Genomic DNA, 111,930 nt, shown 5'->3' on the forward strand with positions numbered 1-111,930 from the left:
CTGCCGATCGCCGGCACCGACATGAAGACGGCCGCGCCCGTGTCACCCTGCGACACGGTGCTCGAATCGGCGATCTGCACCTGCCGCGTGCCGGTGTCGCCGACATAGGCGACGCTGCCGCTCGCCGTCGTCGAAAACGGCGCCGCCGAATTCTTCGTGCCGGCGAACAGGTAGTTGCCCGCGCCGTCGTTGGTGTTCGCGAGCGTCATCAACTGGTCGCGGTAACCCTGCAGCTGCGTGGCGAGCGCCGAGCGGTCGCTGTCGGACATCGAACCGTCGCCGGCGCGCACGAGCAGCGACTGCGTGTTCGTCAGCACGGTGCTCACGTTCTGCAGCGTCTGGTCCTCGGCCTGCAGTGACGCGAGCGCCGCGTTCTGGTTGGTCGCGTACTGCGACAGCGTCGCCGACGTCATCGACAGCTGCACGGCCTGCGCCGCGCCGGCCGGATTGTCCGCCGCCGTCTGCAGGCTCACACCGCTCGAGATCTGCTGATACAGCTGCGCAAGCTGGGTCTGCTGATCGTTCATTTGTGAAACGTTCAGCTGGAAGAACTGGGCGCTGGAAATCCGCATCGCTTCTATCCTTCGAATCCGGTCAATTGAACAGGCCGAGCACGGTCTGGAACAGCGTCGCCGCCGTCTGGATCACCTTCGCGTTCGCCTGGTAGAACTGCTGGTACTGCATCAGGTTGGCCGCTTCCTCGTTCGTGTTCACGCCCGACACCGACTGCTGCGCCTGGGTGATCTGGCCGACCAGCCCTGTCTGCGCGGCGCTCGACGATTTCAGCTGGGTCGTCGTGTTGCCGATGCCGTTCACGTAGCTCGCATACGCGCCCGTGAGCGTCATCGTGCCGTTGCCGAACGCCTTCGCGTTGACCAGCTTCGACAGCGCGAGCGCGTTGGAGCCATCGCTGGTGCCGCCCGCATACGGCCCGATCGTGAACGAGTCGCCGGTCGCCGGTGCGCCGGACAGCGTGACGCTCACGCCGTTGAGCGCGCCCGCGGCCGTTCCCGACATCGTCATCGTCGCACCGGCCGCCGGATCGTACGGGACAGTGTCCGTCGGGGTTTTGATCGTGACCGACGTCGGCGGCGTGGTGCCGATCGTCACCGTGGTGCCGACCGGGAAACCCGTCAGCGTCTTCGCCGTCGCGTCGTAGGTCAGCTTGGTCGTCGGCACTTGGTAGCCCGCGGTGACGCCGCCCAGCGTGATCTTGCCCGTGCCGGTGTTGGTGCTCGCCGCCGACGTGACGGCCGGCGATGCTGCCGCGATCGCCAACGCGCTCGACGTGGCGAGCCCGAAGCCGTTCAGCGCGCCGCGCGTCGGCAGCACGGTGAACTTGTCACCCGGCTGCATCTGCGTGCTGGTCGCGGTCGAGAAATTCAGCCCGCCGAGCGAAACCGGCATCGGCCCCGCCTTCTGGTCGACCACCGCGCCGCTCGCGCGGTCGGTCAGCGTGTAGTTCGCGCCGTCGAACGACAGCGTGTAGTCGCTCGTCGTCGGCTGCGACGCGTTCGCGAACGACACGGACAGCGACGCGTTGCCGGTATTGCCCTGGTTCGCGTACACGGTCGGCGACGGCGTCGAGAACAGGTTGCCGCCCTTGTTGCCCGACAGGTCGATGCCAAGCGCGTTCTGCGCGTTGACCTGCGCGGCGAAGCTGGTCGCGATCGCGCCGAGCTGGGCCTGTGCGGGGTCGAGCGTCTGGCTGCGGAACGCGAGCAGGCCGCCGAGCGTGCCGCCCGACAGCGACGAATCGGGCAACGCCTGGTTCGGCCCCTGCGGCTTCGCGCCGGCGATCCCCTGCGACACGACGGTCAGTTCGCTCGGATCCGACGGCGACGTGACGGCCGCAAGCTGGTAGCTCTTGTCGGCGACGACGAGCGGTTGGCCACCCGACATGAACACGCTGTAACCGCTGTCGTTGCGCACGACCTGGATACCGGCCAGGCCCGACAGGTTCGACACCGCGAGGTCGCGCTGGTCCAGCAGCTGGTTCGGCGGCTGCCCCTGGCTGCTCGCCGCCGCGATCTGCTGGTTCAGCTGCGCGATCTGCGTGGTGTACGTGTTGATCTGCGACACGGTGCTGGTGAGCTGCGTGTTCACGCTCTGGCGCAGCGCGTCGTACTGCTGGCCGGCCGCGTTGAGCTGGTTGGCCAGCGTCTGCGCGTTGCTGATCGCGGTCTGCCGCACCGACGGGTCGGACGCGTTGTTCGCGACGTTCTGCAGCCCGGTGAAGTAGCTCGTGATCCCGGTCGAGATCCCCGCCGTCGGGCTGCCGATGTAGTTGTTCAGCTGCGCGACGAGCGTGTACCACGTCGACAGCGCGCCGCCCTGCGTCTGCGCGGTGTTCAGCTGGTCGCTCAGGTACTGGCTGTACTGCCGCTGCACGGTGACGGTGTTCACGCCTTGCGGCATGTAACCGCTGCCCGAGTATTGGCTGCTCGCTTCCGCATACACGGGCCGCTGGACCGAATAGCCGGGCGTCGCCGCGTTGCTGATGTTGTTGCTGGTCGTCGTGAGGCCCCAGAGCGCGGCATTCAGGCCGCTGACGCCGAGGTTCATGAGTGTGTTGGACATGCGCGATCCTGATGAGCCGGCCGCGCGTCGCGGCCGCCGGGTTGCGTGACTCCCGGTATAACGGCCGCCGATCGAAAAAATTGAGGGAAAAAATGCACGCGCGACGCGCACGTGCGCGTCGCCGGTTCAGGCGTGCGGCCGAGGGTGCCGCAAACGTCGTGCGGGCCGCCCCGGGCGGGCCGGCCGCCGCTTGCGCGTCAGGCCCGCGCGAGCGAGCGGCGCTTCATCTCGAGCTGCGTGATCAGCCGCTGCAGCGTGTTCTCGGCGCTGCCCGGCAGCGACATGTAGCGGAAGCCGAGCTGGTAGCGCCGCGACCCGTTCGGCATCTGCGTCGAACGCTGCGACACGAGCTGCAGGTCGAGCGACAGCTTGCCGTGGCCGGTCAGCGTGAGCTCGACGTCGGGCAGCAGCGTGCCGACCTCGAGCGCCTCGACGCGTTCGTCGGCCGTGCGCAGCCCCACGCCGCCGAGCGACAGGTTATGCACCTCGAACACGAAGCTTTCGCCGTCCGGCAGCTTGCCGCGGCACAGGAACGGATCGACGATCGGCGCATCGACGCGGAAATATTCGCGGCGCTGGATGCACATCAGCACGTCGGGGAAATCGGCGACGAACGCGGGCAGCCCCTCGTAGCGCGTCTCGCGCGGCGTGCCCGTGGAGAATTCGACGCGCACGCCCTCCGGCGCGGCCGCGAACGTGCAGTGCGACGCGCCGAGGATGCCGGCGTTCTGCTCCGACAGCGCACCCCAGTCGAACGTAAACGTCCGCGCGCCGACATCCACCTCGAGCAGGCGCGTGACGAGCTGGCCGCCCGGGTACTGGACGGTCAGGAAATCGCCGCGATTGACGAGGTTGCGCAGCTGCACGCCGATTTCCAGTGGATTGCGGCGGGCATAGTCGGGCCCGGAGTGGCCTGCATCCAGGCTGGGGTCCGTCGACGTTTCGATATTCATGGCTAGCCGGTCATTCTTGTCATGGGCGCCCGGGCAACCGGTGCGCAATAAAACCGGGCCAGAACGGGGCCCGGTCGCAGGTCTCTCACACTTAGCGGCAGTGCTGACCGAAAGTTTAGATCGAATTGGGGATTTTTTTCGCGCAAACGTTGAAACCGCGCGCGGCGGGCGGCCGGGCGCGGTCCAGAGGGGTGCAACAGGCAGTCGCCGACGGGGCCGTCAGCCGATCTGCTGCATGATCGAGATCAGCTTTTTCGCGTAATTCGGGTCGGTCGCGTAGCCGGCCTTCTGCATCCCGTGCGCGAAGCCTTCGACGCTGCGGCTCGCGCTCAGCACGCCCGAGTAGCGCGGATTGTTCTTCAGCAGGTTCGCGTAATCGGTCATCGCGTGCTCGTACGAATCGTACGCGCGGAATTTCGCGACCACGCGGCGCGGCGTGCCGTTCACGTATTCCGTGGTCAGCGCCGACACCGTGCGGCCGGTCCAGCCCTTGGTCGCCTTGATGCCGAACACGTTGTAGCTCGTCGAGCCGTCGGTCGCGCGGATCTCGCGCTTGCCCCAGCCCGATTCGAGCGCGGCCTGGCCGACGATGAAGCGCGCCGGGATGCCGGTCGACGCGCTGGCCGCCTGCGCGGGGCCCGCGAGCCGGTCGACGAACGCGTCGGCGTCCTGCACGCCGCTCGCGCCCTTCAGCGGCGGCGTCAGCGCGCTGCCGGCCGAATAGCCGCGCGTGCCGGCGAGCCCGCCGTTGTTGGCCGCGTTCGCGTAGGCCTTCGCCATCGCGTTCATCGCGGCGAGACCGCCTTCGTTGCCGGACGCGCCGAAGCCGTCCGCGCCCAGCCCGGCCGCGCCGACGTCGGCCGCCGTTTCGCTGCCCGCGCCCTGCCCCGCATTGCGCAACAGCTGCTTCATCAGCGCGTCGGCCACGCCGATCCCGCGCGTCGACATCTGCTGCGCGAGCTGCTGGTCGAGCATCGACGTGTACATCTTCGACGTATGCGAATCGAACAGCCCGCCGTCGGGCGACGCGTCGCGCATGCTCTTGAGCATCATCTGCGTGAACATCGCGTCGAACTGGCCGGCGACCGCCTTCGCGCCGGCCCGCGGCGATTGCTTCGCCTGCTCGCGCAGGGCGTCGAAACCCTGCACGTCGAGCGCAAAGCGCTGCGTGAGGTCGTTCGCGTTCGGGAGACTGGCTGCCATTTAGATGATCTCCAGGTCGGCGCGCAGCGCGCCGGCCGCCTTCATCGCCTGCAGGATCGACATCAGGTCCGCGGGCGTCGCGCCGAGCGTGTTCAGCGCCTTCACGACGTCGGCGAGATTCGCGCCGGCCGTCACCATTTTCAGCGCGCCGTTGTCCTGCTTCAGCTGGATCTGCGACTGCTGCGCGACCACCGTCTGCCCGTTCGAGAACGGCCCCGGCTGCGACACCACCGGCTGCGTGTTGACGACGACCGACAGGTTGCCGTGCGCGACCGCGCAGCTCTGCAGCGTGACCATCTGGTTCATCACGATCGAGCCGGTACGCGCGTTCAGGATCACCTTCGCCGCCGCCTTGTCCGGGCTGACGTCGAGGTTCTGCAGCCGCGCCATGAACGCGACCTGCTGCGCCGAATCGGCCGGCGCGGCGAGCTGGATCGTGCGCCCGTCGAGCGCCGTCGCGGTGCCCGGGCCGAAGCTCGAGTTGACCGCGGACACGATCCGCTGCGCGGTGCCGTAGTCCATGTCGTTCAGTTGCAGCTGCAGCACGCCGTTCATCTGCGCGATCGCGTTCGGCACCGAACGCTCGACGATCGCGCCGCCGACGATCCGGCCGGCCGCGAGCTGGTTCACCTGCACGCGGCTGCCGTTCGCGCTGGCGCCGGCACCGCCGACCGCCATGTTGCCCTGCGCGAGCGCATAGACCTGGCCGTCCGCGCCTTTCAGCGGCGTCAGCAGCAGCGTGCCGCCGCGCAGGCTCTTCGCGTTGCCGAGCGACGACACGGTGACGTCGAGCGCCTCGCCCGGCCGCGCGAACGGCGGCAGCGTGGCGGTCACCATCACGGCCGCGACGTTCTTCAGCTGCATGTTGCTCAGCTGCGACGCGCCGCCGTTGGCCGACCCGTTGTTGATCGAGATGCCGAGGTTCGCGAGCATGTTCGCGAGCGTCTGCGTCGTGAACGGCGTCTGCATCGTCTGGTCGCCCGTGCCGTCGAGGCCGACGACGAGGCCATAGCCGATCAGCGGGTTGTCGCGCACGCCCTGGATCTGCGCGAGATCCTTCAGGCGTTCCGCGTGCGCGGGCGCCGCGCCGAATACGCACGCCACGGCCACGGCCGCGAACGCGACGGCGAGCCGCGCGGCGGCATGCGCGCGGGCCGGGAAGCGGGCGAGAAGCGTCTTCTGCATCGTCATCACCACGGCGCGATGTTGAGGAAGAAGCGCTGCAGCCAGCCCATCGTCTCGGCTTCGTTGATGTAGCCCTTCGACGAGTATTCGATCTTCGCGTCGGCGACCTGCGTCGAGTAGACGGAGTTCGCGCCCGAGATCGTGTTCGGGTTCACGACCCCCGAGAAGCGCACGAATTCGTTGCCCTGGTTGATCAGCATCTGCTTCTCGCCGCTGACCACGAGGTTGCCGTTCGGCAGCACGTTGGTGACGGTCACCGTGATCGTGCCGTTGAACGTGTTCGCCGCGCTGGCGCCGCCGGTCGCCGCGAACTTGTTGTTGCCGGCGGCCGACAGGTTCGCCTTCGCGAACAGCCCGCCGAGGAAGCCGGCCGTCGGCACGTTGAAGTCGGTGGTGCCCTGCCGGTTCGTGTTCGCACCCGACGACTTGGTCGCGTTGATATTCTCCGCGATCATGATCGTCAGGATGTCGCCGACGTTGCGCGGACGCTGATCCTCGAAGAGCGGCCGCCCCGCGTAGCCGGGATTGTAGATCGAGCCGGGCGCCTGCATCGACATCGGCGTCGGCGGCTGCGCCGTCATCGGCTGCTGGATGATCGGATCGCGTGGAATCTGCGCGCAACCGGCGGCGAACGCCGCCACCGCGACCGCGCATGCGGCGCGGACGGTGGCTGACGGGAGGAGGCGAACCTGCTTCATGGCGACGACGGGTGTTCCGGTTAGCTCTTCATCTGCGTGACGGTCTGCAGCATCTGGTCGGACGTCGTCACGGCCTTGCTGTTGATCTCGTAGGCACGCTGCGTCTGGATCATGTTGACGAGCTCCTGCACGACGTTCACGTTCGACGCTTCGACGTAGTTCTGGTTGAGCGTGCCCGCGCCGTTCAGGCCCGGCTGCGACACGTTCGGCGCGCCCGACGACGTCGTCTCGGAGAACAGGTTCTCGCCGCGCGCTTCGAGGCCGGCCGGGTTGATGAAGGTCGCGACCTGCAGCGAGCCGATCTGCACCGAATTGGTCGAGCCCGCCTGCGTGACCGTCACGACACCGTCCTTGCCGATGGTCAGCGACGTCGCGTTCTGCGGGATCGTGATCGCCGGCAGGACCTGGTAGCCGCTCGACGTGACGAGCTGGCCCTGCGCGTTGGTCTGGAACGCGCCGTCGCGCGTGTAGGCGTTCGTGCCGTCCGGCATCACCACCTGGAAGAAGCCGGCGCCGTTGATCGCGACGTCCTTCGCGTTGCCGGTCTGCGTGAGGCCGCCCTGCGTATACCGGCGCTCGGTCGCGACCTGCTGCACGCCGGTGCCGAGCTGCAGGCCCGACGGCAGTTCCGTCTGCTGCGTCGAGTTCGCGCCCGGCTGGCGGATGGTCTGGTACAGCAGATCCTCGAACACCGCGCGCGACGCCTTGAAGCCGTTCGTGCTGGTGTTCGCGAGGTTGTTCGAAATCACGTCCATCTGCGCTTGCTGCGCATTCATGCCGGTCGCGGCGATGTAGAGCGAACGATTCATTTATCAGGTCTCCTGCGTAGGGTGGCGCGGGCGCTCAGCTGAAATTGAGCAGCTGGTTCGCCGTCTGCTCGTTCTGGTCGGCCGTCTGGATCAGCTTCGACTGCAGCTGGAACGCGCGCGCGTTGTCGATCATCGCGACCATCGCGGTCACCGGGTTGACGTTGCTGCCTTCGAGCGAATTCGGCGTGACGACCACGTTCGGGTCGGCGTCGGCCGGATTGCCGTCGGCGGTACGGAACAGCCCGTCGTTGCCGCGCGTGAGCGTGGCCGGATCGGGGTTCACGAGCTTCATCTGGTCGACGATCGCGACCGCCGTCGGCGGGTCGCCCGGCATCAGCGCGGAAATCGTGCCGTCCTTGCCGATCGTCACTTCCGCGTTCGGCGGCACCGAGATCGGGCCGCCGTTGCCGACCACCGGCAGGTTGCTCGCGTTGACGAGCTGGCCGTTCTCGTCGACGTGCAGGTTGCCGGCGCGCGTGTACGCCTCGCTGCCGTCGGCCGCCTGCACCGCCAGCCAGCCCGCGCCTTGCACGGCGACGTCGAGCGGGTTGCCGGTGCGCGTGATCGGACCCGGCGCGTAGTCGGCGCCGGGCGTCGACGCGAGCACGTAGGTGCGCGTCGTCGTCGGGTCGATGTTGCTGCCGTCGCCGAAATTCATCGGCACCGCGCGATACGTCGCGAGCTGCGCGCGAAAGCCCGTCGTCGACGCGTTCGCGAGGTTGTTCGCGACGATCGCCTGCTGGTCGAGCGACTGCGACGCACCCGTCATCGCCGTGTAGATCAGTCGGTCCATGGCTGCCCGTTATCCGCGCTTACAGGTTGATGAGCGTCTGGTCGACGGTCTGCTGCGTCTTGATCGTCTGCGCGTTCGCCTGGTAGTTGCGCTGCGCGGTGATCAGGTTGACGAGCTGCGACGTGAGGTCGACGTTCGAGTTTTCCAGCGCGCTGCCCTGCAGCTTGCCGTGGTTCGTGCTGCCCGGCGCCGAGATCTGCGGCACGCCCGACGCGGAGCTTTCCGCGTACTGGTTGCCGCCGAGGTTCACCAGCCCGTTCGGGTTGTTGAAGTTCGCGAGCGCGATCTGGCCGAGCACGGCGGTCTGGCCGTTCGAGTAGTTGCCGGTCAGCTTGCCGTCGGCGCCGATCGTGTAGGTCGTCAGCGTGCCGCTCGCGTAGCCGTCCTGCGCGAGGTTGTTCACGCCGTCCTTGCCGCCGTACTGCGTCGTGCCGGTCAGGTCGAGCGTGAGGCTCTGCGGCGTCGCCGAGCCGTCGGTGTTCGGCACCGTGAACTGGAACTGGCCGACCGACGTGGTCGGCGCGGGCGGCGTGCCCGTGGTCGTGCTCTTGATCGCACCCGACGAGTCGAACGTGACCGTGCCGAGATCCGTCGTGGCGCCGCCCTGCACGCCCGCGTATGCTTCCCACGTGCCGGCCGCCGACTTCACGAAGTACATGTTGACCGCCTGCGAACCGCCAAGCGAGTCGTACACCTGGATCGACGTCGAGTAGTTGTAGGTCGTGTTGTCGGACGCGCTGAACGGCGTCTTGGTCGGCACCGTGTCCTGCGAGTTCAGGTTGAACTGCGCGGAGATCTTGGTCGTCGCGGTCGGCGCGATGTTGCTCGTCGGCGCCTGCAGCGGCACGGTCTGCGCGGTGTTGATCACGCCGCCGCCGTTGGCTGCGTAGCCCATCAGGTTGCGGCCCTGCGAGTCGACGATGAAGCCGTTCTTGTCGCGCTGGAACGTGCCGTCGCGCGAGTACGTCGTCACGCCGTTGTTCGACATCTGGAAGAAGCCGTTGCCGTTGATCGCGACGTCGAGCGACGAGCTCGTCGTGTTGATCGTGCCCTGGCCGAAGTTCTGCTGCACCGCGTTCAGCGACGTGCCGATACCGATCTGCGTGTTGGTCGACGTCGCGACCGAGTTCGCGTACATGTCGGCGAACTGCGCGGTGCTCGACTTGAAGCCGACCGTGTTCGCGTTCGCGATGTTGTTGCCGATCACGTCGAGCGCGTTCGATGCACCCGCGAGGCCGCTCAGACCCTGTTGATAACCCATTTCGGTCTCCGTTTCGAGATTGCTCGATCAGTATCAGTTGGAGGTGGTGCCGCTGCCGGACGACGACGCGGTGTTCGGGAAAATCGAGGCGACCTGGGTCAGCCCCACGGTCGTGCCGTTCGACAGCACGAGCCCCGCCGTGCCGTCCGCCTGCTTGATCACGCTCTGCACGGTCGACGCCGCGAGCGTCGTGGCCGGCTGCGGCGTGCCGTTGCTGTCGGTGTACGACGCGCTGACGGTGTACTTGCCGTCCGGCAGTGCGTTGCCCGCCGCGTCGGTCGGCGTCCAGTTGAACGGCACGGTGCCGGCCGACTGCGCGCCCGCGTTGATCGTGTTCACCACGGTGCCCGCCGCGTTCTTCACGGTGATCGTCAGGTTCGACACCGAACTCGCGAGCGACACGCCGAACGGCGACGCCGCGCCGCTCTTCACCGCGACCGCATTGCCCGGCGCGAGCACGTTCGTGCCGATCAGCAGCGCGGCCTGCGTCTGCTGGCCGGCCGTGAGCTGCGAAGACAGCGACGTGAGCGACGTGTTCAGCTGCGCGATGCCGCTCACCGTGTTGATCTGCGCGAGCTGCGACGTCATCTGCGAGCTGTCGACCGGGCTGGTCGGATCCTGGTTCTGCAACTGCGTGACGAGCAGCTTCAGGAACGTCGCCTGCAGGTCGCTCGCCGACGTGCCGTTGGTCGACGACACTTTGTTGGTGTTCATCGTGTCGGTCGGCAGGTTCGACACGTTGGTGCCGTTGCTGCCGATCGTCGTGCTGGAGGAAGTCATCCTGGGTGGCCTTCTGTCGGAACTGTCGGGTCTGTAAGGTCGGTCGGCGCGGCTTACGAGCCGATCGTCAGCGTCTTGAGCATCAGCGTCTTCGCGGTGTTCAGCGTCTCGACGTTGGCCTGGTACGAGCGCGATGCCGAGATCATGTTCACCATCTCCTGCACCGGATCGACGTTCGGCATCTGCACGTAGCCGTTCGAATCGGCGGCCGGGTTCGACGGGTCGTAGGTCGACTTCATCGGCGACGGGTCGTCCATCACCTTCGTCACGCGCACGCCGCCCACGCCCTGGCCGGACGCGGTGCGCGCGCCGCCGATCGGGTCGGTCGCGAACACGACCTGCTTGGCCTTGTACGGCTTGCCGTCGGGGCCGGTCGCGCTGTCGGCGTTCGCAAGGTTCGACGCGGTGACGTTCAGGCGCTGCGACTGCGCGGACAGCGCCGAGCCGGCGACGCCGAAGATGTTCATCAACGAGGGCATGGAAGCTCCTTTTGCTCGGATTCGGAGGCGGTACGCGCCGTTACTGGTTCGACGTGATCGCGGCGATCATCGCCTTGATCTGCTGGGTCATCACGGTCATCCCGGTCTGGTAGTGCAGCGCGTTGTTCGCGAACTGCACGCGCTCGACGTCGAGATCGACCGTGTTGCCGTCGAGCGACGGCTGCAGCGGCATCCGGTATTGCGCACGGCCGTAGTCGTCCGACGGGCCGCCCGTCGGGATCAGCTTCGCGGTGCCGGCCATGTGGCCCGCCGCCGTCGACACCATCGACATCCCGTTCGTCACGCCGGCCGGCTGTGCCATCGGCAGTTGCGCCGCGTTGCTCGGCGCGAGGCCGCCGCCTGCCTGCTTCAGCGAGCGCGCGAGCGTCGACGCGAAATCGACGTCGCGGGCCTGGTAGCCGGGCGTGTCGGAGTTCGCGATGTTCGACGACAGCAGTTCCTGCCGGTAGGCGCGCACGTCCAGCGCCTGTCGGCCGAACGCGAATTCCGCATCGAGTTTGTCCAGCATGTGTGCGTCTCTCCGTATGAAGCGCTGCACGCCCCTCACGCCGGATGGCGACGCGAGAGGCTTTTTTCCATGACAGCGATGGTAGGCGTCGGACGCAACCGGCAATCGGGCGAATAACGCGGCAAAGGCCCCCTCTATTCATCGTTTGCGCGACCGCCCCGCTCCCTAGAATGCGAAGCGGAGCAACGGATCGGGGATACGGCGATGACTGGCAGCGCACTTCGCGGAAGGAACGGGCGGCTCACGCACGTCCGGCGTGCGTTTGCGCTCGCCGCGGCGCTGTCGGCGCTGTGGATCGCCGCCCCGGCCGCGCACGCGGACGACGCGATGATCGTGATTCCGGGGCGCGGCGAGACGGCCGAAACCGCGCTCGCGCACGCCAATGCGGCGAGCGGCGGGCAGTTCGGCGGGAATGCGGCGATGGCGCCGGCTTCGGGCCTGGCGCCGGACACGGGTCGTGCCGCGAGCGGCGCGGGTGCGGGTGCGGCTGCCGCCGCCGGCGCGTCCGGCACCGGCTACGCGGCGCAACCGGCTGGCACGATGGTCGTGACGACCGTCCCGGCGCCTGCGCCTGCGCCAGCCCCGGCGCCGCGCGCTGTTTATGCAGCCGCCCGCATGAACGCCGAAACCGGATATGGCGCGCCACGCGCCGCCGATCCGAACGCGATCGCGACGGTCGTCGCCGGCACGGCCGAACCCGCATCGAATCCCGTACGGCCGGCCCCGCAGCCGGCCATGGCCGCACGCCTGGCGGCGGCCCGCGCCGCACCCGCGCCGCGCGCCGTCCCGGTTTCCGCGAACCCGGCCCCGGCGGCCAATGCCGCCAACGCGACCCAGCCCGCGACGCCGCCCGGCCAGCAGGATCCCGAGTCGATCCGCCGCACGGCCCTCGCGTTCCTGCAGCAGCAGGTCGCGGGCCTGCCCGGCAAGACCACCACGACGGTCACGACCGCGTTTCCGCGCGGGCTCGCCGCGTGCACGACGCTCGAACCGTTCATGCCGACCGGCGCGCGCCTGTGGGGCCGCACGACGGTCGGCGTGCGCTGCGCGGGCGAGCGGCCGTGGACCGTCTACCTGCAGGCGAAAGTCACCGTGCAGGCCACCTACTACGTCGCCGCGCGCCAGATCGCGCCCGGCGAGCCGCTTTCCGCGGCCGACCTGGTCGCCCGCGACGGCGACCTGACGGTGCTGCCGCTCGCGGTGATCACCGATCCGGCGCAGGCGATCGGCGCGACCGCGCTCGCGCGCATCTCGGCCGGGCTGCCGCTGCGGCAGGACCTGCTGAAGAGCGCGGCGTCGGTGTCGGCCGGCCAGACAGTGCGGGTCGTCGCGGCCGGGCCCGGATTCACGATTTCGGCCGAGGGCAGCGCGCTGGCGAACGCGGCGCCCGGCCAGTCGGTACGGGTGCGGATGGCGGCGGGCCAGATCGTCACGGCGATCGTCAAGGACGCCGGCACCGTGGAAATTCCGCTATAGGGACGGATCTCGCGGCAAGAATGTAAAGAATTGTTTATTCGGGCCATTTCGGGCTCGCGATGCTAAAGTTCGGGCCGACCCGGCCGTTATCTGGGTCAAACCGAACAGGAAACCCATCGTGAAGATCGATTCCACTCCGAACCCGAGCCCCCTGGCGCCGACCGGCAACGGCGCGACCCGTGCGCAATCCGGCACGGCCTCGTCTTCGTCCGCGCAGGCGGCCGATGCGGGGTCGACCGGCGGTGACATGAGCGTGAACCTGTCGGGTCTGTCCGGCCGGTTGCGCTCGGTATCCGCGTCCGGCAACGGCGATATCGACACGGGCCTGGTCCAGTCGATCAAGGACGCGCTGAACAACGGCACGCTGACGATCGACGCGAACAAGATCGCCGACGGCGTATTGAATACCGCCCGAGAGCTGCTGCAGCAGCAGCGCCCGGGCAACTGAAGCCGGCCTCGCGAGGCCGGCCCCCCGGGTTTGCCGGCGCTACCCGCGCCGGCGCGACGAGCATGACGCGATGAGAGAAGAGCTGCTGGCCACGGTCAACGACGAACACGCGACGGTCGAGGCGTTCGCGTCCCTGCTCGCGTACGAGGAAAAGGCGCTGACGACGGCGCAGCCGCTCGAGATGCTGCCCGGGATCGTCGAGAAGAAAAGCGAGCTGATCGACCGGCTCGCGCAGCTCGAACGCACGCGCGATACGCAGCTTTCCGCACTCGGCTTTCCGGCCGGCAAGAAGGGGATGGACCAGGCCGCCGAGCGCGATGCCCGCCTCGCCGGCCGCTGGCAGTTGCTGCAACAGGCCGCCGAACGCGCGCGCCAGGCCAATGCGAACAACGGGATGCTGATCCGGATCCGGATGGACTACAACGAGCGCGCGCTCGCGGTACTGCGCTCGGCGCCCGCGCCGGCCGGCGTCTACGGCCCCGACGGGCGCGTGTCGGCCCTCACGCGCTGAAGCACTGACTGACCGACCGGCGGCAGCGCCGCCACCGTACTCCCCCCCGCCGTTCGCGGCACGTCACGTTTCGACAGACCGGGCCCGAGCCCGGCACCCACGGTCCCTTCCGATACACGGTCGCGCAGCCGCGCGCCGTCCCGTCACAACAATCAGAAGAGGGCCGCATGCCATATTTCCGCATTCCGTTTTCATCCCGCGTCGCTGCCGTGTCCGCTGTCGCCACGCTGGGCGCCGCCCTGACGCTCCCCGCCGCGCAGGCCGCCGGCCCCGCGCCGCTGCCCACGCCGACGGGCGACATGGCGCTGTCTCCAGCCGGCCCCGACATCGCGCCGCCGGCCGCATCGAGCCCGCCGGGCGCCACGCCGCGCGCGTCCCGCCGCGGGTCCGACACCTACACGTACCTGCGCTGCTGGTACCGGATCGACGCGGACCCGCTGAAGCCGGCCGCGACGTACGAATGGGCACTCAACCCCGCCGGCGGCGACTGGTATCGCGTGTCCGGCTACTGGTGGGCGGACGGCATCACGCAGTGGAAGAACATGTTCTACAGCACGACGACGCAGGACACGCTCGCCGACGTATGCCGCAAGACGCTGGCCGCGAAAGGCATCAGGACCGACCTCGTGCAGGCGGTCGCGGCGAACAACGCGCTGTCGTTCAACTACACGGTGTGGACCATCGACGCCGCGCAGCAGGACGCGCGCGTCAACAAGCTGATCGTGTTCGGCGACAGCCTGTCCGACACGCAGAACATGTTCAATGCAAGCCAGTGGAAGCTGCCGAACGGCACGAGCTGGCAGGCGGGCCGCTTCAGCAACGGCCCGGTGTGGGCCGAATATCTCGCGCACGCGCTGCGGCTGCCGTTCTACAACTGGGCGATCGGCGGCGCGGCGACCGACCAGTACCTCGTCGTGCCGGGCCTCGTGCAGCAGATCGACTCGTGGCGCGAATACATGGATCGCGCGCCGGACTACCGGCCCGCCAACACGCTGTTCGCGGTGTTCGCGAGCGGCAACGATCTGGTGAACTACGGGCGCTCGCCCGAGCAGGCGGCGAATGCGGTGCGCGACAGCCTCGAGCGGCTCGCCGCGGCCGGCGCGACGCGGATCATGCTCGTCACGCTGCCGGACGTGTCGCGCGCGCCGGTGTTCGCGACCCGCACCGACACCGCGAGCGTCGCCGCGCAGGTGAAGGACTACAACCAGCGCCTCGCGGACGCGGCCGCCGCGCTGCGCGCCCGCTACGGCGCGACGCTGCGGCTCGAGGTATTCGATGCGTACGCGCTGTTCGACGACCTGCTGAGCCACCCGGCCCAGTACGGCTTCGACGACGCGAAGCGTTCCTGTCTCGACATCCCGAAACCGTCGTCGCTCACCTACATGGCCGCGCAGACGCCGCGTACGGACTGCCGCGATCCGGCGCGCTTCGTGTTCTGGGACACGCTGCACCCGACCACGCGCACGCACGCATGGCTCGCCGAGCGGATCGCGCCGTTCGTGCGCGCACGCCTGCTGAACTGAGCGGCACGGGCGGCGGTGCCTACAGCAGCGGACACGCGGTGACCTGCGTGCCGCGCTCCACGCACAGCCGCTCGTAGTCGCGCAGGTACGCGCGCTCGCCGTCGTCCAGCAGGTCGAGATCGATCAGGTCCCAGTCGTAGCCGACCGTCACGATGTTCTCGAACGTGACGGTGTCCGGCTGCGCGTCGTCCCGGTGGATGATCACGATGTTCTCGATCCGCACGCCGCCCTTGCCCGGCACGTAGATGCCCGGCTCGACCGAAATCACCGCATTCGGCACGAGCCCGTACTGCGCGCCCGGCGCGAACCGCACGCCGCCCTCGTGCACGTGAATCCCGACGCCGTGCCCGGTGCCGTGACCGAAATCGTAGCCGTGGTCGCGGCACACCTGCCGCACGAGCGCATCGACGTCGCCGCCCTTTGCGTCGCTCGGGAAGCGCGTGACGAGCCCCTTGATGCAGGCCTTCAGCGCGACCGTGTAGATCTCGCGCTGCCACGGCTGCGCGACCGTTTCCGGCCGGGTCCGGCGCAGCACCACGCGGGTGCAGTCCGTCGCGAAGCCGGCTTCGTAGTACGCGCCGCTGTCGAGCAGCACGAGTTCGCCTTCCGTCAGCTCGACGTCGGCGCTCGCCGCCGTGTAATGCGCGAACGCGCTGTTCGCGCCGTTCGCCGCGATCGACGGAAACGTCAGCGCCACCGCCGAGCGTGCGCCGTACGCGTCGTTGATCGTGCGCGCCAGGTCGTATTCGGTGTGGCGCGTGCCCGGCTCGCCGGCCTTCGCCCAGCGCATCGTCTCGGCGATCGCCGCGGAGCTGCGCGCGAACGCGTCGCGGAACCGGTCGAGCACCGCCGGCGTCTTGCCGGCCCGCATCGCCTCGACCGGGTTGAAGTCGGCCTGCCGCGCGTGCGGCCACACCCGCTTCACCGCGTCGACGAGCGCGCAGTTCACCGATTCGAAGCCGTAGCACACGTGCTCGACGTCGAACTGCGCGAGAAAGCGCTCGAGCGCCGCGACATCGCGCCGGATCACGTGCAGCGCCGGATACGACGCGAGCGTGACCTCGCAGCGGTCGCAGCCTTCCGGCAGGAACAACGCCACCTGGCCGCCGACCGCGAACAGGAAGCCGAGGTGCGACGACGCATTCGGGATGTGATAGCCGCGGCTGTTCAGCAGGTACGCGAGGTCATCCGACGCGCAGGTGAAGAACGCGGTCTTGCCGTCCGGCGCGCCGGTATGCGCGGCGAGCTGACGGTTCAGCGTGTCGAGGTTCTGCGCGACGCTCAAGCCGGTCGCCGATTCCGGCACTTCGAAGATCGGCCGCTCGACGACCCAGCCCGGCAGCGCGATCGCGCGATCGATCTCCCGGTCGACGAGGCTCGTCCAGTCGAGCGACGCGGCCTGCGTCCGTTCGAACAGACGATCGCGCTGCGCGACGCTGATCCGCCGCGCGTCGTAGCCGACCCGTGCGAGCCGGCTGCCGTGCGCGACCAGCCAGTCGGCCATCGCCTGCCAGATCGTCACGTCCATCCCGAGCTTCTCGATGCGCACGCGCGCCGGATCGCACTGCTGCTCGGCCTGCAGGTGATAGCGGCCGTCGACGAACAGCACGAACGGGGGCAGATCGAGCGCCTGCGCGGTCGCCGTGCTCAGGAAGATCCCGCAGCCGGCCGAGCCGTCGAAACCCGACACCGCATAGCGCGGATTGTTGGCGAGCGGCAGGTACTCGGTCACGTATTCGTCCTGCGACGTGACCAGCACCGCGTCGAGCCGCGCGGCATCGAGCAGGCGCGACAGGCCCGCCTGCGTGTCGACGACGGATGCGTCGTACGGGGGAAGGCCGGAGAAGCTGTATTTCAGTCGATCGATCATCGGAAGCCCGTTATGCATTGTTGTCGGCGGCCGGCGGTGACGCGGCGGGGTGCAGGCCCGAGGCAGGCCTGATGCGGCACGGCGCCGCTGCAGGTGGACGTTCGGCCCGGTCCGGCGCGGCACGGCGCCGGACCGCCGTGCCGTTCCGGCAGCAGTCCTTGAAAAAATTTTCGTCCCACTTAACTTTTTTTGATACGCGCGACAGAATCTAGAGCACACCGAAATTGAGGTCAAGCTAAAATTTTCGTAGGGCTAAAATCGGCACGGCGCCTGCGCAGCCCGGCACAACGAGCATTCGTCCGGCAACGCTGCGCGGTACAATTCGCCGGCATCGCCGTCCCGACGGCCGTGCTTCGTGCGGTGCGCGGAAATCACCGTCCGGCGACTGCACCGCCCGTCCGCTCGCCTCCCGACTCGTTGTCACGAAAGAGATTCATGGATTCAGACATCATGCGTATCGGCCAGCGCATTCGCCGCCTGCGCCGGGACGCGAAGAAGACGCTGCTGGAAGTCGCGACCGAAGCGAAACTGTCGGTCGGGTTCCTGTCCCAGGTCGAGCGCCACCTCACGGGCATCTCGCTGTCGTCGCTCGTCAACGTCGCGAAGGCACTCGGCGTGCCGCTCGGCGCGCTGATCGACCAGCCGCGCCAGACCCAGCCCGATTCGTACGAGGGCCGCCGCAAGCCGTACGCGCTCGACGCCAGGTCGCAGTGGTACGAACGCCTCTCCACCACGTTCGACGGCAGCCAGATCAACGCGCTCAAGGTGCAGATGATGGAAGGCTACCGCTCGGAATGGGTCGCGCACGGCGGCGACGAATTCGTATACGTGCTGGCCGGCCGGATCTGCTACACGGTCGGCAAGAAGGATTACCCGCTGTCGCCCGGCGACTCGCTGCACTTCGACGCGCGCAAGCGGCATCGGGTCGCCAACGTGGGCGACGGGCCGGCCGAGGTGATCACGGTCGGCACGCTGCCGCTGTTCGACGACCGTGGCGCCTTCGTGTCGGCGACGATGGACGTCGGGAAACCGGGCCCCGCCGCGCGTGCGACGCCGGGCGAGCCGCGCGTGAGCCGCCGCGGGCCGTCGCCCAAGCGGGCGGAGCGCGATCGCGACGCCGGCGCGGCAGGAAAGGAAAAGAAAGCCGCGGCCAAGTCGCGCACATCTGCCGCCAAACGCCCGGCGGCCGCGAAGCCGGCGCGCAAGAAGAAGTCGTAACGATTGCCGGGAGGGCGACGCACGCCCTTCCCGTCGGCCCTATTCGCCGATCTCGAGCGCCTGCGCGACGGCCTCGATCCGTGCGCGATGCACGGCGTCCTTGATCTTCTCCGTGTCGTTGCCGATGCCGCGCGCGATTGCGCCGGCATCGACGCTGCGCGCGGCCGCGAGCGCGACGCGCAGCCGCTCGGCCTGCGGATACGGCTGCGCGTCGAGCCCGAGCCGCCCGCGCGCATCCGATTCGCACGCCTGCAGCATCTCGGCGAAACGCGCCGGCTTGCGCAGCGCGTCGCTGCGCTCGAACAGCCGTACCAGCGCGGCAGCGCCCATCTCCATCACGCGATGCAGGTTGCCGTGCTCGCGCGCGACGACCAGCGCGAGATCGCGGCATTCGTTCGGCACGCGCAGCCGCTCGCACAACGGCTTGAGCAGGTCGACGCTGCGCCCCTCGTGGCCGACGTGACGCGGCAGCACGTCGGCCGGTGTCGTCGCCTTGCCAAGATCGTGCGTGAGCGCCGCGAAGCGCACCGGCAGCGAATACCCCTGCTTCGCCGCATAGTCGACCACCATCATCACGTGCACGCCCGTGTCGACTTCCGGGTGGTAGTCGGCACGCTGCGGCACGCCCCACAACGCATCGACTTCCGGCAGGATGCGCGCGAGCGCGCCGCACTCGCGCAACACCGCGAACATCCGCGACGGCTTCGCTTCCATCAGCCCGCGCGCGATTTCCTGCCACACGCGTTCGGGCACGAGCGCGTCGACCTCGCCCGCATCGACCATCCGCCGCATCAGCGCGAGCGTTTCGTCCGCGACCGTGAAATCCGCGAACCGCGCGGCGAAGCGCGCGATGCGCAGGATCCGCACCGGATCCTCGACGAACGCGTCGCTCACGTGCCGGAACACGCGCGCGCGCAGGTCGGCCTGCCCGTCGAACGGATCGATCACCGGCCCGACCAGGTCGCCCTCCGGGCTCACCTCGCGCGCCATCGCGTTGATCGTCAGGTCACGCCGCGCGAGATCCTCGTCGAGCGTCACGTCCGGCGCATAATGGAACTGGAAGCCGTGATAGCCGGCCGCCGTCTTGCGCTCGGTGCGCGCGAGCGCGTACTCCTCTTGCGTGCTCGGATGCAGGAATACCGGGAAATCCTTGCCGACCGGCCGGAAACCCTGCGCGGCCATCTGCTCGGGGGTCGCGCCCACCACCACGTAGTCACGGTCCTGCACGGGCACGCCGAGCAGTTCGTCGCGGATGGCGCCGCCTACTGCGTAGATGTTCATGGCTGAGGCTCGTATTCGGCGATCACGTTCGTTTCGCGGCGCGCGGCGTCGATCCAGCGCTGGACGGCCGGCAGCGCCGTCACGCGGGCCGCATAGCCGGCCGCTTCCGGCGACAGGCCCGGCGCATACGTGTTGAAGCGCATCACGACGGGTGCGTACATCGCATCGGCGATGCCGAATTCGCCGAACAGGAACGGCCCGCCCGACGCCTCGAGACACTCATTCCACAGCGCATCGATGCGCGCGACATCGGCGAGCGCGTCCGGCGTCGCACCGCGCCCCGGCATCGACGCGCGCACGTTCATGCCCATCTGCGTGCGCAGCGCCGCGAAGCCCGAATGCATCTCAGCCGCGACGCAGCGCGCATGCGCGCGCTCGAGCGGATCGGCCGGCCACATCGGAAACTGCGGATAGCGCTCGGCGAGCGTCTCGGCGATCGCGAGCGAATCCCAGATCGCGACGCCGTGGTCGTCGATCAGGCACGGCACCTTGCCGGACGGCGAATACTCGCGGATGCGCGCGGCCGTGTCATCGTGGCGCAGCTCGATTGCGATCTCGTCGAACGGGATGCCGAAATGCGCGAGCAGCAGCCACGGGCGCATCGACCACGACGAGTAGTTCTTGTCTCCAATGACGAGTTTCATGACGGTGTTCCGGAAAACGCGAAGGTGGAAAGGATGACGCTGCCGGCCTAGCGGCGCGAGCGGAACCAGTCGAACCGGGAGCGCTGCGCGGCATGGCCGAGATACGCGGGCGCGATGCTTTCGAGACTCGCGGGCGAGATCCCGAGCTCCGGCGCGAGCGGCCCCGACAGCACGTTTGGCACCGACATCGTCGCGAGATTGTCGCGCGTCAGCACGGGCTCGCCGGGCAGGCATTCGAACACGCTCGCCTGCAGCCGCGCGAGCGCGTCGGGCAGCCGCACGATGCGGGCCTGCCGGCCGACCAGCGTGCCGCAATAGCGCACCAGCTGCTCGAGCGTATAGACGGTCGGGCCGCCGAGTTCGTAGGTCTTGCCGTATGCACCCGCGAGATCGAGCGTGTTGACGAACGCGCGCACGACATCGCCGACGAACACCGGCTGGAAGCGTGCGTCGGGCATCGCGAGCGGCAGCACGGGCACCGAGCGCTGCAGGTTCGCGAACGTGTTGAGGAACGCATCGCCGGGGCCGAATACGACCGACGGGCGGAAGATCGTCAGCGCGAGCGAATCGGTCGCCGCGATCGCATGCAGCGCGGCCTCGCCGTCGCCCTTCGAGCGCTGGTACATGCTCGCGCCGTGCGAATCGGCGCCGAGCGCGCTCATGTGCAGCACGCGCTGCACGCCCACTTCGGTGCACGCGGTCGCGAGCGCGGCCGGCAGCGTGACGTGCGCGCGCTCGAAACCGGGCCCGTACGGCGTGCCGCGGCCGCCGTGCAGCACGCCGACGAGGTTGATCGCCGCGTGCGCACCGGCGACGAAGCGCGCGAGCGTGCGCGTGTCGAGCGCTTCGAGCTCGACGATTTCGACCGGCAGCATCTGCAGGTGGCGCGCGTGGTCGCGCCGGCGTGTGCCGATCCGTACCTGCTTGCCGGATTCGATCAGCGCATTGACGAGCCGGCTGCCGATGAAGCCGGTGCCGCCCAGCAGCGCAACGGTCTGGCTATCCATGTCGTGAGCCTCAAAAGAACACTGCCGCGTCTCGCGCGGCAGTATGAAGATTGCGTATCAGGGCGAGATCATGCCTAGACGTTTCTTCAACGACTGCGGTTTGCCCTCGAAGAGCGCCGCGTAGTAGACGGTGTTCGACAGCACGTTCTTCACGTAGTCGCGCGTCTCGTTGAACGGAATCGTTTCTGCGAAGATCGCGCCTTCGACCGGCTGCGTCAACACCTGGCGCCACTGGCGCGGCCGGCCCGGGCCCGCGTTGTAGCCGGCCGTGGCGAGCACCGGCGAGCTGTCGAAGTTGTTGTAGATGTCCGCCAGATACCAGGTGCCGAGCTGGATGTTGGTATCGATGTCGTGCATCTGCGCGCGCGAGATCGTGCCCATGCCGAGCTTCTTCGCGACCATCTGCGCGGTGGCCGGCATCAGCTGCATCAGGCCGCCCGCACCCACCGACGAACGCGCGCTGATGATGAAGCGCGATTCCTGGCGGATCAGCCCGTACGCCCATTCGGTGTCGAGGCCCGTCGATTGCGCGTAGCGCTCGACGATGTTGCGGTACGGCGACGGGTAACGCAGCGTGAAGTCGTGCTCGGCCTTCGTGCGGTCGGCCGTGTTGACCGTGCGGTCGAGCAGCTCGACGCGCTTGCCGTATTCGGCCGCGGCCAGCAGCTGGCGATCGGTCATCCCGCGCAGCGGCCAGTTCCATTCGCGGTTGCCTTCGAGGCGCAGGTTCAGCGCGTAGAAACGCTGCGCGAGCGCGAAGCCCGGAATCTTGCTCATCGCGTCGATCTCGGCGTCGCTCACCTTCGTGCGCGGCGGGATCGACGTGCGCTGGCCGAGCTCTTCGCCGGCGAGCTGCCCGTAGAAGTTGAACTGGCCCGCGACCTGCTCGAATTCCTGGTTCGCCTGCAGCGTGTCGCCGCTTTGCTTGAGCGCACGCGCATGCCAGTAGATCCAGGCCGGATCGTCGCGCAGCGACGGCGGCATCTGCTCGATCGACCAGCGCACCATCGGCCAGTTGCCGGCGAGCAGCGCGGCGCGCGTGCGCCATTCGTAGCCCGGGTTCGACAGCGGCGCATTCGTGGATTTCGCGTACCAGACCGACGCGAGCGGCGAGCGCTTGATCGCGCCCTGGTAGCCGATCGCACCCCACGCGATCGCCTGCTCCTGCTTGGTCAGCGACGGCGCGACCGTGGTCAGCATCGCGGCTGCCGCGTCCGGATCGTTGCGCGCCATGCGGCCGAGCGCGATCAGCGCGAGCTGGTGCGAGGTTGCGTCGGGGCCGACGCCGCGTGCGAGGTACAGCGGCGGCGCGCTCGTCGCCTGGTCGAAGCCGACCGGGCGCGCGCCGAGCGCGTCGACGATCTTGCCGCCGAGCGTCGTGTAGTTCTGCTCGTACGCGAGGCGCGCCTGCTGCCACACGTCGTCGCTCGTGAACTGCTGGTTGACCGTGAGCGCGGTGATCAGGTCGACGCACGCGTCGCCGTAGTTCTTCGGCTCGACGAGCAGCGCACGTGCCGCTTCGGCGACGTTCTCGCCGCGCGCCGCGCGCGATTCGAGCGCATAGCACTTGACCTGCGTGTCGTCGTCGAGCACGAAGCGTTTGTATTGCTCGTCGAAGTTGCGCCAGTCGTGGCGCGCGCCGAGCACGAGCAGGTAGTCGTTGCGCAGGCGGTCGGCAATCGCCTGGCCGTCGTAGCGCTGCAGGAACGACTGCACGGGCGCGTCCGGCGCATCCACGCGCGCGCGGCCCGTCGAATCGAACAACTGCGGCTTGATCTGGAAATACTCGACGTAGGACGGGACCGGATAGTTCGGGATCATCGACGCGAGCTGCGCGGCTTTCGCGGCGTCGTTGCGACGCGCGGCTTCACGAAGCTGCACGAAGGTCTGGTCGTCCCCGGAGACCGTATCGTCGTTCGGTGCGGCGCACGCAGCCGTACCCGCGACGAGCGCGGCGGCCGAAAGTGTGAGCGCGACCGCGCGATATACTCGGAAAAGGCTGTTCGACATCGTTTTGAATGGAGCACGAAGTGAGCGAAAGCATAGCACGCAACCCTGTGCCGAACCCGAAGGTTGCGCTACGCAAAACGCTGTCCGGCGCGCGTCGCGACGCCGCGTCGCAACCCGCCGCGAACGCCGCGCTCGACGCGCGGCTGCGCACGCTGCTCGAACGGCTCGCGCCGCGCACGGTCGGGTTCTACTGGCCGCTGCCGGGCGAATTCGATGCGCGCGACGCGGTGCTCGCGTGGTGCGCGGCCGGTGCCGGCAGGCAGGCTGCGCTACCCGTGATCGACGAGCGGCACACGCCGCTCGAGTTCCATGCATGGGACACGCACACGCCGATGCGCGAAGGTCATCACCGGATTCCGGAACCGGCGTCGGGAATCGTCGTCGTGCCCGACCTGTTGCTGATTCCCTGTGTGGGATTCGATCTGCAGCGCTACCGGCTCGGCTACGGCGGCGGCTACTACGACCGCACGCTCGCCGCATGGCCGGGCAGCGAACTGCCCGTGACGGTCGGCATCGCGTATGAAGCGTGCCGCGTCGATGCGCTGCCGGCCGAAGCGCACGATCTCGCGCTGCACTGGATCGTGACCGACGGCGCGCTGTACCCGGCCGCCGGATGAGGCGGCGGGCGGCGCCGCATCCGTCGTCGCACGCCCGTCAGCGCACCGCCGCGCACCACCCGCGGCGCAATCGTTTACAGCGACGCCGCCGCGCGCGCGGCCGTGTCGTACAGGCCCGATGCGTTGCGCAGCAACTGCGCCGCGTCGCCGATCTGCTCGTTGGTGAGCCCGCTGTCCTTCAGCGTCTCGATCAGGCAGTGCTCGCGCACCTCGCGGTACTTCAGGCACAGGTCGCGGCCCGCGTCGGTCGCGAAGAAGAACACTTCCTTGCCGTTCTTCTCGCTCTTCACATAGCCGCGGGCGATCAGTTTTTTCAGCGCATAGGTCGCGACGTGCGTATCCTCGATATTGAGCACGAAGCAGATGTCGGCGAGCTTCTTCTTGCGTTCGCGATGGCTGACGTGATGCAGCAGCGACACCTCGACCGCCGTCATGTCTTTCGCGCCGGCCGCCGACATGCAGCGCACCATCCACCGGTTGAAAGCATTGCCTGCCATGATGAGGCCGTATTCGAGTTCCGATAGCTCCGCGCTCGAATCGGAAACGAGGTGTTCGGATGACACGATCTTGGTCGCAGGACGCTTCATGGAAAGGCGGAGCAAGCCGGATGACAGGGTGTGCCGAGTGTACGCCAGAAGCCCCGACATACGGGCTAGGCGAAAACGCTTATTGGGAAGTTGTCGATATTTTATTGACAATGTGCGCTAACATTGCCGTCCGAACCGTGCCAGTCCGATGACGCAACCCCGCATTTATCCGCTCGGCGATGCCGCCCTCGTCTGCGAGGTGCCGCCGCCCGCCACGCTCGATTGCCAGCGCCGCGTCTGGGCCGTGGCCGAGGCCGCGCGCGCGTGGCCCGACGTGATCGACGTCGTGCCCGGCATGAACAATCTGACGATCGTATTCGACGCGCTCGCCACGACGGCCGATTCGCTCACGCCCGCACTGCGCGACGCGTGGGAGACGGCCGACGTCGAGCACGCGGACGGCCGCGAGGTCGAGATCCCGGTCGAATACGGTGGCGCCGCCGGCCCCGATCTGCCGGCCGTCGCCGCGCATACCGGCCTGTCGGCCGACGAGGTCGTCGCGCGCCACGCGGCCGGCGCCTACGTCGTGTTCTTCGTCGGCTTCCAGCCGGGCTTCGCGTATCTCGGCGGGCTCGACGCCGCGCTGCACATGCCGCGCCGCGCGGCGCCGCGCCTGGAGGTGCCGGCCGGCTCGGTCGGCATCGGCGGCGCGCAGACGGGCATCTACCCGGCCACGTCGCCCGGCGGCTGGCAACTGATCGGCCGCACGTCGCTCGTGCTGTTCGATCCGGCGCGGCCGCAGCCGACGCTGCTGCTGCCCGGCGACCGCGTGCGCTTCACCATTGCCGGAGTCGACGCACGATGACCCAGAGCAACGTACCGGGCACCATCGAGGTGGTGCGGGCCGGCCCGCTGACCACCGTGCAGGATCTCGGGCGCCGCGGTGCACGCCATCTCGGCGTCGCGCAGGGCGGCGCGCTCGACGGCCTCGCGCTCGAAGTCGGCAACCGGCTGGTTGGCAACCGTCCCGATGCGGCGGGCGTCGAGATCACGATCGGCCCGGCCGCCTTCCGCTTCACGCGCGCGACCCGCATCGCGATCACCGGCACCGAGTTCGGTGCGACGCTCGACGGCCAGCGCGTATATTCATGGTGGAGCCTGCCGGTCGAGGCCGGGCAGACGCTCGTGCTGCCCGCCGCGAAACGCGGGATGCGCGGCTACCTGTGCATCGCCGGCGGCATCGACGTGCTGCCGATGCTCGGCTCGCGCAGCACCGATCTTGCATCGCGCTTCGGCGGCCTCGGCGGCCGCGCGCTGCGCGACGGCGATCGCCTCCCGGTCGGCGTGCTTCCGGCCGGGATGGGTTGCCTCGCGGCCGACGCCCCCGAATTCGGCGTCAAGGCGCCGGCGTGGTGCGCGTTCGTGCGCGTCGACGAGCCGCCGCGCCGTCACCGCCCCGTGCATGCGCCGTGGGCGATGCCCGTGCGCGTGCTGCCGGGCCCCGACTACGCGTCGTTCGCCGCCGATTCGCAGCAGGCGTTCTGGGATGAAGAATGGCTGGTCACGGCGAACAGCAACCGCATGGGCTACCGGCTCGCCGGTGTCGAACTCGTGCGCGAGCGGCCGGCCGAGCTGCTGTCGCACGCGGTGCTGCCCGGCACGATCCAGGTGCCGCCGAACGGCCAGCCGATCGTGCTGATGCACGACGCGCAGACCACCGGCGGCTACCCGAAGATCGGCACGGTGATCCGTGCGGACCTGTGGAAACTCGCGCAGGCGCGGCTCAACCTGCCGATCCGCTTCGTGCGCACGACACCCGACGCCGCGCGCGCCGCGCTGGCCGCGGAACGTGCCTATCTGCGGCAGATCGACGTGGCGATCGACCTGCGCGAGGAAACCCGCCGCCGCGCCGAGTCGCGTGCGGCGTGACAATGGCGGTAGCAGTACCGAAGGCAGTCGCAGTAGAGAGGACGGGCCACGCAATCAGTGGACGAGGAACACCATGGAAATCGATCTGAATGCCGATCTCGGCGAAGGATGCGGTTCGGACGAGGCGCTGCTCGACCTCGTGACGTCCGCGAACATCGCATGCGGGTGGCATGCGGGCGGGGCGAACGCGATGCGCGATTGCGTACGCTGGGCCGTGCAGAAAGGCGTGGCGATCGGCGCGCACCCGAGCTTTCACGATCCGGAGAATTTCGGCCGCAAGGAAATGCAGCTGCCGGCCAGCGACATCTACGCGGGCGTGCTGTACCAGCTCGGCGCGCTGTCGGCGATCGCGCAGGCCGAGGGCGGGCGCATCGCGCACGTGAAGCCGCACGGCGCGCTGTACAACCAGGCCGCGCGCGACCCGATGATCGCCGAGGCGGTGGTGTCCGCGATCCGCGATTTCGACCCGTCGCTCGCGGTGTTCGGGCTGGCGAACAGCGTGTTCGTCGCGGCCGCGCGGCACGCGGGGCTCGCCGCGGTGGAGGAAGTGTTCGCCGATCGCGGCTACCTCGCCGATGGCTCGCTCGTGCCGCGCAACCAGCCCGGCGCGCTGATCGACGACGAAGACACGATGATCGCGCGCACGCTGGACATGGTGCGCAGCCGGCAGGTGCGTGCGATCGGCGGCGAATGGGTGATGCTCAATGCGCAGACCGTCTGCCTGCACGGTGACGGGCCGCACGCGCTCGTATTCGCGAAACGGATTCGCGCCGCGCTCGAAGCGGTGGGCGTCGACGTCGTCGCACCCGGCATGCTGCACGCCGACGAACGCGCCTGATCGGGCCGATCGCGCAGCAGACGCACGATCCGTCGCACAAAAGAAAAAAGCGCCCTCGTGGCGCTTTTCCGTTGGCGCAATCGCTGCGGCTTTGCCGTCTGTCGATTCGCCCCCCGAAACCGTCTTGCGACGGTGACCGGAAAAATATTCCGGATTAAAAAACGTCCGCCACCGCCCGATCACTGCCTTTCCCCGGTGGGACGACGGAACGTCGCTTATCCCGCAAGTCGGCCTGCATGGGTTGTTGTTGTCCGACGATGATTGGCCCCGCCGTACATGCAGACACTGCCGCGGCCGGCACGTGCACCACGTGCCGGCAACGCGCTAACCCCGCGCTTTATTTTCTGCTACCCCGTAGAACTTTTTCTATTCTTTTCATTTTTTCAACTTGTGGATCGAAGAATAGATATTGGCAGATCCGGATGTCAATCGTTTGAAACGCTATTTTCTGATGAATCGAGGGTTTTCCTTATCGAATCGCGTGCCCAACCAGGCGTTTGAGCCGCTCGCACAGCGTCGATCAAACAGGGGAGGATCGGTTCGGGTGCGGTGACGGCGATCAGTTCGCGTCGACGCTGTAACCTTGTTGACGCAACAATTCGAGCACGCCGCGCGGGCCACCCAGATGCAGCGCGCCGATCGCGACGAACAGCGGCCGGTTCGGTGCGGCGATTGCCGTCATCCGTGCAACGAAGCGCCGGTTGCGCTCGTACACGATCTTGTTGTCGATCGCGTCCGACAACGCCTTCGACCGCGCGAGCCGTTCGCTCTTCGCGACCGCCCATGCCGAGATCGCATCGGCGTCGCCAATTCGCCACAGTCGGTGCAGCGCCTTGATGTCGTCGGCGTTCTGCGCGGGTGTCTGCACCATGTCCTGCGCGAGCATCTCGCGCTGCTCGGCAAGCGTCAGCCCGGTGAACGCCCGCATCTGTTCGGCGAGCGTCTCGAGCCCGATCACGCGGCCGCCCTTTTTCTTCAGGAACACGTTCTGCAGCTGCGCCTCGGTGCCGTACTCGGTCTGCAAACCGGCCGACAGCGAATCGTAGGTCTCGACGACGAGCGCCGCGAGCCACGGCCGCATCTTGCGGATCTCGACGAGCGCGGCCGGGTTGCCGCGCAGGCGCGCCGCGAGCCGCTGCCACAGCGGCTCGGGCAGCAGGCGCTGCAGGCACGGGTAGCGGCAGACGCCGTACTTCGACACGTCGTCCTGCGATTCGAGCAGATCGTCGGGCGACAGCTCGAGCGCCAGTGTGGGCGACGCGGCGAGCGCCGCGAGGATGCGCGGCCGGAACGGCTGCGCGCCCGGGTAGTCGGACGGGTCGCCGGTGTGCAGCGTGCCGAGCACGTAGAGCGTCACCTTGCCCTTGGTCGCGACGTAGAACGGCATGCGCGCGGGCTGCACGCGCACGGTGCCGCGCGACACCGTGCCATTCGACACGGCGGGCGCGTGGAAGCCCGGCAGGCTCAAGCCGGGCGGCGGGACTTGCGATGGATGGATCGGTGAAGTGGCCGGTGCGCGCCCTTCGGCGCGCGCGGATTCGACGGGAACCACGAGGCTGGCCGCCACGCACGCGCCGGCCAGCGCCGCGCCCGTGACGGTACGCACGCTCCAGCGCCGCGCGTAGCGGTACGCGCGCACCACGCGCGCGCTGCTTGCCCCCGCACGGCGCACGCCGGACGCGCGCGCCGCCAATGCTTCAGGCATTCTCCTCCCCGACCTCCTCGGCGCGATGGCAGGCCACGCGCCGGCCGTCGACTTCGCGCAATTGCGGCTCCTCGACGCGGCACCGCTCGACCGCGTATGGGCAGCGCTGGTGGAACGCGCAGCCCGACGGCGGATTGAGCGGCGACGGCAGTTCGCCCTGCAGCTTGATCTGCACGCGGCGGTCTTCCTCGAAGATCGCCGGCGTCGCCGACATCAGCGCGCGCGTGTACGGATGACGCGGCCGTGCGTAGATCGTCGCCTTGTCGCCCAGCTCCGCGACGCTGCCGAAGTACATCACCATCACGTCGTCCGCGACGTGCTCGACCACCGACAGGTTGTGCGAGATGAACACGTAGCTCGTCTTGAACTGCTCCTGCAGATCCATGAACAGGTTCAGGATCTGCGCCTGGATCGACACGTCGAGCGCGGACACCGGCTCGTCGGCCACGACGATGCGCGGATCGAGGATCATCGCGCGCGCGATCGCGACCCGCTGGCGCTGGCCGCCCGAGAACATGTGCGGATAACGCTTCGCGTGCTCGGGCCGCAGGCCGACCGTGCGCATGATCTGCGCGATGCGGGCGGCGCGCTCGGCGGCCGTCAGGTTCGTGTTGATCTCGAGCGGCTCGGAAAGCGTCTGCTCGACGGTCTTGCGCGGGTTGAGCGACGCGAACGGGTTCTGGAACACCATCTGCACGCGGCGGCGCAGGTCGGCAACCGTCTCGCGGCTCGCGCCGGCCACGTTCTTGCCGTCGATCGTCAGGCTGCCCGAGGTGGGCGTCTCGATCATCGTGAGCTGGCGGGCGAGCGTCGACTTCCCGCAGCCCGATTCGCCGACGACGGCGAGCGTCTTGCCGCGCTTCAGCGAGAACGACACGCCGTTCAGCGCCTTCACCGTGCCCTGCCCGAACATCCCGCGCTTCACCGAATAGTGTTTCGCGAGGCCGTCGGCCACCAGCACGGCTTCCTCGTCGTGCGACACGCGAGGCGTTTGATTGACTGCATTCATCGTGCACCTCCCGTCAGGTCGAGGTTGGAAACGTTGAGCGGCTTGATGCAGCGCGCGCGCATCGCATCGTTGGCCGGCACCAGCGTGTCGAGCGCCGGCCGCGCCTTGCGGCAGTCGTCGACGACGTACTTGCAGCGCGGCGCGAACAGGCACCCGGACGGGCGATCATCGCGGCCCGGCACCATGCCCGGCAATGCGGCAAGGCGACGCGCCCCCTGATTGTGCTCGGGAATCGCCGCGAGCAGCGCTTCGGTGTACGGATGATGCGGCGCGCGGAAGATGTCGGGCACGCGGTTGGTCTCGATCACCTCGCCCGCGTACATCACCGCCACGCGCTGCGCGACCTCCGATACCACGGCCAGGTCGTGCGAGATCAGCACGAGCGCCATGCCGCGCTCCTTCTGCAGCTTCACGAGCAGGTCCATGATCTGCGCCTGGATCGTCACGTCGAGCGCGGTGGTCGGCTCGTCGGCGATCAGCAGCTTCGGGTTGCACGCCACCGCCATCGCGATCATCACGCGCTGGTTCATCCCGCCCGACATCTGGTGCGGGAACGACGCGATGCGGTTCTTTGCATCGGGAATGCCGACCTGGTCGAGCAGCTCGAGCGCGCGCCGGTGCAGCGCGTCGCCGCGCAGCCCTTCGTGCAGCTTCAGCACTTCCTTGATCTGGTAGCCGACCGTATAGCTCGGGTTCAGGCTCGTCAGCGCATCCTGGAACACCATCGCGATGTCCTTGCCGACGATCTTGCGGCGCGCCTTCGGCGACGCCTTCAGCAGGTCGACGCCATTGAACGTGACTTCGTCCGCCGTCACCTTGCCCGGCGCGTCGATCAGGCCCATCAGCGCCATCATCGTCACGCTCTTGCCCGAGCCCGATTCGCCGACGACGCCCACCACCTCGCCCGGTGCGATCGACAGGTTGATCCGGTCGACCGCGGGCAGGCCGTTGAAGTTCACCGCGAGATTGCGGATGGTCAGAAGATCTTGGCTCATGTTCACGCCATCCGTTTCAGTTTGGGATCGAGCGCGTCGCGCAGCCCGTCGCCGAGCAGGTTGATCGCGAGCACCGAAATCAGGATCGACAGGCCCGGCATCGTCACGATCCACCACGCGTTGTCGATGTAGTCGCGCGCGGAGGCGAGCATCGCGCCCCATTCGGCGGTCGGCGGTTGCACGCCGAGGCCGAGGAAGCCGAGCGCGGCCGCGTCGAGGATCGCCGACGAGAAGCCGAGCGTCGCCTGCACGATCAGCGGCGCCGTGCAGTTCGGCAGCACCTGCGAGAACATCAGGCGCAGCGTGCCGGCACCGGCCACGCGCGACGCCGTCACGTACTCCTTCTGCAGTTCGCCGAGCGCCGATGCGCGCGTGAGACGCACGTAGGCCGGCAGCGCGACGATCGCGATCGCGAACATCGTGTTGGTGAGGCCCGGGCCGATGATCGCGACGACCGCGACCGCGAGCAGCAGCGACGGCAGCGCGAGCAGCACGTCCATGATGCGCATCACGGGCGTGTCGGCCCACTTCTGGAAGAACGCGGCGACGAGCCCGAGCACGATGCCGGGGATCAGCGCGAGCACGACCGACACGAAGCCGATCCAGAACGACATCCGCGCGCCGAACATCAGCCGCGAAAGAATGTCGCGGCCCGCTTCGTCGGTGCCGAGGATGAATTTCCAGTTGCCGCCTTCGAGCCACGCGGGCGGGATCTTCACGAAGTCGCGGTACTGCTCGACCGGGCTGTGCGGCGCGAGCAGCGGCGCGAGCAGCGCGACCAGGATCAGCATGATCACGACGATGCCGGCGCCGACGGCGCCGCGGTTGCGCGAGAAGTTGGCCCAGAACTCGCGCAGCGCGAGCGCACGGCCGCCGGCCGGCACGGATTCGGTCGGCAGGGTATTTTGCAGATTGCTCATGGGATTACCTCGTGTGGCGGATGCGCGGATTCAGCACGCCGTACAGCAGGTCGACGACCAGGTTCACGACGATCACGAGCGTCGCGATCAGCAGGATGCCGCCCTGGACGACCGGATAGTCGCGGCGGCCGATCGCATCGATCAGCCACTTGCCGACACCGGGCCACGAAAAGAGCGTCTCGGTCAGCACGGCGCCAGCAAGCAGCGTGCCGATCTGCAGGCCGATCACGGTGACGACCGGGATCAGCGCATTGCGCAGCGCATGCACGACGACCACGCGCGCGGGCGACAGCCCCTTCGCGCGTGCGGTGCGGATGTAGTCCTCGCGCAGCACTTCGAGCATCGACGAGCGCGTCATCCGCGCGATCACCGCGAGCGGGATCGTGCCGAGCACGATCGCGGGCAGGATCAGGTGGCTGACCGCCGACTTGAACGCGCCTTCATCCGGCGCGAGCAGCGCGTCGATCAGCATGAAGCCCGTCGGGTGCGGGAAGTCGTATTCGACCGCGATGCGCCCCGACACGGGCGTCCAGCCGAGGGTCGACGAAAACACCATGATGAGGATCAGCCCCCACCAGAAAATCGGCATCGAGTAGCCGGTGAGCGCGGTGCCCATCACGCCATGGTCGATGACCGAGCCGCGCCGCAATGCGGCGATCACGCCGGCCGGCAGCCCGACCGCGAGCGCGAACACGAGCGCGCACAGCGACAGCTCGACGGTCGCCGGGAAGCGCGCGAAGAACTCGCCCGCGACGCTCGTGTTGGTGATGATCGACGTGCCGAGGTCGCCATGCAGCGCCCGGCCGATGTAGTGGACGTACTGCATGGGCAGCGGCTGGTCGAGCCCGAGGCGTTTCATCGCCTCCGCATGCATCGCGGGATCGACGCCGCGCTCGCCCATCATCACTTCGATGGGGTCGCCCGGTATCAGGTGAATCAGCGCAAACGCCAGGATGGTGATACCGATGAAAGTCGGGATCACCATGCCCACGCGGCGCAACACGAATGTGAACATGATGCGTCTCGTATTTTCTTGTGGGAAATGTGCGACCGGCGACGGGAAGCTTTTGGCCTCCCGCCGCCGGATGAATTAGCCGGTCTCGGTCTTCGTATACAGCTTACGCCGGGCGCGTTACTTCACGCTCACACCGTCGAAGCGGGCATAGCCGAGCGGCTCGATACGCATGTCGACCACGGTCTTGCGCACCGGCTGGTAGACCGTCGAGTTCGCGATCGGCGAGAACGGCAGCTGTTGCGCGAAGATCTGCTGAGCCTGCATGTAGAGCTTCGTCCGCGCGTCCTGGCCCGTCGTCGTGCGGCCCTTCTGGACCAGCTCGTCGAACGGCTTGTAGCACCAGTGCGAGAAGTTGTTGCCCTTGATCGCTTCGCAGCCGAGCAGCGTGCCGAGCCAGTTGTCCGGATCGCCGTTGTCGCCCGTCCAGCCGATCAGCATCGTGTCCTGCTCGCCCGAGTGCGCGCGCTTGATGTACTCGCCCCACTCGTACGTGACGATCTTCGCCTTCACGCCGATCTTCGCCCAGTCGGCCTGGATCATCTCGGCCATCAGGCGGGCGTTCGGGTTGTACGCGCGCTGCACCGGCATCGCCCACAGCGTGATCTCGAAACCGTTCGGGAAGCCGGCCTTCGCGAGCAGCGCCTTCGCCTTCGCGGTGTCGTTCGGCGCCATCTTCAGGTTCTTGTCGTACGACCATTGGGTCGGCGGCATCGGCGCGTTAGCTGCCTGGCCTGCGCCCTGGTAGACCGACTCGAGGATCGCCTTCTTGTTGATCGCCATGTCGAGTGCCTGACGCACCTCGAGCTTGTCGACCGGCTTGTGCTCGACGTTGTACGCGAGATAGCCGAGGTTGAAGCCTGCCTGCGACGGCATGTCGACGCCCGAATCGGCCTTCAGCGTCGCGATGTCGGCCGGACGCGGATAGCTCATCACCTGGCATTCGTTGCGCTTGATCTTCTGCACGCGCACGCCCGGATCCGGCGTGATCGAGAAGATCAGCTTCGAGATCTTCACTTCGCCCTTCTTCCAGTAATCAGGATTGCCGTCGAATCGGATCGTCGCGTCCTTCGTGTAGCTGCGGAAGATGAACGGGCCCGTGCCGACCGGCTTCTGGTTGATGTCGGCGGCCTTGCCTGCCTTCATCAGCTGGTCGCCGTATTCGGCCGACAGGATCGACGCGAATTCCATCGCCATGTTCTGGATGAACGGCGCGTTCGGCTCGGCCAGCGTGAACTTCACGGTGTACGGATCGACCTTCTCGATCTTCGTGATCAGCTTGTCGAGGCCCATGTCGGTGAAGTACGGGAACGACACCGGGTAAGCCTTGCGGAACGCATTGTTCGGGTCGAGCATGCGCTCGAACGAGAACAGCACGTCGTCCGCATTGAATTCACGCGTCGGCTTGAAGAAGTCGGTCGTGTGGAACTTCACACCGTGGCGCAGATGGAACGTGTACACCTTGCCGTCCGGCGACACATCCCACTTCTCGGCGAGGCCCGGCTCGACCTTCGTGCCGCCGCGCTCGAATTCGACGAGGCGGTTGTAGACGGTGAACGTGGCTGCGGTGAAATCGACGCCGGTCGTAAATTGCGCGGAATCGAAACCCGCCGGGCTGCCTTCTGAGCAGTAGACGAGCGTTTTGTTCGGGATCTGTGCGAATGCAGAGCCCGCGACGCCGAGCGATGCCGCTGCCACGCCTGCAATGGCGGTAACACGCAGGGTGTGCAACAGACGGTTGTATTCCATGTTTCCTCCAGGTCTCCAGATCGGAACCGGCCCGCCAGGGGCCGGCGTACGCGGATATTACTTGAGCTAACGATGTGGCAACAAGCTGGAGAAAAAACTCTTCTAGACCCCCGCCGGGTTTTTGCCGATGTTTAGTGGGGGTAAAAAAATGCGATAACGCGCGCGAGCGCCCATTTCGTTCATCTCGCGCATGTTTCGTTCGACGACTAAACAATTCGGGCGCGAACACGAAGGCCCGGCGCACCGCTTTCCCGTGTTCCGCAGCACATCATTGCGTTTTGCGAAACGATCGGGTGACCGTCTTCACGTCGTCATGTCGTCGCGTCGTCACACCGGCGCGTCGAGGTCGGCGCTGCGCGCGGGCACGAATGCGACCGCGACGATCGACAGCGCGATCCCGGCCATCACGTAGTAGGTCGGCGCGAGCGGCGTGCCCGTGACCTTGATCAGCCACGTGACGATGAACTGCCCGAAGCCGCCGAACAGCATCACCGCGACGTTGTACGCGATCGACAGCCCGGTCGAGCGCACGTTGGCCGGGAACAGCTCGGCGATCATCGCGCCGAACGGCCCGTAGTAGCCCGCGAGCGTGACCGACAGCACGGCCTGCACCGCGATCAGCCGCGCGATGCTCGGCGCCGCGTCGAGCCACGCGAACAGCGGATACATCAGCGCGAGCGTCAGCACGAGCGACCACAGCGACAGCCCCTTGCGGCCGATGCGGTCCGACCACGCGCCCGCGATCGGCGACAGCACCATCAGCAGCAGGTTGCCGACGATCACCGCGTAGAACGATTCCGCGTAGGGCAGCTTCAGCTGCTTCACCGCGAAGGTCGGCAGATAGCTGATCAGCACGTAGATCGTCACCGTCAGCGCGATCACCGAGCCGAGCCCGCACAGCACCTCGCGCGGGTGGCGCGTGAACACTTCGCCGAGCGTCGCGCGGCGCGCGCTTTGCTGCGCATGCAGGAACGCTTCGGAATCGGCGAGATGGCGGCGGATGTAGAAGCCGATCGGGCCGATCAGGAGCCCGAGGACGAACGGCACGCGCCAGCCCCAGCTGCGCAGCGCGTCGTGCGACAGCCCGCGCGTGACGGCCGCGCCGACGAGCGCGCCGATCAGCAGCGCGGCCGCCTGGCTCGCCATCTGCCAGCTGCCGTAGAAGCCGCGTTTCGAGAATGGCGCGGCCTCGATCAGCAGCGCCGTCGCGCTGCCGAATTCGCCGCCCGCGGAGAAGCCCTGCAGCAAGCGGCCGAGCACGATCAGGATCGGGCCGCCGATGCCGATCGCCGCATAGGGCGGCGCGACCGCGAGCAGGAAGATGCCGGCCGTCATCAGGAGAATCACGAGCGACAGCGCGGCCTTGCGGCCCGCGCGATCCGCGTACAGCCCGAACACGATACCGCCGATCGGACGCATGAAGAACGCGACGCCGAACGTCGCGGTGGTCAGCAGCAGCGACGAGTATTCGCTGGAGGTCGGGAAGAACAGCTCGGCGATCACGACCGTCATGAAGCCGAACACCGTGAAGTCGTACCACTCGAGTGCGTTGCCGATCACGGCAGCGGCGACCGCACGCCGGTTCAGCGCACGCTCGGGCCGGCTCGTTTTCGTTGAATTCGCAATCGTCGCCATGCGTGCCTCGTCCTCGTCAGTTCGCCGTGTCGGGCTGCGCGGCGCGCGGGGGGCCCGCGGCGCGCCGGTGTGCAGCGAGTGTAGAAAGCGCCGGAACCGTTTTCAAGCAATAAAAAACGCCCGCCATCTTTCGACGGCGGGCGTTTTGCGGTTTTCGCCACAATGCGGCATCGCACGATGCCGCACGGGCCTCAACCCATCTTCGAGAAGGCGCTGCACCAGCCCTTCGCCGACACCTGCTTGCCGGGGAAGGCGCCGCACGGGCCCGAGGCCGAGCCCTTCTTGCCCTGGTACAGCATGCAGGCCGCGCAATCCTGGCCTGCTGCGTATTTCGGGTACTTCGTCTTGTCGACCTTGGTCGCATCGGCCTTGTAGCCGAGTGCCGTCGCGGTCGGGTCGCTTTCCGTGAGCATCGGCGCATCGGCCAGCGCTTCACGCGACAGCGCCAGCGCGGACACGGCACCAATGCTCGTAATCAGGAAACTCCGACGGGATGTTTTCATGGGGGACTCGCTCCAACGTTATCGGTTTGAAAGCTGTTCTGGCGACAGCCGTTCGACAGAATAACCTTCAAGCGAATAAATGTGCGCGCCGAAATTCCAGAGATAAAGAATTTCACACAGCCGCCACACGGCCGATACGCATTCGCCACCTACCCGTCACACCGTCACACACACGCGCGTCAGCGGTAAGCCGTCATGTCGCCCACCCGCTGCGCGAGCGCGAGCGACGCGGTGAGCCCCGGCGACTCGATGCCGAACAGATTCACGAGCCCCCGCACGCCATGCTGCGCGGCGCCCTGCACGATGAAGTCCGCCGGCGGCTCGCCGGGGCCCGCGAGCTTGGGCCGGATGCCCGCATATGCCGGCTGCAGCGCGTCGTCGGGCAGGCCCGGCCAGAACGCGCGGATCGACGTGTAGAACGCGGTCGCGCGCGCCGGATCGACTTCATAGCGCAGCGCATCGATCCATTCGACGTCCGGGCCGAAGCGCGCCTGCCCGCCGAGATCGAACGTCAGGTGCACGCCGAGCCCCGCGCGGTCGGGCATCGGGTAGATCAGGTGGGAAAACGGTGCGCGCCCCGACAGGCTGAAGTAGTTGCCGCGCGCGAGATAGAGCGGCGGCACCCAGCGCGGGTCGAGGCCGCGCGTGCGGCGCGCCAGCGCCTGCGCGCCGAGGCCCGCGCTGTTGATCACGCAGGCGGCCTCGATCTCGGTCGGCGCGTCGCCGCCCGTGCGCACGACGAAGCGCCCGCCGCGCAGCACGTCGATCGATTCGACCGGGGATTTCAGCGCGCACACGGCGCCTCCGCGCTCCGCGTCGCCGAGCAGCGCAAGCATCAGCTGGTGGCTGTCGACGATGCCGGTGGACGGCGAGAACAGCGCCTCGACGCATTCGAGCGCGGGCTCGAGCGCCTGCGCCTCGGTGCGCGTGAGCGGCATCAGGTCGAGCACGCCGTTTTCGGTCGCGCGTGCGGCGATCGCCTTCAACTGTTTCACCTGCGCGGCGCTCGTAGCGACGAGCAGCTTGCCGGCACGCCGGTGCGGCACGTGATGGGTCTCGCAGAATTCGTACAGCAGGTCGCGCCCGTGCACGCACGACGTCGCCTTCAGCGACCCGCGCGGATAGTAGAGCCCCGCATGGATCACTTCGCTGTTGCGCGAACTCGTACCGGTGCCGATCGCATCGGCCGCCTCGAGCACGAGCGTTTCACGCCCGCGCGCGGCCAGTTCGCGCGCAATCGCCAGACCGACGACGCCCGCGCCGATCACGACACAATCCATCTGCTCCATGACGTTTCGCGCCGCTAGCGCGTCGAGGGGAGACAAGAGAATTGTACGTCCCGGTTCATCCGCTTGCCGAAGGTCGTGCAGCGTCTCGCGGCGACGCCGTGCGCGACGCACGACGCACGGCACGACGCGCACGCCGCCGCCGTGCGCGCGCCGCTCGTTCAGAAGCCGATCGGCCGGCGCTTCGCGGCGCCTTCGTCGGCCCGGATGTCGCGCGGCCCGATCGCGTCGCGCCCGTCGAGCCGCGCGGCGCCGAACGCGTGCAGCAGCGCGCGGCGCATCGTGCGCGGCGGGGTCGCGGCCAGCACGTCGAGCGCGTCGTCGCCGAGGGTGTCCGGGAAGCGCCGCCCCCATGCATGCGACGTGCGGATCTCGTCGTAGATCGTCTGCGCGATCCGGCGCGCGCCGGCCGCATCGGGCGGCTCGATCTCGTACACGTTCATCCGGTTGAGCAGCGGCTCCGGAATCGCGTGCGCCTCGTTCGCGGTCGCGATCCAGATCACGTTGCCCGCATCGATCGGCACTTCCGCGAATTCGTCGATGAATGCGCGCGCGGTGTCGTGCTCGAGCAACGCATACAGCGCGCCGAGCGGATCGTATTGCGCATCGCTGCCGGCCTTGTCGATCTCGTCGACCGCGATCACCGGGTTCGCGTAGCTGCCGTTCACCAGCGCATCGAACACCTTGCCGGGCTTCGCGTTCTTCCATTGCGACGACGCACCCGACAGGATCCAGCCGGCCGTCAGCGAACTCATCGGCACGTAGTGGTACGCGGTGCCGAGCAGTAGCGCGAGCGCCTTCGCGAAATGCGTCTTGCCGATGCCCGGGGGCCCGAGCAGCAGGATCGGCATCAGTTCGAGCCGGTCCTCCGTTTCGAGGCACAGCGCGACCTGCTTGCGCACGTCTTCGAGCGGCTCGGCGAAATTGGGCAATGCCTCGCCGAGCGCGTCGAACGACGGCATCCGGTTCGGCTTCACGCAGAAGCGCAGATTGCCCGTCTTGAGCATCCTCTCGTAGGTGGCGCGCAATGCGTCGCTCGCGCTCTCGTTCAGGTCATTCAACGCCGTCTCGACCTGCTCGAGGTCGTACACCGTGCTGAAGGATGCCACCGCCAGTTCCTGTTTCACCATCGCCGTCGTCATACCAACCTCGCTGCCGCTTGCCGTCACACGACCATCAGACCCTTACGATTTCAGTGTAGCGATCCCGCATTCCCGCGCAAGCAAGCAGCCACGCGCGTCTGCTGCTAACAGCCGCGCGCGCTGCACGCCGGCGCGCCGCGGCGTATGATCGTCGGTTCACCCACCCGCCGCACCGGCCCGGCCGACCGCGCCCGCGCGGCGCGTCGCCCCCGCCTCGAAGGTATGCCGATGTCCGTCCCCACTGCTGTCCCGCGCGTCGATGCCGATGCGATCGACGCCGTCGACGCGGCGCTCACGTCACGCCGTGCGGTCCGCGCGTTCCTGCCGACGCCGGTGCCGCGCGACACGCTCGAGGCGATCCTCGAAGCCGCGAGCCGCGCGCCGTCGGGCACCAACATCCAGCCATGGCGCGTGTACGTCGCAACGGGCGCCACGCGCGATGCGCTCGCCGCCGCGCTGACCGCGGCGTACGACGATCCCGCGCGCGACGAGAAATACGTCGCCGAGTACGACTACTACCCGCGCGAATGGGTGTCGCCGTACATCGACCGGCGCCGCAAGGTCGGCTGGGACCTGTACGGCCTGTTGAACATCGGCCGCGACGAGAAGGCGCGCATGCATGCGCAGCACGCCCGCAACTTCCGGTTCTTCGATGCGCCGGTTGCGCTGTTCTTCACGCTCGACCGCGTGATGACCTACGGTGCATGGCTCGACTGCGGGATGTTCCTGCAGGGCGTGATGACGGCCGCGCGCGCACGCGGGCTCGATACCTGCCCGCAGGCCGCGTTCGTGCCGTTCCACCGGATCGTCGCCGAACACCTCGGCATTCCCGCCAACGAGCAACTGGTCTGCGGGATGTCGCTCGGCCATGCGGACCCCGACGCGATCGAGAACCGCCTCGTCACCGAGCGCGCGCCGGTCGCCGAGTTCACGCGCTTTTTCGCTTGAAAACGCATGACGCGGCCCTACCTTTCGAACAGGTACGCATCGTGCTCCGAACCTGCCGCGACGCGTCCTGTCACATCGCGATCGAAATCGATCGGGCGTAAGATGTGCGTCCGTTCCCCGCTATTGCGCGTTTCCGGAGACGTTTCATGCTGAAACACGGCCTGGCCGTCCTGCTCGCGAGCATCGCGCTCGCCGCCCATGCGCAGAGCCCCGCACCGGCCTCCGTCGCGTGGGAGATCCAGGTCGCACGCGACGGTCAAACCATCGACACGTTCCAGCAGCGCACCACCGTGGGTCAGACCCGTACCGATACTCATCGCTATCCGTCCGCCGTGCCGGTCGGCTGCGGCAACGCCGCGCGCGTCGTGCCGACCGAGCGCTCGCGCTCGGTGACGGTCGCGCCGCTCACCGTCGATGCCGGCGCGAATACGGTGTCACTCGCGCTCGACGTGCAGGAAACGATCGACGACGAAGGCGCGAAGCCGGCCGATCCGTGCGTGCCCGCGTCGCCGCGGCAAATCGTCGCGAGCCACCCCGGCCTGACGGTCGGCGCCGACGCGTGGACCGACTGGACGCTCGTCGAGCAACATCCGCACCTCGTGTACCGCGTGCGTGCGCACGTCGCGAAGGATTGAGCGTCATGTCCGCCGACGCCCTGTCCCTGCCGTTCGCCGAACCGCACGCCGCACCCGACGAAATCACCGCCGTCAGCTGGAACCTGCACAAGGGCCGCTCGCCGCTCGGTTTCACCGCATGGAACGCGATGCGCAACTGGATGCAGTCGACGCACGCCGACGTGTATTTCCTGCAGGAAGCGATGGCGCGCCGCATGCCGCGCCCCGTGCTCGCGCCCGGCTTCGGCGCACCGATGGACGACGCGGTCGACGACATCTGGCACTGCCAGGCCACCGAGATCGCGCATGCGCTCGACTGGCAGATCGCGCTCGGTCCGAACGTGTTCAAGCCGTCGTGGCGGCACGGCAATGCGATCCTGTCACCGCATCCGCTCGACCTCGGCGGCCGCTGGGACATCTCGGCGCACCGTTTCGAGCGGCGCGGCCTGCTGGTCGCGCGCGCGACGCTCGCGGGCGCCCGCCCGGTCACGCTGCTGTGCGCGCACCTCGCGCTCACGCGTGCCGCACGGCTGCGCCAGATGCACTGGATCGCGCACTGGATCGTGCGCAACGCAGGCGACGGCCCGCTGATGCTCGCCGGCGACTTCAACGACTGGCGCAACGATTCGGTCGCGCTGTTCGGCGAGATCGGGCTGTCCGAGGTCGCGACGCTGCTCGGCGAATCGGGCCGCACGTTCCCCGCGTTCTCACCGGCGCTCGCGCTCGACAAGATGTTCGTGCGCGGGCTGACGCCGCTCGAATGGCGCGCGCCGTCCGGCGAGGCCGCGTGGCTGTCGGACCACCTGCCGTACATCGCGCGCCTGCGCCTCGAGCCGCAATAGGGCTCCCCCAGCTCGGCCCGATCTCAGCCGGATTGCGCGCCGCCAAAGCGCGGCCGCGCGGCGCGCGCTACATTAACGACTTGCCTATTCCGCTCCGCCCCGCCGCCGGGCCGCGCCGCCATGACCTACCTGCCGATCCTGCTGCAAATCGCCGTCGTCTATCTCGTCGCGGCGATCACGCCCGGCCCGAATTTCTTCATGATTTCGCAACTGTCGCTCGCGGGCCGCCGCAGCCTCGGTGCCGCGTCGGCGCTTGGCGTCGGCACCGCGTCGATCGCATGGGCGACGCTCGCGATGCTCGGCCTCGCCGCCGTGCTGCACCAGGTCGAATGGCTGTACGAGGCGATCCGGATCGGCGGCGCCGTGTACCTCGTGTATTTCGGCTTCAAGCTGCTGCGCGCGGGCGTGCGCCGCGATACGGCGCCGGCCGACGCGCCCGACGACCGCGCACCGCTGGCCGCGCCGCACGCGCGCGACTACCTGCGTGCGTATCGCAGCGGCCTGTTCACCTGCCTGACGAACCCGAAATCGTGCGCGTTCTGGACCAGCGTGTTCGCGGCGATGCTACCCGCGCACGTGCCGCTGTGGTTCAACGGCGCGGTGCTGGTGACGATCGGCGTGCTGTCGGCCGGCTGGTATTCGTGCGTCGCGTACCTGTTCGCGAGCCCGCGCGCGCAGCGCGGCTACCGGCGCGTGCGGCGCCCGCTCGACGCGCTGTGCGGCGTGGCGCTCGTCGGCCTCGGCGCGAAACTCGCGGCCGAGCGCTGAAAAACCGAAAGGCAATTGAAATAATTCGTTGCGCCAAATCCGCGCGGCCACGGGGGTCAAGCCCGCGAACGGCGTCAACAGGGTAAAATAACGAGTTCCTCAATCGTCTGTCATCGAGAAGGCGCGTGTCCGACGCGCCGGCCGGCCGATCCGTGATCGGGCCGTCGCACTCGGTTTTTTGCCCGTTTTTGGGCCCGTTACTCGCGTTCGCCACGCGCGTCCGTTTTCAAAGCCATGAGCAAATACGACACCGCCACCGTCCAATCCGTCCATCACTGGACCGACACGCTGTTCAGCTTCACCTGCACCCGTGAGGCGAGCCTGCGCTTCAACAACGGCGAATTCACGATGGTCGGCCTCGAGGTCGACGGCAAGCCGCTCGCGCGCGCCTACTCGATCGTCAGCCCGAACTACGAAGAGCATCTCGAATTCTTCAGCATCAAGGTGCAGAACGGCCCGCTGACGTCGCGCCTGCAGCACCTGAAGGTGGGCGACACGGTGCTGATCGGCAAGAAGCCGACGGGCACGCTGGTCGCCGACAACCTGCTGCCGGGCAAGACGCTGTGGATGCTGTCGACGGGTACGGGCCTCGCGCCGTTCATGTCGATCATCCGCGATCCGGACATCTACGACCGCTTCGACAAGGTGATCCTGACGCACACGTGCCGCCTGAAGGGTGAGCTCGCGTACATGGACTACATCAAGCACGACCTGCCGGGCCACGAGTACCTGGGCGACATCATCAAGGAAAAGCTCGTCTACTACCCGACGGTCACACGCGAAGCGTTCGACAACGAAGGCCGGATCACCGACCTGATCGCAACGGGCAAGCTGTTCACCGATCTCGACGTCCCGCCGTTCTCGCCGGAAAACGACCGCGTGATGCTGTGCGGCAGCACCGCGATGCTGAAGGACACGACCGACCTGCTGAAACAGGCCGGCCTCGTCGAAGGCAAGAACAGCGCACCGGGCCACTATGTGATCGAGCGCGCGTTCGTGGACTGATCGATCCCCAAATTTTGCGCATCATCAAGGACCGGAGCAAAAGCTCCGGTTTTTTTTCGTCCCTACTTGGCGAATTCGTAACAAATTGGGATCATCTCATCTCAAATAGTTACATTTGGATACGTCCTCGTCCGGTGCTCGGGTGTCAGTGTTTTTCCTACAACACCTTCATCCCGATTATTCACATTTACCCTTAAATGTCCGCCCGACATGACCTTTTCAGAAATTTTGAGATATTATTCGCCGCGCGCGGTTGCCGTTCGGATGAGAGTGGAAGGGTCGGATGCAAGTGTTACAAGACGTAACTTTTGTTACCTCGGCAGGGGGCGATTCTCTGGCGGCGACCGTCATCGAAACGGCAGCCGATCCACGCAGCCAGCCGGTGTCTGAACCGCTTTCTGACAGCAGGGAGAGTCATGGATACGTCGCTTAACGCGCCTTTGGGCGCCCACGCCCCGTTCCCGTCGCAACAGCGCGTGCCGGGCTGCGTCGCGACTCCGCCCATTGCCGACGCCGCGTCGAAACGTGGCGCCTCCGCCGCGCGGATCGCAGCGCTGTCTGCCCAGTTGCTCGCCGCCGACGAAGCGGCCCGCCGCCATCTGGCCGGCGAACTGCACGACGGGCTCGGCGCCGAACTCACCGCTGCGCGATTCGCGCTCGCAAACGTTCAAACGTGGCTGCCGGCCGATGCGCCGGAGGGTTGCCTGCGTGCGCTGGAACTGGCGCAGCAGGCGCTCGACGCCGCGACCGACGCGAATCGCCGGCTGATCGACGAGCGCGACACGCCGGCGCTCGACGCGGGCCTGGTCGGCGCGTTGTCGTCGTGGGCCGACACCCATGCGGCCCGCACCGGCCTGCGCACCAGCTTCGTCTGTGCGGCCGACGCGCGCCTGACGCAGATCGCCGGGGCCAGCGCGCTCGCGGTGTTCCGCGTCGCGCAGGAAGCGTTGTCGAACGTCGCGAAGCACGCACGCGCGACGTCGGTCGACGTGCGGATCGCCACCGACGGCACGCACCTGTCACTGATTGTCTCCGACGATGGCACCGGTTTCCCCCGGCGCCGCCGCACCGGCTATGGTCTCGCCGGCATGCGCGCCCGCTGCGAGGCGTTCGGCGGCAGCTTCGAGACGGCCACGCCGGCAACCGGCCACGGCACGCGCGTCACCGCGCGCTTCGCTTGGGATTCGCTGCTCGCGGTGCCCGTCGCGGCCCGCCGCGCGTCGCTTTCGTGAGGGCGTCATGAGCCTGAACATCCTGCTCGTGGACGATCACGCGATCGTCCGGCAAGGGATCCGCCAGTTGCTGATCGATCGTGGCGTCGCGCGCGACGTCACCGAGGCCGAAACCGGCGGCGACGCGATGGCCGCCGTCGACAAACAGGAATTCGACGTGATCCTGCTCGACATCTCGCTGCCGGACACGAACGGCATCGAGGTGCTCAAGCGCCTCAAGCGCAAGCTGCCGCGCACGCCGGTGCTGATGTTCTCGATGTACCGCGAGGATCAGTACGCGGTGCGTGCACTGAAGGCCGGCGCGGCCGGCTACCTGTCGAAGACGGTCAACGCCGCGCAGATGATCGGCGCGATCCAGCAGGTCGCGGCCGGCCGCAAGTACGTGAGCCCCGCGATGGCCGAGGCACTCGCCGAATACGTGTCGTTCGAGAACGAACCGCTGCCGCACGAGAAGCTGTCCGACCGCGAATACCAGACGCTCTGCATGCTCGCGTCGGGCAAGCGGCTCACCGACATCGCGAACACGCTGTCGCTGTCCGTGAAGACGGTGAGCGTGTACCGGTCGCGGCTGCTCGAGAAGATGCGGCTGTCGAACAACGCGGAACTCACGTTCTACGTGATGAGCAACCGGCTCGTCGACATGGCGCCCACGGCCGGCGCCTGATTTCCCCGGCTCACCCGATTCGTCCGGGCCAGCGACGCGGCACATGCCGCGCCGCCGCCTGCTGTCGCCCGCCTGAAGCGCAAGCGCTTGTTTTATCGGACGATTTTGTGACGAACCGCTGCGCCGCAGCGGGTCTTGTGCGCCAAATCGGCTAAAATTGCGGGTTTTCACTCAGTCAGCGCTACCGCGCCCGCGCGCGCTGGCGATTCATCCGCAATGTCTCTCTTCCGCAAGAAAAACGTCGATCGCATGATCGCCGGCGCGCATGCCGCCGGGCTCAAGAAAGCGCTCGGCGCGATCGACCTCACCTTCCTCGGCATCGGCGCGATCATCGGCACCGGCATCTTCGTGCTGACCGGTACCGGCGCCGTGCAGGCCGGCCCCGCCCTGATGCTGTCGTTCGTGATCGCCGCGATCGCGTGCGGCCTCGCCGCACTGTCGTACGCGGAGTTCGCGTCGACGATCCCCGTCGCCGGCTCGATCTACACGTATTCGTACGCCACCCTCGGCGAGCTCGTCGCGTGGATCATCGGCTGGGACCTGATGCTCGAATACGGCCTCGCGTCGTCGGCCGTATCGGTCGGCTGGTCGGGCTACCTGCAGTCGCTGCTGCAGGGCTTCGGACTCACGCTGCCCACCGTGCTGACGGCCGCGCCCGGTGCGGTGCCGGGCGTCGTCACGTGGTTCAACCTGCCCGCGTTCCTGGTGATGATCGTGATCACGACGCTGCTGTCGATCGGCATCCGCGAGTCGACCCGCATCAACAACATCATGGTGTTCATCAAGGTGTCGGTCGTGCTGCTCGTGATCGCGGTCGGCGTGTTCCACGTGACGCCCGCGAACTGGAAGCCGTTCATGCCGCACGGCTGGAACGGCGTGTTCGGCGCGGCGGCCGTGATGTTCTTCGCGTTCATCGGCTTCGACGCGGTGTCGTCGGCCGCCGAGGAAGTAAAGAACCCGAAGCGCGACCTGCCGATCGGCATCATCGCGTCGCTCGCGGTGTGCGCGGTGCTGTACGTGACGGTCGCCGCGGTCGCGACCGGCATCGTGCCGTCGGCCCAGTACGCGAACATCTCGCACCCGATCTCGTACGCGCTGCAGAAGGCCGGTGAAACGTGGGTGGCGGGCTTCATCGATCTCGGCGCCGTGCTCGGCATGCTGACCGTGATCCTCGTGATGAGCTACGGCCAGACGCGCGTGATCTTCGCGATGTCGCGCGACGGGCTGCTGCCGGCAGCGCTGTCGCGCGTGCACCCGCGCTACGCGACGCCGTTCCTGACGACCTGGCTCGTCGGCCTGTTCTTCGGGCTGATCGCCGCGCTCGTGCCGCTCAACGTGCTCGCCGAGCTGATCAACATCGGCACGCTCGCCGCGTTCTCGATGGTGTCGATCGCCGTGCTCGTGCTGCGCCGCACGCACCCCGACCTGCCGCGTGCGTTCCGCTGCCCCGGCGTGCCGGTGGTGCCGATCCTCGCGGTCGCGTCGTGCCTGTTCCTGATGCTGAACCTGCAGCCCATCACGTGGGCCGCGTTCGGCATCTGGCTCGCGATCGGCCTCGTGATCTACTTCCTGTACTCGCGCCACCACTCGAAACTCGCGCACGGTCACCACGACGCGCACTGAGCGCCGCCGTGCCGCTCGCGGCACGGTACGCCCCCGCGGGGCCGGACGCCGGCCCCGCCCCCTCCCCGCCCTGCCTTCACCCGTCCCGCCGCCACGTTGCCTTTTCTGCAACGATCCGCGCGTCAATTCCGGTTCCCATTGGTTATTTTCCGAATGCCGATATATTCGATTCGGATCAGCATATTTATCGATTAAAAATGTAATTCGATTGAATTGAATATGAATAGACGAAAATAATCACGCGGCCGACATTGAACTCTTGCATTCGCCAACCTAGTATTCAGGTCGGCCGGTCTCACACCCTTCCCGCCTAGACCAGACGGGGCACGAGCCGCAGCAGGAGCGCGGCGGGATGCGATCGATTTCCTCGAAGCGCCTTTTTATAAGCACAACCTCATCGCGCATTCAAAAACGAATTTTCAGCATATTTTTAATTAAAAAATTCACGGCCTGATAATCCGGTCGACGGTATTTTATTGCCTCCGTCCGGAGGCATGTGCTGTACCTGTCCGAAGTTCAACAAGAACCAGAGAGGTCTGTCATGAGCAATACATTGGTCAACGTCACGGCGAAGGTCGAAATCAGCGCGGCCAACCAGACGATCGCGGGGCTCAAGGATTACCAAAGCAAGAACTGGGCGATCGGGCTGAACGGGGATACGCTCGCGCCGGACGGTTTCCTGACGTTCTTCACCGAGCGCAACCTGCCGTTCAGCTACTACGTCCGCGCGCGCGGTGTCTCGGTCGGCGAACCGAGCGCCTACCAGGCGAACATCGAGACGCTGACGCAGCACATCGCCGCGATTCGCGCGTCGGAGACGAACCAGGTCCAGGCGACCATCCGCGAGCTCGAGCTGTACAAGTCGCGGAACTGGGCGATCGGCCTGAACGGCACGACGCTGCAACCGGACAATTTCCTGCCGTTCTTCGGCACCCGCTCCGTGCCGTTCGAGTACTACGTGCGCAGCGGCGGCGTCGAGCTCGGCTCGCCGAGCGCGTATGACAACAACATCCGCAACCTGACGCAGTACCTGGGCTCGCTCTGACGGAGCGACCCGCCGGGCGGATGCGTCCGCCCGGCAACCTGCCGGCGGCCCGCCTCCAGCCGCCCTGCCCGCCTTCCTCGCTGCTGCGCTTCTCCCTTCCCGTTTTGCGCGTTCCGTCGTTGCCTGCACGCTTGCCGCGGCCGGTTCATAATCCCGCCATCGAACGACGGTCCCGGGCAGCGGGCCGTCCGGCAACAGGAAGAAGATGATGGAAAGCGTCGATCTCGATGTATTGAAATCCAGCGCTCGCTGGCTCGAAGAAGGGCGCCGCGTGCTGCTCGTGACGGTCGTGAAGACGTGGGGCTCGTCGCCCCGCCCCGAAGGCGCGATGCTCGCGGTGCGCGAGGACGGGCTCGTGGTCGGCTCCGTGTCCGGCGGGTGTATCGAGGACGACCTGATCGCCCGTGTGCACGCAAGCGGGATCGCGGCCGACGCACGCCCGGAAGCGCTCAAGTACGGCGTGACGGCCGAGGAAGCGCACCGCTTCGGGCTGCCGTGCGGCGGCACGATCCAGCTCGTGCTCGAGCCGCTCACGCGCGACAGCGGGATCGCCGCGCTGTGCGCGGAAGTCGAGGCCGGCCGCCTCGTCACGCGCACGATGACGCTCGCGACCGGCCGCGCATCGTTGTCGCCCGCGCAGGCGGCCGACGGGCTCGCGTTCGACGGCGAGCGGCTCGTGACGATCCACGGGCCGCGCTACCGGATGCTCGTGATCGGCGCCGGCCAGTTGTCGCGCTATCTGTGCCAGATCGCGGTCGGGCTCGACTACCAGGTGACGGTGTGCGATCCGCGCGAGGAATATACGGACGCATGGGACGTGCCGGGTACGCGCGTCGTGCACACGATGCCCGACGATACGGTGCTCGACATGAACCTCGATGCGCGTTCGGCGGTGATCGCGCTCACGCACGACCCGAAGCTCGACGATCTCGCGCTGATGGAGGCGCTGAAGACGCCCGCGTTCTACGTCGGCGCGCTCGGCTCGCGGCGCAACAATGCGGCACGGCGCGAGCGGCTGCGCGAATTCGACCTGAACGAAGCGGAACTGGCCCGGCTGCACGGGCCGGCCGGCATCTACATCGGCAGCCGGACGCCGCCGGAAATCGCGATCTCGATCCTCGCCGAGATCACCGCCGCGAAGAACAACGTGTCGCTGCCGACGATCCTGCAGGTCGAGGGCGCGAAGGCCGCGCGCGAGATCGCCGCGAACAGCGGCGCGGCCTGCGGGCTCTGATCGCCGCGACTCCGGCGCGCAGTCGCGCCGGGTACGCGTCCGCGACCGGCGAAGCGGACGAAACCGACGAAAGCGCCCGCGCCAGGCCGCCGATCAGGCCAGGCCGGCGGCCAGTGCCGCGGCGACCGAACCGACCACCAGCACGACGCCGACCGTGCGGCGCTTGTTCAGCTCGGTCCACAGCAGCACGCCGGTCAGCGACAGCAGGATCAGCGAGCCCGCGATCGTGTCCATCAACAGCACCCAGCCGAGATTCATCCCGACGCCGCGATGCAGGTTGTTCAGCGTCGTCAGGAACGTGTTGCCCGTGCGTTTCACCGCGACGTAGCCGTTGCCGACCCAGTATTCGGCCTGCAGGTTCTGGTGCGGGCCGAACAGGCCCATCTGCCAGTGCTCCGGCTGCATCACGCGCTTGTCGCCCCACGCGACGGGCTGCGCCGGCTCCTTGCGCATGCGGCCCGGCTTGCCGTCGAAATGCAGTTCGTGCTGCAGCCACTTCGTCATCGCGGCGGGCGTCTTCGGCGCCGGGTCCGGCAGCGCGATCTGCATCTCCTCGACCTGCGGCTCGCCGGTCGAAATCTTCAGCGGCGGCGCGCGGTGGTTGAGCAGCACGCCCGTCACGCCGAACAGCAACCCGAGCACCGCGCCCCACAGCCCGACCCAGCCATGCACCTTGCGCAGCCACTTGATGAAGGTCGCGCGGCGCGAACGCTGGCGGCGTGCGGCCAGTTCGTCGTCGCTCAGCGGGCGGGCCGCCGGGTGCAGCACGGTGACGCCCGCGCGGGAAGCCCCCGTCCGGGGCGGATTGATCGTTTCGGGCGCGTTCACGCGAGAGGTTCCATTCGTTCAAAACAACGGGCGGCGCGCAAAGCGTGCGCGCCGCCCGGGCAGCATGAAAATGAGAATGGATATCATTACACAAATCTATTACAGGCTCAATCCGCCCGGGTACGCCGCGGCAAGCCCGTCGAGCGAGGAAATTCGGGCGAAGCACGACCGTTGCAGCACGATGCCGATCGATAGGCGAAAAATACCGACAGAATGACCTTGCAAGGTCAAGGCGGCATTTCGTAAGAAATCGCGCGGCGCAGCGCCGTTCAGCGCAGCGGCGGCAGCGGAAAGCGCGATGCGGCGGCGTCCGGCGCGGGGTCGGCACGGTCGAGCGAGTACAGCCACGCGAGCAGATCCGCGACTGCCTGGTAGAGCTGCGGCGGAATCCGGTCGTCGAGATCGACCTGCATCAGCAGCGACACCATCTCCGGCGCCGTATGCACGTATAGCCCGGCGTCATGCGCGCGCGCGACGATCATCTCGGCGAGCGCGCCGTAGCCCTTCGCGACCACGCGCGGCGCGGCATCGCCGCCCTTCGGATCGTAGACGAGCGCGGCCGCGCGCTTGCGGGACGTCATGCTCATGTCAGCGCCTCGTCGTCGGTATCCGGCGCACGCGCCGCCGGGCCGCCGGCCGAGGCCGACGCCGAGCCGCGCGCATACGCGGCGGCCGCCGCCTGGGCCGCAAACAGGTCGAAGCCGTCCGGGCCGTCGTCGACTGCGCGGATCGACAGCCCGCCCACCTTGAGCCCCGACACTTCGAGCCGCTGCCGCAGCGCCGCCTCGTGCCGCGTGAGGCGGTCGGCACCCGTCTGGTTCGCACGCAGCCGCGCGACGAGCTGCGTGCCGTTCAGCACCAGCTCCGCGTCGACCGTGCCGAGCGACGGCAACGTCAGCGTGAGGCGCGTGCGCCAGGCCATGCCGTCGCCCGTGTCACCGTCACCGCGCGACGCACGGTTGCCCGGATCGTCGGGCTCGATCGTCCAGTCGAGCCGCGCGCCGGGCCACGCCTCGCCCGCCCAGCGGAACTGGTCGGTCGCGAGCGCGTCGAGCTGCTGCCTGACGAGCGGCACGGTGGCCGGATGCACGGTCGCGACCGTCTGCGCCGGCGAATCGGACGACGCGGCGGCCAGCTCGGCCCGCGCGGGCGTCCAGCGCGCATCGGGCCGATCGCCGAGCAGATCGGCCGTATCGTGCGGCAGCGACGCCCCTTGCCGCGCGCCTGCCGGCAACGCCTGTGCGGGGTCCCGAGCCGGCGCGCCGCCCTGGGCCGGCGTGCCCGGCGGCGCGGTTGCGCGCGCGGTCGCGGCCAATGGCGGACGCGGCTCGAGCAGCTCGTCGAGCAGGTCGGTCGAGCCGTGCCGTGCGGCATCCGGATCGGCCGGTGCGAGCGCGGCCGCGAGGCGCGCCTGCGGCTCGCGCATCAGCGCCGCGAGCGGACGCTGGCCGGCCAGCCACTGCGCGAGATGAGATTCGTAGAAAAGGCCGCTTTCGCTCACGGCCTGCGCGAGCGCCGCGCGCAGCGCCGCGACGGGCAACGTCGCCGCGGCTTCGCGTGTTGCCGCAGCCGACGACGCAGCAGTTGAAGCGGGCGTGGACGGCGCTGCCGGATCGGCAGCGGCTGGCGCGCGGGCCGGCGCAGCCGTGTCGGTCAACAGCACGGCGGGGTCAGCCAGCAGCGGCGCGCGCCCGGCGATGGCCGGCGTCGCGTCCCCGCCGGCGCGCGAGATCGCGTCGAGCACGCGCCCGACATCGGACAGTGCAGTCTGGGTGGAAGCAGGCGGTGCGGCAGGCGGAGTGCCGGCCGACGGCGTGGACGACGCGCCGGTGCCCGGCGTGCCGACCTGCGAGGTCACGCCGCCGCCGGCGGGCGCCGACACGGTGCCGGTCAGCAAGCTGTCGAGGCGGCTCGCCAGCAGCGCGGCCGCAACGGAGTCGATACCGGTCATGATCGGAGCCTGCTTATCTCAGCCACATCGTTGCGAATCCGGGAACGGCATGCCGGTGCCGTCCGCGGGAACTGCGCGCCTGCCGCAACGGGCTCGTGCGCCCCCGCGCCCGTTTCCCCGGAAACGGGCCCTACCCGCGCGCGCGGTAGAGATCGGTCAATACCTGGGTCGAGCGCCGCGCCTCGAACAGCGCGGACAGCCGCGCGAGGTCCGGGCTCGCGAGATCGCGAATCGCGGCGTCGTCGGCCAGGATGCGGCGGATCAGGTCGAGCTTGCGGCCGAGATCCGATTCGTCGAGCACGACGCCCGGATCGGCTTCCTTCAGCCCGTCGACCAGTTGCATGAATTCGGCCTGCAACTCCGGCAACGCGCTCCAGTCGGCGCTGCGGGCAGCGCCCAGCATCCGGCCCGACACGGCGGCGAGCGCCTCGTAACGTTCGAAGTATTCGGCCTTGCGATTCATCTCGATGCTTCCACTGCCTGTTGCGCGGCCATCCGCGCGACTTCCGGGGCGATCCCCGTCCATGCTTCCTCGAGCGTCGCGAGCAGCCTGTCGACCTCGACCAGCATCGCGTCGCTCGCCTGCGCATTGGCTTCGAGCAGACGCCGGCCGATATACGCATACAGCGCGTCCAGCCGCTCCGCGATCTCGCCGCCCGCATCGAGGTTCAGCGACGCCTTCAGCCCGCTGTCGACGATCCGGATCGCCTTGCTGATCGCTTCGCCGCGCGCGGATACATTGCCTTGCTGCAAATGCATGCGCGCCAGCGCAACCGCCTGCCGCGCGCCCTGGTACAGCATCGCGATCAACCGGTGCGGGGAAGCGCCCATCACCCCGGTCTCGACGCCGACACGCGCGTATGCACTGGCTCCAGCGTGTCCTGGGGAAAACATGCGCTTCTCCTTGTTGTGCCTTGGCTATACGGGAACCGCCGCCGTGCATCGCACGACGCGGCCTTCACCGGAGTTATCGGAAGGGATTGGGAAAGCTTTAGGCAAGCGGCGCGTGCCGCCTGGCGCAGCCAGGCCGGCCCGCAGCCCAGGCCGGATGGCCGTCCACGGATCGCTTTCCCTGAATAGCCGCCGTGTCAAACCGCCATCTGCATGATGTCGTTGTAAGCGCTCACCAGCTTGTTGCGGACCTGGAGCCCGAACTGGAAGCCGATGTTGGCTTTCTGCATGTCGACCATCACGTCGTTCAGCGACACGTTCGGCGCGCCGACCTCGAACGCCTGCGCCTCGCCGAGCGCGTGCTGCTGGTCGCCGCTGATCTTGTCGAGCGACGCCTTCATCGCGCTGGCGAACGTGCTGGCCGTCGCCGCGCCCGAGCCGGCCAGTGCCGCCGCCGGGCTCGCGACGCCGCCTGACGCCTGCGCGGCCATCGACTGCATCTGTTGCACCACCGAACCGATTCCGCTGACGTTCGCAGTCATGCTGTCCCCAAAACTGAGAGAGAGACCCGGACGCACCGGGAGATCCGCCGGTGCCGCACCACGCGCACCATGCCGGATTCCGAAAAAGGATAGCAGCGCGCCGCGCGTCAAAGCCGAGAAAGTACGGGGGAAACCCCGCTCTTTTCGGTCGATCGGAGTCGGGCCCGGGTCACGATAATCGCATCGTGTCATTGTCCGCCCGCTCGTCCGAGCGAGCTCAGTCGTCCCGCTCCGGAGAAACTCGACGCATGGATTCGCAGGCCAACTCGCTGATCAACCCAGACGCCCGCGGGGGCCTCGCCAGCCCGGCGCCCGGCGCCGCCGCGGCCGCCGCGTTGCCGGGCGCGGGTGGCGCAGGCGCGGACTTCGGGCTTGGCGGCTTCGCGGAACGCATCCCCGGCATCTCGCGGATGAAGGGCAACCCGAAGCTGCCGTTCCTGATCGCCGTCGCATTCGCGGTCGCCGTCATCACCGCGCTCGTGCTGTGGAGCCGCGCGCCCGACTACCGCGTGCTGTACAGCAACCTGTCGGATCGCGACGGCGGCGCGATCATTGCCGCGCTCCAGCAGGCAAACGTTCCCTACAAGTTCGCCGATGCCGGCGGCGCGATCCTCGTGCCGTCGAGCCAGGTGCATGAAACGCGCCTGAAGCTCGCCGCGATGGGGCTGCCGAAGGGCGGCTCGGTCGGCTTCGAGCTGATGGACAACCAGAAATTCGGCATCAGCCAGTTCGCCGAGCAGATCAACTACCAGCGCGCGCTCGAAGGCGAGCTGCAGCGCACCATCGAATCGATCAACGCCGTGCGCGGCGCGCGCGTGCATCTCGCGATCCCGAAGCCGTCGGTGTTCGTGCGCGACAAGGAAGCCCCGAGCGCGTCGGTGTTCGTCGACCTCTACCCGGGCCGTGTGCTCGACGAGGGGCAGGTTCAGGCAATCACGCGGATGGTGTCGTCCGGCGTGCCCGACATGCCCGCGAAGAACGTGACGATCGTCGACCAGGACGGCAACCTGCTGACCCAGACCGCGTCGGCATCCGGCCTCGACGCGAGCCAGCTCAAGTACGTGCAGCAGGTCGAGCACAACACGCAGAAGCGCATCGACGCGATCCTCGCGCCGATCTTCGGCGCCGGCAACGCGCGCTCGCAGGTCAGCGCGGATCTCGATTTCTCGAAGATCGAGCAGACGTCGGAAAGCTACGGCCCGAACGGCAATCCGCAGCAATCCGCGATCCGCAGCCAGCAGACCAGCAGCGCGACCGAGCTGGCGCAGGGCGGCGCGTCGGGCGTGCCGGGCGCGCTGTCGAACACGCCGCCGCAGCCGGCCTCCGCGCCGATCGTCGCCGGCAACGGCCAGAACGCGCCGCAGACGACGCCGGTCAGCGACCGCAAGGACCAGACGACCAACTACGAGCTCGACAAGACGATCCGCCACACCGAACAGCCGATGGGCAGCGTGAAGCGGCTGTCGGTCGCGGTCGTCGTCAACTACCAGCCGGTCGCCGACGCGAAGGGCCACGTGACGATGCAGCCGCTGCCGCCCGCGAAGCTCGCGCAGGTCGAACAGCTCGTGAAGGATGCGATGGGCTACGACGAGAAGCGCGGCGACTCGGTGAACGTCGTGAACAGCGCGTTCTCCACCGCGAGCGACCCGTACGCCGACCTGCCGTGGTGGCGCCAGCCGGACATGATCGCGATGGCGAAGGAAGCGGCGAAGTGGCTCGGCATCGCGGCGGCCGCGGCGGCGCTCTACTTCATGTTCGTGCGCCCGGCGATGCGCCGCGCATTCCCGCCGCCCGAACCGGCCGCGCCGGCGCTCGCCGCACCGGACGATCCGGTCGCGCTCGACGGCCTGCCGGCGCCGGAGAAGGCGGAGGAACCCGACTCGCTGCTGCTCGGGTTCGAGAGCGAGAAGAACCGTTACGAACGCAACCTCGACTACGCGCGCACGATCGCCCGCCAGGATCCGAAGATCGTCGCCACCGTCGTGAAGAACTGGGTGTCCGATGAACGCTGAAGGCTTGACCAAGAGCGCGCTCCTGCTGATGTCGATCGGCGAGGAAGAGGCCGCGCAGGTATTCAAGTTCCTCGCGCCGCGCGAGGTCCAGAAGATCGGCGCCGCGATGGCCGCGCTGAAGAACGTCACGCGCGAGCAGGTCGAGGACGTGCTGCACGAATTCGCGAAGGAAGCGGAGCAGCACACCGCGCTGTCGCTCGATTCGAGCGACTACATCCGCTCGGTGCTGACCAAGGCGCTCGGCGAGGACAAGGCCGGCGTGCTGATCGACCGCATCCTGCAGGGCAGCGACACGAGCGGCATCGAGGGCCTGAAGTGGATGGACTCGGCCGCCGTGGCCGAACTGATCAAGAACGAGCATCCGCAGATCATCGCGACGATCCTCGTGCACCTCGACCGCGACCAGGCGTCGGAAATCGCGTCGTGCTTCACCGAGCGGCTGCGTAACGACGTGATCCTGCGGATCGCGACGCTCGACGGCATCCAGCCGGCCGCGCTGCGCGAGCTCGACGACGTGCTGACGGGCCTGCTGTCCGGCAGCGACAACCTGAAGCGCAGCCCGATGGGCGGCATCCGCACCGCGGCCGAAATCCTGAACTTCATGACGAGCGTGCATGAGGAAGGCGTGCTCGAAAGCGTGCGCCAGTACGACGCCGAACTCGCGCAGAAGATCATCGACCAGATGTTCGTGTTCGAGAACCTGCTCGACCTCGAGGATCGCGCGATCCAGATGGTGCTCAAGGAAGTCGAGTCGGAAACGCTGATCATCGCGCTGAAGGGCGCGCCGCCGGCACTGCGCCAGAAGTTCCTCGCGAACATGTCGCAGCGCGCGGCCGAACTGCTCGCCGAGGATCTCGACGCGCGCGGCCCGGTACGCGTGTCCGACGTCGAGACGCAGCAGCGCCGCATCCTGCAGATCGTGCGCAACCTGGCCGAAAGCGGCGCGATCGCGATCGGCGGCAAGGCGGAAGACGCGTATGTCTGATTCGGCGAGCGATCGCGCGGGCACCCTCACCGCCTACCAGCGGTGGGAGATGGCGTCGTTCGACCCGCCGCCGCCCCCGCCGCCGCCCGACGACGCGGCAGCGGCCGCCGCCGCGCTCGCCGAGGATCTGCAGCGCGTGCGCGACGCCGCGCACGCCGAAGGCCATGCGGCCGGCCACGTCGAGGGCCAGGCGCTCGGCTACCAGGCCGGTTTCGAGCAGGGCCGCGAACAGGGTTTCGAAGCCGGCCAGGCCGACGCGCGTGAACAGGCCGCGCAGCTCGCGGCGCTCGCCGCGTCGTTCCGCGAGGCCGTGTCGACCGTCGAGCACGATCTGGCCGCCGATATCGCGCAGCTCGCGCTCGACATCGCGCAGCAGGTGGTCCGCCAGCACGTGAAGCACGACCCGGCCGCGCTGGTTGCCGCCGTGCGCGACGTGCTCGCGGCCGAACCCGCGCTGTCCGGCGCGCCGCATCTCGCGGTGAATCCGGCCGACCTGCCCGTCGTCGAAGCCTATCTGCAGGACGATCTCGATACGCTCGGCTGGAACGTGCGCACCGATGCGTCGATCGAGCGCGGCGGCTGCCGCGCGCACGCCGCGACCGGCGAGGTCGACGCGACGCTGCCCACGCGCTGGCAGCGCGTCGCCGCCGCGATCGGCAAGGTGAGCACGTGGTGACGCGGCCGCCCGAGGCGCTCGCGCACGACGGCATGACGCCGCTCGAGCGCGAACTCGCGCTCGCGTCGTTCGGCCCGGACGCGCACAACGCCGCGCTGGACACCGCTCAAGACGCCACCCAGCCCCTCACCACTGCGGCGGCCGAGGCGGCCGAGGCCGCCGGCGCCACGCCGCGCGCCCCGCACAACCCGCATCTCGCGCACTGGCGCACCCACCTGAACGGGCTCGCCGCGCGCAGCCGGCGCGCGCTGCCGCTGCGGCCGTGCGGGCGCCTGACGCGCGCGGCCGGCCTCGTGCTGGAAGCGATCGGGCTGCGCCTGTCGGTCGGCGCGGAATGCACGATCGAACTGCCGCCCGGCAGCACGCTGCCGCACGCGGAAGCGGAAGTCGTCGGCTTCGCCGGCGATCGCCTGTTCCTGATGCCGACCACCGACGTCGCGGGCGTGCTGCCCGGCGCGCGCGTCTGGCCGCGCGAAAGCGCGCCCGTCGCCGATCCGCTCGCGGGCGCGAAGCGGCTGCCGGTCGGCTGGGAAATGCTCGGGCGCGTCGTCGACGCGTCGGGCCGCCCGCTCGACGGCCTCGGCCCGCTCGCGTCGAAGGTCGACGCGCCGCTGTCGGCGCCGTCGATCAACCCGCTCGAGCGCGAACCGATCCACCACGTGCTCGACGTCGGCGTGCGCGCGATCAACGCGCTGCTCACCGTCGGCCGCGGGCAGCGGATGGGCCTGTTCGCGGGCTCCGGCGTCGGCAAGTCGGTGCTGCTCGGCACGATGGCGCGCTATACGAGCGCGGAAGTGATCGTGATCGGGCTGATCGGCGAACGCGGCCGCGAAGTGAAGGAATTCATCGAACAGATCCTCGGCGAGGACGGGCTCGCGCGCTCGGTCGTCGTCGCGGCGCCGGCCGACGTGTCGCCGCTGCTGCGGATGCAGGGCGCGGCCTACGCGACGTCGCTCGCCGAGTATTTCCGCGACCAGGGCAAGCACGTGCTGCTGCTGATGGATTCGCTCACGCGCTACGCGATGGCGCAGCGCGAGATCGCGCTGGCGATCGGCGAGCCGCCCGCGACGAAGGGCTACCCGCCGTCGGTGTTCGCGAAGCTGCCCGCGCTCGTCGAGCGCACCGGCAACGGGCCGGAAGGCGGCGGCTCGATCACCGCGTTCTACACGGTGCTGACCGAAGGCGACGACCAGCAGGACCCGATCGCCGATTCGGCGCGTGCGATCCTCGACGGCCACGTCGTGCTGTCACGCGCGCTCGCCGAGGCCGGCCACTATCCGGCGATCGACATCGAGGCGTCGATCAGCCGCGCGATGACCGCGCTGATCGACGAAACGCACCTCGACCACGTCCGGCAGTTCAAGCAGATGCTGTCGCGCTACCAGCGCAATCGCGACCTGATCGCGGTCGGCGCGTACGCGCCCGGCCGCGACGCGCAGCTCGACCGCGCGATCGCGCTCTATCCGCGCATCGAGGCGTTCCTGCAGCAGGGCTTTCGCGAATGCGCGCCGTTCGCGTCGAGCCTCGCCGGGCTCGATGCACTGTTCGACGCTTACGGAGGCTGATCCAGATGGCACACGGCTTTCCCCTTCAGTTGCTGCTCGACCGCGCGCAGGAGGATCTCGATTCCGCCACGAAGCAGCTCGGCACCGCGCAGCGCGACCGCACCGCGGCCGCCGAGCAGCTCGACGCGCTGCTGCGCTACCGCGACGAATACCACGCGCGCTTCTCGCAATCCGCGCAGCACGGGATGCCGGCCGGCAACTGGCGCAATTTCCAGGCGTTCATCGATACGCTCGACGCCGCGATCGCGCAGCAGCGCAGCGTGCTGGCCGCGGCCGAAATCCGTATCGACGAAGCCCGCCCGAACTGGCAAAACAAGAAACGCACCGTCGGCTCGTTCGAAATCCTGCAGGCGCGCGGCGTCGCGCAGGAAGCGAAGCGTGACGCCCGGCGCGAACAGCGCGACGCCGACGAACACGCCGCGAAGATCCTGCGCATGCGGGCCGACGCGGCCCGTTCGTCGTAACCGACCACCGCCTTCGAACGAGAGAACCGACATGCCTCCCCTGCCCCTGCTCGGCGCGCTGCTCGACACCGCCGGCACCGCACTCAAGGCCGCCCGCGGCTCGGGTTCGTCCAGCGCCGCCGGCAACGATGCCGCGACCACGACGACCGCCGTGCCGTTCGCGCAGACGCTGAAGCAAAGCGTCGCCACGCGTCGCGATACGTCGAATTCCGGCGTGCCGGATGCGTCGACGCAACAGGCTTCGTCGAAGCCGGCCGCCGGCACGAAGCCGTCCGCCACCGAAGACGACGACACGACCGACGATACGACCACGACTGCCGCCATCAACCCCGACGCGGCCGCGCTCGCGGCGGCTGCGGCCGTGCAGGCGCAACTGCAGGCGCGCACGGACAACGCGATGCCGGCCGATGCGGCTGCCGCCGCGGCCGCTGCGCAAAAGACGGCCGTGTCCGGCCAACCCGATGCCACGGCCACGCTGGCGGATCACGCGGCCAAGGACGCGGCGGCGGCCACCCAGGCCGCACCGGCAACGAGCCGCGATGTGCTGCAGGAAGCGCTCGCCAAGCTGACGGGCGGCTCGGGCGCGATCGCGATGCCCGCGGCCGGCACGACGGCGTCCGCACCCGCCGCGACCGCGGCGACCGGCACCGCCGCGCCGCTGACACCGAAGGTGCCGACCTTCGACCGCACGCTCGCCGACGCGAAGGGTGCGCTCGCCACCCAGCAAACGCCGGTACAAGCCACCGCGCAGGCGCTGCAGGCCAACGCGAACGCGCAGTCGGGCGAGCAGCACGCGCTCGCGGCAGCCAGCGACGCGGCGGACCCGGCCGCCAGCGCGACGCTCGCGGCCGGCGCCACGGCTGCGGCCGCGGCCCAGGCGAACCTGCAGCTGTCGCCGGCCGCGGGGGCGATCGCCGCCGCGAACGCGCACGTGCTCGCACCGCACATCAGCACGCCGGACTGGACGGACGCGCTGAGCCAGAAGGTCGTGTTCCTGTCGAATGCGCACCAGCAGAGCGCCGAACTGACGCTCAATCCGGCCGATCTCGGGCCGCTGCAGGTCGTGCTGCGCGTCGCGGACAACAACGCGCACGCGCTGTTCGTGTCGCAGCACGCGCAGGTGCGCGAAGCGGTCGAAGCCGCGCTGCCGAAGCTGCGCGAGGCCATGGAAGCGGGCGGGCTCGGACTCGGCAGCGCGACCGTCAGCGACGGCGGCTTCGCCTCGCAGCAGCAGAACCCGCAACAATCCTTCGCCGGCGGCCAGCCGTCGCGGCGCGGGAGCGGCGGATCGTCAGCCGGCGATGCACCGGTCGGCGTTGCGCAATCCGCACCGGCCGCCGCGAGCGTGAGCCGCGCCGGCCTCGTCGATACATTTGCCTGAGCATGGCCGCCGCCGTGCGCGCGCCGCTCAGCGGCCGTGCACCGCCGCGGCTGCCTCGCCGCGCGGCGCCGCGCCCTTGCGCGTGGCGACGATGAAATCCGCCGCGCGTTCGCCGATCATCACCGACGGCGCATTCGTATTCCCGCCGACCAGCGTCGGCATCACCGACGCATCCACCACGCGCAACCCTTCGACGCCGCGCACGCGCAGTTGCGGATCGACGACCGCGCGCGCGTCCGAGCCCATCCGGCAGGTGCCGACCGGGTGGTAGATCGTGTCGGCATGCTCGACGATCGTCTTGCGCAGTTCCGCTTCGCTCTGGTCGGCCCGCGTGTACAGCTCGCGCCCGCCCTGCGACGCGAGCGGCGCCTGCGACAGGATCTTGCGCATCGCCTGCGTGCCGCGCACGAGCAGGTCGAGATCGCGCGAATCGCTGAAGAAGCGCGGGTCGATCAGCGGCGCGTCGCGTGCATCGCCGCTCGCGAGCGCCACCGTGCCGCGGCTGAACGGCCGCAGCGCGCACACGTGCAGCGAATAGCCGAAACCCCAGTGCATCTTGCGGTTGTGGTCGTCCACGAGTGCCGTGCAGAAATGCAGTTGCAGGTCGGGACGTTCGAGCGACGGATCGCTCTTGATGAAGCCGCCGGCCTCCGCGACGTTGCTCGTCATCATCCCGGTGCGGCTCGAGAAATAGCGCGCGAGCGCGGGCGTCATCTTCGCGATCCCGCGCAGGCACACGCCGACCAGTTCCGATGAATTCACGCGCGTATTGATGATGAAATCGATATGGTCGATCAGGTTCGTGCCGACGTCCGGCGCATCCTGCACGACCGCGATCCCGTGCCGGCGCAGCTGCTCCGCAGGGCCGATCCCGGAACACATCAGCAGTTGCGGCGAATTGAACGCGCCGGCCGACACGATCACTTCCGCACGCGCGTCGAGCGTCTCGACCCGCCCGTTGCGCGCGAGCGCGACGCCGGCCGCGCGCTTGCCGTCGAACGTGACGCGCAGCACCGTCGCATCGGTGATCACGTGCAGGTTCGGCCGGTTGCGGCCATAGATGTACGCGCGGGCGACGCTGCAGCGCGAGCCGTCGCGATGCGTGACCTGGTAGAAGCCGACGCCTTCCTGCGTCGCGCCGTTGAAGTCGTCGTTCAGCGGATAGCCGGCTGCATGCGCCGCCTGGATGAATCGTTCGGAGAACGGATTGCGAAAGCGCAGATCCGACACCGTGAGCGGGCCGTCCGCGCCGTGCCACGCATCGGCGCCGCGCGCGTTGCCTTCCGCGCGGCGGAAATACGGCAGCACGTCCTGCCAGCCCCAGCCGGTCGCGCCGAGCTGCGCCCATTCGTCGTAGTCGCCCGGGTGGCCGCGCGTGTAGATCATCGCGTTGATCGCGCTCGAGCCGCCCATCCCGCGCCCGCGCGGCTGGTAGCCGCGCCGCCCGCCGAGGCCCGGCTGCGGTACCGTCTCGTAGCCGTAGTTCGTGCCGAGCTTGAACGGCACCAGCGCCGCGATGCCGACCGGCATGTTGACGAGCAGGTTGCGCTCCGTGTGCGAGCCGGCCTCGATCAGCGCGATCGTCGCATCGGGGCAGGCATCGGCGAGACGGCCTGCCAGGCTCGACCCGCCCGAACCGCCGCCGACGATGATGTAGTCGTATTGCATGTCACGTCTCCGTCGTGTCATGGAAGGCGCCCGGCACCGCCGCGCGACCGCGTCTCCTCTTTGGAGGGTCTGTTTGCAGATGGAACACGCATGCGAATGCCCGAAATCGCTCGTCCCCCAAGGGGACTTCCTTCGGGGCGTATGGCAAGGAGCGAGGAGCGCCGTTTGGCCGAGCCAAACAAGCGACGAGCGACGCCGCCATACGGGCGATTTCGGGCATTCCCGTGACATGATTTTTTTAATTTGGGGTTGCCATGAGAACGGCCGCTCGCCGCGTTGCGCTCCTTGCGAATACGTCACGCGCCTCGCGAGCGGCCGTTCTCATGGCAACGCATGCGTGTTCCATCTGCAAACAGACCCTCGGGGCATTGTAGGAATGGCCGTCCCGCGCACGGCGCGCCAATTCAAGAGCGATTCCTCTAAACGCTCGCGTGAACTAAATTTAAGATGTATCGATTCGCTTTGCGCGACGCGCCGGCCACGAGAAGCCGATCCGTCGCGAAACGGGAGTGACGACGATGCAGCGCCAGGTTCTGCAGGCCGCGTGGCGACCGGGTGGTCCGGATGCGATGCGCGCAGCCTGCATTTCATTTCAAACGGCTGCCCGCGCGGAGATGCTCGGCGTCATGCGCGCAGTCGATCGAAATCGAACGGCACGTGTCGTCGCCGACCGTTTGGACGGTGTGTCGCCGCAGCGGCACGATGCGCCGCGGCATGATTTGACGGACCTGTCGCGCTGCTCCGCTTCGGTGCGCCGACAGGTAGTCGCGCTTCGGCATCGCGTGCTCGGCAACAGTCGCATCGCGCTACCTGCACATGCGCATCGACACGGTTTCCGGATGCACACACCGTCGCGTGGATGCGACGCCCGCTGCACGCTTCAACCGGTTTTCGAGCACACGTCGCATCGGCCCCGTGCCGCGCGACCCGCACCATCCCGATCCGCGTCGCCGCGCTCGCCGAGCGTGCGCGTGCGGCGTGACGGCCGGCCGACCCGCCTGGCCCAACTGGAGGAGACGACATGAAGAACGAGCTGCCCGAACTGGCCCCGCAAGCCCTGCCGTCGGTGGACACGCTGACGGCGCTGCTGCGCGACCAGCGCGCGGCCTACCTGCGCGCGCCGTATCCGGCATGGGAAACGCGCGTGCAGCACCTGCGCGCGCTGCGCACGATGCTGATCGACCATGCGGATGCACTCGCCGAAGCGATCAGCGCCGATTTCGGTCATCGCGCGAAGCAGGAAGTGCTGCTGTCGGAAATCTGGATGGCGAAGGAAGAGATCGACGACGCGCTCAAGCACGGCAAGCGCTGGATGAAGCCGATCCGCAAGCCGATGAACAAGTGGCTGCGTCCGGCGCGCGCGAAAGTGATTCCGCAGCCGCTCGGCGTGGTCGGCATCGTCGTGCCGTGGAACTACCCGGTACTGCTCGCGGCCGGCCCGCTGATCTGCGCGCTCGCGGCCGGCAACCGCGCGATCATCAAGATGTCCGAACTGACGCCGCGCACGTCGGCGCTGTTCGAGCAGCTCATTGCCAAGACCTTCACGCGCGACCACGTCGCGGTCGTGAACGGCGATGCGGAAGTGGGCGCCGCGTTCAGCGGGCTGCCGTTCGATCATCTGCTGTTCACCGGCTCGACGCACGTCGGCCGCCACGTGATGCGCGCGGCCGCCGACAACCTCACGCCCGTCACGCTCGAACTCGGCGGCAAGTCGCCGGCGATCGTCGGCCCGAACGCGCGCTTCGATGCGGCCGTCGACGCGATCGTCGCGGGCAAGACGCTGAATGCAGGCCAGACCTGCATCGCGCCCGACTACGTGCTGCTGCCGCGCGGAATGGAAGCCGCGTTCATCGAGCGCGCGCGTGCACGGTTCGCGAAGATGTATCCCGACCTGTCGGCCAACGGCGACTACACGACGATCGTGTCGCCGCGCCACTACGCGCGGCTGCAGCAGCTCGCGAGCGACGCGCAAGCGGCCGGCGCGCAGCTGCATCCGCTGTCCGATGCGCAATCCGATCCCGCATCGCGCCGCTTCGTGCCGTGTGCGATCACGCGGGTGCCGGCCGCGTCGCAACTGATGCAGGAGGAAATCTTCGGGCCGCTGCTGCCACTCGTGCCGTACGAACGGCTCGACGAAGCGATCGCGTACGTGAATGCACGCCCGCGTCCGCTCGCGCTCTACCTGTTCGACGAGGACGGCGGCACGATCGACCGCGTGATGCGCGAAACGATCTCGGGCGGCGTGTCGATCAACGAAACGCTGATGCACATCGCGTGCGGCAGTTTGCCGTTCGGTGGTGTCGGTGCGAGCGGCATGGGCGCCTATCACGGCTACGACGGCTTCGTGACGTTCTCGAAGATGAAGCCGGTGCTCACGCAGGCGCGCCTGAACGCGCGCAACCTGCTCGCGCCGCCGTACGGCAAGCGCTTCGCCGCACTGATCAAGCTGATGCTGAAGTTCTGAGCGGAACGGGCCGCGCGCGTCGCGCCGCGGCCCGCACAGGCATGCCGCGCGGCGAGGGTGCCGCGCGCGCCGTCACACGGGCCAGAGCGGCCCTTCCTGCATCGCGCCGATCTGCTCGCGCAACTCGAGCACGCGCGCTTCCCAGTAACGATGCGTGTTGAACCACGGGAACGCGGCCGGAAATGCGGGATCGTCCCAGCGCCGCGCGAGCCATGCGGCGTAGTGGATCAGCCGCAGCGTGCGCAGCGCTTCGACGAGATGCAGCTCGCGCGGCTCGAATTCGCAGAAATCCTCGTAGCCGGCCAGCAGGTCCGCCAGCGCACGCGACGCGCCTTCGCGATCACCCGGCAGCAGCAGCCACAGATCCTGGATCGCGGGCGCCATCCGGCTGTCGTCGAAGTCGACGAAGTGCGGGCCGGCATCGGTCCAAAGCACGTTGCTCGGATGACAGTCGCCGTGCGTGCGCAGCAGACGGATCTCGCCCGCCCGCTCGAACGCGGCCTCGACACCTTCGAGCGCGAGCGTCACGGCCGTCTCGTATGCGGGCCGCACATCGTCCGGAATGAAATCGTGCGCGAGCAGGTAGTCGCGCGGCTCATAGCCGAACGTATTGATGTCGAGCACGGGGCGCGCGACATACGGCTGCGTCGCGCCGACCGCATGGATCCGGCCGATGAAGCGGCCGAGCCATTCGAGCGTGTCGCTGCGATCGAGATCGGGCGCACGGCCGCCGCGCCGCTCGAAGATCGAGAAGCGGAAGCCGTCGAACGCGTGCAGCGTGCGGCCGTCGAAGGTGCGCGCGGGCACCGCCGGAATCTCGCGCGCGGCGAGTTCGGCGACGAACGCGTGCTCTTCGAGGATCGCTTCGTCCGACCAGCGCGCCGGACGGTAGAACTTCGCGACGACCGGCGGGCCGTCTTCGATGCCGACCTGATAGACGCGGTTTTCGTAGCTGTTGAGCGCAAGCAGGCGCCCGTCGGTGCGCAGGCCGGCCGGTATCAGCACGCTGTCGAGCGCATCGAGCACGCACTCGGGCGTGAGTCCGGCGAACGGCGGGCCGGCGGGCGAAGCGGGAGCGGAAGTGACGTCTTTCATGCCCCGCATTGTGCCTCCAGTCGGGCTGAAAGACGAGCGCCCGGTGCGGAGGTTGCGCTTAGTGAAGCGCCGCGCCGGCCGGCAGCACGGATTCGCCGGTGTCGATCAGGTCCTCGAGAAAGAACGGCTCGGTGTTGAGTTCCTTGGACTCGCCCGGTACGCCCGCGTACCAGGTCACCATGGCCATGTCGCCCAGGACGCGCTGGACGATGCCGCGCGCGCCCTTCGGCACCGCGATATGGGTAGTGCAGACAATCGACCCGACATGCATGATGGTTCCCCACTCTTGAATCTTGAAACCCGGCCCGCTGGGGGCCGGCAAATGCACGATCCGCGCGCTCTCGTCGGAGCGTTGCGCGTAATCCCATTGTTCACGGTTTATCGAAGCACGAAAAGAAGAAGAAGCAGGCGAAGTGCCGCGAATTCGTCGAATGTCTCCAATCAACCACTGCGCCGGAGCAGACGCTTGCCCGCCCGGTTACCCCCATCATACCCTGTCGAATGTGACCGCCCGCCGAATCCCCGGCATCACCGCGGCGCGCATGTGACGGACGCTCCGCGTGCGTCATGGGTCCGGTGCCGGGTCGTCACGCAAATTCGCGCGACGGCGGTTGCCGAATCACGCGACGCCGTCATCACCTTCCCCCCGCCTCGAACGCAGCCAGCGCAGCGACCGTTGCGCACGCAACGCCCTTCGCCCTTCGTCATGCGATGCACCACCGACAGGTGTTGCATCCGACGCCGGCCTTGCGGTACCTTTGACGCTCATTCGCGTTCAAGCGCATTCCGACACGATGCATCCGTTCACGTCCGCCCTTGCAAAATCCCGGCCGCAGTTCGACTCGCGGCCGCAGGCGTGCGCGCATCCGTCGGTCCTTCCTCCTCCTGTCGCACCGCCGCTCGTCTGCGCCGCGCCGCCCCCTCCGGCGGCACGCGTCGGCTGACCAGCCGGCTTTTCGTTTCGTCTTCCATTCGCCCGTAGGCTCGCATTCGTGCGTCGTGACGCACGGCGTGTTGCTGCGCGCGCGGATGGAACATCCCGATCCGTTCGACAGGTGGATTCACATGGTTTCGTTCAAACGCGCGCTCGCCGCGCATGGCGCGACGTCGCTCTTCGTGCTGCTGTGGAGCAGCGGCGCAATCTTCGCTGAACTCGGTCTGCGTCACGCGTCCGCGTTCGTCTTTCTCACCGCACGTTTCGCACTGGCATCGCTCGTGCTGCTCGGGCTGGCCTTCCTGCGCAAGCGCTGGCTGCCGCCGCGCGGCGAGCGGCGCATGGCCGCGCTGACCGGCCTGCTGATGATGGGCGGCTATTCGATCTTCTACCTGCTCGCGCTCGAACGCGGGATCGCACCGGGCGTGCTCGCGACGATCCTTGGCGTGCAGCCGATCCTCACGCTCGCGATCGTCGAGCGGCGCTGGCAGCCCGCACGCATCGCGGGGCTCGCGCTGTCGCTGGCCGGCCTCGCGCTCGTCGTGTTCCGCGGCGCGGGAGACGGCGGCCTGTCGCTCGCCGGCATCGCGTACGCGCTCACCGCGCTCGTCGCGCTGACCGCCGGCTCGCTGCTGCAAAAGCGCGTACGTGCGGCGCCCGCCGACGTGCTGCCGCTGCAGAATGCGATCGGCCTCGCGCTGTGCGTGGCGATCGTGCCGTTCCGGCCGGTGTCGTTCGACATGAGCTGGGCCTTCGTGATCCCGCTGCTGTGGCTCGGCATCGTGATTTCGGTGATCGCGCAACTGCTGTTCTACCGGTTGATGCAGCGCGGCGATCTCGTCAACGTGACGAGCCTGTTCTATCTCGTGCCCGTCGTCACCACGCTGATGGATGCCGCATGGCTCGGCAACCGGCCCGAGCCGCTCGCGCTCGCCGGCATGGGGGCAATCATCGCGGGGCTCGCACTCGTGTTCCGCGCACCGGCCGCCCGCGTGCAACCCGACCGCGCATGAGCGGGCGTGCCGCCGCGCCCGCGGTGCGGCGGCACGCATCGGACACATACGACGAAACCGCAAAAATCGAAAGGCGCGAGAAAGATACGCGCAAGGCGTTCGTCGAACTTGCGGGAAAAATGCGCGATTCGCCGGGCTTTCCGCTGATTTTTAATGGTTCGGATAGCGAAAAGCGCTGACGGTTGCCTATACTCGAATTGACCGCCCCGCTCGCAATCGGGCCGGACCATACTAGAAACACCCGGCATGGGGCCGGAGCAAGCGCGCATGCGCCCACTCCGGTCGACCCTGGAGACACGCATGACGACCTACTTCACGATCGGCGACTTCATCCTGTTGATTCCGATGGCGCTAGCCGGAGCGCTATTTCTCGGCGCGGTGCCGTGCGCAACCGAATTCCGCCACAACCTGCTGCGCGTGCTGGGCGTCATCCTCGGCGTCGGCGTCGCGGTATTGCTCGTCGAAGGCCTGCCTGCGCTGATCTAGCGGCGCACCACCCGTGCGTGGCGTGCATCGCTGCATTGCAGCGATGCGATGTGCTGCGCGCAAGCCATCGATACGGCACGCGATGTTTCGCATGCCGTATCGACTGCCGGTCAGATCGCCTGATCGGTGGACGGCTTTTCCCACAGATTGATGCCGCCTTCCGTCGCGTAACGATCGATCTCCGCGAGTTCTTCCGCCGAGAATTCGAGATTCTTCAGCGCGCCCACGTTTTCACGCACCTGCTCCGCCCGGCTCGCGCCGATCAACGCGGACGTCACGCGGCCGTTGCGCAACACCCAGGCGAGCGCCATCTGCGCGAGGCTCTGCCCGCGCCGTTCGGCGATCGCGTTGAGCTTGCGCACATGGTCGAGGTTGTCCGCACTCAGGTGATCCTGCTTCAGCGAACCGCCGCCCGGCTTGTTCACGCGCGCGTCGGCCGGCACGCCGTTCAGGTACTTCGACGTGAGCAGCCCCTGCGCGAGCGGCGTGAACGCAATGCTGCCCGTGCCGATCTCGTCGAGCGTGCCGAGCAGTTCGGTTTCGACCCAGCGGTTCAGCAGGTTGTACGACGGCTGGTGGATCAGCAGCGGCACCTTGTACTGCGCGAGCAGCTCGGCCATCTCGCGCGTCTTCGCCGCCGAGTACGACGAAATGCCGATGTAGAGCGCCTTGCCCTGCTGCACGGCCGACGCAAGCGCGCCCGCCGTTTCCTCGAGCGGCGTGTGCGCGTCGAAGCGGTGCGAATAGAAGATGTCGACGTAGTCGAGCCCCATCCGCTGCAGGCTCTGGTCGAGGCTCGCGAGCACGTACTTGCGCGACCCGCCGCCGCTGCCGTACGGCCCCGGCCACATGTCCCAGCCGGCCTTCGTCGAGATCAGCAGCTCGTCGCGATACGGCCGGAAATCTTCCTTCAGCAGCCGGCCGAAGTTGGTTTCCGCGCTGCCGTACGGCGGCCCGTAGTTGTTCGCGAGATCGAAGTGGTTGATACCGAGGTCGAATGCGGTGCGCAGGATGTCGCGCTGCGTCGAGATCGGCGTCGAGTCGCCGAAGTTGTGCCACAGGCCGAGCGACAGCGCGGGCAGTTTGAGCCCGGATTTGCCGCAGGTGCGGTATTGCATGTCGGCATAACGTTCGGAAGCTGCTTCGTAGGCCATGAGTCGGTTCCGTCAGGACATCGGGAGAGGGGACGCGCGCCGGCCGCGCTTGCGGCGGGGCGGCGGCGAAGGAGTCATACGACGACTATGGTAGCGAAAGCGGCCGGAACGTGCTCGGCGGCGCGACGATGGACGCGGCCGCGGTCGTCGCCTACACTGCGGCGTCTCGAATCACCGTTTCAGCGAGGTTGGTATGTCCCGGGTCATCTCGGTTGCGCTGCTCGTCGGCGGCGTCGTGCTGCTGTATTTCGGCGGCCAGTCGTTCCATTCGATCAACGACAACGTGTCGCGCTTCTTCACCGGTTCGCCCGCGACGAAGACGATCCTGCTGATCGTGGGCGGCGCCGTCGCATCGTTCATCGGCCTGATCGGCCTCGCGATGCCGGGCGGCAAGCGCTGAGCGCGCAGTCGCGCGATGCACGCACGGCCCGCGTCATACGCTCGGGCCGCACCCAACGAAACGGGCGGCCAGGCCGCCCGTTGTTCCATGCACCCGCGATGCTCGGCATCGCGTCATCGCCGCGGCCTTGAAGGCCGCCCCCTCCGCGCCTAGAACGGCACTTCCGATTTCGATGCCGAGCGCGTGCCGGGCACCGGCCGGTTGCTCGCGCCGTGATACGTGTACACGAGCGAAAACTTCACCTGGTCGGAACGGTTCTGCCCGGCCGAATGCAGCGTGTTGCTGTGGAAGAACACGACGTCGCCCGTCTGCAGTGACGGGCACGTGGCCGCGTCGATCATCTTCCGGTTCGCCGGCAGGTCGCTGCGGAAGAACTTCGCATCGTCGAATGCTTCAGGTCCGAATTCGGCCGTATGCGACCCCGGTACGAGCCACAGTGCGCCGTTCTCGTTCGTTTCCGGGCCGAGCGCGAGCCACACCGACACCATGTCCGGACGCTCGAACGACCAGTAGCGGAAATCGCGATGCCAGCCGGTCAGGCTGCCGTACGCGGGGTGCTTCGTCATCATGCAGTTGTGATGCGCGCGCGACAGCACCGGTTCTTCGCCGAAATACTCGCGCATCCACGCACCGATTTCCGGTGCGACCGCGCGCTCGGCGAAGGCCGGATCACGCGAATACGCATCGAGCAGCCGCCGCACCGTGTGCCCGCCCGGCGCATGCTTGGACTCGGGCGCGCCCGGGTAGCGCAGGTCCGCCTCGAACTCGATCGGCTCGGCCGCCTCCCGCAACTGGCGCTCCGCGATCTGCCTGAGCGCCGCGCACTGCTCGTCGCTGACGAGGCCACGCGCGACGACGAAGCCGCGCTCGCGCAATTCCGCGACTTGCGCGCGGATCGATTCCGACTGCAATGGAGACGACATGGGATGCCAGACGTTTATTGTGTGAATGTGACGATTGTAAATCGGCGCCGGATGCCGCGAACAGCACCATTGTCGTGCGCAGGGGCATGCCAATCTCGAATTTGATCCGGCTCAAGGGAACTGTGCGGCGCGGTGCCGGCCTCACCGACAGGCGGTATGCGGCACACGCCTTGTGGCACAAGGGTTTATCGCGACTTTTGCCCGTCATGAATCCCCTGTAGCCTGTCGCGGCCTGTCAATTCTGGCGGGCGCGGCGCGCAGCGAGTTTCGATAAGATCCGTTGCGCAATCCGAGGCCGTTCATACCAGTGCGCTCCCAAGGGCGCCATCCATACAAGCGAAGCATCGTTCACATGCCATTCCGTCTGACTTCCCGTCTCAGCCGCGCTGCAAAGCGCGTCGTGCCGCCCGCTCCTGCCCGCTCGCTGCGCCATCACCGCGCACGCACGCAGGCGCTGGCCGAGCGTACGCCCGCACATAGCCGGCTGGACGGCATCCGTGCGTGGTTCCACGCATTTTTCTCGATGATGAGCGCGCAGGCGTTCTCGCGCCGTTCCGGCCTGCGCTCGCTGCTGCAGAAGCCGTCGTCGCTGCGCGCGCTCGCGCTGCGCCGTACGCTCGGCCCGCAGCGCCGCGTCAACCGCCCGCGCCGCCTCGCGGCCAGCAACGGCTGGTTCGGGTTCGGCGCACGCTGAGCGCACGCAGGCGGGCACCGCCGCGCGACGATCGCCGTCGCGCCGCTGCCCGCGCCGTTGCCCGATTGCCGCGGCGATCGGAATCATTGGGTAGGGAGAGGGGTTACCCCCTCAGCCCTCCCACACCACCGTACGTGCGGTTCCGCATACGGCGGTTCATCAAGAACGCTGGAGGCGCTGCTGGGTGTCCAGCAGCGAGACCAGCCCCAGGTCGTCGAAGTAGCGTTTCGGGAAGGCCGCGTTCATGTGGCTCGCTCCTGCGTTCCACCAAGGCCCTCGCCCATTGCGGGACGATCGCCATGCCCGTGCTTCCGTGAGTCCCCTTCGACGCAGCATGGTCGCGCGGGCTCCCCGGCGTTTCGCCTGCCTCCATAGAAGGCTGCGCATTCGCCGTCTGACCCACCCGTCCAGTTCCTCCAACGCGCCTTTGACCTCCGTGTGCCGGAAGTAGCTTATCCAGCCGCGAAGCACCGGGTTCAGCGCCTCGATCGTCTGCGATACGCTACGTCCTCGACCCGGACGCATCAGTTCCCTGACCCGCGCCGTCAGCCTCTTCAGGCTCTCCGGTGCGATTCGCAACCTCGCCTGACGATGCATCGTCACGCTGTAGCCCAGGAACTTGCGCGTCCACGGCCGTGCACACGTGCTCTTCGCCTCGTTGATTCGCAGCCTCAAGCGCCTCTCCAGAAACGCCTTCATCTGCATCAACAGCCGCTCGCCCGCCGCCTTGCTTCGAACATAGATGTTGCAGTCGTCCGCATAACGGCAGAACGCGTGGCCGCGTCGCTCAAGCTCGCGGTCCCAGTCCGTCAGCAGAATGTTCGACAGCAGCGGCGAGAGCGGCCCGCCTTGCGGCGTCCCCTCCCGTCGCACCGTCACCATCCCGCCTAGCAGCAGGCCCGCCTCCAGATATCGCCGGATCAGCTTGAGCACCCGATCATCCTTCACCTGCCGGGCCACCCGTGACATCAGGATGTCGTGGTTCACCCGGTCGAAGAACTTCTCCAGATCGATGTCCACCACCCAGCGGCGGCCTTCCTGCACATACCGCCGTGCCTTCAGCACCGCCTGCTGCGCGCTGCGCTGCGGCCTGAAGCCGTAGCTCGACTCAGAAAACCCCGGCTCGAAGATCGGTTGGAGTACTTGGTGCAGCGCTTGCTGGATCAGCCGGTCCAGCACCGTCGGGATGCCCAGTGTCCTTACCCCGCCCGCAGGCTTCGGTATGTCCACCGCGCGTACCGCCGCCGGCATGTATTGCCCCTCCAGCAGCGCCGCCTTCACGCTCGGCCAATGCATCTTCAGCCAGTCCTTGAACTGCTCCACCGGCAAGTCATCGACTCCCGGCGCGCCACGGTTCTCGACCACCCGTCGATACGCCAGCCACAGGTTGCTGCGTTCTACCACCGCCTCCATCAGCGATGGTCCCTCCGCTTTCGCTTGCCCAGTAGCCGCCGTGCCAGCCTCCGCACCACGCGCGCCATCCCCGGAGTTCCGCCCCGGCTCCTGCGTCATGGCCCCGTTCTCACAGGCTTGTGCTTCATCGACTCGCATCGAGTTTCTACCGTCCTAATTGCGGTCCTTCATGTTCGGGCCTTCAGCCTCGTGGCCTACTATGCCCTCTGCTGACTTCTGCATGGCCATCCCGACGCCTCTCGACGCCAGTAGCACTTCGGCAGCCGTGCAGATCTCCCCGGGTATTGCGCACCCACCTTCACGCTTATGCCTGTCGGATATACGCCGCATCGCCCCGTGCAAGTTTCGGGCTTCGGCCGTTTTGGCTGCCTTACCCCGATGCGTCGCCTCTTATCCGCTTCCTGTTCGTCAGGCCAGCGCTTTGCCTCGGGCTTCCTTCAGACTCGCAGTCACCCACGACGCCCTTGCCTCTAGCTAACACTTCCCCTTGCCGGGCGTGTAGAGGACTTTCACCTCCTAGTGAGTGCGCCCTGCCGGGCGCACCATAAAAAAACCCCGGCTTTGCCGGGGTTTTTCATTTGAGGTGAACGACGCTTACGCGACGCGTGCCGTCGGCTCGACGCCGGCCGCTTCGGCCAGGGCGAGCGCCTTGTCGGTCGCTTCCCACGAGAATTCCGGCTCTTCGCGGCCGAAGTGGCCGTAAGCAGCGGTCTTCTCGTAGATCGGGCGCAGCAGGTCGAGCATCTTGATGATGCCCTTCGGACGCAGGTCGAAATGCTCGCGCACGAGCTTCGTGATCACCGCATCCGACACGCGGCCCGTGCCGAACGTGTTGACCATCACCGAGGTCGGCTCGGCCACGCCGATCGCGTACGACACCTGGATCAACGCGCGCGACGCGAGGCCGGCGGCGACGATGTTCTTCGCGACGTAGCGGCCTGCGTACGCAGCCGAACGGTCGACCTTCGACGGATCCTTGCCCGAGAACGCGCCGCCGCCGTGCGGTGCGGCACCGCCGTAGGTATCGACGATGATCTTGCGGCCGGTCAGGCCGCAGTCGCCCTGCGGGCCACCGATCACGAATCGGCCGGTCGGGTTCACCAGGAACTTGATGTCGCCCTTGATCAGGTCGGCCGGCAGCGTCGGCTTGATGATTTCCTCGATCACGGCTTCGCGCAGCGCCGGCAGCTCGATGTCCGGTGCGTGCTGCGTCGACAGCACGACGGTGTCGATCGAATCGGGCTTGCCGTCGACGTAGCGGACCGTCACCTGCGACTTCGCGTCCGGGCGCAGCCATTGCAGGCGGCCGTCGCGGCGCAGGCTGGCCTGGCGCTCGACGAGGCGGTGCGACAGGTAGATCGGCAGCGGCATCAGTTCCGGCGTTTCATCGCACGCGTAACCGAACATCAGCCCCTGGTCGCCCGCGCCCTGGTCGAGGTTGTCGTCGTGTGCACGATCGACGCCCTGGGCGATGTCCGGCGACTGCTTGTCGTACGCGACGAGCACCGCGCAACCCTTGTAGTCGATGCCGTAGTCGGTGTTGTCGTAGCCGATGCGCTTGATCGTGTCGCGCGCGATCTGGATGTAGTCGATGTTGGCCGTCGTGGTGATTTCACCGGCCAGAACGACGAGACCCGTGTTGCACAGCGTTTCCGCCGCAACGCGGGAATACTTGTCCTGCTCGAGGATGGCATCGAGGATCGCGTCCGAGATTTGGTCCGCGACTTTGTCCGGATGGCCTTCAGAGACGGATTCGGACGTGAAGAGATAATCGTTTGCCACTTTTTCAGGCTCCTGTGTGGTTACGGTTGGTTTCACGTAGCCAGCTTCGTTGGGCCTGAAGCGGCGACGCTTTAGCGGATTACCAGGACCGGGCAGCGCGTGTCACGCTAACCGGCTTCGCCCCGCAAGTTGTCAGTTAACTCGGCGAAGCCCGTATTATAGCGGCTTTCCTGAATTGTCACAGAGCGCCGCCCGTGCTGCATCTTCCGCTGTCTCACCCACCTGTTTGCAAAGCGCCGGCCAGCCGGTCCCACGGAGGTTTCGCATGCTAGGTCGTCTAGCCACGCACCTCGCCATTGGCTTGCTGAAACTGCTCGCCCTGTTGCCGTACGGCCTGACCGCACGGTTCGGCGATGGTCTCGGCTGGCTGCTCTACAAGATCCCCAGCCGGCGAAAACGCATCGTACACACCAATCTGAAACTCTGCTTCCCTGACTGGAGCGACGAACGCCGCGAGGAAATTGCCGGGCAGCATTTCCGCCATGCGATCCGCAGCTACGTCGAACGCAGCGTGCAGTGGTTCGGTTCGGAGAAAAAGCTCGCGAAGCTGATCCAGGTCGACAGCGCGGTCGACCTCGACGATCCGGACCTGCCGCCGACACTGTTCCTCGGTCTGCATTTCGTCGGCATCGAGGCCGGCTCGATCTGGCTGAATCGTTCGCTGCACCGCCGCTGCGGGTCGCTCTACCAGCCGTTCTCGAACGCAGTGCTCGAGGAAGAGGCGAAGAAGGCGCGCGGGCGTTTCGACGCCGAGATGGTCGGCCGCGCGGACAGCGCGCGCGTCGTGCTGCGCTGGCTGCGCGACCGCAAGCCGGTGATGCTCGGCGCCGACATGGACTACGGGCTGCGCAATTCGACGTTCGTCCCGTTCTTCGGCGTGCCCGCCTGCACGCTGACGGCGGTCGGCCGGCTCGCGAAGACGGGCCGCGCGCAGGTCGTGCCGTTCATCGGCGAGGTGCTGCCGAACTACAAGGGCTACCGTCTGAAGGTATTCAAGCCGTGGGATCACTACCCGACCGGCGACGACGATCTCGACGCGCGGCGGATGAACGAATTCCTCGAGGAACAGATCCCGCTGCTGCCCGAGCAATACTATTGGGTCCACAAGCGCTTCAAGACGCGCCCGGCCGGCGAGCCCAGCCTGTACTGAGCCGTACCCGCGGGCGCACGGTCACGCACGTGCCTGCGCCCTCGCTACCTTGGGCACGCCTTTCGCGCGCGCCTGCCACAAGTCGTAAGCGGATTGCTGTGCCAGCCACAGATCCGCGCGACCGCCGTTTTCCTCTCCGAGCCACGCCTCGATGCGCAACGCCATTTCCGGCGAAATCCCGGCGTGGCCATGCAAGATGCGCGACAGCGCCGCACGTGTGACGCCGAGTTGCGCGGCGGCCTCGGTGACGGTCAGGCCGAATGCCGGCAGCACGTCGTCACGCAGCGCTTCGCCCGGATGCGGCGGATTGAAGATGCGAGTCATCGCTTGAATCACCTCAGTGGTAGTCCTGGTAATCGACCAGGACGGCATCGGCGCCGTCGAAACTGAACGTCAGACGCCAGTTGCTGCTCACGCTCACCGCGAAATGGCCGTCCAGTCCACGGGCAAGGCCGTGAAACCGCCAGCCCGGCACGTTCATGTCGAGCGGCCGGCTCGCGACGTCGAGACGTGCAAGCTGGCGCCGTAATCTTGGAGCATGGTCGGGCCGGATGCCCGCCTTGTTCCCGTTCGTGAAAAACGCTTCCAGCCCCTTGTGCTGCCACGACTTGATCATGGATCTCCCACATTCGAGTCGCGATGCCGACAGCATGGCCCATGCGTATAGCCGCACTATACGAATCGCTTGATTGCCTTGTCAATTTGACCTGTCCGAAAGTACGCGTCCGCACCATCCCGTGTTTTCGCCGAACCCTGCTCGCACCACGACAGGCCCGTCACACCACATCAATCTGCCCGCCTGCCGCACACGCGACCAGTCGACCGATCGGCAGACGCGCCCCATTTCGCGGCCGCCCACCCCCGCCCGCGCAGGACGCCCCTGTCGGCTGCATGTATCATTTGCGGTTGAGATCAGCACGACGAACGAGGCCGCCCGGCATGGCGCGGCGTCGCGCACGCCGCGCTGACCGCCTTGTTCGCCATGGAAATCCGGACCCAGTGAAACTCTCGTTCACCAAGATGCACGGCGCGGGCAACGACTTCGTCGTGCTCGACGGCTATTCGCGCGCGTTGCCGCCGCTCACCGAAACGCAGGTGCGTGCGCTCGCCAACCGCCACTTCGGCATCGGCGCCGACCAGCTGCTGCTCGTCGAAAAACCGACTGTCGACGGCGTCGATTTCAAGTACCGGATCTTCAATTGCGACGGCGGCGAGGTCGAACACTGCGGCAACGGCGCGCGCTGCTTCGTGAAGTTCGTCAGCGACCGCGGCCTGACCGACAAGCGCAGCGTGCGCGTGCAGGTCATGAAGGGCCTGATCACGCTGACGATGCAGGACAACGGGGAAGTCGTCGTCGACATGGGTGCGCCCGTGTTCACGCCGGCGCAGGTGCCGTTCGACGCAGCGGGCCTCGACGGCCGCACCGAGGGTCGCGACACGCTGTGGCCGCTCGACGTCGGCGGTGCGACGCGCTGGATTTCGACGGTGACGATGGGCAACCCGCACGCGGTGCAGGTCGTCGACGATGTCGAGGCCTACCCGGTGCGGGAAGAGGGCCCGCTGATCGAGCACCACGCGCGCTTCCCGGAGCGCGTGAACGCCGGCTTCATGCAGATCGTGTCGCGCAGCGAAGTGAAGCTGCGCGTGTACGAACGCGCGGCGGGCGAGACGCTCGCGTGCGGCACCGGCGCATGCGCGGCGGTCGCGGCCGGCATCCGGCGCGGTCTGCTCGATTCGCCGGTGACCGTGCACACGCACGGCGGCACGCTGACGATCAGCTGGGACGGCGCGCGCGACGAAGCCGCCGCGCTGATGATGGCCGGCCCCGCCACGACCGTGTTCGAAGGCGAGATCGATCTGCCTGCCTGACCCTGCAACGTCCTTGATAACTGAACGCTCCAGCCACATGAACGATCGCGAAGTCGCCGACTACCTGCTCGCCAATCCCGAATTCTTCGCGCAGCACGCCGAACTGCTTGCGACGATCCGTCTCGCGAACCCGCACGGCAAGGCCGCGATCTCGCTGCAGGAGCGGCAGATGGAGATGCTGCGCGACAAGAACAAGCATCTCGAGCGCCGGCTTGCCGAACTCGTGCGCTACGGCCACGAGAACGACAGCCTGTCCGCGAAGTTCAGCCGCTGGACCGCGCGCGTGATCGCGGAACGCGATCCGTACGCGCTGCCGCGCACGATCGCCGACGGCATCGCTGAAGTCTTCGACGTGCCGCAGACGGCGCTGCGCGTATGGGACGTCGCCGACACCTACTCGCAGGCCGACTTCGCACGCCAGGTCGGCGAGGAAGTGCGCCTGTTCACGAACGGGCTGTCGACGCCGTACTGCGGTGCGAACACGGGCTTCGAGGCCGCGCAGTGGCTCGCGCCCGCAGTTGCCGCCCCGGCCGCGAATGCGGCGGAAGGCGCGGACGCCGCACCGCCGGCCGGCGACGGCTCGGCCACATCGGTCGCGCTGCTCGCGCTGCGTGCACCGCTCGCCGGTAACGATGCGCCCGCGTTCGGCCTGCTCGTGCTCGGCTCGCCCGACCCGCGCCGCTTCCACGACGGGATGGCCACCGACTTCCTCGCGCAGATCGCGACGCTCGCGAGCGCCGCGCTCACGCGCCTGCTGCCGCACTGATCCTCCGCACGCGATGACAGACGATCCGATCGCCGCCTACCTGTCGAACCTGAAGCACGTCAGGCAGCTGTCGGAACACACGCTGCGCGGATACACGCACGAACTCGACGAGCTGAAGAAGCTCGCGAACGGCCGGCCGCTCGAAGCGCTGACGGCCGCCGACATGCGCGGCGCGGTCGCGCGCGCACATTCGGGCGGGCTGTCCGCCCGGTCGATCTCGCACCGGCTGTCCGCGTGGCGCGCGTTCTACCGCTGGCTCGCGCAGCGCGTCGAGATGCCCGCGAACCCGGTCGCCGCGGTGCGCGCGCCGAAACGCGCGAAGACCTTGCCGAAGGCGCTGTCGGTCGACGACGCATCGGCGTTGATGGACGCGCCGCTCGCCAACACGACCGAAGGCATTCGCGATCACGCGATCCTCGAGCTGTTCTATTCGTCGGGGCTGCGCCTTGCCGAGCTGATCGGGCTCGACGTGATGTACACGCAGGCCGACGGCTACCGGTCGACCGGCTGGCTCGACCTCGCCGAAGCCGAAGTCACCGTGCGCGGCAAGGGCAACAAGGAGCGCAAGGTGCCGGTCGGCCGCAAGGCGATCGATGCGCTGAACGCATGGCTCGCGGTACGCGGCGAATTCGTGAAGCACGATCCGCATCCGCTGTTCGTGTCCGTGCGCGGCAACCGGATGTCGCCGGGCGTCGTGCGCGAGCGCGTGAAGCGCGCGGCGCTCACCGCGGGCATCCCCGCCAACGTCCATCCGCACGTGCTGCGCCACTCGTTCGCGACGCACGTGCTGCAGTCGAGCGGCGACCTGCGCGCGGTGCAGGAACTGCTCGGCCACGCGAGCGTCGCCGCGACGCAGGTCTATACGTCGCTCGACTTCCAGCATCTCGCGAAGATTTACGACAGCGCGCATCCGCGCGCGAAGAAGCGCGACTGACGCGCGTCCCGTGTTACCCGCCGCGCGCGGCGACCGGCCACGGTCGGCGTCGCGCACGGCCCATTTCGATCTTACCATGCAAACCGTCACCCTCAAGCCGTCCAAGGAAAAATCGCTGCTGCGCCGCCATCCGTGGATCTACGCCAATGCGATCGACCGCGTCGACGGCAAGCCCGCGCCCGGCGCGACCGTGATCGTGCGCGCACACGACGGCCGCTTCCTCGCGCGCGGCGCGTACAGCCCGCAATCGCAGATCCGCGTGCGCGTGTGGAGCTTCGACGAGAACGAGCCGATCGACCACGCGTTCTTCAAGCGCCGCGTGCAGCGCGCGGTCGCGCACCGCACGACGATGGTGTCGGGCACGGGCGCGGTGCGGCTCGTGTTCGGCGAAGCCGACGGGCTACCGGGGCTGATCGTCGACTACTACGTCGCGGACACCGCCGAAGCCGGCGCGGCGCCGCGCGGCCAGCTCGTCTGCCAGTTCATGGCCGCGGGCGTCGAGGCGTGGAAGGACGCGATCGTGAAGGCGCTCGTCGGCGCGACGGACTGCCCGAACGTGTACGAGCGCTCGGACGTATCGATCCGCGATAAGGAAGGGCTCGAACAGACGACCGGCGTGCTCGCCGGCGATGCGCCGCCCGCGACGCTGATCTCGAACGAAAACGGCGTGCGCTATCACGTCGACGTACCGAACGGCCACAAGACGGGCTTCTACGTCGACCAGCGCGACAACCGCGCGCTGGTGGCGCAGTACGCGACCGATCGCGATGTGCTGAACTGCTTCTGCTACACGGGCGGCTTCTCGCTCGCCGCGCTCAAGGGTGGCGCGAAGCGTGTCGTATCGATCGACTCGTCGGGCGATGCGCTCGCGCTCGCGCAGCAGAACGTCGTCGCCAACGGCTTCGATGCCGAACGCGCGACCTGGCTCGACGCCGACGCATTCAAGACGCTGCGCCGCCTCGTCGACGAAGGCGAGCGTTTCGACCTGATCGTGCTCGATCCTCCGAAGTTCGCGCCGACGCGCGACAGCGTCGATCGCGCGGCGCGCGCGTACAAGGACATCAACCTGAGCGGCTTCAAGCTGCTGCGTCCGGGCGGCCTGCTGTTCACGTACTCGTGCTCGGGCGCGATCGACATGGACCTGTTCCAGAAGATCGTCGCGGGCGCGGCCGCCGACGCGAAGGTCGACGCGCGCATCCTGAAACGGCTCGGCGCGGGCGTCGATCACCCGCTGCTCGCGGCCTTCCCGGAAGGCGAATATCTGAAGGGCCTGCTGTTGCAAATCGTCTGACTGCCCCGATCTACGCGCACGCCCTCCCCACTGGTCGCCGGTACCGCGATGCGATGACCCTCCGCGCGGCGGTCGCCGGCATGACAGTCGAGCTCTCCGGTCTGTCGCGTCCGACCGACCGGACGGCTTGACCAGGTGCGCGGCAAGCCTCGGCCATCAGGCCGGGTAAAGGCAGCGAGGAAGTCCTGATACGACTCATTCATGCAACGCTATCAAGCCTTCAAATACGAACTGATGCCGACTGACGAGCAGCAGCACAGCATGCGCTGCTTCGCAGGGGCATGCCGCTTCGTGTTCAACAAGGCATTGGCCGTGCAGAAGGAACGCTATGATCGAGGCGAGAAAAATCTGAGCTACGCGGGGCTGTGCAAGCTGCTTACCGATTGGCGCAACGGTACGGAAACACCGTGGCTCAAGGACGCACCGATTCATCCGCTGCAACAGTCTCTCAAGGATCTGGAACAGGCTTACACAAACTTCTTCGCTAAGCGCGCTGATTTTCCACGCTTCAAAAAGAAGAGTCTCGGCAGCAGCTTCCGCTATCCCGACCCGAAGCAAATCAAGCTCGATCAGAGCAACAACCGCATTTTCTTGCCCAAACTCGGTTGGCTTCGCTATCGCAACAGTCGGGATGTGCTGGGCGAGGTGCGTCACGTCACCGTGTGTCAAAACGCGGGCAAATGGCGCGTTTCGATCCAGACAGTACGTGAAGTCAAGCAACCAGTACCGCAGGCAGCGAGCGCGATTGGTATCGACATGGGCATCGCTCGGTTTGCCACCATGAGCGACGGCAGTTTTCTCGCGCCTCTCAACAGCTTCAAGCGGCACGAGGCCAAGCTGCGTCGTGCGCAGCAGGCACTGAGCCGAAAGGTCAAGTTCAGCAACAACTGGAAGAAGGCAACGGCCCGTATCCAGCGTATCCATGCCCGCATCGGCAATGCCCGCCGCGACTATCTGCACAAGGCCACGACCACCATCAGCCAAAACCACGCGATGGTATGCATCGAGGACTTGCAGGTACGCAATATGTCTAGGTCGGCGGCAGGCAGCCCAGATGCGCCGGGCAAAAATGTTCGGACCAAGTCTGGCCTGAATAAAGCCATTCTCGATCAGGGGTGGTTCGAGTTTCGTCGCCAACTGGACTATAAGCTGGCGTGGAACGGCGGCTGGCTTGTCGCGGTGCCGCCGGCGAATACGAGTCGAACGTGTCCGGCCTGTGGGTCGGTGAGCGCCGAGAACCGACAGACGCAGGCCGCATTCCACTGTGTCGGGTGCGGGCATGAGGACCATGCCGACGTGGTCGGCGCGATCAACATACTGGCGCGGGGACACCGCGTTGCAGCCTGTGGAGAGCCGGCGCAATCAGGCCACTCCGCGAAGCAGGAACCCACCGAGGCGATCCGAGACACGCATCATCGTTCGAGACGCGGCAGGAATCCCCGCTCTTTCCGCCAAATGGCGGCGGCCAGAGGTCCAGAGTGGGGAGGATGTCAAAGGTATGTTTCAATGGAGGATTGCGCGCTCGACTAACCGGGCGCGACGCACATCCTGGTTTTGACCCCGATTCACGAACAACAGGCGATTGACATGGCCACTCCCGTCACCATCCTCACCGGCTTCCTCGGCAGCGGCAAGACGACGCTGCTCAAGCGCATCCTGAACGAACAGCACGGCATGAAGATCGCCGTGATCGAGAACGAGTTCGGCGAAGAGAACATCGACAACGAGATCCTCATCCAGGATTCGAACGAGCAGATCATCCAGATGAGCAACGGCTGCATCTGCTGCACGATCCGCGGCGACCTCGCGCGCACGCTCGGCGATCTCGCCGCGAAGAAGCGCGAAGGCAAGCTCGACTTCGACCGCATCGTGATCGAAACCACGGGCCTCGCGAACCCGGGCCCGGTCGCGCAAACCTTCTTCATCGACAGCGAGATCGCCGACGATTTCCTGCTCGACGCGGTCATCACGCTGGTCGACGCGAAGCATGCGAACGCGCAGCTCGACGAGCACGAAGTCGTGCAGCGCCAGGTCGGTTTCGCCGATCGCCTGTTCATCACGAAGTCGGACCTGGTCGACGACCAGACGGTGGCCGACCTCAAGCACCGCCTGATGCACATGAACCCGAAGGCCGCGATCAAGGTCGTGAACTTCGGTGAAGCCGACATCAAGGAAATCTTCGACCTGCGCGGCTTCAACCTGAACGCGAAGCTCGAGATCGACCCCGACTTCCTCGCCGAAGACGATCACGCGCACCACCACCACGATCACGACCATGATCACGATCACGCGAATTGCGACCATGATCACGGTCAATGCGCGCACGATCACAGCCGCCACCATCACCACCACGCGCATCACGACGACAAGATCAAGTCGTTCGTGTACCGCAACGACCGCCCGTTCGACCCGAACAAGCTGGAAGACTTCCTCGGCGGCATCCTGCAGATCTACGGCGAGCGGATGCTGCGCTACAAGGGCGTGCTGTACATGAAGGGCGTCGACCGCAAGGTCGTGTTCCAGGGCGTGCACCAGATGATGGGCAGCGACCTCGCCTCGAAGTGGCTCCCGGTCGAGAAGAAGACGAACAAGATGGTGTTCATCGGCGTCGATCTGCCGCAGGACCTGATCACCGACGGCCTCGACGCCTGCCTCGCCTGACGCGCGCGGGCGACCGTCGCGCCCCCGCCGCACGGCCGCCTCGCGGGCGGCTGCTGCGGCCGCGGGGCGCCTTTTCCGGGCAGGGTTTCGCCGTCATCGCTTTTTCTCGATTTGCGCGTTATATTTTCTAGATATTGGCGCAGCCGACGGGGATCGACCCGATACGGCGCCCGCTTGCGATTCAGTTACAATACGTGCCCGCTGGAGTACGGCAACAAACAGGCCCGGTTCTTGCTGAACCAGTTTTCCGGGCATCGCAACCGCGCCGGATCGCCAATCCGCCTCCCGGCCGCGGCCGATGCGATGTGCCGCGCAGCACACCGGTTCGCAGCGCGCGCAACTCCGCGCCAGGCCTATCCTGGTATTTGAGAACCGGTTTTCCAGAGGCTTTCGGCCCCGCGGCGGCAAATCGCAAATGATTGCAAGGGCGGTTGCGGGTAATCCCAAAGTGCAGGCAATATCTATCGATTTGCCGCACATTGAAGAAGCAAGCAGATGACGAAGAAACTCTTGACCGAAGCCGAAATCCTGAAGATGAGCGACAAGGATTACATGAATGAGGATCAGCTCGCCTTCTTCAAAAATCGGCTCGAACAGTTGCAGGCGGACATCCTCAAGAATGCAGGCCAGACGACCGAGAACCTGCGCGAGACGGTGATCGTGCCCGATCCCGCCGATCGCGCGACGATCGAGGAAGAGCACGCGCTCGAACTGCGTACGCGCGATCGCGAACGCAAGCTCCTCAAGAAGGTTCAGCAGTCGCTCGCCCGCATCGATTCCGGCGATTACGGCTGGTGTGAGGAAACCGGCGAGCCGATCGGCATTCCGCGCCTGCTCGCGCGTCCGACCGCCACGCTGTCGCTCGAAGCGCAAGAGCGCCGCGAGCTGCGCCAGAAGCTGTTCGGCGACTGATCGAGCGGCGTTCCGCTCAGACACGCTGCTTCCCGAAAGCGCGCGGCCTGCCGCGCGCTTTTTGTTTTTCCGGCACCGGTTTAGGGGCCTGTTCCCGCTAATAACGGGCTTGCGCTGGCCGCATTGCTGCGTCGCGCGTCGCTTGTTTGGCTCGGCCAAACGGCGCTCCTTGCTTCTTGCACGCGCCCAAAGGAAGTCCCCTTGGGGGACGACCGGCAAGACACGTTCACAAGCCCGTTATTAGCGGGAACAGGCCCCTGCCGGCCGATTTGCCAGCCCCTCTTGATATCCCGGCGCCCGCCCTAAAATGAAACGGATGCGCGCCGGGCCGCTCCCCGGCGCACTGCGATTCATGCGGCGGCGCCCCGCGCCGCCCGACTCTTCCCCGTTTTTCTCAAGGAACGCAGATGGAGCAATTTCACGGCACGACCATCGTTTCGGTCCGGCGCGGCGACAAGGTCGCGCTCGGCGGCGACGGCCAGGTAACCCTCGGCAACATCGTCATGAAGGGTGGCGCGCGGAAAGTGCGGCGGATCTACAACAACCAGGTACTGGTCGGATTCGCGGGCGGCACCGCCGATGCGTTCTCGCTGCTCGATCGCTTCGAGGCGAAGCTCGAGAAGCACCAGGGCAACCTGACCCGCGCGGCCGTCGAGCTCGCGAAGGACTGGCGCACCGACCGGATGCTGCGCCGCCTCGAGGCGATGCTGATCACGGCCGATGCCACCACCACGCTCGTCATCACCGGCAACGGCGACGTGCTCGACCCCGAAGGCGGGATCTGCGCGATCGGCTCGGGCGGTGCCTATGCGCAGGCCGCGGCTCGCGCGCTCGTCGAGAACACCGAGCTGTCGCCGCGCGAGATCGTCGAGAAGTCGCTCGGGATCGCCGGCGACATGTGCATCTACACGAACCACAACCGCATCATCGAAACGATCGAGTAAGGACCGCACCATGAGCACCATGACCCCTGCCGAGATCGTCTCGGAACTCGACAAGCACATCATCGGCCAGGCGAAGGCGAAGAAGGCCGTCGCGGTCGCGCTGCGCAACCGCTGGCGCCGCCAGCAGGTCGCCGACCCGCTGCGCCAGGAAATCACGCCGAAGAACATCCTGATGATCGGGCCGACGGGTGTCGGCAAGACCGAAATCGCGCGCCGCCTCGCGAAGCTCGCCGATGCGCCGTTCATCAAGATCGAAGCGACCAAGTTCACCGAAGTCGGCTACGTCGGCCGCGACGTCGACAGCATCGTGCGCGACCTGATCGAGATCTCGGTCAAGCAGACGCGCGAAACCGAAATGCGCAAGGTGCGCAGCAAGGCGACCGACCAGGCGGAAGACCGCATCCTCGACATCCTGCTGCCGCAACCGCGCGCGGTGGGCTTCGGCGGCAACGCCGAGCACGCGAACGACGACAACAACGTGACGCGCCAGACGTTCCGCAAGCGCCTGCGCGAAGGCCAGCTCGACGACAAGGAAGTCGAGCTCGACCTCGAGCAGCCGTCGGCCGGCATGGACATCATGGCGCCGCCGGGGATGGAAGAGATGACCGAGCAGATCCGCTCGATGTTCTCGAACCTCGGCAGCGGCAAGAAGCAGCGCCGCAAGGTGAAGATCAAGGAAGCGCTGAAGCTGCTGACCGACGAGGAAGCGGCGAAGATGCTCAACGACGAGGAAGTGAAGACGAAGGCCGTGCAGAACGTCGAGCAGAACGGCATCGTGTTCCTCGACGAGATCGACAAGATCACGTCGCGCAACAACGAAGGCAGCGGCGGCGAAGTGTCGCGCCAGGGTGTGCAGCGCGACCTGCTGCCGCTCGTCGAAGGCACGACGGTCAACACGAAGTACGGGATGGTGAAGACCGATCACATCCTGTTCATCGCGAGCGGCGCGTTCCACCTCGCGAAGCCGAGCGACCTGATTCCCGAACTGCAGGGCCGCTTCCCGATCCGCGTCGAGCTCGACTCGCTGTCGGTGAACGATTTCGAAGCGATCCTCGTCGCGACCGATGCAAGCCTCGTCAAGCAGTACCAGGCGCTGCTCGCGACCGAAGACGTGCAGCTCGAATTCGCCGAGGACGGCATCCGCCGTCTCGCGGAGATCGCGTTCTCGGTCAACGAGAAGACCGAGAACATCGGTGCGCGCCGGCTGTACACGGTGATCGAGAAACTGCTCGAGGACGTGTCGTTCTCGGCCGGCAACCATGCGAGCGAGCGCGTGACGATCGATGCGAAGTATGTCGATCGCGCGCTCGGCGAAGTGGCGCAGGACGAAGATCTGTCGCGCTACGTGCTGTAACGCGCGCGGCGTCGAATGCGAGACGGGCGGCCCGGCGGGCCGCCCGTTTTCGTTGGTGCGCCGCGCGGCAGGCCGCCATGCGCCGCCCGTCCGCCTGCGCGATCGCGCGCCGTATCCCGCGGCACGCGTCGTACGGAATCGCCCTCGCCGTGACGACCACGGCGCGGCGCGCCGCTTACTGCCGCACCGGCTTCTTCGCGAGCTTGCGTTGCAGCGTGCGGCGATGCATGTTCAGCGCGCGCGCCGTCGCCGAAATATTGTTGTTGTTCTCGGCCAGCACGCGCTGGATGTGCTCCCATTCGAGCCGGTCGACCGACAGCACGACCGGATTCTCCAGCGCTTCGTCGGCCTGCACTTCGGTCGCGTTGGTCTGCAGCGCGGCGAGGATCGACTCGACGTTCGCGGGTTTCGCGAGATAGTTGTCGGCGCCTTCCTTCACCGCCTGCACGGCAGTCGCGATGCTCGCGTAGCCGGTCAGCACCAGGATCCGCGCGTCGGGCTGCAGGTCGCACAGCGGTGCGATCAGGCTCAGGCCCGAATCCTCGCCGAGATGCAGGTCGACGGTGATGAACTGGAACTTGCCGCCCGCGGCGAGCCGGAGCGCCGCCTCCTTGTCGTGCGCCTGCTGGACCGCGTAACCGCGGCGCTCGAGGCCGCGCGCGAGCGTGCCCGCGAACACCTCGTTGTCGTCGATCACCAGGAAATTGTTCTCGCTCATGTGGTTTCTCCGTCTACGTGTTGGTTGAGGCGGCCGGCGTCGCGACACGCACGACCGGCAGCCGCAGCACGGCCCGCGTGCCGCGCGCGGCGGTCGTAACGGCCGGGCGGCTGTCCGGCGCGCCGGTTGTCCGTTCGGTCAGGCGCTGGCCCGCGCGCTGTGCCGATCCTGCCGCGGCGTGACCATTCGCCGCACTGGCGGCCCGCCCGTTGCCGCCCGCCGCGCGCGGCACGACATCGGACAGTTCGATCTCGCCGCCGAGCCGCGCGGCCGCGCTGAACGCCAGATACAGGCCGACCCCGTGCCCGCCCTGCGTGCTGTCGACCGGCATCGCGCCGAGCGATTCACGCAACGCCGCCGGAATGCCGGGCCCGTCGTCACATACCTCGAATTCGATCTCGTCGGCCGTGCCGGCGTGCGCGACCTTCGCGGCCAGCGTCACGCGCTGCGGGCTCGCGCGCGCGGCGTTGTCGAGCAGGATCGTCAGGATCTGGCCGGCCGCGACCGTGTCGTCGAGCGCGACGCCCGCCGGGCGCGCGCCGAGCAATTCGAACTGCACATGCGGATGCCGCAGGCGCCAGTGCTCGACGAACGTGTCGAGCCAGTCGTCCACCGGCTGGCGGCTCGCGGGCGCGCTCGCGCGGCTGCGCAGGCGCGCGAGCGCCGACGTGCAGAGCGTCATCTGTTCCTCGAGCACCTTCAGGTCGGCCTCGTAGCGGGCCAGCCCCGGATCGTCGCGCGCGGCGTCGCGCAGCTCTTCGGCGAGCATCGCGATCGTCGACAGCGGCGTGCCCATCTCGTGCGCGACGGTGGCGGCCTGCACGCCGAGCGCGACCGCCCGCTCGTCGCGCAGCAGGTGCTGCTGCGCTTCGCCGAGCGCCGCATCGCGCTGGCGCAGCGCATTCGACATGCGCGCGACGAACCACGCGATCAGCCCGACGCTGACCATGAAGTTCGCCCACATCCCGGTACGGTAGTAGTCGAACAGGTTCGCGGGGTTGTCCATGTTGAGCGGCACCGAGTCGAAGCCGAGCGCCGCGTAGCACGCGACCGCGAACGCCGCGAGCCAGATCATCAGGTGCCACGGCAGCACGGCCGCCGCGATCGCGAGCGAAGGCAGGTACAGCGACACGAACGGATTGGTCGTGCCGCCCGACAGGAACAGCAGCGCGGACAGCGCACCGAGGTCGACCCACAGCTGGCCGAGCAGCTCGAAATTGGTCTCGGGCCGCGCGCGCAGCACGCGCACCCAGGTGAGCGCATTGAAAACGATTTCGAGCGCGATGACCATCAGCATCGCCGGCAACGGCAGATGCACGCCGAAATAGGTCTGCACGACGCCGATCGTCACGAGCTGGCCGATGATCGCGAGATTGCGGAGCCAGAACAGGTGACTGAGGTTGACGCGCCCGGTGGTGGTGATTCGTTGCATCCGAGCAGTTTACCCGTTTAGCGGGCGGCGCCTCTAGCGGGGCCGGATCGGCGCGCGGCGAACGGGACGCCCCACGTGCGCGGCCGATGCCGTCAACCTGCCGCGCCGGCCATCCGCTGCGCGATCTCGTCGGCCAGGCACTCGGGGCAGCGGCAGCGTGCGCCGGCCGCGGGCGGCGTACCGCCGGGCACGACCGGCATCGACGCGCACCAGCATTCGAACGGCTGCGTGCGGGCGCCGCAGTCGAAGCTGCGGCCGCAGTGCGGGCAGCGCGCGCGGCGCGGGGCGGAACGGGCGTCGGCGGCGGAATCGGTCATGGCTGAAGCGCTCGAGCGGGCGGGAAGCCGCCCTACGCGACAAGCATAGCGCGGCGAACGGATTTTGCACGCCGGCCGTTCGGCCGATGGCCATCGCGAACGGGCGCGAACCGCCCCTCCGGCGACGCCCGCGCACCGCTCCCCGTATCGCGGCCGGCATCGCGCCGCGCCATAGCCGGCGGGCCGCCGCGCGCGGCGCCCACGCCGCGCCGTCGGTGTTCCGGCCCGCCCAAAAACCCGATGCTGCGCTGCGCCACTCCTGTACAATTCGCCGTGTTTCAACGTTCCCAGCCTGAGCCGCCGCCATGTCCGAGCCCATCGACCTCTCGCAGATCGCCCCCACGCTGAAAGCAGAAATCCTCGCCGAAGCGCTGCCGTACATCCGCCGCTACCACGGCAAGACCGTGGTCATCAAATACGGCGGCAATGCGATGACGGAAGAGCGGCTCAAGCAAGGCTTCGCGCGCGACGTGATCCTGCTGAAACTGGTCGGCATCAATCCGGTGATCGTCCACGGCGGCGGTCCGCAGATCGATCAGGCACTGAAGAAGATCGGCAAGGCCGGCACCTTCATCCAGGGCATGCGCGTCACCGACGAAGAGACGATGGAAGTCGTCGAATGGGTGCTGGGCGGCGAAGTGCAGCAGGACATCGTGACGCTGATCAACCACTTCGGCGGCCATGCGGTGGGCCTGACGGGCAAGGACGGCGGCCTGATCCACGCGCGCAAGCTGCTGATGCCGGACCGCGACAACCCGGGCCAGTACATCGACATCGGCCAGGTCGGCGAAGTCGAGGCGATCAACCCGGCCGTCGTGAAGGCGCTGCAGGACGACGCGTTCATCCCGGTGATCTCGCCGATCGGTTTCGGTGAGGACGGTCTCTCGTACAACATCAACGCCGACCTCGTCGCGGGCAAGCTCGCCACCGTGCTGAACGCCGAGAAGCTGCTGATGATGACCAACATCCCGGGCGTGATGGACAAGGACGGCAACCTGCTGACCGATCTCTCCGCGCGCGAGATCGACGCGCTGTTCGAAGACGGCACGATCTCCGGCGGCATGCTGCCGAAGATCTCGTCGGCGCTCGACGCCGCGAAGAGCGGCGTGAAGTCGGTGCACATCGTCGACGGCCGGATCGAGCACTCGGTCCTGCTGGAAATCCTGACCGAGCAGCCGTTCGGCACGATGATCCGCTCGCATTGAGCAAGCGCAGCAAGACCGCCACACCCGACTTGCCGGCTCCGCTGCTGCGCCGGCGCGTGTCACGCAGCCGGCCCCGCGCCGGCGCGCCGGTGTGGCTGTTCGATCTCGACAACACCCTTCACCACGCATCGCACGCGATCTTTCCGGAGATCAACCGCGCGATGACGCAGTACATCATCGACGCGCTGCAGGTCGAGCGCGCCGAAGCCGACCGCCTGCGCACCGGCTACACCGAGCGCTACGGCGCCGCGCTGCTCGGCCTCACGCGCCATCATCCGATCGACCCGCACGACTTCCTGCGCGTCGTCCACACGTTTTCCGACCTGCCGGCGATGGTGCGCGCCGAGCGCGGCCTCGCGCGCATCGTCGCCGCGCTGCCGGGCCGCAAGCTGATCCTGACCAACGCGCCGGAGAACTATGCGCGCGCGGTGCTGCGCGAGCTGCGCATCGAGCGGCTGTTCGAGCGCGTGATCGCGATCGAGCACATGCGCGACCGCCGCACATGGCGCGCGAAGCCCGACCACACGATGCTGCGCCGGGCCTTGCGTGCCGCGCATGCGCGGCTGGCCGATGCGATCCTCGTCGAAGATACCCGCAGCCACCTGAAACGCTACAAGCGGCTCGGCATCGGTACCGTATGGATCACCGGCCACCTGCCGGGCCATCTGCCGAGCATCGGCCGTCCACATTATGTCGATCAGCGCATTCGTTCGTTAAAATCGCTGCGACTGGGCACACGATCGGGGCGACAGAAATGCAGCCGACTTACCCGCAGGACCAAGCCGTAAAGGAAGACCAGGCCACGCCGTCCCGCCCGCGCCCGAAGCCGGGCGAGCGGCGCGTGATGATCCTGCAGACACTCGCGACGATGCTCGAGGCGCCCAAGCCCGAGAAGATCACGACCGCCGCGCTCGCGGCCCGGCTCGACGTTTCGGAAGCGGCGCTCTACCGGCATTTCGCCAGCAAGGCGAAGATGTACGAGGGGCTGATCGAATTCATCGAGCAGGCGCTGTTCGGCCTCGTCAACCAGATCGTCGCGAAGGAGCCGAACGGCGTACTGCAGGCGCGCACGATCGCGCTGACGATGCTCAATTTCGCCGCGAAGAATCCGGGCATGACGCGCGTGCTGACCGGCGAGGCGCTGGTCGGCGAGGACGAGCGCCTCACCGAACGCGTGAACCAGTTGCTCGACCGGATCGAGGCGACCGTCAAGCAGTGCCTGCGGGTTGCCCGCACCGAGGCCAGCACGCCGCAGGACGGCGCCGCACCGTTCGCGTTGCCGGCCGACTACGATCCCGCCGCGCGCGCCAGCCTGCTCGTCAGCTACGTGATCGGGCGCTGGCACCGCTTCGCGAAAGGCGGGTTCCAGAAATCGCCCGGCGAGCAGGCCGATGCGCATCTGCGGCTGATCCTGCAGTGAGATGACGCGGGCGCGGCGGCCCCGCCCGGCGCGCCCGAATCCGCGCTCCGCAATTTCCGCTATACTTTGCCGACTGCCGCCCCTAGGGCGGCAGCCAGACACGCGCCGATTTGCTGACTCGATTGCGGGCGCGCGAACCGGCCAGGGCGTTGATGCTGTCTTTGTCCCGGCGGTTCACTACAAATGCGGCTAAAGAGGTCGTCAGCCGCGCACCTTCGCCTCCGCGCATCGCCGACACCATTTAGCTGCCCAGTCATAAGGCGGAACGAATGGAATCGATCGGCATCGTCGCTCCACAGACCATGCACTTCGCCGAACCGCTGCGCTTGCAAAGCGGCAGCGTGATCGGCAACTATCAGCTCGTCGTCGAGACGTACGGCGAACTCAACGCCGCGCGCTCGAACGCGGTGCTCGTCTGCCACGCGCTCAACGCGTCGCACCACGTCGCCGGCGTCTACGCGGACGATCCGCGCAGCACCGGCTGGTGGGACAACATGGTCGGCCCGGGCAAGCCGCTCGATACCAACCGCTTCTTCGTGATCGGCGTGAACAACCTCGGCTCGTGCTTCGGCTCGACCGGCCCGATGAGCATCGACCCGTCCACCGGCAAGCCGTACGGCGCGAGCTTCCCGGTCGTCACCGTCGAGGACTGGGTGCACGCGCAGGCGCGCGTCGCGGATGCCTTCGGCATCGAGCGCTTCGCCGCGGTGATGGGCGGCAGCCTCGGCGGGATGCAGGCGCTCGCGTGGAGCCTGATGTATCCGGAGCGCGTCGCGCACTGTATCGACATCGCGTCGACGCCGAAGCTGTCCGCGCAGAACATCGCATTCAACGAGGTCGCGCGCTCGGCGATCCTGTCCGATCCCGATTTCCACGGCGGCGACTATTACGCACACGGCGTGAAGCCGAAGCGCGGCCTGCGCGTCGCGCGGATGATCGGCCACATCACGTACCTGTCCGACGACGACATGGCCGAGAAATTCGGCCGTGCGCTGCGCCGTGCCGACGGCGCGCTCGACGCGTACAACTTCAGCTTCGACGTCGAGTTCGAGGTCGAGTCGTACCTGCGCTACCAGGGCGACAAGTTCGCCGACTACTTCGACGCGAACACCTACCTGCTGATCACGCGCGCGCTCGACTACTTCGACCCGGCCAAGGCGTTCGACGGCAATCTGAAGGCCGCGCTCGCGCACACGCAGGCGAAATACCTGATCGCGAGCTTCTCGACCGATTGGCGTTTCGCGCCGGCCCGCTCGCGCGAGATCGTGAAGGCGCTGCTCGACAACAAGCGCACGGTCAGCTACGCGGAAATCGATGCGCCGCACGGCCACGACGCATTCCTGCTCGACGACGCGCGCTATCACAACCTGCTCCGCGCGTATTACGAACGAATCGCCATCGAGGTGGGTGCATGAACCAGCAAGCACTGAATTCCCTGTCCGCGCGCGCGGACTTCCGCACGATCGCGCGCTGGGTCGAACCGCGCTCGACGGTGCTCGACCTCGGTTGCGGCGACGGCTCGCTGCTCGCGCTGCTGATGGAAGAACTGGACGTGACCGGCTACGGGATCGAGCTGAACGACGCGGGCGTGCTCGCGAGCGCGAAGAACGGCATCAACGTGATCCAGCAGAACCTGGAAGACGGCCTGCGCCTGTTCGAGGACCACAGCTTCGACATCGCGATCCTGTCGCAGACGTTGCAGACGATCCACCAGACGGCCGCGATCCTGCGCGAAACCGCGCGGGTCGGGCGCGAATGCATCGTGTCGTTCCCGAATTTCGGCTACTGGCCGCACCGGCTGTCGGTGCTGAACGGCCGGATGCCGGTGTCGAAATCGCTGCCTTACCAGTGGCACAACACGCCGAACGTGCGGGTGCTGACGATCGAGGATTTCGAGGCGCTCGCGCCCGAAGTCGGCGTGACGATCCTCGACCGCGTGGTGCTGCACGAAGGCCAACCGATTCGATGGGGAGCGAACTGGCGTGGTAGTCTTGCTGTCTACCGCGTCAAGCGCAGCTGAGCCGGGGAGCCGTTGACGGACGCCGTCGGCCCGCACGCACGTGCGGCCGCGCCGCTGCGCGACCCGCGCCGTCGCCTGCGCTGCCGCCGCAATCAGTCAACGCTATCCAGTTCCAGTCCATGTCGAAAACGCCACACGAGGCGCCCGCACTCACCGCTCACGAGGATCACCCCGGCTGGCGAGCCTATCTGAACACGCACATGCTGATCTGCGTGTTCCTCGGTTTCACGTCGGGTCTGCCCCTCTTCACGCTCGTCTACCTCGTGCAGGCATGGCTGCGCTCCGAGGGCGTGAACCTGAAGGAAATCGGCCTGTTCGCGCTGATCCAGTTCCCGTACACGTGGAAGTTCCTGTGGGCGCCGCTGATGGACCGCTACGTCCCGCGCCTGCCCGGCTGGCGGCCGGGCCGCCGGCGCGGCTGGCTGCTGCTCACGCAGCTGCTGGTCGCGGGTGCGATCGCCGCGCTCGGCTTCGTGTCGCCGCGCGACTCGATCTGGACGGTCGCCGCGCTCACCACGCTCGTCGCGTTCTTCGGCGCGAGCGCCGACATCGTGATCGACGCGTACCGCCGCGAGCTGCTGCGCGACACCGAGCAGGGCCTCGGCAACGCGGTGCACGTGAATGCGTACAAGCTTGCCGCGCTGATCCCCGGTTCGCTCGCGCTGATCCTGTCCGACCACCTGCCGTGGGACGCCGTGTTCGCGCTCACCGGCGCGTTCATGCTGCCGGGCATCCTGATGACGCTCGTCGTGCGCGAGCCCGAAGTGGTCGGCGCGCCGCCGCGCAACCTGCGCGACGCGATCGTGCTGCCGTTCCGCGAATTCATCCAGCGCGACGGCTGGGCCGGCGCGCTGCTCGTCATCGCGTTCATCTTCCTGTTCAAGATCGGCGACACGATGGCCACCACGCTGTCGACGTCGTTCTTCCTCGACATCGGCTTCTCGCGCACCGAAATCGGCATCGTCGCGAAGACCACTGCCCTCGTCGCGAGCGTGGCCGGCGGCATCATCGGCGGCGTCTGGCTCGTGAAGATCGGCATCGGCCGCGGGCTGTGGATCTTCGGTGCGCTGCAGATGGTGTCGACGCTCGGCTTCGCGTGGCTCGCGCAGGTCGGCCCCGGTTCGCCGGTGCTCGCGGTGCTGTACGACTTCACGGTCGCGGCCAGCCACGCGCTCGCGTCGTTCATGTCGGTGTTCGGTATCGAGATCACGCCAAAGCTGAGCCCGATGACGGTCGCCCTCGCGATCGTCTACGGCTTCGAAACCTTCACGACCGGCCTGACGATGGCCGCGTTCGTCGCGTATATCGCGAGCACGACCGACCCGCGCTATACGGCCACGCAGTTCGCGCTGTTCACGAGCCTCGCGTCGGTGCCGCGTACGCTCGCGTCGGCCGCGAGCGGCTTCGTCGTCGCAAAGATCGGCTGGTACGACTATTTCATCGTGTGCACCGCGCTCGCGATTCCCGGCATGCTGCTGCTGTTCAAGATCGCGCCGTGGAACGGTGCCGCACGCAACGGCGAGGCCAGCCGTGCGCAGTAACGGCCTGCACCGCCTCGCGCGCGTTGCGGCTTCGTTGAGCGTCGGCGCCGCGGCGCTCGCCGCGGGGTTCGCCCATGCGACCGACGCCGGCGCGCCCGCTGCCGCCGCCGCGGGCTCCCCGGCCACGGCACCCGCTTCACCGCCGGCGACTTCGACGCCCGCCGCCCCTGCCCAGTCGGCCACCGCCGAACCCGCGCAGCCGACCGGCGCCGCCGCGTCGGCGAAGGCTTATGCGCAGACATCGCAGCAGGTCCGCTACGGCGACGCCATTGCCTTCCGCACGTTGATCCCGTCGCCGCTGCTCGAGCAGCTCACCGCGAACGAATACGCGCAGATCGTGCAGGCGGCCGCCGACAGCAACCGCCTGCTGCCGGCGAACCAGCCGCGCGTGAAGCGCCTGCGCGCGATCGTCGCGAAGCTCGCGCCGTATTCGGTGAAATGGAACGACCGCGTAAAGAGCTGGGCGTGGGACGTCAACGCGATCCGCTCGCGCGACATTCGCCTGACCTGCCTGCCGGGCGGCAAGGTGCTCGTGTACGGCGGCCTGCTCGACCGCGTCCGCCTGAACGACGACGAGCTCGGCGTGCTGCTCGCGCACGGCATTGCGCATGCGCTGCGAGAACATGCACGCAGCAACTTCAGCGCGACCTCGCAGACGTCGCTGCACGCGGCCGCGCTGCCGCCGCTGTTCGGCGTCGGCGAGCCTCTGCCGCAGGCACTGAACCTCGGCGAGCGCCTGCAGTCGCTCCACTACGACCCGACCGACGAGACCGAAGCCGACGTGATCGGCGGCGACATCGCCGCCCGTGCGGGCTTCGATCCGCGCGCGGCGATCACGCTGTGGGACAAGCTCGCGGTTGCGACACGCGGGAACAAGGCGACGGGCTTCATCTATACGCACCCGTACAGCACCGCCCGCCGCCAGGACCTGCTGAACCGCCTGCCGGATCTCATGCCGCTGTACGCGAAGGCCGTGGGCAAGCACGTCGACACACTGCCCGACTACGCGGGCATCAGCGCGCAGCGTCGCAAGGTCGTGCGGCGCTGAGCGCCCCGCGCGGCCGATCGCGACGCCGCCCTACGCATCCACCTCCGCCGCGACCGGCCGGGCGCCGCTTTCGCGCATCCAGCGCACCTCGTCACCCGGGCTGCGGCCGAACAGCCGTTTGAACTCGCGGCTGAACTGCGATGCGCTCGCATAGCCGACACGCGCGGCCGCCGCACCGGCGCCGACCCCGTCCTGCACCATCATCAGCCGTGCCTGGTGCAGCCGCGCGGCCTTCACGTACTGCATCGGCGACGTCGCCGTCACGTGCTTGAACTGCGCATGGAACACCGCGAGGCTCATGCCGGCCTCGCGCGCGAGCGTCTCGACGTCGAGATCGGCCTTCAGGTCCGCATGGATGCGCCGCAGCGCCTTCGCGATGCGGCCGAAGTGATGCTGCTGGACGAGCGCCGCGCGGATCGCGTCGCCCTGCGCGCCCGTCAGCACCCGATACGCGATCTCGCGCATGATCGCGGGGCCCAGCACGCGCGTGTCGTGCGGCGACGCGAGCGCTTCGAGCAGCCGCAGCACGGCATCCGCCAGCGGCGCATCGAGCGGCGTCGAATCAACGCCGAGCGGTTCGCTGACGGGCGCACCGAGCGTCTCGTCGAGCAGGATCGCGAGCTCGGCGATCACCGCGAGATCGACGCGGATCGAGATCGCGAGAAACGGCTCGTCCTGGCTCGCGAAGGTCTCGCATTCGAACGGCAGCGGCACCGACAGCACGAGATACTGCTGCGCGTCGTACACGAACGAGCGCTCGCCGAGATAGCCGAGCTTGCGCCCCTGGCACACGACGACGATGCTCGGCTCGTACAACACCGGCATGCGCGGCACCGGACGGCTCACGCGGATGAAGCGCACGCCGTCGAGCGCCGCGAGGCGTGTCGCCCTCGTTCGGCGCGAGGCGCGTATGCAGCTCGACCATGCGGCGCTGCACACGGTCGCCCGTATCGGCGAAAAGGGGCTCGAAGCTCATCTGCGTGGTCCTGTCCGGCAAGAGAATCTGGCTCGCAATTTAGCACCCTGGACGTGTTTTGACGGCTGTTTGCACGCAGTTAGAGAGGAATAGGCAAATCTTCCAGACCTTCGTGTATTTCACTGCGGCGCCGCGCTCCTTACGATGACGTCCTGCCTCGCCGCATCGCCACATGATGCGACGGCAGTCTGTTTCGCCGGATGCTTTCCGGACAAGGAGCCCATCGCATGAGCACTACCTATGCCTACGCAGCGACCGATTCGCGCTCGCCGCTCGCCCCGTTCGAATTCCAGCGTCGCGCACTGCGCGACCTCGACGTCCAGATCGACGTCCTCTACTGCGGCGTCTGCCACTCGGACCTGCACCAGGCCCGCAACGAATGGCGCAACACGATCTATCCGGTCGTGCCGGGCCATGAAATCGTCGGCCGCGTGACCGCGACCGGCCCGGAAGTGACGCGCTTCAAGGTCGGCGAACTGGTCGGCGTCGGCTGTCTCGTCGATTCGTGCCGCACCTGCGCGAGCTGCGAAGAAGGCCTCGAGCAATATTGCGAGAACGGCTTCGTCGGCACCTACAACGGCCAGGATCGCGTGACGGGCGACATCACGTTCGGCGGTTATTCGACGCAGCTCGTCGTCGACGAGGCGTTCGTGCTGCGCGTGCCCGAGACGCTCGACCCGGCCGGCGCCGCGCCGCTGCTGTGCGCCGGGATCACGACCTACTCGCCGCTGCGGCAGTGGAACGTCGGCCCCGGCAAGAAGGTCGGCATCGTCGGGCTCGGCGGCCTCGGCCACATGGGCGTGAAGCTGGCGCGCGCGATGGGTGCGCACGTCGTGCTGTTCACCACGTCGCCGTCGAAGATCGAGGACGGCAAGCGGCTCGGCGCGCACGAAGTCGTGATCTCGAAGGACGAGGCGCAGATGAACGCGCACCTGAACAGCTTCGACTTCATCCTGAACACGGTCGCCGCGCAGCACGACCTGAACCCGTTCCTGCACCTGCTGAAGCGCGACGGCACGATGACGCTGGTCGGCGCGCCGGAGCACGACCATCCGTCGCCGCAGGTGTTCAACCTGATCTTCAAGCGCCGCCGCCTCGCCGGCTCGCTGATCGGCGGGATCGCGGAAACGCAGGAAATGCTCGACTTCTGCGCGGAGCACGGGATCACGTCGGATATCGAAACGATTCCGATGCAGCAGATCAACGCGGCCTACGAGCGGATGCTGAAGAGCGACGTGAAGTACCGGTTCGTGATCGACATGGCGTCGATCAAGCAGTAAGCGACGAAGGCGATACGCACGATCGCCGCCCCAAACGAAACGGGCCGCATGTTCGACATGCGGCCCGTTTTTGCATCCGACTGCTGCACGCGCGGCGCAGCGCGGAACATCACTTCTTGTAGTCGTAGTCCACCGTCAGCGGCGCGTGGTCGCTGAACTTGATGTCCTTGAAGATCGACGTGCTTTTCGCGGTGCCGGCGATACCCGGCGTCGCGATCTGGTAATCGATCCGCCACCCGACGTTCTTCGCATACGCCTGGCCGCGGTTGCTCCACCACGTGTACTGCTCGGCGCGCGGGTCGAGCGTGCGGAACACGTCGACATAGCCGACATCGTCGAACAGCTTCGTGAGCCACTCGCGCTCTTCCGGCAGGCAGCCCGAATTCTTCTGGTTGCTCTTCCAGTTCTTGATGTCGATTTCCTTGTGGACGATGTTCACGTCGCCGCACAGGATCACCTCGCGCTTCTTCTTCAGCGCGGCGAGGTGCGGCATGAACTCGTCCATGAAGCGGTACTTCGCCTGCTGGCGCTCTTCGCCGCTCGAGCCTGACGGCACGTACACCGACACGACGGACAGCTTGCCGTAGCGCGCCTCGACGTAGCGCCCTTCGGCATCGAATTCGCTGCTGCCGAAGCCGATGATCACGTCATCGGGCTCGCGGCGGCTGTACACGCCCGCGCCGCTGTAGCCCTTCTTCTCGGCGTGGTGAAAATAGCTCTTGAAGCCGTGCGGCTCGACGAATTCGACCGGCAGGTCGTCGGCCGAGACCTTGATTTCCTGCACGCACACGCAATCGGCGTTCTGTTCGCCGAGCCACTCGAAGAAGCCCTTCTTCGCGGCGGAGCGGATGCCGTTCAGGTTGGCGGTAATCACTCGCATCATGTCGGATTCCGTTCAGTTCGATGTTTTTCAGGGGGGCAGCTTAGCGGATCTTCACGCCTTCGAGCTCGGGCTTCGGCGGCGGGAATTCCAGCTTCATGTCGGTCATCGTGCGCAGCAGCAGCTCGGCGATCATCACGTTGCGGTGCGTCTTCGAGTTCGCCGGGATCACGTACCACGGCGCATGCTCGGCGGACGTCGCGGCGAGCGCGTCACGGTAGGCGGACTGGTACGCGTCCCAGTGCTTGCGCGCGTCGAGATCGGAGATGTCGAACTTCCAGTGCTTGGTCGGATCGTCGATGCGCGCCTGCAGCCGCGCGCGCTGCTCGTCCTTCGAGATGTGCAGGAAGCACTTGATGATCGTCGTGCCGTTCTCGACCAGCATCGTCTCGAAATCGCGGATCTGCCGGTAGCGGCGCTCGCATTCCTTCGCGTCGATCAGGTCGAGCACGCGCGGCACGAGCACGTCTTCGTAGTGGCTGCGGTTGAAGATCGCGAGCTCGCCCGCGGCCGGCACCTGCGCATGCACGCGCCACAGGAAGTCATGCGCGGCCTCGATCGGCGTGGGCGCCTTGAACGACACGACGCGCAGGCCGAGCGGATCGACCTCGCGGAACACCGCGCGCACGGTGCCGTCCTTGCCGCTGGTGTCCATCCCCTGCAGCACGAGCAGCACACGCTTCTTCTGCTGCGTGTGCAGGCGCTCCTGCTGCACGTCGAGCTCGGTCGACACGACCGACAGCCGTTCGCGGTCCGCTTCTTTCGATCCGGACGAAAACGGCTTCGCGGCCGGGTCGAACGCATCGAGCTTGAATGCGGCGGCTTCCTTCTCGCGCGTGCTGTAAGGCACGCGGAAATCGTCGAGCGACGGTTGTTTCGCCATTCGTTCCTCCGTTGGACGCTGTGGTGCATACGATAACGCATCCACCAAAACGCAACGGGCCGCCCCGATCCGGTTCGGGGCGGCCCGTCGTCAAGCGCGGTTCAGGCGCGCGGTCATGCTCAGCCGAGCTTCTTCTTCAGCAGTTCGTTGACCTGCTGCGGATTGGCCTTGCCCTTCGTCGCCTTCATCGCCTGGCCGATCAGCGCGTTGAACGCCTTTTCCTTGCCCGCGCGGAATTCCTCGACCGACTTCGCGTTCGCCGCGAGCACTTCGTCGATGATCGCTTCCAGCGCGCCGGTGTCGGAGATCTGCTTGAGCCCCTTCGCGTCGATGATGCGGTCGGCCGCGCCTTCGTCGGTCGCCTTCTCGTCCCAGATCGTCGCGAAGATTTCCTTCGCGATCTTGTTCGAGATCGTGCCATCCGCGATGCGCTGCAGCACGAGCGCGAGCTGCGCGGCCGAGACCGGAATCGCGTCGATTTCGATGCCGTCTCGGTTCAGCTGCGACGACACGTCGCCCATCAGCCAGTTCGCGGCGATCTTCGCGTTCGCGGTGCCGGCCTTCGCGACCACGGCTTCGAAGTACGCGGCCATCGCCTTGCTCGACGTCAGCACGCCCGCGTCGTACGCGGACACGCCGTATTCGTCGGCGAAGCGCTGCTGCATCGCGGCAGGCAGCTCGGGCATCCCGGACTGCACGCGCTCGATCCAGTCCTGGCCGATCACGAGCGGCATCAGGTCGGGGTCGGGGAAGTAACGGTAGTCGTGCGCGTCTTCCTTGCTGCGCATCGAACGCGTCTCGCGCTTGTCCGGATCGTAGAGGCGCGTTTCCTGCACGACTTCGCCGCCGTCCTCGATCAGCTCGATCTGGCGACGCACTTCGAAATTGATCGCTTCCTCGAGGAACCGGAACGAGTTCAGGTTCTTGATTTCCGCGCGCGTGCCGAACTTCTCCTGGCCGACCGGGCGCACCGACACGTTCGCATCGCAGCGGAACGAGCCTTCCTGCATGTTGCCGTCGCAGATGCCGAGCCACACGACGAGCCCATGCAGTGCCTTCGCGTAGGCCACGGCCTCGGCCGCGCTGCGCATTTCCGGCTCGGTGACGATCTCGAGCAGCGGCGTGCCCGCGCGGTTCAGGTCGATCCCCGTCATCCCGGCGAAGTCTTCATGCAGCGACTTGCCCGCATCTTCCTCGAGGTGCGCGCGGGTCAGGTTGACCGTCTTCTCGTACGCTTGCTTGCCGGCCTTTTCGTTGGCGGGCACCTGGATCGTGATCTGGCCGCCCTGCACGACCGGAATCTCGTACTGGCTGATCTGATAGCCCTTCGGCAGGTCGGGGTAGAAATAATTCTTGCGCGCGAAGATGCTGCGCGGCGCGATGGTCGAGCCGATCGCGAGGCCGAAGCGGATCGCGCGTTCGACCGCGCCGCGGTTCAGCACCGGCAGCACGCCCGGCAGCGCCAGGTCGACCGGGCAGGCCTGCGTGTTCGGCTCGGCGCCGAACTGCGTCGACGCGCCCGAGAAAATCTTCGAGACGGTCGACAGTTGCGCGTGCGTCTCGAGACCGATGACGACTTCCCATTGAGTAGCCATATGCTTACACCCCTGCCGGAACTTGCTTGTGCCAGTCGGTCGCGCGCTGGAACGCGTCGGCGACCTGCAGCATCCGGGCTTCGTTGAAATAGTTGCCGATGATCTGCAGGCCGACCGGGCGCTTCGCATTCGCGCCCGCGCCGAAGCCGCACGGCACGCTCATGCCGGGCAGGCCGGCGAGGCTCACCGACAGCGTGTAGATATCCGCGAGATACATCTGCACCGGATCGTCGCCCTTCGAGCCGAGATCCCATGCGACCGTCGGCGACGCCGGGCCCATGATCACGTCGCAGGACTTGAACGCTTCCTGGAAATCGTTCGCGATGATGCGGCGGATCTTCTGCGCCTGCAGGTAGTACGCGTCGTAGTAGCCGTGCGACAGCACGTACGCACCGACCAGGATCCGGCGCTTCACCTCGGGGCCGAAGCCTTCCGCGCGCGACTTCTTGTACATGTCGAGCAGGTCGCCGTACTGCGCGGCGCGGTGGCCGAAGCGCACGCCGTCGAAACGCGACAGGTTCGACGAGGCTTCAGCCGGCGCGATCACGTAGTACACGGGAATCGACAGTTCCGTCTTCGGCAGCGACACGGGCACGAGCGTCGCGCCGAGCGCTTCATATTGCTTCAGCGCCGCGTCGATCGCCGCGCGCACGTCGTCGGCGAGGCCGTCGCCGAAATACTCGTTCGGCAGGCCGATGCGCAGGCCCGCGAGCGGCTTGCCCGCATCGTTGCCGGCTGCCCACGGCTGGCCGAGGTGGCGCGTGAAATCTTCGTCGTCGCGCTCGAGGCTCGTCGAGTCGCGCTCGTCGAAGCCGGCCATCGCATTCAGCAGCAGCGCGCAGTCGGACGCGCTCTGCGCCATCGGGCCGCCCTGGTCGAGCGACGACGCGAACGCGATCATCCCGTAGCGCGACACGCGGCCGTAGGTCGGCTTGATGCCCGTCACGCCCGCGAACGACGCGGGCTGGCGGATCGAGCCGCCGGTGTCGGTGCCGGTCGCGGCCGGCGCGAGGCGCGCGGCCACCGCTGCCGAGCTGCCGCCCGAGCTGCCGCCCGGCACCGCGTTCGTGTCCCACGGGTTCTTCACCGCACCGAACGCCGAATTCTCGTTCGACGAGCCCATCGCGAACTCGTCCATGTTGGTCTTGCCGAGCGTGACCATGCCGGCCGCCTGCAGGCGGGCGACGACGGTCGCGTCGAACGGGCTCTCGTAGTTCGCGAGCATCTTCGAGCCGGCGGTCGAGTGCCAGCCGCGCGTGACGAAGACATCCTTGTGCGCGATCGGCAGGCCGGTGAGCGCGCCGCCCGCGCCGCGCGCGAGCTCGGCATCGGCGGCCTTGGCCTGCGCGAGGGTGAGATCGGTGTCGACGTGGACGAACGCGTTCAGGTCGCGCGCGGCTTCGATCCGTTTCAGGTAGAGCTGCGCGAGCTCGACGGCCGAGCATTCCTTGGCGGCGAGCGCGGCGCGCAGTTCGGTCAGGCTTTTTGCGTGCATTGAGTGGTTTTCCTGGGAATTCTGGGTGGCGCGCGGCGCAGAGGCGGCGCGCTTGTCATCGAATGCTTACTCGATCACCTTCGGCACGAGATAGAGGCCGTCCTGGACGGCCGGCGCCGGACGCTGGTTGTCGTCGCGATTGACGACCTCCGTCACGGCGTCGTCACGCAGGCGCTGCGCGACTTCCTGGATCTGTTCGATCGGGTGGGCGAGCGGCGCGATGCCGGCGGTATCGACCGCCTGCATCTGCTCGACGAGGCCGAAGAGTTCATTGAGCTGGCCGAGCATGTGCTCGGCGTCGGCGTCGGCCATTTCGAGTCGCGCCAGGTGCGCGATGCGTTTCACATCGGTCAGGGTCAGGGCCATGCGATCACCGGAAAAACAAGGCTGCGCAGCGCATCAAAAGCAGCACTGCGGCGGGGGGTTGGAGGGTGCGATCCCACCCTCAAAAATCGGGGCCGAAGCGGCAAAAATACCGCCCGTTTCGATTCAAATACCGTGAAATTATAAGGTATCATTACGCGTTCGACCCAAACCCGGCAGCCTTTTCCCGCACCGTTTCGCCCCGCTTCGGCAGGCCGTGCGTGCATCGTGCGATCCCCGGTAGACATCACTCGCAGCTTCGTGCGCCGCGGCGGCCGCTTCCGCCACGCTTCCCGAGGCTGTTATTTTTTCCGCTGCCGCCCTCAGCGCTCGCTATGCAGGGCCGGCCCAGAGCGAAACAGGATTCTGAATGTTCGGTTTTTTGCGCAGCTACTTCTCCAACGATCTCGCGATCGACCTCGGCACCGCAAACACCCTGATCTACATGCGCGGCAAGGGCATCGTGCTCGATGAGCCGTCCGTCGTGTCGATCCGCCAGGAAGGCGGCCCCAACGGCAAGAAGACCATCCAGGCAGTCGGTAAGGAAGCCAAGCAGATGCTCGGCAAGGTGCCGGGCAACATCGAGGCGATCCGCCCGATGAAGGACGGCGTGATCGCCGACTTCACCGTCACCGAGCAGATGATCAAGCAGTTCATCAAGACGGCCCACGAGTCGCGCATGTTCTCGCCTTCGCCGCGCATCATCATCTGCGTGCCGTGCGGCTCGACCCAGGTCGAGCGCCGCGCGATCAAGGAAGCCGCGCACGGCGCCGGCGCATCGCAGGTCTACCTGATCGAAGAGCCGATGGCTGCTGCGATCGGCGCGGGCCTGCCGGTGTCGGAAGCCACCGGCTCGATGGTCGTCGACATCGGCGGCGGCACGACGGAAGTCGGCGTGATCTCGCTCGGCGGCATCGTGTACAAGGGTTCGGTGCGCGTCGGCGGCGACAAGTTCGACGAGGCGATCGTCAACTACATCCGCCGCAACTACGGGATGCTGATCGGCGAACAGACCGCCGAGGCGATCAAGAAGGAAATCGGCTCCGCGTTCCCGGGCTCCGAAGTCAAGGAAATGGAAGTGAAGGGCCGCAACCTGTCGGAAGGCATTCCGCGCAGCTTCACGATCTCCAGCAACGAAATCCTCGAAGCGCTGACCGATCCGCTGAACCAGATCGTGTCGTCGGTGAAGATCGCGCTCGAACAGACGCCGCCGGAACTCGGCGCCGACATCGCCGAACGCGGGATGATGCTGACGGGCGGCGGCGCGCTGCTGCGCGACCTCGATCGCCTGCTGGCGGAAGAAACCGGCCTGCCGGTGCTCGTCGCGGAAGATCCGCTCACCTGCGTCGTGCGCGGTTCGGGCATGGCGCTCGAGCGCATGGACAAGCTGGGCAGCATCTTCTCGTACGAGTGATCGTCCAGGCAGTTCCCTGACATGACGCAACCGCGGCGTGGCCGGCTCGCTCGTTTAGAACGAACCGCCGCGCCGTTTGCGCGTCTGAGCATCATTTAACCGATCATTCGCGCCCGGCGCCGACCATGGAATACAGTCCGCCGCCCCTCTTCAAGCAAGGTCCGCCCGCGCTCGCGCGGCTCATCTTCTTCGTTGCCCTCGCCATCGCGCTCCTCGTCTCGGACGCGCGCTTCAGCACGCTCGAAATCGTCCGCGGCGTGCTCGGCACCGTGCTCTATCCGCTGCAGCGCGCCGCGCTCGTGCCGCGCGACCTGTTCATGGGCGCGGCCGACATCGCCGTCACCGGTGCGTCGCTGCGCCACGAGAACGACGACCTCCGCAAACTCAACCTGCAGCTGTCCACGCAAGCCAACCAGGCCGCCGTGCTCACGCAGGAGAACGCGCACCTGCGCGCCGTGCTCGAGCTGCGCCAGCACATCGCGACGCAGTCGACGCCGGCCGAGATCCAGTACGACACGAGCGATCCGTTCACGCAGAAGATCGTGATCGGCCAGGGCTCGCAGCAAGGTATCCAGAACGGCGCGCCCGTCGTCAGCGAGAACGGCGTGGTCGGCCAGGTCACGCGCGTGTTCCCGCTGCAGTCCGAAGTCACGCTGGTCACCGACCGCGATCTCGCGATTCCCGTGCAGGTGCTGCGCACCGGCCTGCGCAGCGTGATCTACGGCACGCCGAAGGGCGATTCGCTCGATTTGCGCTTCGTGCCGACCAGCGCGGATCTCGTCGTCGGCGACGAGCTCGTCACGAGCGGCCTCGACGGCGTCTATCCGCCCGGCCTGCCGGTCGCGAAGGTCGTGCGCGTCGACAAGCTCGCCGATACGGCGTTCGCGCGCGTGACCTGCGCGCCGGTCGCCGCCGTGCGCGGCGCGCGCCAGATGCTCGTGCTGCATTACCAGAACGACATCCCGCCGCGCCCGGCCGAGCCCGATCCGGCCGCCGACAAGAACGCGAAGGGCAAGAAAGGCGCGAAAGCCGCCGCGAAGGGCGAGAAGGCCGACAAGGCTGATGCGAATGCGAAGCCGGCCGCCGCGGCCCAGCCCGGCGCGAAGCCCGCGCCTGCGGCACCGGCCGCTCCGGCCAAGCCCGCCGCCGCGCCCGCGAAGCCCGCGGCCGGGCAATCAGGAGCCCAGCGATGAATCGCCCGCAATACATCCTGCAGCCGGTCAATCCGTACTTCATCGTCTTCAGCCTCGCCGCCGCGTTCCTGCTGAACCTGATGCCGTGGGGCCGCCTGCCCGGCGTGCCCGACTTCGTCGCGCTCGTGCTGCTGTTCTGGAACATCCACCAGCCGCGCAAGGTCGGGATGGGCGTCGCGTTCGCGCTCGGCATCCTGATGGACGTGCATGACGCGGGCCTGCTCGGCGAGCATGCGCTCGCCTATACGCTGCTGTCGTACGGCGCGATCACGATCCACCGCCGCGTGCTGTGGATGCCGATCGGCGTGCAGGTGCTGTACGTCACGCCGCTCCTGGTCGTCGCGCAGCTCGTCCCGTTCGTGATCCGCCTCGTGATGGGCGCCGCGTTCCCGGGCTGGCGCTACCTGGTCGACGGCTTCGTCGAAGCCGCGCTGTGGCCGATCGCGAGCCACCTGCTGCTGATGCCGCAACGCCGCCCGGTCGATCCGGACGATACGCGCCCCATCTGAGCCAGGGGCCCGCCTTGAATACCTGCCGCCTCCACGCCCGCCGCGCGCCGCGTTCCGGGGCGGCACCTCGCCCGCACCCGCACGCCGTGCGCGGGCCAGACAGACCCTAGCCGCATGACCGAATTCAACGACACCCAACAGCAGCTCTCGAAGTTCCGCCTGCGCGTCGCGGCGGCGGGCGTGTTCGTGTTCGTCTGCTTCGGGCTGCTCGCAAGCCGCTTCTTCTACCTGCAGCTGATGCAGCACGGCAAATACGCGCTGCAGGCCGAGGAAAACCGCATCTCCGTCGCGCCGATCGTGCCGAACCGCGGGATCATCACCGACCGCAACGGCGTGATCCTCGCGAAGAACTATTCGGCCTATACGCTCGAGATCACGCCGTCGAAGCTCGACGACACGCTCGACAACACGATCGACAAGCTGTCCGAGATCATCCCGATCGACGCGCGCGACCGCCGCCGCTTCAAGAAGCTGCAGGAAGACTCGAAGAACTTCGAGAGCCTGCCGATCCGCACGCGCCTCACCGACGCCGAAGTCGCGCGCTTCACCGCGCAGCGCTTCCGCTTCCCCGGCGTCGACGTGCGCGCACGGCTGTTCCGGCAATATCCGCTCGGCACGACGGCCGCGCACGTGATCGGCTACATCGGCCGGATCTCGAAGCGCGACCAGGATCGCATCGACGCGATGAGCGACGACAACGACAGCGATCAGGAAAACTACGATCCGCGCCGCGACGCGAACAACTACAAGGGCACCGACTACATCGGCAAGATCGGTGTCGAGCAGAGCTACGAGACCGAGCTGCACGGGCTGACGGGCTTCGAGGAAGTCGAGGTGACGGCCGGCGGCCGGCCGGTGCGCACGCTGTCGCGCACGCAGGCGACGCCCGGCAACAACCTCGTGCTGTCGCTCGACATCGGGCTGCAGCAGGTGGCCGAGCAGGCGTTCGCCGGCAAGCGCGGCGCGCTGGTCGCGATCGAGCCGAAGACGGGCGACGTGCTCGCGTTCGTGTCGTCGCCGAGCTTCGACCCGAACTCGTTCGTCGACGGCATCGACCAGCAGACCTGGGACGAGCTGAACAACTCGACCGACAAGCCGCTCTTGAACCGCCCGCTGCACGGCACCTACCCGCCCGGCTCGACGTACAAGCCGTTCATGGCGCTCGCCGGCCTGACGCTCGGCAAGCGCACGCCGGGCTGGGGCTTCCAGGATCCCGGTTACTTCACGTTCGGCGGCCACACGTTCCGCAACGACGTGCGCTCGGGCCAGGGCTGGGTCGACATGAACAAGGCGATCATGGTGTCGAACGACACCTACTTCTACATGCTCGCGCGCGACCTCGGCGTGAACTCGATCGCGAACTTCATGAAGCCGTTCGGCTTCGGCCAGATCACCGGGATCGACATCCAGGGCGAGGCGCGCGGGATCCTGCCGTCGACCGACTGGAAGAAGAAGGCGTTCAAGAAGGCCGCGCAGCAGAAGTGGTTCGACGGCGAGACGATCAGCCTCGGGATCGGCCAGGGCTACAACTCGTTCACGATCCTGCAGCTCGCGCACGCGACCGCGACGCTCGCGAACAACGGCGTCGTGATGAAGCCTCACCTCGTGAAGGAAGTCGAGGATCCGATCACGCGCGGGCGCCGCCTGACCGTGCCGAAGGAAAGCGAAACGATCCCGCTCAAGCAGGCCGACATCGACGTCGTGAAGCGCGGGATGGAGAACGTGATCGAGAACCCGTCCGGCACCGCGTACAAGGTGTTCCGCGGCGCGCCGTACCTCGCCGCCGGCAAGACCGGTACCGCGCAGGTGTTCTCGCTGCAAGGCTCCAACTACAAGGGCCACCTGCTCGCCGAGCACCTGCGGGACCACGCGCTGTTCATCGCGTACGCGCCGGTCGACCATCCGCAGATCGCCGTCGCGCTGGTCGTCGAGAACGGTGGCTGGGGTGCGCAGGCCGCCGGCCCGATCGCGCGCCGCGTGCTCGACTTCTACCTCGTCGACCGCCAGAACCCGCAGAACGAGGCCGCGGCCGTGGCTGCCGCGGCGTCGGCGACCGAACCCATCAACGCACCGGTGATCGGCGACGCAAACAAGCCTGCTGCCGTCGCGGCCGGCTTCACCGCGCTGCCGCAGCCAGTCGTGCCGAGCGCGGCCAGCGCGGCGGAAGCGGCATCGGCCGCGGCGGCCTCCGAAGCGTCGGCTGCCGCCGCCGCGAGCGCCGCCCTGCCCGCCAGCGCCAGCGCCGCGGCGCCGAGGGCCGCGAGCCTGCCGCCGATCCGGCGCCCGCACCGGCCGCGCCGGCCCGCCAGCGATGCGCAGCCGCTCGTCGCCACGCCGCGCGACGACAATCACCGTGCAACGGCCCCCGCGAAGGCGGCGGACGCCGGCACCGCTCATTAACGGAGAAAGGCATGCAATTCGACAAGCGCGCCTGGCTCGACAAGATCAAGCAGATGTTCGCGGGCTTCGACCGCCCGCTCGCCCTCATCGTGTTCCTGCTGCTGTGCGTCGGCATCGTCACGCTGTACAGCGCGGCGATCGACATGCCGGGCCGCGTCGAGGACCAGCTGCGCAACATCCTGCTGACGTTCGTGCTGATGTGGGTGATCGCCAACATCCCGCCCACGACGCTGATGCGCTTCGCGGTCCCGCTCTACACGTTCGGGGTCGCGCTATTGGTCGCGGTCGCGCTGTTCGGGATGACCAAGAAGGGCGCGAAGCGCTGGCTGAACGTCGGCGTCGTGATCCAGCCGTCGGAAATCCTCAAGATCGCGACACCGCTGATGCTCGCGTGGTACTACCAGCGCCGTGAAGGCGGGCTGCGCTGGTACGACTTCATCGCCGCGTTCGGGATCCTGCTGGTACCGGTCGGGTTGATCGCGAAGCAGCCCGACCTCGGCACCGGCCTGCTCGTGTTCGCGGCCGGCTTCTTCGTGATCTACCTCGCCGGCCTGTCGTTCAAGCTGATCGTGCCGGTGCTCGTCGCGGGCGTGATCGCGGTCGGCTCGATCGCCGTGTTCGAAGAGCGCATCTGCCAGCCCGAAGTGCAGTGGCCGCTGATGCACGATTACCAGAAGCACCGCGTGTGTACGCTGCTCGACCCGACTTCCGACCCGCTCGGCAAGGGCTTCCACACGATCCAGGCCGTGATCGCGATCGGCTCGGGCGGCGTGCTCGGCAAGGGCTACCTGAAAGGCACGCAGGCGCACCTCGAATTCATTCCGGAGAAGCACACCGACTTCATCTTCGCGGTGTTCTCCGAGGAATGGGGGCTCGTCGGCGGGCTCGTGCTGCTGACGCTGTACATGGCGCTGATCGCACGCGGGCTCTATATCGCCGCGCAGGGCGCGACGTTGTTCGGCCGCCTGCTTGCGGGCTCGCTCACGCTCGCGTTCTTCGTCTATGCGTTCGTCAACATCGGGATGGTGAGCGGCGTGCTGCCGGTCGTCGGCGTGCCGCTGCCGTTCATGAGTTACGGCGGCACCGCGCTCACGACGCTCGGTATCGCGATCGGGATGATCATGAGCGTCGGGCGGCAGCGGCGGTTGATGAAGAGTTGACCGCGCGGCACGCACCGCATAAAGAAAAACGGCGCTTCGGCGCCGTTTTTTTCGACTGCGGATGACAAGCGCGGCCACGCAGTGCCGCGCGGCGCGCGCCCCCGCTCACGGCGGCGGCGCGTGCGCCCCGCCCGGCTCCGCGCCGGCGCCCGATGCCGGCCCCTGCGCCTTCAGCCGCGCGCTCAGCTCCTTGAATTTCAGCCCGGCCGTCTCGTCGCCCTGTGCGGCCGCCGCCGCGTAATACGCCCGCGCGATGTTGAGGTTCTGCGCGACGCCGTCGCCACCGCGCTCGTAGAACGACGCGGTCACGTACTGCGCGGTCGGCTCGCCCGCGTCCGCGGCCTGCTTGTACCACGTGAACGCCTGCCGGTTGTCGCGTGGCGTGCCGCGCCCGTCGAGGAACTGGTTCGCGAGCGACAGCTCGGCCTGCACGTGCCCCTGCTTCGCCGCCCGCAGGAACCAGCGGTGCGCTTCGGCCGGATCGCGCGCGACGAACTCGCCGTCGTCGAACATCCGGCCGTACACGTACTGCGCATGCGACATGTTCGCGTCGGCCGCGCGCTTCAGCCAGCGCAACCCTTCGTCGACGTTCGCGGTCACGCCTTCGCCCGTCAGCAGCATCATCGCGTAGTTGAATTGCGCGAGACGGTCGCCGCGCTCGGCCGCGTCGTGGAACTGCACCAGCGCCGCACGATAGTCGCCGGCGTTGTAGTCGGCGACCGCCGACTGCGTCTCGCGCGACGGATCGGGCTTCGCTTGCGGCGCGCCCTGGGCGGCGGCCGCGATCCACGCGACCCACAGGCCGAGCACCGCGCCGACCTGCCCGCGCCTCCCGATCCCACCCTGCGCGCGCCCACGGCACGCGCCATCGCCACCGTTCATGACCGCACCTCCTGCAGCGCCTGCCGCGTGGCGCGCAACAACCAGCTGACGTCGGCCGACACCGTGATCATCCGGTAGCCGGCCGCGCGATACTGGCGCGCGGCCGCCGTATCACCCGCGAAGATCCCGACCGCGACGCCGGCCTGCCGGCCGGCCGCGAGCACGCGCGCCATCGCGGTTTCGACGTCCGGGTGACGGATGTCGCCAAGGTGCCCGAGGCTCGCCGCAAGATCGGCCGGGCCGACGAACAGGCAATCGATGCCGGGCAGCGCCGCAATTCGCTCGACTTCATCGACGCCGCGCGCCGATTCGATCTGCACGATCACCGCGACCTGCGCATTCGCCGTCTGCACGTAGTCGCGACGCATGCCGAACGCCGCCGCGCGCACCATGCCCGCGACGCCGCGCAGCCCGTCCGGCGATTCGGGCGACGGATAGCGCGTGAGCCGCACCGCGTGCGCGGCGTCGTCGAGCGTCTCGATGCAGGGAAACATCAGCGTGCGCGCGCCCGCATCGAGCGCGCGCTTCACGAGCCACGGCTCACGCGCCGGCACGCGCACGACGGGCTCGCTCGGCAGATGGGCGGCGGCAATCGCGCGCAGCTGCGATGCAACATCGCGGCTGTCGTTCGGTGCGTGCTCCATGTCGATGCAGAGCCAGTCGTAGCCGGCATGCGCGAGCGCTTCCGCGGCCGAGTCGCTGCCGAGCGACAGCCACAGACCGTACAGCGGCTCGTCGCCGTCGCGCAGGCGTTGTTTGAGGGAATTGGTGAGCGTGCTCATCGATACGGCCTCCTGGACGGAACGGCAATCGAACGGGACAAGCAACGGGCAAAGCGGAGCGCGACATGCCGGGCAGCGATGCACGGCGGCGCCAGGACCGGGCCCTGGAACGTTG

The 111,930-nt window shown here is 67.7% G+C and carries 108 protein-coding genes and 1 pseudogene (1 of these 109 only partly in view); 54 read left to right on the forward strand and 55 right to left on the reverse strand.

The features are described 5' to 3' along the window. The 12 genes from flgL to flgB form a co-directional block, all read right to left on the reverse strand. Window positions 1–572: the 5' end (the start) of a flagellar hook-associated protein FlgL gene (gene flgL, locus CFB50_RS16740; protein ID WP_089446584.1), read on the reverse strand. 670 nt of this gene lie to the left of the window's left edge; the window shows 572 of its 1,242 coding nt (coding positions 1–572); its start codon is at window positions 570–572; the stop codon falls past the left edge of the window. A 22-nt stretch (window positions 573–594) separates the two neighbouring features. Then, window positions 595–2,580, reverse strand: a complete 1,986-nt coding sequence (gene flgK, locus CFB50_RS16745) for a flagellar hook-associated protein FlgK (protein ID WP_089446585.1) — start codon at window positions 2,578–2,580, stop codon at window positions 595–597. A 197-nt stretch (window positions 2,581–2,777) separates the two neighbouring features. Continuing rightward, window positions 2,778–3,533, reverse strand: a complete 756-nt coding sequence (locus CFB50_RS16750) for a flagellar brake protein (RefSeq protein WP_069249066.1) — start codon at window positions 3,531–3,533, stop codon at window positions 2,778–2,780. 219 nt (window positions 3,534–3,752) lie between these two features. Then, window positions 3,753–4,736, reverse strand: a complete 984-nt coding sequence (flgJ, locus tag CFB50_RS16755; protein ID WP_069249067.1) for a flagellar assembly peptidoglycan hydrolase FlgJ — start codon at window positions 4,734–4,736, stop codon at window positions 3,753–3,755. Next, window positions 4,737–5,921: a flagellar basal body P-ring protein FlgI gene (locus tag CFB50_RS16760; RefSeq protein ID WP_089446713.1), complete on the reverse strand. Its 1,185-nt coding sequence runs from the start codon at window positions 5,919–5,921 to the stop codon at window positions 4,737–4,739. It abuts the gene before it with no gap. 5 nt (window positions 5,922–5,926) lie between these two features. Further along, window positions 5,927–6,619: a flagellar basal body L-ring protein FlgH gene (flgH, locus tag CFB50_RS16765; RefSeq protein ID WP_089446586.1), complete on the reverse strand. Its 693-nt coding sequence runs from the start codon at window positions 6,617–6,619 to the stop codon at window positions 5,927–5,929. A 20-nt stretch (window positions 6,620–6,639) separates the two neighbouring features. After that, window positions 6,640–7,428: a flagellar basal-body rod protein FlgG gene (flgG, locus tag CFB50_RS16770; protein ID WP_089426514.1), complete on the reverse strand. Its 789-nt coding sequence runs from the start codon at window positions 7,426–7,428 to the stop codon at window positions 6,640–6,642. 34 nt (window positions 7,429–7,462) lie between these two features. Beyond that, complete coding sequence (gene flgF, locus CFB50_RS16775) at window positions 7,463–8,221, reverse strand: flagellar basal-body rod protein FlgF (protein ID WP_089446587.1); 759 nt, start codon at window positions 8,219–8,221, stop codon at window positions 7,463–7,465. Window positions 8,222–8,240: 19 nt separating this feature from the next. Beyond that, window positions 8,241–9,482, reverse strand: coding sequence for a flagellar hook protein FlgE (gene flgE, locus CFB50_RS16780; RefSeq protein WP_089446588.1), 1,242 nt, complete (start codon window positions 9,480–9,482; stop codon window positions 8,241–8,243). 33 nt (window positions 9,483–9,515) lie between these two features. Next, a complete protein-coding gene (locus CFB50_RS16785) occupies window positions 9,516–10,262 on the reverse strand; it encodes a flagellar hook assembly protein FlgD (RefSeq protein ID WP_089446589.1) in 747 nt (248 codons plus the stop codon). A gap of 53 nt (window positions 10,263–10,315) precedes the next feature. Next, the gene (gene flgC / locus CFB50_RS16790) at window positions 10,316–10,741 is read right to left on the reverse strand and encodes a flagellar basal body rod protein FlgC (RefSeq protein WP_011353470.1); all 426 of its coding nucleotides are present in this window, start codon (window positions 10,739–10,741) and stop codon (window positions 10,316–10,318) included. Window positions 10,742–10,781: 40 nt separating this feature from the next. Further along, window positions 10,782–11,270, reverse strand: a complete 489-nt coding sequence (gene flgB / locus CFB50_RS16795; protein ID WP_069249073.1) for a flagellar basal body rod protein FlgB — start codon at window positions 11,268–11,270, stop codon at window positions 10,782–10,784. Window positions 11,271–11,474: 204 nt separating this feature from the next. Here flgB and flgA point away from each other — a divergent pair, with 204 nt between their 5' ends. The 4 genes from flgA (at window position 11,475) to CFB50_RS16815 (ending at window position 15,228) form a co-directional block, all read left to right on the forward strand. Beyond that, window positions 11,475–12,746, forward strand: coding sequence for a flagellar basal body P-ring formation chaperone FlgA (flgA, locus tag CFB50_RS16800; RefSeq protein WP_089446590.1), 1,272 nt, complete (start codon window positions 11,475–11,477; stop codon window positions 12,744–12,746). Window positions 12,747–12,864: 118 nt separating this feature from the next. Next, a complete protein-coding gene (flgM, locus tag CFB50_RS16805; RefSeq protein ID WP_069249075.1) occupies window positions 12,865–13,194 on the forward strand; it encodes a flagellar biosynthesis anti-sigma factor FlgM in 330 nt (109 codons plus the stop codon). A gap of 70 nt (window positions 13,195–13,264) precedes the next feature. Next, window positions 13,265–13,705 (forward strand): flagella synthesis protein FlgN, encoded by a 441-nt coding sequence (locus CFB50_RS16810; protein WP_089446591.1) that lies wholly within the window; start codon window positions 13,265–13,267, stop codon window positions 13,703–13,705. A 167-nt stretch (window positions 13,706–13,872) separates the two neighbouring features. Next, entirely contained in the window at window positions 13,873–15,228 is a 1,356-nt protein-coding gene (locus tag CFB50_RS16815) for an SGNH/GDSL hydrolase family protein (protein WP_089446592.1), read from the forward strand. A 19-nt stretch (window positions 15,229–15,247) separates the two neighbouring features. Here the strand turns inward: CFB50_RS16815 and CFB50_RS16820 are convergent, their stop codons facing one another. Further along, window positions 15,248–17,098: a M24 family metallopeptidase gene (locus CFB50_RS16820; protein ID WP_089446593.1), complete on the reverse strand. Its 1,851-nt coding sequence runs from the start codon at window positions 17,096–17,098 to the stop codon at window positions 15,248–15,250. Window positions 17,099–17,533: 435 nt separating this feature from the next. Between CFB50_RS16820 and CFB50_RS16825 the strand changes: the two genes are divergently transcribed. Continuing rightward, window positions 17,534–18,316 (forward strand): helix-turn-helix domain-containing protein, encoded by a 783-nt coding sequence (locus CFB50_RS16825; protein WP_089446594.1) that lies wholly within the window; start codon window positions 17,534–17,536, stop codon window positions 18,314–18,316. A 39-nt stretch (window positions 18,317–18,355) separates the two neighbouring features. Here the strand turns inward: CFB50_RS16825 and CFB50_RS16830 are convergent, their stop codons facing one another. The 4 genes from CFB50_RS16830 to CFB50_RS16845 are packed head-to-tail and all read right to left on the reverse strand — an operon-like array spanning window position 18,356 to window position 23,258. Further along, the gene (locus CFB50_RS16830) at window positions 18,356–19,597 is read right to left on the reverse strand and encodes a multifunctional CCA addition/repair protein (protein ID WP_089446595.1); all 1,242 of its coding nucleotides are present in this window, start codon (window positions 19,595–19,597) and stop codon (window positions 18,356–18,358) included. Next, window positions 19,594–20,241, reverse strand: coding sequence for a glutathione S-transferase family protein (locus tag CFB50_RS16835; RefSeq protein WP_089446596.1), 648 nt, complete (start codon window positions 20,239–20,241; stop codon window positions 19,594–19,596). Before CFB50_RS16835 ends, CFB50_RS16830 begins: the two co-directional genes overlap by 4 nt. Window positions 20,242–20,288: 47 nt before the next feature. Then, window positions 20,289–21,248, reverse strand: a complete 960-nt coding sequence (locus CFB50_RS16840) for a complex I NDUFA9 subunit family protein (protein ID WP_089446597.1) — start codon at window positions 21,246–21,248, stop codon at window positions 20,289–20,291. A gap of 57 nt (window positions 21,249–21,305) precedes the next feature. Beyond that, complete coding sequence (locus CFB50_RS16845) at window positions 21,306–23,258, reverse strand: lytic transglycosylase domain-containing protein (RefSeq protein ID WP_069249083.1); 1,953 nt, start codon at window positions 23,256–23,258, stop codon at window positions 21,306–21,308. An 8-nt stretch (window positions 23,259–23,266) separates the two neighbouring features. Here CFB50_RS16845 and CFB50_RS16850 point away from each other — a divergent pair, with 8 nt between their 5' ends. Continuing rightward, window positions 23,267–23,875: a 5-formyltetrahydrofolate cyclo-ligase gene (locus CFB50_RS16850; RefSeq protein ID WP_089446598.1), complete on the forward strand. Its 609-nt coding sequence runs from the start codon at window positions 23,267–23,269 to the stop codon at window positions 23,873–23,875. Between the two features lie 74 nt (window positions 23,876–23,949). Here CFB50_RS16850 and CFB50_RS16855 read toward each other — a convergent pair whose 3' ends face one another. Further along, window positions 23,950–24,462: a winged helix DNA-binding protein gene (locus tag CFB50_RS16855; protein WP_027788908.1), complete on the reverse strand. Its 513-nt coding sequence runs from the start codon at window positions 24,460–24,462 to the stop codon at window positions 23,950–23,952. Window positions 24,463–24,610: 148 nt separating this feature from the next. Here CFB50_RS16855 and pxpB point away from each other — a divergent pair, with 148 nt between their 5' ends. The 3 genes from pxpB to pxpA all read left to right on the forward strand — a co-directional run bounded on the left by pxpB (window position 24,611) and on the right by pxpA (window position 27,169). Further along, window positions 24,611–25,267 carry a 5-oxoprolinase subunit PxpB gene (gene pxpB / locus CFB50_RS16860; protein WP_089446599.1) on the forward strand — a complete coding sequence of 219 codons (657 nt, stop codon included), beginning with the start codon at window positions 24,611–24,613 and terminating at the stop codon, window positions 25,265–25,267. Next, complete coding sequence (locus tag CFB50_RS16865; RefSeq protein ID WP_089446600.1) at window positions 25,264–26,331, forward strand: biotin-dependent carboxyltransferase family protein; 1,068 nt, start codon at window positions 25,264–25,266, stop codon at window positions 26,329–26,331. The genes pxpB and CFB50_RS16865 overlap by 4 nt, the downstream gene beginning before the upstream one ends. Before the next feature lie 73 nt (window positions 26,332–26,404). Beyond that, entirely contained in the window at window positions 26,405–27,169 is a 765-nt protein-coding gene (gene pxpA / locus CFB50_RS16870; protein ID WP_069249087.1) for a 5-oxoprolinase subunit PxpA, read from the forward strand. A gap of 559 nt (window positions 27,170–27,728) precedes the next feature. On the opposite strand, the gene CFB50_RS16875 is transcribed toward pxpA, so the two are convergent. The 10 genes from CFB50_RS16875 to CFB50_RS16920 all read right to left on the reverse strand — a co-directional run bounded on the left by CFB50_RS16875 (window position 27,729) and on the right by CFB50_RS16920 (window position 39,125). Continuing rightward, window positions 27,729–28,874: a TraB/GumN family protein gene (locus tag CFB50_RS16875; protein WP_089446601.1), complete on the reverse strand. Its 1,146-nt coding sequence runs from the start codon at window positions 28,872–28,874 to the stop codon at window positions 27,729–27,731. Next, a complete protein-coding gene (locus tag CFB50_RS16880) occupies window positions 28,867–29,883 on the reverse strand; it encodes a peptide ABC transporter ATP-binding protein (RefSeq protein WP_069249089.1) in 1,017 nt (338 codons plus the stop codon). The genes CFB50_RS16875 and CFB50_RS16880 overlap by 8 nt, the downstream gene beginning before the upstream one ends. Further along, complete coding sequence (locus tag CFB50_RS16885; RefSeq protein WP_089426533.1) at window positions 29,880–30,878, reverse strand: ABC transporter ATP-binding protein; 999 nt, start codon at window positions 30,876–30,878, stop codon at window positions 29,880–29,882. The genes CFB50_RS16880 and CFB50_RS16885 overlap by 4 nt, the downstream gene beginning before the upstream one ends. Before the next feature lie 2 nt (window positions 30,879–30,880). After that, the gene (locus tag CFB50_RS16890; protein WP_089446602.1) at window positions 30,881–31,798 is read right to left on the reverse strand and encodes an ABC transporter permease subunit; all 918 of its coding nucleotides are present in this window, start codon (window positions 31,796–31,798) and stop codon (window positions 30,881–30,883) included. A gap of 4 nt (window positions 31,799–31,802) precedes the next feature. Beyond that, window positions 31,803–32,813, reverse strand: coding sequence for an ABC transporter permease subunit (locus tag CFB50_RS16895; protein WP_089446603.1), 1,011 nt, complete (start codon window positions 32,811–32,813; stop codon window positions 31,803–31,805). Between the two features lie 117 nt (window positions 32,814–32,930). Beyond that, window positions 32,931–34,559, reverse strand: a complete 1,629-nt coding sequence (locus tag CFB50_RS16900) for an ABC transporter substrate-binding protein (RefSeq protein WP_089446604.1) — start codon at window positions 34,557–34,559, stop codon at window positions 32,931–32,933. A 327-nt stretch (window positions 34,560–34,886) separates the two neighbouring features. Then, window positions 34,887–36,194, reverse strand: a complete 1,308-nt coding sequence (locus tag CFB50_RS16905; protein ID WP_089446605.1) for an MFS transporter — start codon at window positions 36,192–36,194, stop codon at window positions 34,887–34,889. Window positions 36,195–36,385: 191 nt separating this feature from the next. Further along, a complete protein-coding gene (locus CFB50_RS16910) occupies window positions 36,386–36,697 on the reverse strand; it encodes a high-potential iron-sulfur protein (RefSeq protein WP_011353494.1) in 312 nt (103 codons plus the stop codon). Window positions 36,698–36,876: 179 nt separating this feature from the next. Then, a complete protein-coding gene (locus tag CFB50_RS16915) occupies window positions 36,877–37,986 on the reverse strand; it encodes an NAD(P)/FAD-dependent oxidoreductase (RefSeq protein WP_089446606.1) in 1,110 nt (369 codons plus the stop codon). 158 nt (window positions 37,987–38,144) lie between these two features. Further along, window positions 38,145–39,125 (reverse strand): AAA family ATPase, encoded by a 981-nt coding sequence (locus CFB50_RS16920; RefSeq protein ID WP_089446607.1) that lies wholly within the window; start codon window positions 39,123–39,125, stop codon window positions 38,145–38,147. A 228-nt stretch (window positions 39,126–39,353) separates the two neighbouring features. On the opposite strand from CFB50_RS16920, the gene CFB50_RS16925 reads away from it, so the two are divergent. From CFB50_RS16925 to CFB50_RS16970, 10 genes are all read left to right on the forward strand, one after another. Beyond that, the gene (locus CFB50_RS16925; RefSeq protein WP_089446714.1) at window positions 39,354–40,073 is read left to right on the forward strand and encodes a nitroreductase; all 720 of its coding nucleotides are present in this window, start codon (window positions 39,354–39,356) and stop codon (window positions 40,071–40,073) included. 146 nt (window positions 40,074–40,219) lie between these two features. Next, window positions 40,220–40,708 (forward strand): hypothetical protein, encoded by a 489-nt coding sequence (locus CFB50_RS16930; RefSeq protein ID WP_069249097.1) that lies wholly within the window; start codon window positions 40,220–40,222, stop codon window positions 40,706–40,708. A 5-nt stretch (window positions 40,709–40,713) separates the two neighbouring features. Then, the gene (locus tag CFB50_RS16935; protein ID WP_069249098.1) at window positions 40,714–41,529 is read left to right on the forward strand and encodes an endonuclease/exonuclease/phosphatase family protein; all 816 of its coding nucleotides are present in this window, start codon (window positions 40,714–40,716) and stop codon (window positions 41,527–41,529) included. A gap of 120 nt (window positions 41,530–41,649) precedes the next feature. Then, window positions 41,650–42,297: a LysE family translocator gene (locus tag CFB50_RS16940; RefSeq protein ID WP_089446608.1), complete on the forward strand. Its 648-nt coding sequence runs from the start codon at window positions 41,650–41,652 to the stop codon at window positions 42,295–42,297. Between the two features lie 234 nt (window positions 42,298–42,531). Beyond that, window positions 42,532–43,302, forward strand: a complete 771-nt coding sequence (locus CFB50_RS16945) for a ferredoxin--NADP reductase (RefSeq protein WP_034179295.1) — start codon at window positions 42,532–42,534, stop codon at window positions 43,300–43,302. Window positions 43,303–43,718: 416 nt separating this feature from the next. After that, window positions 43,719–44,534 carry a quorum system sensor histidine kinase RqpS gene (rqpS, locus tag CFB50_RS16950; protein WP_069249100.1) on the forward strand — a complete coding sequence of 272 codons (816 nt, stop codon included), beginning with the start codon at window positions 43,719–43,721 and terminating at the stop codon, window positions 44,532–44,534. A 7-nt stretch (window positions 44,535–44,541) separates the two neighbouring features. Beyond that, the gene (gene rqpR / locus CFB50_RS16955) at window positions 44,542–45,198 is read left to right on the forward strand and encodes a response regulator transcription factor RqpR (RefSeq protein ID WP_039354771.1); all 657 of its coding nucleotides are present in this window, start codon (window positions 44,542–44,544) and stop codon (window positions 45,196–45,198) included. Between the two features lie 216 nt (window positions 45,199–45,414). Then, window positions 45,415–46,821 (forward strand): amino acid permease, encoded by a 1,407-nt coding sequence (locus CFB50_RS16960; RefSeq protein WP_069249101.1) that lies wholly within the window; start codon window positions 45,415–45,417, stop codon window positions 46,819–46,821. Between the two features lie 541 nt (window positions 46,822–47,362). Further along, window positions 47,363–47,866 (forward strand): hypothetical protein, encoded by a 504-nt coding sequence (locus CFB50_RS16965; protein ID WP_069249102.1) that lies wholly within the window; start codon window positions 47,363–47,365, stop codon window positions 47,864–47,866. Window positions 47,867–48,074: 208 nt separating this feature from the next. After that, window positions 48,075–49,100 carry an XdhC family protein gene (locus CFB50_RS16970; RefSeq protein ID WP_039354764.1) on the forward strand — a complete coding sequence of 342 codons (1,026 nt, stop codon included), beginning with the start codon at window positions 48,075–48,077 and terminating at the stop codon, window positions 49,098–49,100. Between the two features lie 93 nt (window positions 49,101–49,193). Here CFB50_RS16970 and CFB50_RS16975 read toward each other — a convergent pair whose 3' ends face one another. The 6 genes from CFB50_RS16975 to fliE all read right to left on the reverse strand — a co-directional run bounded on the left by CFB50_RS16975 (window position 49,194) and on the right by fliE (window position 53,312). Beyond that, window positions 49,194–49,928 (reverse strand): PepSY-associated TM helix domain-containing protein, encoded by a 735-nt coding sequence (locus CFB50_RS16975; RefSeq protein ID WP_089446609.1) that lies wholly within the window; start codon window positions 49,926–49,928, stop codon window positions 49,194–49,196. A 269-nt stretch (window positions 49,929–50,197) separates the two neighbouring features. After that, a complete protein-coding gene (locus CFB50_RS16980; RefSeq protein WP_089446610.1) occupies window positions 50,198–50,515 on the reverse strand; it encodes an EscU/YscU/HrcU family type III secretion system export apparatus switch protein in 318 nt (105 codons plus the stop codon). After that, a complete protein-coding gene (gene fliK, locus CFB50_RS16985) occupies window positions 50,512–51,879 on the reverse strand; it encodes a flagellar hook-length control protein FliK (protein ID WP_089446611.1) in 1,368 nt (455 codons plus the stop codon). Before fliK ends, CFB50_RS16980 begins: the two co-directional genes overlap by 4 nt. Before the next feature lie 130 nt (window positions 51,880–52,009). Beyond that, window positions 52,010–52,342, reverse strand: coding sequence for a flagellar protein FliT (locus CFB50_RS16990; RefSeq protein WP_069249106.1), 333 nt, complete (start codon window positions 52,340–52,342; stop codon window positions 52,010–52,012). Next, on the reverse strand, window positions 52,339–52,773 hold the full coding sequence (gene fliS, locus CFB50_RS16995; protein WP_069249107.1) for a flagellar export chaperone FliS: 435 nt from the start codon (window positions 52,771–52,773) through the stop codon (window positions 52,339–52,341). Before fliS ends, CFB50_RS16990 begins: the two co-directional genes overlap by 4 nt. A 194-nt stretch (window positions 52,774–52,967) precedes the next feature. Beyond that, window positions 52,968–53,312, reverse strand: a complete 345-nt coding sequence (gene fliE, locus CFB50_RS17000) for a flagellar hook-basal body complex protein FliE (RefSeq protein WP_089446715.1) — start codon at window positions 53,310–53,312, stop codon at window positions 52,968–52,970. A 248-nt stretch (window positions 53,313–53,560) separates the two neighbouring features. Between fliE and fliF the strand changes: the two genes are divergently transcribed. From fliF to CFB50_RS17035, 6 genes are read left to right on the forward strand one after another with little or no spacing between them, the layout of a single operon-like run. After that, a complete protein-coding gene (gene fliF / locus CFB50_RS17010; protein ID WP_089446612.1) occupies window positions 53,561–55,324 on the forward strand; it encodes a flagellar basal-body MS-ring/collar protein FliF in 1,764 nt (587 codons plus the stop codon). Further along, window positions 55,314–56,309, forward strand: a complete 996-nt coding sequence (gene fliG / locus CFB50_RS17015; RefSeq protein WP_069249110.1) for a flagellar motor switch protein FliG — start codon at window positions 55,314–55,316, stop codon at window positions 56,307–56,309. The genes fliF and fliG overlap by 11 nt, the downstream gene beginning before the upstream one ends. Next, entirely contained in the window at window positions 56,302–56,985 is a 684-nt protein-coding gene (gene fliH / locus CFB50_RS17020; RefSeq protein WP_089446613.1) for a flagellar assembly protein FliH, read from the forward strand. The genes fliG and fliH overlap by 8 nt, the downstream gene beginning before the upstream one ends. Before the next feature lie 32 nt (window positions 56,986–57,017). Then, on the forward strand, window positions 57,018–58,550 hold the full coding sequence (gene fliI / locus CFB50_RS17025; protein ID WP_373452961.1) for a flagellar protein export ATPase FliI: 1,533 nt from the start codon (window positions 57,018–57,020) through the stop codon (window positions 58,548–58,550). Window positions 58,551–58,555: 5 nt separating this feature from the next. Next, the gene (gene fliJ / locus CFB50_RS17030) at window positions 58,556–59,014 is read left to right on the forward strand and encodes a flagellar export protein FliJ (RefSeq protein WP_069249113.1); all 459 of its coding nucleotides are present in this window, start codon (window positions 58,556–58,558) and stop codon (window positions 59,012–59,014) included. A 31-nt stretch (window positions 59,015–59,045) separates the two neighbouring features. Then, a complete protein-coding gene (locus CFB50_RS17035; RefSeq protein ID WP_089446615.1) occupies window positions 59,046–60,395 on the forward strand; it encodes a flagellar hook-length control protein FliK in 1,350 nt (449 codons plus the stop codon). A gap of 27 nt (window positions 60,396–60,422) precedes the next feature. Here CFB50_RS17035 and CFB50_RS17040 read toward each other — a convergent pair whose 3' ends face one another. Next, on the reverse strand, window positions 60,423–62,063 hold the full coding sequence (locus CFB50_RS17040; protein WP_089446616.1) for a GMC family oxidoreductase: 1,641 nt from the start codon (window positions 62,061–62,063) through the stop codon (window positions 60,423–60,425). 587 nt (window positions 62,064–62,650) lie between these two features. Beyond that, complete coding sequence (locus CFB50_RS17050) at window positions 62,651–62,842, reverse strand: hypothetical protein (RefSeq protein ID WP_179254196.1); 192 nt, start codon at window positions 62,840–62,842, stop codon at window positions 62,651–62,653. A 242-nt stretch (window positions 62,843–63,084) separates the two neighbouring features. Between CFB50_RS17050 and CFB50_RS17055 the strand changes: the two genes are divergently transcribed. Then, entirely contained in the window at window positions 63,085–64,527 is a 1,443-nt protein-coding gene (locus CFB50_RS17055) for a coniferyl aldehyde dehydrogenase (protein ID WP_089446618.1), read from the forward strand. Window positions 64,528–64,599: 72 nt separating this feature from the next. On the opposite strand, the gene CFB50_RS17060 is transcribed toward CFB50_RS17055, so the two are convergent. After that, window positions 64,600–65,622, reverse strand: coding sequence for a serine/threonine protein kinase (locus CFB50_RS17060; protein ID WP_321199746.1), 1,023 nt, complete (start codon window positions 65,620–65,622; stop codon window positions 64,600–64,602). Between the two features lie 58 nt (window positions 65,623–65,680). Then, window positions 65,681–65,893, reverse strand: a complete 213-nt coding sequence (locus CFB50_RS17065) for a hypothetical protein (protein WP_011353523.1) — start codon at window positions 65,891–65,893, stop codon at window positions 65,681–65,683. 794 nt (window positions 65,894–66,687) lie between these two features. Between CFB50_RS17065 and CFB50_RS17075 the strand changes: the two genes are divergently transcribed. The 3 genes from CFB50_RS17075 to CFB50_RS17085 all read left to right on the forward strand — a co-directional run bounded on the left by CFB50_RS17075 (window position 66,688) and on the right by CFB50_RS17085 (window position 68,055). Beyond that, window positions 66,688–67,569: a DMT family transporter gene (locus tag CFB50_RS17075; protein ID WP_089446716.1), complete on the forward strand. Its 882-nt coding sequence runs from the start codon at window positions 66,688–66,690 to the stop codon at window positions 67,567–67,569. Then, on the forward strand, window positions 67,566–67,748 hold the full coding sequence (locus CFB50_RS17080; protein ID WP_089446619.1) for a hypothetical protein: 183 nt from the start codon (window positions 67,566–67,568) through the stop codon (window positions 67,746–67,748). The genes CFB50_RS17075 and CFB50_RS17080 overlap by 4 nt, the downstream gene beginning before the upstream one ends. 121 nt (window positions 67,749–67,869) lie before the next feature. Next, a complete protein-coding gene (locus CFB50_RS17085) occupies window positions 67,870–68,055 on the forward strand; it encodes a hypothetical protein (RefSeq protein WP_011353526.1) in 186 nt (61 codons plus the stop codon). 110 nt (window positions 68,056–68,165) lie between these two features. Here CFB50_RS17085 and mgrA read toward each other — a convergent pair whose 3' ends face one another. Next, complete coding sequence (gene mgrA / locus CFB50_RS17090) at window positions 68,166–69,209, reverse strand: L-glyceraldehyde 3-phosphate reductase (RefSeq protein ID WP_069249117.1); 1,044 nt, start codon at window positions 69,207–69,209, stop codon at window positions 68,166–68,168. A gap of 193 nt (window positions 69,210–69,402) precedes the next feature. On the opposite strand from mgrA, the gene CFB50_RS17095 reads away from it, so the two are divergent. Further along, on the forward strand, window positions 69,403–69,609 hold the full coding sequence (locus CFB50_RS17095; protein WP_011353528.1) for a DUF3185 family protein: 207 nt from the start codon (window positions 69,403–69,405) through the stop codon (window positions 69,607–69,609). A gap of 149 nt (window positions 69,610–69,758) precedes the next feature. Here CFB50_RS17095 and CFB50_RS17100 read toward each other — a convergent pair whose 3' ends face one another. After that, window positions 69,759–70,532 (reverse strand): phytanoyl-CoA dioxygenase family protein, encoded by a 774-nt coding sequence (locus tag CFB50_RS17100; RefSeq protein WP_069249118.1) that lies wholly within the window; start codon window positions 70,530–70,532, stop codon window positions 69,759–69,761. 352 nt (window positions 70,533–70,884) lie between these two features. Here CFB50_RS17100 and CFB50_RS17105 point away from each other — a divergent pair, with 352 nt between their 5' ends. Then, window positions 70,885–71,226, forward strand: coding sequence for a hypothetical protein (locus CFB50_RS17105; RefSeq protein ID WP_089446620.1), 342 nt, complete (start codon window positions 70,885–70,887; stop codon window positions 71,224–71,226). Window positions 71,227–71,385: 159 nt separating this feature from the next. Here the strand turns inward: CFB50_RS17105 and ltrA are convergent, their stop codons facing one another. Together ltrA and metK are read right to left on the reverse strand one after the other, a co-directional pair. Continuing rightward, window positions 71,386–72,777, reverse strand: coding sequence for a group II intron reverse transcriptase/maturase (gene ltrA, locus CFB50_RS17110; RefSeq protein WP_089445234.1), 1,392 nt, complete (start codon window positions 72,775–72,777; stop codon window positions 71,386–71,388). A gap of 456 nt (window positions 72,778–73,233) precedes the next feature. Next, the gene (gene metK, locus CFB50_RS17115) at window positions 73,234–74,421 is read right to left on the reverse strand and encodes a methionine adenosyltransferase (RefSeq protein ID WP_006482984.1); all 1,188 of its coding nucleotides are present in this window, start codon (window positions 74,419–74,421) and stop codon (window positions 73,234–73,236) included. 265 nt (window positions 74,422–74,686) lie between these two features. Here metK and lpxL point away from each other — a divergent pair, with 265 nt between their 5' ends. Next, window positions 74,687–75,571 carry a lauroyl acyltransferase LpxL gene (gene lpxL / locus CFB50_RS17120; RefSeq protein WP_069249120.1) on the forward strand — a complete coding sequence of 295 codons (885 nt, stop codon included), beginning with the start codon at window positions 74,687–74,689 and terminating at the stop codon, window positions 75,569–75,571. Between the two features lie 21 nt (window positions 75,572–75,592). Here lpxL and CFB50_RS17125 read toward each other — a convergent pair whose 3' ends face one another. Beyond that, on the reverse strand, window positions 75,593–75,895 hold the full coding sequence (locus CFB50_RS17125) for a HigA family addiction module antitoxin (RefSeq protein ID WP_069249121.1): 303 nt from the start codon (window positions 75,893–75,895) through the stop codon (window positions 75,593–75,595). A 13-nt stretch (window positions 75,896–75,908) separates the two neighbouring features. Then, entirely contained in the window at window positions 75,909–76,187 is a 279-nt protein-coding gene (locus tag CFB50_RS17130) for a type II toxin-antitoxin system RelE/ParE family toxin (RefSeq protein ID WP_069249122.1), read from the reverse strand. Window positions 76,188–76,570: 383 nt separating this feature from the next. Here CFB50_RS17130 and dapF point away from each other — a divergent pair, with 383 nt between their 5' ends. From dapF to hslU, 9 genes are all read left to right on the forward strand, one after another. Continuing rightward, complete coding sequence (gene dapF, locus CFB50_RS17140) at window positions 76,571–77,440, forward strand: diaminopimelate epimerase (RefSeq protein ID WP_089446621.1); 870 nt, start codon at window positions 76,571–76,573, stop codon at window positions 77,438–77,440. Between the two features lie 37 nt (window positions 77,441–77,477). Continuing rightward, complete coding sequence (locus tag CFB50_RS17145) at window positions 77,478–78,206, forward strand: DUF484 family protein (protein WP_069249124.1); 729 nt, start codon at window positions 77,478–77,480, stop codon at window positions 78,204–78,206. A 13-nt stretch (window positions 78,207–78,219) separates the two neighbouring features. Then, window positions 78,220–79,140, forward strand: a complete 921-nt coding sequence (gene xerC, locus CFB50_RS17150) for a tyrosine recombinase XerC (protein WP_089446622.1) — start codon at window positions 78,220–78,222, stop codon at window positions 79,138–79,140. A 76-nt stretch (window positions 79,141–79,216) separates the two neighbouring features. Then, window positions 79,217–80,431, forward strand: a complete 1,215-nt coding sequence (locus CFB50_RS17155; protein ID WP_089446623.1) for a class I SAM-dependent rRNA methyltransferase — start codon at window positions 79,217–79,219, stop codon at window positions 80,429–80,431. A gap of 201 nt (window positions 80,432–80,632) precedes the next feature. Next, window positions 80,633–81,961 (forward strand): RNA-guided endonuclease InsQ/TnpB family protein, encoded by a 1,329-nt coding sequence (locus CFB50_RS17160; protein ID WP_235986596.1) that lies wholly within the window; start codon window positions 80,633–80,635, stop codon window positions 81,959–81,961. 57 nt (window positions 81,962–82,018) lie between these two features. Next, a complete protein-coding gene (locus CFB50_RS17165) occupies window positions 82,019–83,092 on the forward strand; it encodes a CobW family GTP-binding protein (protein WP_089446624.1) in 1,074 nt (357 codons plus the stop codon). A gap of 495 nt (window positions 83,093–83,587) precedes the next feature. Beyond that, complete coding sequence (gene dksA, locus CFB50_RS17175; protein WP_006477498.1) at window positions 83,588–84,004, forward strand: RNA polymerase-binding protein DksA; 417 nt, start codon at window positions 83,588–83,590, stop codon at window positions 84,002–84,004. A gap of 407 nt (window positions 84,005–84,411) precedes the next feature. Next, the gene (gene hslV, locus CFB50_RS17180; protein ID WP_006477497.1) at window positions 84,412–84,948 is read left to right on the forward strand and encodes an ATP-dependent protease subunit HslV; all 537 of its coding nucleotides are present in this window, start codon (window positions 84,412–84,414) and stop codon (window positions 84,946–84,948) included. A 10-nt stretch (window positions 84,949–84,958) separates the two neighbouring features. Beyond that, window positions 84,959–86,302: an ATP-dependent protease ATPase subunit HslU gene (gene hslU, locus CFB50_RS17185; RefSeq protein WP_089446625.1), complete on the forward strand. Its 1,344-nt coding sequence runs from the start codon at window positions 84,959–84,961 to the stop codon at window positions 86,300–86,302. Between the two features lie 175 nt (window positions 86,303–86,477). On the opposite strand, the gene CFB50_RS17190 is transcribed toward hslU, so the two are convergent. The 3 genes from CFB50_RS17190 to CFB50_RS17200 form a co-directional block, all read right to left on the reverse strand. Next, window positions 86,478–87,020, reverse strand: coding sequence for a response regulator transcription factor (locus tag CFB50_RS17190; protein WP_021156278.1), 543 nt, complete (start codon window positions 87,018–87,020; stop codon window positions 86,478–86,480). Window positions 87,021–87,033: 13 nt separating this feature from the next. After that, entirely contained in the window at window positions 87,034–88,452 is a 1,419-nt protein-coding gene (locus CFB50_RS17195) for an ATP-binding protein (RefSeq protein ID WP_089446626.1), read from the reverse strand. A gap of 92 nt (window positions 88,453–88,544) precedes the next feature. Continuing rightward, window positions 88,545–88,769 carry a cysteine-rich CWC family protein gene (locus CFB50_RS17200; protein WP_069249130.1) on the reverse strand — a complete coding sequence of 75 codons (225 nt, stop codon included), beginning with the start codon at window positions 88,767–88,769 and terminating at the stop codon, window positions 88,545–88,547. A 305-nt stretch (window positions 88,770–89,074) separates the two neighbouring features. On the opposite strand from CFB50_RS17200, the gene argB reads away from it, so the two are divergent. From argB to CFB50_RS17245, 7 genes are all read left to right on the forward strand, one after another. Then, complete coding sequence (argB, locus tag CFB50_RS17210) at window positions 89,075–89,974, forward strand: acetylglutamate kinase (protein WP_006754950.1); 900 nt, start codon at window positions 89,075–89,077, stop codon at window positions 89,972–89,974. Then, a complete protein-coding gene (locus tag CFB50_RS17215; RefSeq protein ID WP_089446627.1) occupies window positions 89,971–90,762 on the forward strand; it encodes a pyrimidine 5'-nucleotidase in 792 nt (263 codons plus the stop codon). Before argB ends, CFB50_RS17215 begins: the two co-directional genes overlap by 4 nt. Further along, window positions 90,729–91,394, forward strand: a complete 666-nt coding sequence (slmA, locus tag CFB50_RS17220; protein WP_089446628.1) for a nucleoid occlusion factor SlmA — start codon at window positions 90,729–90,731, stop codon at window positions 91,392–91,394. The genes CFB50_RS17215 and slmA overlap by 34 nt, the downstream gene beginning before the upstream one ends. A gap of 269 nt (window positions 91,395–91,663) precedes the next feature. Beyond that, a complete protein-coding gene (gene metX, locus CFB50_RS17230) occupies window positions 91,664–92,809 on the forward strand; it encodes a homoserine O-succinyltransferase MetX (protein ID WP_089446629.1) in 1,146 nt (381 codons plus the stop codon). Continuing rightward, window positions 92,806–93,414: a methionine biosynthesis protein MetW gene (metW, locus tag CFB50_RS17235; protein WP_006755281.1), complete on the forward strand. Its 609-nt coding sequence runs from the start codon at window positions 92,806–92,808 to the stop codon at window positions 93,412–93,414. Before metX ends, metW begins: the two co-directional genes overlap by 4 nt. Window positions 93,415–93,533: 119 nt before the next feature. After that, window positions 93,534–94,955, forward strand: a complete 1,422-nt coding sequence (locus CFB50_RS17240) for an AmpG family muropeptide MFS transporter (RefSeq protein ID WP_069249137.1) — start codon at window positions 93,534–93,536, stop codon at window positions 94,953–94,955. Next, window positions 94,945–96,003 carry a M48 family metallopeptidase gene (locus CFB50_RS17245; protein WP_089446630.1) on the forward strand — a complete coding sequence of 353 codons (1,059 nt, stop codon included), beginning with the start codon at window positions 94,945–94,947 and terminating at the stop codon, window positions 96,001–96,003. The genes CFB50_RS17240 and CFB50_RS17245 overlap by 11 nt, the downstream gene beginning before the upstream one ends. A 30-nt stretch (window positions 96,004–96,033) precedes the next feature. Here the strand turns inward: CFB50_RS17245 and CFB50_RS17250 are convergent. Beyond that, window positions 96,034–96,979: pseudogene (locus tag CFB50_RS17250) on the reverse strand (AraC family transcriptional regulator N-terminal domain-containing protein). Window positions 96,980–97,206: 227 nt separating this feature from the next. On the opposite strand from CFB50_RS17250, the gene CFB50_RS17255 reads away from it, so the two are divergent. Then, window positions 97,207–98,259 (forward strand): NAD(P)-dependent alcohol dehydrogenase, encoded by a 1,053-nt coding sequence (locus CFB50_RS17255; RefSeq protein ID WP_069249139.1) that lies wholly within the window; start codon window positions 97,207–97,209, stop codon window positions 98,257–98,259. Window positions 98,260–98,368: 109 nt separating this feature from the next. Here the strand turns inward: CFB50_RS17255 and CFB50_RS17260 are convergent, their stop codons facing one another. The 5 genes from CFB50_RS17260 to gatC all read right to left on the reverse strand — a co-directional run bounded on the left by CFB50_RS17260 (window position 98,369) and on the right by gatC (window position 103,478). Continuing rightward, complete coding sequence (locus CFB50_RS17260; protein WP_089446631.1) at window positions 98,369–99,142, reverse strand: exodeoxyribonuclease III; 774 nt, start codon at window positions 99,140–99,142, stop codon at window positions 98,369–98,371. A 40-nt stretch (window positions 99,143–99,182) separates the two neighbouring features. Next, complete coding sequence (locus tag CFB50_RS17265; protein ID WP_089446632.1) at window positions 99,183–100,022, reverse strand: polyphosphate kinase 2 family protein; 840 nt, start codon at window positions 100,020–100,022, stop codon at window positions 99,183–99,185. 119 nt (window positions 100,023–100,141) lie between these two features. Next, window positions 100,142–101,617 carry an Asp-tRNA(Asn)/Glu-tRNA(Gln) amidotransferase subunit GatB gene (gene gatB, locus CFB50_RS17270; RefSeq protein ID WP_089446633.1) on the reverse strand — a complete coding sequence of 492 codons (1,476 nt, stop codon included), beginning with the start codon at window positions 101,615–101,617 and terminating at the stop codon, window positions 100,142–100,144. A 4-nt stretch (window positions 101,618–101,621) separates the two neighbouring features. After that, window positions 101,622–103,112 (reverse strand): Asp-tRNA(Asn)/Glu-tRNA(Gln) amidotransferase subunit GatA, encoded by a 1,491-nt coding sequence (gene gatA / locus CFB50_RS17275; protein ID WP_069249143.1) that lies wholly within the window; start codon window positions 103,110–103,112, stop codon window positions 101,622–101,624. 66 nt (window positions 103,113–103,178) lie between these two features. After that, window positions 103,179–103,478: an Asp-tRNA(Asn)/Glu-tRNA(Gln) amidotransferase subunit GatC gene (gene gatC, locus CFB50_RS17280; protein WP_039353798.1), complete on the reverse strand. Its 300-nt coding sequence runs from the start codon at window positions 103,476–103,478 to the stop codon at window positions 103,179–103,181. 367 nt (window positions 103,479–103,845) lie between these two features. Between gatC and CFB50_RS17285 the strand changes: the two genes are divergently transcribed. The 5 genes from CFB50_RS17285 to rodA all read left to right on the forward strand — a co-directional run bounded on the left by CFB50_RS17285 (window position 103,846) and on the right by rodA (window position 110,151). After that, window positions 103,846–104,889 carry a rod shape-determining protein gene (locus CFB50_RS17285; RefSeq protein ID WP_004189550.1) on the forward strand — a complete coding sequence of 348 codons (1,044 nt, stop codon included), beginning with the start codon at window positions 103,846–103,848 and terminating at the stop codon, window positions 104,887–104,889. 125 nt (window positions 104,890–105,014) lie between these two features. Beyond that, the gene (gene mreC, locus CFB50_RS17290; protein WP_089446634.1) at window positions 105,015–106,082 is read left to right on the forward strand and encodes a rod shape-determining protein MreC; all 1,068 of its coding nucleotides are present in this window, start codon (window positions 105,015–105,017) and stop codon (window positions 106,080–106,082) included. After that, complete coding sequence (mreD, locus tag CFB50_RS17295) at window positions 106,079–106,591, forward strand: rod shape-determining protein MreD (RefSeq protein WP_009687274.1); 513 nt, start codon at window positions 106,079–106,081, stop codon at window positions 106,589–106,591. Before mreC ends, mreD begins: the two co-directional genes overlap by 4 nt. 114 nt (window positions 106,592–106,705) lie before the next feature. After that, window positions 106,706–108,991 (forward strand): penicillin-binding protein 2, encoded by a 2,286-nt coding sequence (gene mrdA, locus CFB50_RS17300; RefSeq protein WP_089446635.1) that lies wholly within the window; start codon window positions 106,706–106,708, stop codon window positions 108,989–108,991. A gap of 11 nt (window positions 108,992–109,002) precedes the next feature. Further along, complete coding sequence (gene rodA, locus CFB50_RS17305; protein ID WP_039353786.1) at window positions 109,003–110,151, forward strand: rod shape-determining protein RodA; 1,149 nt, start codon at window positions 109,003–109,005, stop codon at window positions 110,149–110,151. A 105-nt stretch (window positions 110,152–110,256) separates the two neighbouring features. Here rodA and CFB50_RS17310 read toward each other — a convergent pair whose 3' ends face one another. Together CFB50_RS17310 and CFB50_RS17315 are read right to left on the reverse strand one after the other, a co-directional pair. After that, window positions 110,257–111,033, reverse strand: coding sequence for a tetratricopeptide repeat protein (locus tag CFB50_RS17310; protein WP_089446636.1), 777 nt, complete (start codon window positions 111,031–111,033; stop codon window positions 110,257–110,259). Further along, window positions 111,030–111,815 (reverse strand): HpcH/HpaI aldolase family protein, encoded by a 786-nt coding sequence (locus tag CFB50_RS17315; protein WP_089446637.1) that lies wholly within the window; start codon window positions 111,813–111,815, stop codon window positions 111,030–111,032. The genes CFB50_RS17310 and CFB50_RS17315 overlap by 4 nt, the downstream gene beginning before the upstream one ends. Between the last annotated feature and the right edge of the window lie 115 nt (window positions 111,816–111,930).

The sequence above is a fragment of the Burkholderia sp. AU33423 genome (assembly GCF_002223135.1).
Classification (GTDB): Bacteria; Pseudomonadota; Gammaproteobacteria; order Burkholderiales; family Burkholderiaceae; genus Burkholderia; species Burkholderia lata_D.

Coding starts and splice junctions, on each gene's coding strand:
- ltrA (WP_089445234.1), bottom strand. CDS start 72,777: ATGCGAGTCGATGAAGCACAAGCCTGTGAGAACGGGGCCATGACGCAG.
- CFB50_RS17040 (WP_089446616.1), bottom strand. CDS start 62,063: ATGCAATACGACTACATCATCGTCGGCGGCGGTTCGGGCGGGTCGAGC.
- CFB50_RS17035 (WP_089446615.1), top strand. CDS start 59,046: ATGCCTCCCCTGCCCCTGCTCGGCGCGCTGCTCGACACCGCCGGCACC.
- CFB50_RS16930 (WP_069249097.1), top strand. CDS start 40,220: ATGCTGAAACACGGCCTGGCCGTCCTGCTCGCGAGCATCGCGCTCGCC.
- CFB50_RS16820 (WP_089446593.1), bottom strand. CDS start 17,098: ATGATCGATCGACTGAAATACAGCTTCTCCGGCCTTCCCCCGTACGAC.
- CFB50_RS17160 (WP_235986596.1), top strand. CDS start 80,633: ATGCAACGCTATCAAGCCTTCAAATACGAACTGATGCCGACTGACGAG.
- flgA (WP_089446590.1), top strand. CDS start 11,475: ATGACTGGCAGCGCACTTCGCGGAAGGAACGGGCGGCTCACGCACGTC.
- fliH (WP_089446613.1), top strand. CDS start 56,302: ATGTCTGATTCGGCGAGCGATCGCGCGGGCACCCTCACCGCCTACCAG.
- CFB50_RS17315 (WP_089446637.1), bottom strand. CDS start 111,815: ATGAGCACGCTCACCAATTCCCTCAAACAACGCCTGCGCGACGGCGAC.
- CFB50_RS16960 (WP_069249101.1), top strand. CDS start 45,415: ATGTCTCTCTTCCGCAAGAAAAACGTCGATCGCATGATCGCCGGCGCG.
- CFB50_RS16845 (WP_069249083.1), bottom strand. CDS start 23,258: ATGTCGAACAGCCTTTTCCGAGTATATCGCGCGGTCGCGCTCACACTT.
- slmA (WP_089446628.1), top strand. CDS start 90,729: ATGCAGCCGACTTACCCGCAGGACCAAGCCGTAAAGGAAGACCAGGCC.
- CFB50_RS17155 (WP_089446623.1), top strand. CDS start 79,217: ATGCAAACCGTCACCCTCAAGCCGTCCAAGGAAAAATCGCTGCTGCGC.
- CFB50_RS16840 (WP_089446597.1), bottom strand. CDS start 21,248: ATGGATAGCCAGACCGTTGCGCTGCTGGGCGGCACCGGCTTCATCGGC.
- CFB50_RS17165 (WP_089446624.1), top strand. CDS start 82,019: ATGGCCACTCCCGTCACCATCCTCACCGGCTTCCTCGGCAGCGGCAAG.
- pxpB (WP_089446599.1), top strand. CDS start 24,611: ATGACGCAACCCCGCATTTATCCGCTCGGCGATGCCGCCCTCGTCTGC.
- CFB50_RS16940 (WP_089446608.1), top strand. CDS start 41,650: ATGACCTACCTGCCGATCCTGCTGCAAATCGCCGTCGTCTATCTCGTC.
- CFB50_RS16865 (WP_089446600.1), top strand. CDS start 25,264: ATGACCCAGAGCAACGTACCGGGCACCATCGAGGTGGTGCGGGCCGGC.
- CFB50_RS16810 (WP_089446591.1), top strand. CDS start 13,265: ATGAGAGAAGAGCTGCTGGCCACGGTCAACGACGAACACGCGACGGTC.
- CFB50_RS17200 (WP_069249130.1), bottom strand. CDS start 88,769: ATGACCGATTCCGCCGCCGACGCCCGTTCCGCCCCGCGCCGCGCGCGC.
- CFB50_RS17265 (WP_089446632.1), bottom strand. CDS start 100,022: ATGGCGAAACAACCGTCGCTCGACGATTTCCGCGTGCCTTACAGCACG.
- fliE (WP_089446715.1), bottom strand. CDS start 53,312: ATGACTGCGAACGTCAGCGGAATCGGTTCGGTGGTGCAACAGATGCAG.
- CFB50_RS16965 (WP_069249102.1), top strand. CDS start 47,363: ATGAGCAATACATTGGTCAACGTCACGGCGAAGGTCGAAATCAGCGCG.
- CFB50_RS17255 (WP_069249139.1), top strand. CDS start 97,207: ATGAGCACTACCTATGCCTACGCAGCGACCGATTCGCGCTCGCCGCTC.
- CFB50_RS17055 (WP_089446618.1), top strand. CDS start 63,085: ATGAAGAACGAGCTGCCCGAACTGGCCCCGCAAGCCCTGCCGTCGGTG.
- hslU (WP_089446625.1), top strand. CDS start 84,959: ATGAGCACCATGACCCCTGCCGAGATCGTCTCGGAACTCGACAAGCAC.
- hslV (WP_006477497.1), top strand. CDS start 84,412: ATGGAGCAATTTCACGGCACGACCATCGTTTCGGTCCGGCGCGGCGAC.
- CFB50_RS16855 (WP_027788908.1), bottom strand. CDS start 24,462: ATGAAGCGTCCTGCGACCAAGATCGTGTCATCCGAACACCTCGTTTCC.
- fliS (WP_069249107.1), bottom strand. CDS start 52,773: ATGTTTTCCCCAGGACACGCTGGAGCCAGTGCATACGCGCGTGTCGGC.
- rqpR (WP_039354771.1), top strand. CDS start 44,542: ATGAGCCTGAACATCCTGCTCGTGGACGATCACGCGATCGTCCGGCAA.
- CFB50_RS16900 (WP_089446604.1), bottom strand. CDS start 34,559: ATGGAATACAACCGTCTGTTGCACACCCTGCGTGTTACCGCCATTGCA.
- metW (WP_006755281.1), top strand. CDS start 92,806: ATGAACCAGCAAGCACTGAATTCCCTGTCCGCGCGCGCGGACTTCCGC.
- CFB50_RS16970 (WP_039354764.1), top strand. CDS start 48,075: ATGGAAAGCGTCGATCTCGATGTATTGAAATCCAGCGCTCGCTGGCTC.
- fliI (WP_373452961.1), top strand. CDS start 57,018: ATGACGCCGCTCGAGCGCGAACTCGCGCTCGCGTCGTTCGGCCCGGAC.
- argB (WP_006754950.1), top strand. CDS start 89,075: ATGTCCGAGCCCATCGACCTCTCGCAGATCGCCCCCACGCTGAAAGCA.
- CFB50_RS17060 (WP_321199746.1), bottom strand. CDS start 65,622: ATGAAAGACGTCACTTCCGCTCCCGCTTCGCCCGCCGGCCCGCCGTTC.
- flgC (WP_011353470.1), bottom strand. CDS start 10,741: ATGCCCTCGTTGATGAACATCTTCGGCGTCGCCGGCTCGGCGCTGTCC.
- lpxL (WP_069249120.1), top strand. CDS start 74,687: ATGCTAGGTCGTCTAGCCACGCACCTCGCCATTGGCTTGCTGAAACTG.
- CFB50_RS16830 (WP_089446595.1), bottom strand. CDS start 19,597: ATGAACATCTACGCAGTAGGCGGCGCCATCCGCGACGAACTGCTCGGC.
- CFB50_RS16990 (WP_069249106.1), bottom strand. CDS start 52,342: ATGAATCGCAAGGCCGAATACTTCGAACGTTACGAGGCGCTCGCCGCC.
- CFB50_RS16935 (WP_069249098.1), top strand. CDS start 40,714: ATGTCCGCCGACGCCCTGTCCCTGCCGTTCGCCGAACCGCACGCCGCA.
- CFB50_RS16850 (WP_089446598.1), top strand. CDS start 23,267: ATGGAGCACGAAGTGAGCGAAAGCATAGCACGCAACCCTGTGCCGAAC.
- CFB50_RS16880 (WP_069249089.1), bottom strand. CDS start 29,883: ATGAATGCAGTCAATCAAACGCCTCGCGTGTCGCACGACGAGGAAGCC.
- fliG (WP_069249110.1), top strand. CDS start 55,314: ATGAACGCTGAAGGCTTGACCAAGAGCGCGCTCCTGCTGATGTCGATC.
- CFB50_RS16945 (WP_034179295.1), top strand. CDS start 42,532: ATGAGCAAATACGACACCGCCACCGTCCAATCCGTCCATCACTGGACC.
- CFB50_RS16760 (WP_089446713.1), bottom strand. CDS start 5,921: ATGCAGAAGACGCTTCTCGCCCGCTTCCCGGCCCGCGCGCATGCCGCC.
- CFB50_RS17080 (WP_089446619.1), top strand. CDS start 67,566: ATGAGCGGGCGTGCCGCCGCGCCCGCGGTGCGGCGGCACGCATCGGAC.
- xerC (WP_089446622.1), top strand. CDS start 78,220: ATGACAGACGATCCGATCGCCGCCTACCTGTCGAACCTGAAGCACGTC.
- CFB50_RS16980 (WP_089446610.1), bottom strand. CDS start 50,515: ATGAGCATGACGTCCCGCAAGCGCGCGGCCGCGCTCGTCTACGATCCG.
- CFB50_RS17190 (WP_021156278.1), bottom strand. CDS start 87,020: ATGAGCGAGAACAATTTCCTGGTGATCGACGACAACGAGGTGTTCGCG.
- CFB50_RS16910 (WP_011353494.1), bottom strand. CDS start 36,697: ATGAAAACATCCCGTCGGAGTTTCCTGATTACGAGCATTGGTGCCGTG.
- fliJ (WP_069249113.1), top strand. CDS start 58,556: ATGGCACACGGCTTTCCCCTTCAGTTGCTGCTCGACCGCGCGCAGGAG.
- rqpS (WP_069249100.1), top strand. CDS start 43,719: ATGGATACGTCGCTTAACGCGCCTTTGGGCGCCCACGCCCCGTTCCCG.
- CFB50_RS17065 (WP_011353523.1), bottom strand. CDS start 65,893: ATGCATGTCGGGTCGATTGTCTGCACTACCCATATCGCGGTGCCGAAG.
- gatB (WP_089446633.1), bottom strand. CDS start 101,617: ATGGCTACTCAATGGGAAGTCGTCATCGGTCTCGAGACGCACGCGCAA.
- fliK (WP_089446611.1), bottom strand. CDS start 51,879: ATGACCGGTATCGACTCCGTTGCGGCCGCGCTGCTGGCGAGCCGCCTC.
- metX (WP_089446629.1), top strand. CDS start 91,664: ATGGAATCGATCGGCATCGTCGCTCCACAGACCATGCACTTCGCCGAA.
- mreC (WP_089446634.1), top strand. CDS start 105,015: ATGGAATACAGTCCGCCGCCCCTCTTCAAGCAAGGTCCGCCCGCGCTC.
- CFB50_RS16785 (WP_089446589.1), bottom strand. CDS start 10,262: ATGACTTCCTCCAGCACGACGATCGGCAGCAACGGCACCAACGTGTCG.
- CFB50_RS16825 (WP_089446594.1), top strand. CDS start 17,534: ATGGATTCAGACATCATGCGTATCGGCCAGCGCATTCGCCGCCTGCGC.
- CFB50_RS16750 (WP_069249066.1), bottom strand. CDS start 3,533: ATGAATATCGAAACGTCGACGGACCCCAGCCTGGATGCAGGCCACTCC.
- dksA (WP_006477498.1), top strand. CDS start 83,588: ATGACGAAGAAACTCTTGACCGAAGCCGAAATCCTGAAGATGAGCGAC.
- CFB50_RS16925 (WP_089446714.1), top strand. CDS start 39,354: ATGTCCGTCCCCACTGCTGTCCCGCGCGTCGATGCCGATGCGATCGAC.
- CFB50_RS17125 (WP_069249121.1), bottom strand. CDS start 75,895: ATGACTCGCATCTTCAATCCGCCGCATCCGGGCGAAGCGCTGCGTGAC.
- CFB50_RS17050 (WP_179254196.1), bottom strand. CDS start 62,842: ATGCCGAAGCGCGACTACCTGTCGGCGCACCGAAGCGGAGCAGCGCGA.
- flgE (WP_089446588.1), bottom strand. CDS start 9,482: ATGGGTTATCAACAGGGTCTGAGCGGCCTCGCGGGTGCATCGAACGCG.
- CFB50_RS17145 (WP_069249124.1), top strand. CDS start 77,478: ATGAACGATCGCGAAGTCGCCGACTACCTGCTCGCCAATCCCGAATTC.
- CFB50_RS16895 (WP_089446603.1), bottom strand. CDS start 32,813: ATGTTCACATTCGTGTTGCGCCGCGTGGGCATGGTGATCCCGACTTTC.
- CFB50_RS17195 (WP_089446626.1), bottom strand. CDS start 88,452: ATGCAACGAATCACCACCACCGGGCGCGTCAACCTCAGTCACCTGTTC.
- flgG (WP_089426514.1), bottom strand. CDS start 7,428: ATGAATCGTTCGCTCTACATCGCCGCGACCGGCATGAATGCGCAGCAA.
- CFB50_RS16920 (WP_089446607.1), bottom strand. CDS start 39,125: ATGACGACGGCGATGGTGAAACAGGAACTGGCGGTGGCATCCTTCAGC.
- mreD (WP_009687274.1), top strand. CDS start 106,079: ATGAATCGCCCGCAATACATCCTGCAGCCGGTCAATCCGTACTTCATC.
- CFB50_RS17095 (WP_011353528.1), top strand. CDS start 69,403: ATGTCCCGGGTCATCTCGGTTGCGCTGCTCGTCGGCGGCGTCGTGCTG.
- CFB50_RS16815 (WP_089446592.1), top strand. CDS start 13,873: ATGCCATATTTCCGCATTCCGTTTTCATCCCGCGTCGCTGCCGTGTCC.
- CFB50_RS16835 (WP_089446596.1), bottom strand. CDS start 20,241: ATGAAACTCGTCATTGGAGACAAGAACTACTCGTCGTGGTCGATGCGC.
- rodA (WP_039353786.1), top strand. CDS start 109,003: ATGCAATTCGACAAGCGCGCCTGGCTCGACAAGATCAAGCAGATGTTC.
- flgH (WP_089446586.1), bottom strand. CDS start 6,619: ATGAAGCAGGTTCGCCTCCTCCCGTCAGCCACCGTCCGCGCCGCATGC.
- CFB50_RS17100 (WP_069249118.1), bottom strand. CDS start 70,532: ATGTCGTCTCCATTGCAGTCGGAATCGATCCGCGCGCAAGTCGCGGAA.
- CFB50_RS17310 (WP_089446636.1), bottom strand. CDS start 111,033: ATGAACGGTGGCGATGGCGCGTGCCGTGGGCGCGCGCAGGGTGGGATC.
- flgJ (WP_069249067.1), bottom strand. CDS start 4,736: ATGGCAGCCAGTCTCCCGAACGCGAACGACCTCACGCAGCGCTTTGCG.
- mrdA (WP_089446635.1), top strand. CDS start 106,706: ATGACCGAATTCAACGACACCCAACAGCAGCTCTCGAAGTTCCGCCTG.
- pxpA (WP_069249087.1), top strand. CDS start 26,405: ATGGAAATCGATCTGAATGCCGATCTCGGCGAAGGATGCGGTTCGGAC.
- CFB50_RS16890 (WP_089446602.1), bottom strand. CDS start 31,798: ATGAGCAATCTGCAAAATACCCTGCCGACCGAATCCGTGCCGGCCGGC.
- gatA (WP_069249143.1), bottom strand. CDS start 103,112: ATGCACGCAAAAAGCCTGACCGAACTGCGCGCCGCGCTCGCCGCCAAG.
- fliF (WP_089446612.1), top strand. CDS start 53,561: ATGGATTCGCAGGCCAACTCGCTGATCAACCCAGACGCCCGCGGGGGC.
- CFB50_RS17260 (WP_089446631.1), bottom strand. CDS start 99,142: ATGATGCGAGTGATTACCGCCAACCTGAACGGCATCCGCTCCGCCGCG.
- CFB50_RS17130 (WP_069249122.1), bottom strand. CDS start 76,187: ATGATCAAGTCGTGGCAGCACAAGGGGCTGGAAGCGTTTTTCACGAAC.
- CFB50_RS17240 (WP_069249137.1), top strand. CDS start 93,534: ATGTCGAAAACGCCACACGAGGCGCCCGCACTCACCGCTCACGAGGAT.
- CFB50_RS16885 (WP_089426533.1), bottom strand. CDS start 30,878: ATGAGCCAAGATCTTCTGACCATCCGCAATCTCGCGGTGAACTTCAAC.
- CFB50_RS17085 (WP_011353526.1), top strand. CDS start 67,870: ATGACGACCTACTTCACGATCGGCGACTTCATCCTGTTGATTCCGATG.
- flgF (WP_089446587.1), bottom strand. CDS start 8,221: ATGGACCGACTGATCTACACGGCGATGACGGGTGCGTCGCAGTCGCTC.
- CFB50_RS16875 (WP_089446601.1), bottom strand. CDS start 28,874: ATGCCTGAAGCATTGGCGGCGCGCGCGTCCGGCGTGCGCCGTGCGGGG.
- mgrA (WP_069249117.1), bottom strand. CDS start 69,209: ATGGCCTACGAAGCAGCTTCCGAACGTTATGCCGACATGCAATACCGC.
- CFB50_RS17285 (WP_004189550.1), top strand. CDS start 103,846: ATGTTCGGTTTTTTGCGCAGCTACTTCTCCAACGATCTCGCGATCGAC.
- gatC (WP_039353798.1), bottom strand. CDS start 103,478: ATGGCCCTGACCCTGACCGATGTGAAACGCATCGCGCACCTGGCGCGA.
- CFB50_RS17105 (WP_089446620.1), top strand. CDS start 70,885: ATGCCATTCCGTCTGACTTCCCGTCTCAGCCGCGCTGCAAAGCGCGTC.
- CFB50_RS16915 (WP_089446606.1), bottom strand. CDS start 37,986: ATGGAGCAGATGGATTGTGTCGTGATCGGCGCGGGCGTCGTCGGTCTG.
- flgK (WP_089446585.1), bottom strand. CDS start 2,580: ATGTCCAACACACTCATGAACCTCGGCGTCAGCGGCCTGAATGCCGCG.
- flgB (WP_069249073.1), bottom strand. CDS start 11,270: ATGCTGGACAAACTCGATGCGGAATTCGCGTTCGGCCGACAGGCGCTG.
- CFB50_RS16905 (WP_089446605.1), bottom strand. CDS start 36,194: ATGGCGACGATTGCGAATTCAACGAAAACGAGCCGGCCCGAGCGTGCG.
- CFB50_RS17075 (WP_089446716.1), top strand. CDS start 66,688: ATGGTTTCGTTCAAACGCGCGCTCGCCGCGCATGGCGCGACGTCGCTC.